This window comes from Ekhidna sp., assembly GCF_965212185.1.
Lineage (GTDB): Bacteria > Bacteroidota > Bacteroidia > Cytophagales > Cyclobacteriaceae > Ekhidna.
In genome coordinates this window covers 1,810,930-1,926,272 of record NZ_OZ243102.1, presented here as the reverse complement: position 1 = coordinate 1,926,272, position 115,343 = coordinate 1,810,930, and the positions used below count along the sequence as shown (strand labels likewise).

The following is a 115,343-nucleotide window of genomic DNA, read 5'->3' as shown; positions in this document are numbered from 1 at the left end:
CCTTGATAAACTCATCAAATGATTTAAAATCAATACTGCTGATTTCCTTGCCTTCCATGTATTTTTCCATTTTTGGAACGCGTTTACTTTGGATGTAGCTAAAGTCATTCTTCGCTTTTTCAAATCGTTCTTCAAGCAGTTTCATATTAGCAAGTTCTGAGGATGATGGAGCTTCAAAACTGGATGCTATTTTAGCATACAGTGTTGCAATTTTACCTCGTAATTGTGGCTCAGCTGAATCTACATAGTTATCACCAGTGGTTACTACCAATGTCTCTTTCAAATCATTCAAATCCTTAAGAACCGCATCTGCTGCTTTACTTCCACCAGCTTCTTTGACCTCTTCAGCTTTAGCGATGATTTCATCCATTTGATAAACCATATAAGCAAGCTGTTCAGACATGTCATAAAGCTTAATTACCGTCTCCTGATTTGCTTTTCTTTCAGCATCATTAATGACCGACTTAGGATCATTCACCAATGTAACAGTGGTTGTGTATGTGTCTTTACCTTTGGTCATCACCACATTATAGTCTCCTGCAGGCATTCTTGGTGAAGTAAACCCTCCGAAAGCAAAGGATTTTCCTTTTGCAAGTTTTGGAGGTCTGATCAAACCATTCCAAGTGACCACATTGATTCCTTTGGATTTTCCAGGAGCTATTTCCGTCAGTTTTCTTCCGTTCTGATCCTGAACTTCCATATTCATCTTGCCGAAAATGTGCTTCTTTCTTAAGTAATAAGTGATCTTCACATCATTGGATCCATTGGCACCAACGAACTCCATCTCTTTTGCTGTTCCACCAAAGGGACTTGTTTCTTCAATGATTGCAGGTTTACTTTCAAAGAAATGAACATCCTTTGCCAGCACTTCCTGATTAATTTCTCGTAAAGGACTTATATCATCAATGATGATCACTCCACGACCATGTGTACCTAATACGATATCATTGGTTTGTTTCTGAAGTTCAATGAAATGAACAGCCGTTGGTGGCATGTTATTGGTAAACTGACTCCAATTTTTACCTCCATTCACCGTAACGAACAATCCGAACTCAGTACCCAGAAACAAAAGATCTTCATTGACATAATCTTCCTGGATATTTCTTGCGAAACCATAGATATCATCTGTGACTATGGAATTCCAGGTTTGGCCATAATCTGTTGTTTTGAAAACATACGGATCCATATTTCCCATCGTATGACCTTCAAGTACTGCATAAGCAGTTCCTTCGCCGTGAACACTGGCTTCAATGTGATACACCCACAAATTATCAGGTACATTTCCCGGAAGATTTGAAGTGGTATTGGTCCAGTTCTTTCCTCCGTCTTTGGTTACCTGAATATTACCGTCATCCGAACCTACCCAGATAACATTTTCATTTACAGGAGATTCAGCTATGGTAAAAATGGTGCAGTGATTTTCAGCTCCTGAATTATCCTTGGAAATACCACCTGAATCTTCTTGATTCTGTTTTGCAGGATCATTCGTCGTTAAATCAGGAGAGATAACGGACCAGGTATTTCCCATGTCCTCAGATCGATGAAGGTATTGGCTACCCATATAAAATCTATCCGGCTGATTTTCACTAATAGCCATTGGAGCGTTCCAGTTAAAGCGTAATTTATCTTCACCTTTAGTTTGAAGAGGCTGGACCGTTTTCGTTGACATTGTTTCCATGTTGTATCTCCAAACATTGTCAGCACCTTGCATTTCAGAGTAGAGTATTTTCTTTGACGGATGCCTCAATACTCTGAAACCATCTCCGAATCCAACCACATTCCAATCTCTTGCTTCCACTCCGCCAGGAGAAGAAGAAGGACCGTACCATGAGCCATTGTCCTGGAGACCACCATACACATTGTATGGTTCCTCATTGTCAACGCTGATGTGATAGAATTGAGAAAGTGGAAGATTGGCCACAATTTCCATGGTATTGGAACCATCCCAAGTTCGGTAAACACCACCATCAGTTCCTACATACATTCTGTCTGAATTATTGATGTCAAAAAGGATGTCATGGATATCAGCATGCATGTTGCCCATGCCTTTAAAAGTCTTGCCTCCGTCTCGACTAATGGAACCAAATAGACCAGCTTTCACTACAACATCTGGATCTTTAGGATCAATGACTATTCGTGAGAAATAAAATGGTCGAACAACCAGGCCAAAATCACTATTTAAGTGTTCCCAGCTTGCACCTGCATCTGTAGATTTATAAAGCCCCCTTTTGTTTTCGTCTTCCGTTTCAAGTACGGAGTATAGAATATTACTGTCGGATGGAGCAACGGCTATTGCTATTCTACCAAGTTTTCCAGAAGGAAATCCATTGTGAATTTTGTTCCAGGTTTCACCGCCATCTGTTGATTTATATAGAGCACTTTTATCTCCACCAGAATTAAATGACCAACCTGTTCTTCTAAACTCCCACATGGAAGCGTATAGGGTATTCGGATCTTTTGGATCCATAATCACATCACCACATCCAGTCGTTTGATCGATGTATAAGATTTTATCCCATGTCACACCGCCATCAACTGATTTATATACTCCACGCTCCTCATTGTCGCCCCATAGCTCACCTAAGACGCCAACATACATGATGTCTGTATTTTCGGGATGGATTTCTATACTAGAGATCCGTTCTGAGTTTTCAAAACCGACCTTGGTCCAGTTAACACCACCATCAATTGATTTGTAAAGTCCATCTCCGATTGATACACTGTTTCTGGTCCAGATTTCTCCTGTACCAACCCATATTTTGTTGTCAGGATCTTTGGGGTCAAGTTTTACTTTACCAATAGATTGTGCATGATCATCAAAAATGGGCTGAAATGATGCTCCACCATTGGCAGATTTCCAAACGCCACCACCGGCAGAACCAACGTAAATAATACGATCATTTGTAGGATGCCCTTCCAAATCGATAACACGTCCACTCATCAGTGCAGGTCCTATGTGACGTGCACGCAGGTCACCAAAAAGTTGTTTGCCTTTTAAAACGATTTCCTCCTGAGAAAATCCAATTAACGTTCCAGCAGTTATTAAAAGTGATAGGTAAATTCTTTTCATCTTCAGATAAATTTATTCACCACTCTCAGTCTGCTCTGGAAATGCAAATACAGCATCCTCTACCTCAGGATTCACTTCAATCGATTCAATCATTAGAGGCTGAGTAGGTCCATCTTTAATGCCTTGTGTCATGGCAAATGGAAAGTAAAGACCTTCTACTTCCTGATAATCACTCATAGTAGATCTACCAATAGATCCTGCCTGTGGCCCCATTTTGATTTCTTGATCTACGGCTAAGGGTACAAAGGATTCAGTCTCGAAATAATAAAAGGAAACATCTTCTACTTCTTGTCCATCCATCATTCTAGGTTCTTTGGTAAGCTTTAATTTGTATGTTTCCGCACCGTCAATCGTTTCAGTACCCATTACTTCGACTGAATAGCCTTTTTCTTTATAATCAATGAATGAATCAGGGAAATCGTTTACATCCAACTTCATATTCTGAGTGGTTTCTGAATCAGCTTTTTCAGCTTTCATGGATTGAAAATTGGTATTCCAAAGTGTTTCTCCATCATAAACACCTTGCATGATAGTCATACCCTGAAAAGTAATTTTAGTGTATTGGCGTCCATCTGAAAGCTGTACTATTTCAAGTGGAATTTCCATTCCTCCTTGATTGACTTTAGCTATAATTTTTGTCCCTTTCAAGGTTTTCCAGGTGTCTTTTCCACCTGTGTTTTCCAGGTATCCTTCAATGATTTCATCTGCAGTGACATCTTGTGCTATTGCTGATAATGTAAATACTGCCACGCAGGCAACTAGTAGTGTTAATTTTCTCATGATATTAGAATTAATAAGGATGTAATTTAAGTGTATGAATTGATGTACCTGTTTTAAAAAATGCTAAATGGTTTTTAAGACAATTAAATGGGCTTTTGCATTATATGCCAATTATTATATTTATTAATTTTCAAAATTGAATAATATTGTGTTGTAATTTTTCTTACTAGCAAATGGAAGATCGGATGAAAAGAATTGTGTTGATTGATGATGATGAAACAACCAACTATCTGAACAAACTGATTATTGAAAGAGCTGCGTTGGTTGATGAAGTGGTTTCTTTTGATTCTGCGCAGGATGCATTGAATTTCTTCTCAAATAATCAAGATGAAGAAGATGAATCTTTGGTGTTATTAGATATCAATATGCCGATAATGAATGGTTGGCAGTTTTTGGACAGATATCAAATGTTACAAAAACAAAATGGAAACAAATTTGTGATCTTAACTTCTTCAATTAATCCTGCTGATAAAGAAATGGCAGAGGAAAAAAATAGCATTATTGAATATATGGCCAAACCACTTTCTATTGAGATGATCAATGAATTGGTATCAAACTACCTTAACTAAGGTATCTTCTAGCGGAAATTCCATGGTTACTGCTGTGCCTAATCCCTCTTCACTTTCAATTCTAACCCAACCGTTAAGAGTATTAACTCTTGACTTCACAATAAACAAACCCATACCTCTGCCATCAACATCCAAATGAAATCGTTGATACATTTTAAATAAGTGGTCGTTCACTTTATCCAAATCCATGCCCCTTCCATTATCCGAAATGACCACATATTTATGCAGCTCATCCTGATATGTTTTGATATCGATCTTGAGTCGTTTAGAAGGGTCTGAGAATTTCAAAGAATTGCTTAAAATATGATAAAATACATCAACAAGGAAAGGTCTAAACGACTTGATTTTCTTAACATCCAAATGCTGTTCGATAGTAACATTTTTAGATTTTAGTTCTGGTTTTAAAAGATCAAGAACTTCTTTAATAATTCGTTCAAAAGAAATTTCTCGATAATCAGAAGGTTCTGGATCTCTTACATTCAGAACAGTGCTAAGCTCTTTTATTACTTTATCTATCCTGTTAGAAGCAATGCCTATTCTGTCAACAATATCATCAGACACTTTCACTTCCTTTTCATTTTTCAGTAAATCAGAAAAACCAATGATTTGGGTAAGCGGTTCTCTTAGATTGTGACTTATGACACTATTGAATTCTTGCAAACTTTTATTTCTACTCTTTAGCTTTTGAATGAGTTCTACCTTTTCAAATTCAAGAGTATTACTCCTGTTCTTAGCAATTGCCGCAATAATAAGGTCTGTCAATGAGGCGATATATCGTTCCTCATTCACACTCCACTCTCGAACAACATTCCTAACCATTGAATAAGAAATCATACCAGCAAACTCACCGTCTATTATTATTGGGGCATTGAGTATAGATTCAATCTCTGCTTCTTTAAAGTATCTTGAATAAATGTCAACCAATCGCTCATCTTTACTTATTTGGTTAACAGCCAATGTTCGGCTTTTAATAAAATCATTAAAAAAAACAGGAAATTCACTGAATGAAATCTCAGTTCTGGGAATTCTAGGAATTCTATTTCTTGCACTTATTCCATTTAGGACCATTGATTGCTTTGCATTATCCATAATCCAATAGGTTGCTCGATCACACTTAATCGCTAGTCTGGAAACATGTAAAAGTTCATCAATAAATAATTTCAGATTGAGGTCATCCTTATGAATATTTTTTGAAAGCTGTAATAGCGTATTGGTAAACTGAGATTCAATCGTTGCGTCTTTTATCCTCTTTTGTCTCTTTTGGTACTGATAAGTAGAGTATGCAAGTCCCCCTACAATGATGATGACCAAGATTATAACCATGAGGCGAGCCTCCTCTTCGACTTTAAGTTGTTGTTGCTGTTGTTTTAGAAGTCTGTTTTCTGTGGCTATGAGCTCAGATTGAAGCGCAGCTTTCATTTTTTCCACATTAGAAATAAACTCAGCATTACGAATGCTATCTCCTAAGTTTTTGTGTTTTTCTAAATAATAGGCTGCTTCACTGATTTTGTTCTGTTCAAGGAGAAAGGAATACAATTTCTCATATGCTTCATTGAGTAGGTCATTTGCCTCAAAGGATTTAGCAAGCGATTCCCCATTTTTCCAATAAAACACTGCACTATCGGGGTAGCTTCGGTAATGATTAAAATAATCTCCCATTTTGAGGTATGACTGAATCAACCCTCGTTTATGATCGGCAATTTTTCTATTAATGATGGATTTTCTCATTAAGTCAATCGCATCTAATTGTAACTCTTTAATGAATGCACACTCTGCAAGTCCATAATATCCATAACCGATCCCTCGGAAATGATCCGAACTTACTGCATTATCCAAACACAGCCTGAAATATCGTTCAGCCATCTCTACCTCATTTTTCATAAGGCTTACCTCACCTAAATTACTATATATAATTACCGGCTGATATTGAGGTAGTTTGGTTTGAGCGAGTGTTAAGGCACGATTAAAATATGCAAGACTAGAATCAAAAACACCTTTGCGTCGATATACCTCACCGATGTTATTATTCAACCGTACATGATCTAGTGGGAATTTCTCCACATTATACGTTAAAGCTTCGAGGTAATAGGAGAGCGCCTGATCAGGAAGACCTACAACTAAAAAGCTACTTCCTTTTATTGTTGTTGCTCGTATCAGGCCTTGTTCATATCCTATATTCTTAGAAATACTTATCGCTTGATTAATATAATAAATAGACTGTTGTTGATCAGTCATACTTAATTCAAAAGCTACTTCATTAATCGCATTTACATAGGAGGAATCTCTAATTTCAAAGCTTTCAAGCAAGGAAATGAGGCTGTCCATTCGGTCGCTTTGGGCTTCAGAGAAATGAACTGACAGTGTAATTAAGAATAGAAATATATATTTCCTCATTCCAATATCTATGGTAGCCTTTACCTTTGGAATATGGCATCAGACTATTTGCAAATTTTAAAGGATATTAATAGCGGTTCCTTCGCACCAGTCTATTTCCTACAAGGTGAAGAAACATTCTTTATTGACAATATTATTGAAAATATTGAAAATAACGCTCTTGATGAAAGTCAAAAAAGTTTCAATCTACTTGTTCTTTACGGCAAAGATACGACACTTACAGATGTAATTGGTGCTGCTCGTCGATATCCGATGATGGGTGATCGTCAGGTGGTTATCGTAAAGGAAGCACAAGAAATGCGAGATTGGAAAAATGAGGATAAACAAAGTTTGGTTATCAACTATCTCGAAAACCCTTTAACCAGCACAATCCTTGTCTTCGGTTATAAGTATAAATCGCTTGACAAAAGGACCAAATTTGGAAAGGTCGTAGAGAAAAATTCAGTCTTTGTTCATGCCAAAAAACTTTACGATAATCAAGTGCCTGATTGGATTAAGAGACATTGCGTTACACAGGGGGTTGAAATAGAGGATGCTGCAATAATGATGCTTTCTGAAAACATTGGAAACAATCTTCAGCGACTCGCGAATGAAATCGAAAAACTTTTACTGAATGTAAAGAAGGGAGAAAAGATTAATTCAGCAATGGTACAGCGGTATGTAGGGATCAGTAAAGACTATAACATTTTTGAGCTTCAAAAAGCGCTTAGTGCCCTTAACAGACAAAAAGCACACAAAATAGCTGGTTACTTTGCTTCTAATCCGGGGAATAACCCATTAGTGCTTACGATCTACAGTTTATTTTCTTATTTCAGCAAACTGCTCTTAGTACATCACTCACCAGATAAAAATGAAAAATCAATTGCTTCGGTAATTGGTGTTAACCCATTTTTCGTGAAAGAATACTTGCAGGCAGCCCATAATTATCCATTAGGTAAGGTCGTTCAAAACATTAAATATTTACATGAAGCAGATTTACAATCAAAGGGGATTGGATATGCAACAAAAAAAGAAGGTCCTGTTTTAACAGAATTGGTATATAAATTGATGAACTGACACAATTTGCTTCAAAAATTTCGTTGGATTGATGGTCAAAAACAGAATGGTGTTAAAAAAGATTTTCTGCCTCCTTTTAGGATTCACAACTTATGTACTCACAGCCCAAAATGCTACCTCAAGTGAAAAATATGAGGGATTGAAAGCGTTCCAAGAATTTCAAACGCAGAAGTACAAAAATGTAGTAAGTAATCTAAGCACCAAAAAAAGCCTGAGTGATAGTGAAGAGATTCTACTTCTACTAAGTGAGTTAAAAACAGGAAATGGGGATGTTTCAAAAATAGAGCGATGGTACAACAATCATTTAAATCATCCTATTGCTCCTTTAGTCTCTTTCAATTTAGGTGAATACTTTTTTTATCAGCAGGACACGGTCAGAAGTAGATCATATTTAGCTGCTATTGCATCATCTGAATTATCAACCACTGATCGAGCATCATATGGATACATATATGGCCTCATTCAATTGGATCAAGAGAATTATAAAAATGCAATTAGTCTATTTCAATTTAGCCGCAAACATGGTTATCCAGATCAAAAGGCACTGGATTATTATGAAGCTTTTGCTGCTTATCACTTAAGTGATCTTGCTGCAGCTCTTAGGGGATTTAAAAAATCTGCAGAAGCTTCTGAATTTGAAACTTCTTCAAAATTTTTCATTGCAAAGATCCAATTAGAAAAAGGTGAGATTGATGAAGTGATTAACATGTCTCAAAGTGAACTTTCGGATGATCGTACATTAACAAATTCTGGTTTCCATCAAATCATTGGTGAAGCATATGGACAAAAACAAGTTGTGCAAAAAGCTGATGCTTATTTCCAACGAGCGATCGAATTACATCCATCGCGTCCTACTGCAGCATTATACTATCAGGCAGGCGTAGCAAAGTTTAAAATTGGTAATGAAGAAAAAGCGATAGAATACCTGAAAGAAGCGGGCATTCAAGGTGGAGAATACGCTCAGTTGAGTGCCTTCCAATTAGGGAGGCTTTACCTTAAAAAGGGTGAATTTGAAAACGCACTATTTGCTTATATGGAGGCGTCCAGTTCAACCATAGATGCAATGAAAGAAGAGGCTTACTTTCAAGTAGCCAGAATTAACGCAAAACTTGGAAATTTCACTGATGCAATTCACTACTCAACCGACTACCTGAAATATTTCAAGGAAGGTCAGTGGAAAGTGGAAATTCAAAATTTAATAGCCCAGTCGTACCTTAAAACATCAAATTATGATTTAGCTATTGAGCATTTAAAATCTATTGGTGTAAATACTGCCACACAAAGGGAAGTTTACCAGGCGGTTTCATTTCAAAAGGCACTATTACTTTTCAATGATGGAAAATTTGATGCTGCGGAAGGCTGGTTCAATGAAAGCTTGAAATACACACCAGACATCATACTAAAAAACCAAGCCTTTTACCATTTAGGTGAAATTGCTTCAAGAAAAGGTGATTTTGATGAAGCATTGGGTTTATATCAACAGCAGACACTCATAGATCCACTTTCACATTATGGCATTGGTTATGCATATTTCAATCAAAGGAAATATGATGACGCTCTCAATCATTTTAGGAATGCAAGAAATGCCAGCGAATCAGAAATTAATCAAGATGCAAGCATACGTCTCGCTGATTGTCTGTTCGCCACAAAATCATATGATGAAGCATATTCGATTTATCGGAGAATCAATAATCAATTGAACTCCGCATATATCACCTTTCAGATGGGCAAAACATTAAAAGATTTGAATAGGAGTCAAGAGGCTATTGATGCTTTCACCAAGGTATTTAGCTCTTCGCGTTTTGGAGGTGCTGCACGCTTTGAATGTGGGATGATAAAATTTGAAGCAGCCCAGTTTCCAGAAGCCATTGGCTACTTTAAACAGGTAAGGAGTAGGTTTCAGGATTCTCCTTATGTTCCCGAAGCAATTTTGAATATGGGAATTTCTCATAAGAATATTGGGGAACTTGAAAATGCGAAAGATGATTATGAGACAATACTGAAAAAATACCCAACAGATGAAATTGCTTTCAATGCAATATTAGGTTTACAGGAATTACAGCAATTAGGTGTAGCAGTCGATGATCTTGAGGGGTATATCAATCAATACAAGCAAGCTAACCCTAACAATGACAACCTTGAAGTAATTGAGTTTGAAGCCGCAAAGCGTCAATATTTTGATTTTGCTTACGAAGAAGCCACTCAATCACTCCAAAAGTTTTTAAATAACTATCCTGGCAGTACAAATAAGATTGAGGCTAAGTATTACTTAGGTGATTCGTATTATCGTTTGAATAAACTCAAAGAGTCTGAGAAGGAATTGAGTGACCTTAAGTTTATCAGAAACATGTATACAGGACGAATCCTGAATCGGTTAGGAGAGATCAATCTGCTACTAAAAGACAATAAGGAATCAGAAGAAGCTTATAAACTGCTTCTTGACTTGGATTTATCTCTAAAAGACACTTACAATGCGAAATATGGTTTAATGAAATTATACTTCGAAAATGAACAATACACTGAAGCAATCAATCAGGCAGCAAGCATTTTGCAAAGTGATTGGAAACCATTGAATGGAGAACAGGAGGCAATTTTAACAAAAGCTAAAAGTCTGAAAAATACAGGAAACACAGAAGAAGCAATTGTTCAATACGAACTACTCAAGGAAGGTAAAGATGTGTATGCTGTTGAAGCAAGTTATTCCATTGGCTTGATTCAATATAATCGCGGCGAATATGAAGAATCACTAAATACATTATTCGACCTGAATGCGCGTTTTGGGAGTTATCAGGACTGGATTGATAAATCTTATTTGCTAATCGCTCAGAATTACATTGCAAGTGGTGAATTATTTCAGGCAAAAGCGACTTTAAGATCAATTACTCAACATGCTAAAAATGAGAATGTTAAATCTCAATCGAAGCGACTGTTGGATCAAATCGAACAAAACGTTATTGAAGCAGATAGCACGGTCCAAAATGATAAGTAACATGAGGTGTATTACTTTATTATTTCTATTAATACTTGTTACTCCAACAATAGCGCAGAGTGATTCCACAAAAACCAGTGGTGAGATTCTAACAGGAGAGGTTATCATAGAGAAGGAAAAGAAGATCATTCTACCTCTAGCTGATAAGATCTTCTTGAGAAGTCAATTGAAATCATTTGATAATTCACCATTAAACCTATCGTTTGACGTTTCAGAACCAGATTTTGAATGGCCAGACTATAAATCGGATGTTCCATTTCAAGTAAACAACTCCACCTATCCAGAGGCATCCTATCAAAATTATGTAAAGCTCGGATATGGTAATTTCAATTCACCCTTGATTGAGGCTGGACTATTTAAGTCAATAAGAAATTGGGACAACCGGGCAATACTATTTTATGAGCGTTTTAAAACAGGGCCTGTGAATGGTGAAAACAGTGGGAATGCAGACGGTGGAATAGACGTATCATCAACCTATAAGAAAGAAAATTGGGTCGTAATTCCTTCAATATCATATATAGGGAGTAGTTATAATTTTTATGGAAATGCAAATCGAGTTAATACCGGATTTGATTCATCAGAACCGGATGAGGGCAACATCAATAATTTCAAAACGAACATTAAAATTGGATGGAATAATGATGATGTAGAAGCTTATATAACCCCAATATTCACAAACACAGCTCAAACAGCCTCTCTTTCTGCATCTGATAACTCTGAATCTGTTATTGGGGTAGATGCTGGGCTTGAATTTAAGATTGATGATTCTTTTACTGCTGGTCTTAACATTAACGGACGAACATCTACCTATAAAGGAGGGCTAACCTATGATCGATCGCTCTTAAATATCAATCCTAACCTGGTCTATAAGAAAGATGCACTTCGTCTTGATATAGGCTTTATGGTATCAAGCAGCAATGTGAATGAGGTTTCAAACACATCTATATATCCTAGATTAAAGGGAGATTATAAACTTTCAGAATCTTGGTCAATCTTTGGCAAAGTTGAAGGAGGAATTACCTGGAATAGTTTAAATCGCATCATCACTGAAAACAATTTTCTTGATGATTCATTGCTTATCGTAAATACTGAAAGCAAATTGGTCATTGGAGGTGGATTAGAAGGTAATCCAATTGAAAATATGTTTTTAAGCATTTCCATAACCAATTCTTCACTTAATGGGCTTCCATTCTTTATTTCTTCAGCACAAGATTCAAGTAAATATTCATTGACATATGATTCAGAGTCTGTAAACCTATTTTCGCTGAATTCAAGCATTTCATTCATGCCTAATGCTGTGAGTAACTATGGAGCCAGTTTGATGATAAATAGCTTTGGATTAACTAATCTAGATAGACCCTGGCATAAGCCAGCCTATATTTTGAAAGCTTACACAAGCCATAATATCAAGGAAAAACTTATTGTATCAGCATATTTCACTAGTATGGGAGGTATAAGAGGTCCGGCCAATGTGAATTTTGGTTATGTTAAGCTAGCTCCGTTTATAGATGCTGGTTTAGGGGCAAAATATCTATTAACACCACGTTCTTCGGTATTCATTGATGTAAATAATTTGCTTAATGATGAATACGAGCGATATTTGGGGTACCCGATCCGAGGACTCGCATTCAAAATTGGTGGTCAGTACCGATTCTGATACTAATATTTCCTAATAATGAATTTTATTTTATCTTGGTTCGGTCAATAAAACAAACCTATGGCTACAGACGATAAGAACAAGAACACAGATGATGACGATTTCTTCGGTGATGATGAGGATTTCGGTCTTCCAGAACTAGATTATGAAGCGCTGGATGATGATGATAGCGCTGATCAGGAAGAAAAAGTAGAAGAACCTTCAGCAGAAGTTCCGGAAGAGACTCCAGAGCCAGAAGAAGAAACTACCAATGATTCTGTTTTTGAGGATGAATCCATGGATGATTCAGATATGACTGATGACTTGGATCTCGGTGATGGCGATGACTTGGACATGGGTGATGATTTAGACTTAGGTGATGAACTGGATTTGGGAGATGACCTTGACACGGATGATTTAGATATGGGTGATTTGGGTATGGATGATGAAGAGATTCCAGATCAAATATCAAAGGAAGAGCTTGAAGCTTCAATGGAAGATGATGATATGCCGGATGTCTCTGATGAAGATTTAGCATCTGATGATTCTTCAGATGATCCATCCGAAGAAGAAATGGAAGATTTCTATGAAGAAGAGTCTTTTGATGATTTTGAGTCATCTGATATGGGTGACGATGGAGATGATATCTCCGATTCGGTATTCGATAGTGATGTTTTAGATGAAGATGAATTTGCTCAGTTTGAGAAAGAATTGAGTGATACGGAAGATGATGATTCAGGTGATATGTCTTCATTTGAAGATGCAAGCGCACCTGCTGAAAGTAAATCTAAGTTCATAAAAGTAGTAGTCTTTGGAATCCTTATTTTCGCCTCTCTAGGTGCGGTATTCCTATTTTGGTATCAATCAAGTGATGGAGAAGAGGAACAACCAGTCACTGAAAAAGTAGAAAGACCAGTTGCGAAACAGCCGGAAGAGGAGAAACCTGCTGAAGAAACAGCAACTCCAGCTGAAACTGAAGATTCAGGATCTAATGAGTCAGAAGATGCAAGCGAAGCGAGTGCACAGCCTAATAATCAACCAAGAAATAATACTCCTGCAAATACACAACCTGCACGCCAGCAGACGCAACAAGTGCAACAAAACCCAGGTACTGTAAATGCATTAAGTGATCGTACTGGCAATTACTATATTGTCATAGGAAGCTTTTTGGATGGTGATATGGCAATGGACTATGCAAATAAGCTTTCCAATGCAGGGAAAAGTCCTTCAGTGATTCCTCCATTTGGGAATGCAATTACTCATAGGGTAGCAATTTCTGGTTATGGTACGCTTTCTGAAGCACAAGGTGCGGTTGGCGGACTTAAAGGAGAATACGGAGATGATATTTGGATTCTGAGGTACTAGTGTACTAACCTTTCAAGTTTTACGTTCAATCTGATTGAATGGGAATATCCATTCATTAAACTCAAGATAAAAGAACAATATGCTTATTAGTGTTATGCAAGATCCTTTGATTGAGGGATTGGAGTCAGAAGAGACCATTTCTCTTCTGGAACTTGTTATGAATGGTGGCTACATGATGCTACCCATTCTTCTGCTTTGGATGGTGGCAATCTACATTTTCGTAGAACGTACCCGTACCTTAAATGCTGCCTCTAAAACACCCGAATCTTTTAAAGATCAGATCAGGTCTATGGTGGTAGCCGGAGATATAAATGGTGCATTGGTGCACTGTGGTAAAACAGATACCCCCGTAGCGAGAATGATTGAGAAAGGAATTTCCAGGATTGGAAATCCACTCAAAAACATCGAAGTAAGCATTGAGAATGTTGGCAAACTTGAAATTTACAGATTAGAGAAAAATCTGAATTTGCTAGCTACCATTTCGGGTGCTGCTCCCATGATAGGATTTCTAGGTACGGTTACCGGAATGATTCAAGCATTCATTGCAATTGCACAAGAGGAAGGTGCAGTCAGTCCTAAATTACTTTCATCTGGAATTTACGAAGCAATGATAACTACGGCAGCTGGACTCTTTGTGGGTATTTTGGCTTATCTCGGATACAATTACCTGGTTTCTAAAGTAGGTAAAGTCATCCATACGATGGAGTACAACGTTATAGACTTCATAGATCTACTACAAGAACCTAAAAAATAGATCTGATGGATTTGAAATCTAAACATAAGGTGAATGCGAGTTTTAGCATGTCATCAATGACAGATATCATCTTTCTGTTATTGATCTTTTTTATGCTAACTGCTTCATTTATTACCCCTTCAGGATTACCGGTCAATTTACCTTCTTCAAAATCATCAGAGATTGTGATGCAAAAGGTGAGTGTAACAATCACAAAAGACCTTAGCTACTTTGTAAATAATAAGCGAGTGAATCGTTCTGGTTTAGAATCTGTTTTAAGATCAAACCTTAGTGGAAATGAAGGAATTGTAGTATTACACTGTGATGCTTCAGTACCTGTAGAACGATTAGTTGAGGTGGCTGGAATAGCTACTTCTTTAAAAGCCAAAGTTTCGATTGCAACGAAACCAGAGTGATGGAAGAAAGAGAAAAACAAGAGGAAAAGAATAAACGGATCGGCTGGTTGACTTCAGTAGGAGTTCAGCTAGTACTTTTGATTTTATTCTATTTCATTGTTGCGTGGAAAGAGCCATTTCCTCCGATACCGGAGTATGGCATAGAGCTCGGATTTACTACTTCTGCTGGAGCTTCAAGTACGTCTGCTCCATCAGAAATAACCCCAGAAGAAGAAAATGCTGAAATTGTTGAGGAAACCACGCCGGTTGAAGAAACGCAATCTGAACAGCAAACATCTTCAGAAGTCGTAGATCAACAACCGGAAACCGTTTCTGAAGTAGAGTCACCAATTAAGGTTGAAGAGTCAAAAGTTGAAGAAAAAGAGGTTGTAGAAGAAGAGGAGAATGTTGTGGATTCAAGAGCTGTAATGACTCCTTCGGAAACTGAATCTGAGAAGAAAAGCGACAATCCTTCAGAGGGAGAAGAAGAAAAAGAAATAGACAGCCGTGCCATTTATGGAAGTCAGGGGACTAATTCAGGAGATTCAGAAGGAGCTAATCTTACCATGTCCGGATGGATATGGGATTTCAAGCCAAAACCTGATGATCAATCCGACGATTCTGGTAAAATCGTTTACAAAATCACTGTTGATCAGGATGGATACCTTGTCAAGATTCAAACCATTACTTCCACAGTATCCCCAACAGTTGAAAGAAAATATCGAGCAGCTGTTGAGAAATTAACATTTAGCAAAACTGCCGATTACAAAACGGCCCCTGTCTCAACAGGTACCATCACATTCATTATAAAATCCAAATGACCTACGAAGAGACACTCGAGTATTTATATACTCGATTGCCAATGTATCAACGGATAGGTAAGAAAGCTTATAAAGCAGACCTTACTAACACCATCAAATTGATGGAACAACTTAATAATCCTCACAAAAAATTTAAAAGTATTCACATTGCAGGTACTAATGGGAAGGGGACTAGTGCGCACGGGATAGCTGCTATTTTGCAAACTGCCGGATATAAGGTGGGGCTTTATACTTCTCCTCATTTGAAGAATTTCACTGAGAGAATCAAAATAAACGGTATAGAAGTTTTTGAGGATTTTGTGATCGATTTTGTAGACCGAATCAGATCACAAATAGAAGATATTCAGCCATCCTTTTTTGAGATTACTGTGGCTATGGCCTTTGATTATTTTCAAAGAGAGCAAGTGGATATAGCTGTAATTGAAACCGGATTGGGGGGTCGGCTCGACAGCACGAATGTAATCACTCCAGAGGTCTGTCTGATCACCAATATTGGTTATGATCACATGGATATGTTGGGAGACACACTGGATAAGATTGCCGCTGAAAAGGCTGGAATTATAAAGAAACATGTTCCGGTGGTGATAGGAGAGACGCTACCTGAAACGGAACCAGTATTTAAACAAATCGCAGAAAATAATCAGGCTACTTTGATAAAAGCAGGTAACTCAACACTCAAACCACAGGGAATGGTGGCTGATTACTTTTTGAAAAATTTAGGTGGGATTGAATCCGTTACTAAAGAGCTGGTAAGGTTAGGCTGGAATGTGACTTCAAATCATATAACAGCAGGAATTGAGAATGTCAATGATTTAACAGGATTGAAGGGCAGACTTCAGATCCTAGAAAAAGATCCATTAGTCATTGCAGATGTCAGTCATAATGTGGATGGTTTAAAACTGCTATTCACTCAAGTCAAGGAAATCTGCAACGGCAAATTGCATCTGGTATTTGGTACAGTAAAGGACAAAGACCTAAAATCAATCTTCACAATCATTCCAAAAGGTGCCGAAATCTATTGGACACAATCTGCTGTTCCCAGAGCACTTCCTGTAGAAGAATTGGCCATTCAGGGCGTGATGCATGGAATCGAAGGAGACTGTTTCAAGCAAGTAAATGATGCCATCAGGAATGCAAAAGAAAAGGTGCAGCCTGACGATATGATACTTGTTACGGGTAGCACCTTCGTGGTGGCAGAGGTTGATGGACTTTAATCTTCTCCCAAATGCAGATGGTGCACATGTTCATCAATTAGATCTATTTGCTTGGTGATTTCAACCACATACCTTTTGAGTTCATCTTCCAGCGCTTTCACTTCTTTTTCGTATTCTGGACCTTTAGCTCTTCCAAGATTCTTTTCAATGTCATTATAGGTATTACACTCCTGATGAATGAAATCTCTGAATGATCTGGTAGTGTAGTAGCTTTCAAGGGTTTGGATATCATCAAGGGTTGCTTTTGCTTCCTGATCCTGATTGGCTTCAAATTTTCTAGTTACAATGCCATAAAGTAGCGTGTCATAGTGATGAATTTCATCAAGCATTGCAATAATTTTCTTACGATAAACAGATTCACCGCAAAAACTGCCTAAGCCTTCATAAGTTTGCAGCTTCTCAGCTTCATTGTCCCAGTTGATGGTGAGTTCATCTACTGCTTTCACAACCGTTGCTTCGTCTTCCTGAGCGAAGATGTAGAGTGAAAAAATCATTAAGATGGAGGTGAGTATTTGAGATTTCATAGTTGGAGATTTTTTAATTGAACTGGTTATACATTGAGTAAGATAAATAAGTTAGAAAAGTTTGCCCAAAATAAAGCAAGTGAAAATGTCATAGAACCAGGCAAAGAATCGTATGATCAAATTAAAGGCCAGTGGAATAGCTTTTTTAAAAATGATAATGATATCGTTATTGAGCTGGCCTGCGGGTGGGGAGAATACACCATATCATTAGCAGAAAAATTTCCTAATCGCAATTTCATTGGAATTGATATAAAAGGGGATCGTGTATGGCGTGGTAGCCAGTATGCACAAAAGAATGAGCTTACAAATGTCGCTTTTCTACGGACTCATATAATTGAAATTCTTAGTTTATTTGGAGATAGTGAAGTGGATGAAATTTGGCTGACCTTTCCGGATCCCCGACCCAAGGATCGAGACGAAAAACATCGTTTATCAAATAAATCTTTTCTTGAGAAATACCGAACGATTCTAAAACCTGATGGCTGGTTTAAGTTTAAAACAGATAATACGGAGTTATTTGAATATACACTTCAGGTATTGGCAGACTTCAAGATTAAAGACCATGAGTTCACCTTCGATCTGTACAACTCGCCACTACTGGAAGATCACCACGACATTAAAACCAAATATGAGCGTATCTGGACTGAAAAAGGTGAAAAGATCAAGTACATGAAGTTTAGGTTTTTAATTGATTGATTTCTCCTTAATATCTTTTTTCATTAAACACCAATTTATTATGAAAGGGATCTGTAACCTCCATACAGAGATCTTTCCATGGAGCTTTGCTGATACCAGGATTGTTGTATTTGTAGTTCTTCTTTTTGAGGCCTTTATGGAATTCCTTTAAGCCACTGCAGTTTATAAAGACTTTCGCTCCTGGAGAACAGTCGCCATGATGCTCTGTCAAGTGCAGTATCATATTACCATTTGAAACTTGTATGTAGATCGGTGCATCATCATGAAAGCGATGTTCCCAATCAATTTTAAATCCCAACCAATGGACGTAGAATTCAATGGTTTTTTTATAGTCAAATATTCTTAGAACAGGGATTATCTCTGACGCTTCCATGTTGACTTGATTAGTTCATTTTCCTTTCACACCAATCGATGGGAGAGAAAAGAAGGCATGCTAAATGCGTATGCTTACCTGAAAAGATAGCTGGTATTGTCATCACTTCACAGCCCGGGTCTGCTCGGATACCTGCGAGTATTAAGGAAGCGGATAGAAAGGTTAAAGCTCCAGTAGCTGCTGGCCCTCCATACCCAAGTAAGAAAACGGCAAGGAATGGACCGAAAGCCAAAATAGCTCCAAGCACCCGATCCATTTTTGGTGTAAATCGAACAATAGCGAAATGAAGAAGGGCATAAAAAGCAAGTAGGCCGATAGCCCATGAAAGTCTTATAAAGACTCCCTCCCAACTAACATCACGATATACTGGCCAAACTTCCGTAACAAAGAATAGCCCAAGGCTGAATCTAAAAATTCGCCCTATCATGCGCGCCTTGTAAACCGGTTTTTGACCTGTATCCATAATCAGCAATTACAGGTTCCATTTTGTATCGGTGGACACTTCTTAGTACCATAACTGCAGTACACACAGCAATCACCTGATTTGGGCTTCAACACCTGGTGGCAATTTTCACATTCATAGAAGTACTGGCATGCATCTGTAGGCATGGTTTCTTCTTTCTGATGTCCACAGTTCGGACAGGTGATGGTGGATTGTAAAACTGCTTCTTTCTCCATCTTATTCATCTTTTGGCTTCTCAATTACTGTGTATCCCGTTTTATTGATTGCTTCTATGATTGTTTTTTCTTCGAGCTTTGATGGTACATACTCTATGGTGGCAGAACCTTCCGCATAGATGGCATCTACAGACTTCACACCCTGAAGCATTCCAACCTTATGTTCGATGGAAGCTTCGCATCCTGCACAGGTCATTCCCTTTACATCTAAGACAATCTTATTTGTTTTGGTTGTGTCTTGTTCAATTAATGTGGTAGGTGTCTGATTTCCACCATTGGAATAGAATATATGTGCGTAGCTGGGAAACGAGAGCATTAAACCTGCAAAGACGGTAATGATTCCCAGGAATTTTTTCGATTGCCAGATAGAAGGTTTTACATCGTCATCACATGCACAGGCAATTTCCTCTGCGGTTCTAGGTCTAAGTTTCTGATACCAGGCAAAACCTAAAATACCAATAGTCAAGACTATCAGATACGGCCTGAATGGCTCCATCCAGGAGAAAGTGGCTGCAATGCCACCAATACCAGCCAGCAAGGAAAACACAGGTGTGATGCAGCACAGTGAAGCTACGATTGCTGCAAACAATCCCGCACTGGCACTTTTTGAAGATAGATTTGTCGCACTCATGAGATTACTTCTTTTTGATTCTGCTGTAGCAAGCCATCCAACACTGGTTTGATAATCTGAATATTGGTTCCAACCAGAGAATAAAATACCGTTTGGCCTACTTTCTTGTCTTTGACAAGCTTCCCGTCCTTTAGCTTACGCAAATGCTGGGAAACTCCGCCTACAGATATATCCAGTATATCGCTTAGGTCACAAGGACACATTTTGCCTTCTTTGTGCAATAGAAAGAGAATTTTTAATCTCATAGGATTCCCGGAAAGATTGAATATCTGTGTAGCTTGGTTTAGTTGCTCGTCAAGCTGGTTAAGGGATTCCTTGCATTCCTTAATTTGGACGGGATCCGCCAATACTCTAATACAGGTCTTGCTCATCTTTTTATGTTTTAGCGATTACTAAAACGTAAAGATACAACTATAGATTCAGTATTTAAGAAAATTCTAAAATAAGCTATTTATCTATACTCCGGATTCTCAAAATTCCATCGAGTTCCATCGTCCCAGTCTTTCCTGCTATTACCATAAGTTGGGTACCCATCATTCTCTTTCAGCATCTTTGCAAGGTGCATGAGGTTATAGGTCATGAATGTGGTGTTTCTGTTCGTAAAAGCATTTTCATACGCTTTTGCTTCTTTATCCATGTAACTAGGTCCTGGACCTGCCTCTCCAATCCATCCACAATCAGCCTGAGGTGGTATGGAGTATCCTAGATGCTGTAGGGCATATAGCATGCTCATGGCACAGTGCTTGATCCCATCTTCATTGCCGGTAATCACGCAACCGCCCACTTTGCCATAATAGATGTATTGGCCCTTATCATTTTGTTTGCCGCTCATTCCGTAGAGTCGTTCGATAAGTTTCGTTGCAACAGATGATTTTTCTCCCAACCATATGGGTGTTCCGATAATCAGAATGTCTGCCTTCATCACTTTCTTGAATACCACAGGAAATTCATCTGAATTGTACCCATGCTCTTTCATGTCGGGATAGACACCATAAGGAATGTCATGATCTACGAAACGGGTGTATTCAATCGATACACCTTCTTTCTCCATGATGTCCATTGATACTTGCATTAACCCCTGAGTATGACTTTGTCGTGGAGATTTTTTGAGCGTACAGTTGATATAAAGTGCAGAAAGATCAGAAAAGTCAGGTTTGCTCATATGAATAGAATTATGTTGAGACATCTTTGCATGATAATGAATAAACTGAATGATCCATTTAGTGTTATAATATCATGTCTTTCCTAAAGTTACGAAATATAAAAAAGAGCTATTCTGATCAAGCCGCATTTGCATGCACTGAATTGGATATAGTTAAAGGTCAAAAGATCGGAATAGCTGGTGAGACCGGGTCCGGAAAGTCCACCTTTTTGAAAATCGTAAGTGGGTTAGAAAAACCTGAAGAAGGAGAGGTGTTAATCGATGGAGTGAACGTTTATCCAAAACTCGATCGATTGATTCCGGGACATCCCGATATGGCGTACTTATCTCAATCCTTCGAATTACCCAAATTCATTAAGGTCATTGAGTTTCTGAATGCAAGCATGATTGCAGCGGAAAGATTGAATGAAATAGCTCGCTTATGTCGTATTACAGATTTACTGAAAAAGGATACTCGAGCTTTGTCTGGAGGAGAACGTCAAAGAGTTGCTCTTGCAAAGGTTATTCTGAAAGAACCCAATGTTCTATTGTTGGATGAACCATTTACAAATTTAGATCGGCATCACGAACAAGTGATCAAAGAAGTGATAAATGATATAGGTGAGGAGATGGGAACAACCATTCTTATGGTTTCACATGACCCGACTGATTTGCTTCCATGGTCCGATAAAATTCTTGTCCTAAAAAACGGCAGTATCTGCCAGATTGGAATTCCACAAGAAATATATAAACATCCAAAGAATACGTATGTAGCTGGTTTATTTGGGACCTACCAGGAAATAGATGGGGCCAAATGGATGGATAATGAAAAACAGCAAATGATTATCAGACCTGAGCAATTTTCACTCAATAATCATGGTAAAGTTGGAGTGATAAAGGAGATTTTATATCATGGCAGCTTTGAGCTATTGGTGGTAGAAGTTGATGAAAAACGGATACAGGCTCAATCATTGCCGGGTGTATATCAAGTTGGAGATAGGGTAGGCGTATCCTTGATTAAGCCTTCATAATGGCATTTAAAGCCTTCTCTCGATAAGTCCGGCTAATGGGTAACTTATTGCCTTCCAAAACAATTTGATTTCCTTCAATCGCAGCGATATGTCTCTTGTTGATAATGTACTGTTTGTGGATCTGAATAAAGTTTTCTGGAAGATTTTCTGTCATGGACTTCAGCGTCGTGTGTGTTATTAGTTTCTCGTTGTTAACGTTTACAATGACATAATTCTGCATTGATTCGATGTATAAGATATCATCAAATCGCACTTTCTCCATTCGCTTATCAGTCTTCACAAAAAACGAATCCCTGGTGTCCTTGAGTAACAATTTGGCCTTTTCTGTTGCTTTCAAAAATCGATCAAATGAAATTGGTTTCATTAAGTAATCAATCACATCCAATTCAAATCCTTCCAATGCGTACTGATCATAGGCGGTTGTAAATATTACTTTAGGTGGATTTTTCAGACTTTTAACAAAATCAAGACCGGTTAAATGCGGCATTTGAATATCGAGAAAAAGCAGCTCAGGATTAAGAATTTCTAATTCACTAAGCAAATCAATTGCTGAACTAAAAGTCCCACTGCAGTTCAGATATGGAATTTTCTCTACATACCCTTCAATACCTGAACGGGCCAACGGCTCATCATCAACAATACAGCACTTAATGGTCATTTAATGGGCAATTTAAGTGTCACTTCAAATGTTTGTTCACCGTCCAAAATCTCTAAATCGTAATTTTGATGATAGAGAAGCTCCAATCTACGTCGAAGGTTATTCAATCCAATTCCAGTTCGTTCTCCATCCTTACGTTTGAGTGCACGCTTTGAATTAAAAATGGTGAAGACTGCATATTCCTTTTTTGCATTGAGCTTCATATTAATGACGGGTTTTTTACCTTCCACGTATTTGAAAGCATTTTCAACCAATGGAATCAATAAATGAGGATAAATCTTGCCTTCGTCGGTGTTAAAATCCATTTGTAGGTCTAAATTATCATCTTTTCGAACTCTGTGAACCTCTGCATAGAGCTTGATAAATTCAACCTCTTTGGAAATGTCCACCAATTTTTGCTGATCTTGATATAAACTGTAGCGCAATAACTCGGATAGTTTTTCTACGCTCTTCTTTGCTTCAGGAACACTTTTGTCCATCTGGAAGTAAATGTTATTTAATCCATTGAAAAGGAAGTGTGGGCTAAATTGCTCTTTCAGGAAATTCAATTCAGAATTGAGTCTGTCATTCTCTATTTGCTGAAGTTTCAACTTGCTTTGTATGAAAGCTTTAATATAGAAATTACCTCTTCGTATCGCGAAATAGAGCACAATGTATAGCGTAGGAATGATAGTTATTTGTACCAAGTCACTTAGGGATAACCCATCGTCTGTGACAGCTGCCATAGGAATAATCGTACAATACACCACAAGAAGTGCTACACCAATGACACTCAGTAGTTCTTTTCCGGCACGATTCAGTGTTAGCTCGCTTGCGTCATCATTAAAGTACTTTCTCTCCTGAACTCGAATAATGTATGTGAAGATGTAGCCAACAAGAATCACGGTAGCAAATTCTATGACATTGATATAGAGTGGTCGTTCCCAAAATTTAAAGCCCTTGCCCATGGTATCATTTACCACGCGCAAGGTTCCATAAATTATGAATCCGTAGATCGCTGGAAATATCTTAGTCCACACGTTTCTCAATGATATTAATTTCTTGTATTCAATAAACTAAAACCTGTCTTTTCGACGATAGGAGAAATCTTTGTATTTATAGGCCGTCTTACATAGAACATAGATATCTCATTGCATTCGATATGACAGGTTTATTAAAATAAATAGTCTAGGCAGCTTTAAACTCTGCTCGCTCTTCCAATTTAGTAAAGTCTTTTTGCTTCTCCTTTTTCGGAAGCTCTTTTACTCCAAATAAGAAGCGCATCAATCGGAATGGACGAATGAGATATTCATAGCCTGCGACAGAAAGTATGAAACTGGCTGTGCTTACAAAGAGATATTTGGCAAGAATTCCCTCATCGACCAAGGTCACAATGTAATATCCAATGATGATGATTATGGTTTGATGAAGAATATAAAACGGATAGATGGCGCGATTGGCATATGCTAAAAGTGGGTGTGGCCTGTTCAGGTATCTTTTACCAAGAGATAACATGGATAATAACCATAACCACCCGGATAATGCAAGAAGAATTAGATAAAATGTTTCACTGACTCCCTCTAATTCGATTCTATTCCATCTGAAGTAATTCAGAATAATGGTGCTAAGAAATGCCAATCCTAACAGGTTTCGGGTGTCAGCTTCAATCCGTTTCCACATGGCAGGTATGATACCAGCAAAATATCCAGCTAAGAAAAAACTACTCCAATAAGTCACCCATCCCCAATCATCAATTAGGGCGTTGGTGCGGTTTGTATACACAGTGAAAGTCACATAAATAAGAACCGTTGGGACAATGAGCAGAACGTATGAAATCCAGGTGTGCTTTTCAATGAGTTGATTAAGGGTTTTCTTGACCTTGTCTTTCCTAAGCCAGAGAAAAAACGGAAGCAAAACAGCTGAATAGATAAACAAGTACAAAACAAACCACATATGATGCCAGGATAGATTGCCTTCAGGGTAGGGCTTCATTTCAAAAATGGTGGGCCAGAATGAGGCATAGCTCATAGTCTCCCCATCAAATAATCGCTCGAAGAACACCTGAGGTGGCACAATAAATATCATCGCAAAAATTAGTGGAACCAGGAGTCTGTTGCTTCTCTCCTTCAAATACCTCCAAGGTGATCTTTTTCTTAATGCTAAAAATGTTCCATATCCGGAAATGAAGAATAGGAGAGGCATTCGGAATCTACTCAGCCAGAAGTTGAATTCTAACCACAGATAGCTGAGTTCATCATTTTTAATGTGCCAATCCCACTCTGCAGTGAAGATCATGGCAGTGTGAAAATAAAGTACCAGAATAATTGCAATCACCCTTAACCAGTCAATGTCGTGTCGTCTTTCCATAATGTTTTGAGTTTATGGAATCGAATTTGATTGCTTTATGTGTTTAGTTCAAAAATACTTGACGACCAACACAAAAATGGTGATGAGTAGCAAATGTCAGCGTGCTTTAGTTCCGTGAACCTTTTAAAAATTATAATAGTTTGGGATCATGGATATATAATAAGTTTATAGCTTTAATAAGGTCATTAATTTAACTTATGAATCTTCAACAATTAGAATATGCGCTCACTCTGGAGCGACTTGGTTCATTTACCCATGCTGCAAAATCTCTTGGAATGACTCAACCTGCATTAAGTCTGCAGATCAAAAATCTAGAGAATGAAATTGGCGTATCTCTATTTGACCGCTCTAAATCAAAGATTGAGCCTACGGAGCAAGGTTTGAAGTTTTTATTGAAAGCGGGAGAAATTGTATCTGCAAGCAAACAATTGAAAGCGTATGCAATGAGTTTAGGTAATGAGTTTGAAGGGGTGTTAAGACTTGGCGTAATACCCACACTTTCTCCATTTTTAGTGCCATTGTTTATTGATGCGTTCACAAATTCATATCCTTCAATATTCATTGAAGTTCATGAGCAGCTAACCGAACAAATCCTCCAACAAATCAGGCTTGGAGAACTGGATGGTGGAATCATATCAACACCCATTGAAAGGCAAGGAATAGCAGTTACTCCGTTATTCTACGAGTCATTCTTTTTATATAAAAACGATCAGCTTTTCGACACATCTGAGAGCTATAATATATCCAACATCGAAATTGAAAACTTGTGGCTTTTGGAGGAAGGTAATTGTTTTAGAGATCAAGTAAATGATATCTGCTCCTACAAAAACATTAAATCAGCTACAAAACTCAAGTATTTATGTAGCAGTATAGATTCACTCATACGTATGGTCGATCACTATGGAGGTGCAACGATTCTTCCTGAATTGACCACTTTAAGTTTGGCTTCTGATCAGGAGAAACATTTAGCCATATTAGATGATAAAATTCGTCAGATAGGCTTTGTTAGTCGGAAACTTAGTGGCAAAGAGCATCTTTTTAAAGCCCTTACTGAAACTATTAAAGACAATATACCGGTTAGGATGAAAGAACAAGGTGGAAGAGAAGTTGTAGATCCGGGAATTACTACCAATTGGTAATCAAAACAAACTTCCTGTTTTAGGTAACGCTTCTCTTTGAAGGTGTTTTAAATAAAGTAGAGCACACGCATGAGCGTCACTATATGCATCATGATGATTTAACGGTATTCTGTACTTCTTACTTAGATAGGCTAATCCTCTTCTATAAATCACTCGTGTGCACCTAACTTCAAATTCCGGTTGAGCAATATCGTAATATGCCAGGCTGTTTCTTAAACAGTTTACATCAAATGTGGCATTATGAGCAACCACTACCTGATCTTCAATTAAATGCCTAAAATCGAACCATACTTCTTCAAATAATGGTGCATCTGCTGTATCCTCAGGTTGAATTCCATGTACCTCTATATTCTTGTAGAAATACTCATTTTTTGGTGGTTGGATGAGGCGATTAACCTTTTCTACTATCTCACCATTTTCCATTCTCACTATCCCCACCTGACATACACTGGCAGGATTCCAGGTAGCCGTTTCAAAGTCCAGCGCTGAAAATGATTCAAGACTCATAATGCTAAAATAGATACATAATCGATACCAGAAGGACACACATGATTAATGAACCGGATCTATAAATATGAGGATGATGCTATTATATAAGGACTAAAGAGCGTATCTTAAGTAGCATAAGTAATTGTTTAGTTCTTATGCCAGAACTTAGTAAAGAACGGATTAAAGCATTCAGAGATGAAATAATCAACAGGACACTTTTGGTCGGTTGTATTATTGCAGTCTTCACATACCTTATTAGCTTAATTCAGTTCACAGCTAATGGTTTCGAACTTTCATTTGTGACAGATTTATTGGTAGTTATCACCATTTGCATAGTCACTTACTATAGAAAATCGCTTGATATCAAATTAAAAAGTACGATTATTTTAATTGGTATTTATGCTGTCGTAATGGTGGATATGTTTGAAATCGGAGTTCTTTCAGCGAATAAAGTTCTTCTGATTTTAATTCCATTTTTTGCCTTCATTTCTCTTTCTACCACTCGATCTTTCGTTTACGTTTTTATCACCTCTGCAAGTGTTTTGGTACTCGCTTTTCTTCACATCGATGGAATTTTAGAACCTATACCCTATGAGGAGTTGGGGCTTATTGCCTGGAGCATCCATTTGTTGTTAATTCTGCTTGTAGCGTATTTCATCGTTTACATTGTAATAAAATTCAATAAGGAATATGAGGCGCTGATTTCTGACCTCTCCATGAGGAATAATATTCTGAAAGAAAATGAAATAGAATTAGCCCAATATAGAGATGAACTTGAGGATATCGTAAAGCAGCGAACAGAAGAATTAAATAAGAGTAACAAGAAATTAAGAAAACAAAAGGAGAGACTTGCAGAAACCGTTCAAAATCTGGAAGAAGCTAAGGAAGAGCTGGTACAGACTGAAAAGAATGCTGCCCTTAGTAGCCTTTCTTCAGGACTAGCTCATGAATTAAATAATCCACTTAATTTCATCAAAGGAGGTGTAGATGTACTTGAAATATTTCTAAATAAAAACTTAGATGAAAATCAGAAAGAGGATGTTGAAAGATTAGTGGAGAGCATCAAGGAAGGTGTAGATAGATCTACCAAAATTGTTGAAGGACTAAATCAATACAGTACGGTGCTTGACAATGTGCAAGACTGTGACATAAACGAAATTATTAGCAACTCAGTAGAAATGTTGCACAATCAATTGGATGGTAAAATCAATATATTTCAAGAATTGGATGATGCCGCTCCTAAGATCAAAGGAGATAAATATCAATTTTATCAACTCTTCTTAAATCTAATCCAAAATGCAATTGATGCAATTGACAAAACTGGAAGTATTTATATCTCAAGTAAAATAAATACAAACACAATCGATCTAAGGATTCATGACACAGGAGCAGGTGTTTCAAAGAAAAAGCTAAAACGGCTTTTTGATCCATTTTATACAACAAAAGAAATTGGTAAGGGGACGGGACTGGGATTATTTATCTGTTCTTCTATAGTTAAAAACCACAACGGTAAGCTTGAGTTTGAGTCAGAGCTCAATAAGGGCACGAGTGTTAATATTATACTACCACACGCTTCATAGATTCAAACGAAATGCTGAAAAATCATTACTCTTCAAAAAGCTGAATCTTATTCCCATCCGGATCTTTAATGATTAACATCTTCTTACCATTAGCATCTTTTACAACTGATCCATGAAATTCCACCTCACTTTGCTGAAGTGATTTTACCAATGAATCAAAGTCAGAAACAAAATAACCAATTTTAAAAAAGCCTCTGAGTCTTTGTTTTGGCTCTATCAATTCATTAGGGTTAATGGCATTTTTTAATTGTATCAGCTCTAGAGAGGTTGTGGAATTTGAAAGGTTGGCTTGTTTGAAACCTCGATCCTGATAAAGGTCAGTTTCATTGATAAGCTTAAAACCTAAATTATCTGAATACCATGATACTGATGATTCTAAATCTTCAACGATTATCGCTGAGAAGTAAGGCTTTAACTCTTGTGCTTGGCTAAGTAAATAAAAGCAAACAAATATTGATGTAAATAGAGATTTCATTTCAGATTCAACGAATTTTCATCATATGAGATATCATTTTACAAAATCAATCATATGATCACGAAAGTTCATCTAACTATTTGACCCTTTCGTAGTTTATTCAGTGTAACAACATCAACCGATAGTCTTTCTTTGAATCCGCAGACCTATTTTTGATCGTATATCATCCATATTTCGATGCTATATAGATACTTTATAATATTAGTCTTTCTTTTCACGACAGCTTCTCAAGTTTCTGCAAATGGAGATTCTTGGAAGGATATTCTGAAAGAAAGAAAAGGTACCGTTAAGTTCTATTGGTATCCTAATAATGTCATCATCGCGAATTCACGAGACATCATAGACGGCATTGAACACGACCTGGCCGTGTCCTTTGTTCAGTACCTGGAAAAGCAACATAATGTTTCAATAGATCTTGAATGGATCGAAACCAATAGTTTCGAAGAGGTAATAAAGTTGGTAAGGAATGGTAAAGGAGGAACTTTTGGAGCATCATCCATTTCAATAACAGAAAAGAGAAATGAATACTTAAACTTCACAGCACCTTATATGGCTGATGTGGCTGTATTAATCTCTAATGAAAAATTAAACGTTGCTCTAAGCCTGGAGGAATTAAAGGAAGTTTTTAATAATAAAACAGCCGTTTCAATTACAAATACCACGCTTGTTGAATCATTGGATAAGCTAAAAGAAAAACTCAGAATTGATTTTACTATTGAGTATGTAAAAAATAGTGGAGATATTATATCGAAAGTAAGTGAGCTTGACAACAGCTTTGGATATGTCGACATAGCGAATTTTCTGGTAGCCGTAGATAATAACTCTAACATTAAAAGACAGTTTTTTCTGCCGGTCAAGTTAGAAGGTTTGGCAATGATTTATCCTAAACAAAGCGATTGGGTAGAGCCGGTTGCTGACTATTTCAACAGTGCTCAATTTGAAGTTGATCGAATAAAGATTATCACCAAATACCTGGGTGCCAATGCATCCGAAATAATTGATCGTATCTCAAAATCTGCGGATTTCGGACCACTGGAAGAAATTATCATTTCTAACAGGGAAAAAGAGGCGCAATATGAGCGGTTACTCGAGGCAACCAAAAATGATCAGGCCTCAGCCAAACTTACAATTACCTTAATTTCAATTCTTATTGTCGTTCTGGTAATTCTAATTCTACTCTATGCACTCTACAGGATAAAATCTCAGAATAACCAACGACTATTAGAACAGCAAAAGTTAGTGGAGCAGGCGAATGATCAATTGCGTTCCTTAAACGAGGAGAAAAATAATCTTATAAAGGTATTAGCTCATGATTTACGTTCTCCGCTATCCAATATCTTAAATGGATCCCAGATTATTGAATCCAGTGAAAAACTAAGCGCACAAGGCGAAAAACTTGTTGGTTTTATAATGGAATCTTCAAAAAAAATGAGCTCTCTAATAGATAAAATATTAGATGTTGATGCTATAGAAACAGGCCGGCATAATTTAACAATTGAATCATGTGCTGTCAATGAACTGCTTACTCATGTTGTTCAGGCAAATAAATCTAAGGCTGAAAAAAAATCAATTCTACTTTCGATTTCTAAATCTGAGAACTTTGTTGTTGAAGCCGATAAAATCTATCTGTCTCAGGTGATTGATAATCTAGTCTCCAATGCGATAAAATACAGCAAGGAAAAATCTAATGTACAAATTTCATGTACCGAGGTAGGAAACATGATTAGAATTAGCGTATCAGACGAAGGTCCTGGCTTAACGGAAGGAGACAAGAAGAAATTATTCAAAAAATATCAACAATTGAGCGCGCGACCAACCAAAGGAGAGATGTCCATTGGACTTGGTTTATCAATTGTTAAGCTATTTACTGAGTTAATGGGAGGACATGTGAGTTATGATACCAAACTTGGAAAGGGAACAACCTTTCATGTTTTTCTTAAAGCAGCAAATTAATTTTCTATTATTTCTATTTGATCGCAAGTCCCGACAAATGGAACACCTGCTGTGTAAAATGCATAGGTAATTAAACCTACATACACATCTGATTCAAAAGTAGGAGCTTGGCCGGGTAACTCTCCGGTCCCATTGTACAAAATCCAATGATCAGTCTCGGCATTCAGATTTGGTTGTTGCCAGTAGATTGTAATGGTTCTATCTTCATTACCGCTGATTCGAATATCTGCTCGTCCATCCGGAACAGCATTAGTACCTATATCATTGACAGAAGAAGATCCGTTCAATGTATTCTTCCCCTCAATTGTAAAGCCGGTATTGCCTCTATGTCCAACCACAACATGTGCTGAATTTGGATCATCTAATTCTAATACATGCACTTGAACACCTGCAAAATTGTATTGCTCGCTTTCATGAGATGGCGCTATCTGCGAATCACCAATAGTCCCGATCCCAATGTTTCTGGCGATAAATTCAAATGGGAAACTCACGCGTTTAGCGTCAAGTCTACCTTGTTCTTCATTGAAGTGTAATGTTTGATTCTGTGAGTTTTCAGTTAATTCAGCTCTGTATCTACCATTTACTTGAATAACATTAGGGAGTGCAGCTTCATTATTGGTTGTATAATCTACCAGATCTCCAGATCCATCGAAGGAATCAACAAAAGTACCATCAACGACGATTGGATCATCAATTGCAACAGTGCCTTCATCCTCTTTGGAGCATGCGATTATGAATGAGGAAAAAACAAGGTAGGTTAGAAGTGATTTCTTCATGTTATAGTAATAGCGGTAGTGTCAGTCTTCTTCAATCATTTCAAGGACATCCATTATTTGACCATAATCTTTATACCCTGGACGCTCTTCTTCTGTGGCTTCCAATGCAAGACCAGGAAAATTGCCTAAACTTTTGTCCTCAGAAATACCATAACCTTTGAGTAGTTTCAGATTTCCATTGTAGTAACCAATTTCATGATCGATTTCATCAAATAGTTTTTGATTATTCGAAGTGATAATCACCATTTTAACCAGCTCGTCAAGGTAGGAGAGGTTAGATTTAAATCCTTCGAGATCAGACTTAGCATTTATTTCAAGTCTGAAAAGTATTGGTTTACCCAGAAGACCTACTTTTTCAACAATATCCAATTTACCAATCTCCAAATAATCGACAGGGTAGCTCTTCAGACTTTCCTTTATTTGATCTATTGAAGCATCATAAAACTCTCCCGCAAATTGAACCCCAGCCACCCATTCAGTTATTTCATTAAAGTCACTTTCACTGACTTTTGATTCTGAACTGGGATCGATATTAAAACCCAAAATATCCACCATCATTCCAGCACAATACCTGGCGTCTGAAAGGTTACTTACATTGCTAATCTTAACAAAGGTTCTTAAGGCCATAGATCATAAAAATTTCCTTCACAAAGAAACGTAACCAATCGAAACAATTTAAATTAATTTGCGGTTTTGCAGAAAAAAATATTCACATGGCAGTAGAATTAAAAACAGATACAGACTTCAAAAACTCGATTAATCAAAACCAAAAAGTTGTCGTCAAATACTTTGCTGATTGGTGTGGGAGCTGTCGCTTATTTGCTCCAAAATTCAGAAGACTATCCGAAGATGATCGTTTTAATGGAGTTACTTTTCTAGACGTTAATGCTGAAAAAAGTCCTGAAGCCAGAAAAATGGCTGGTGTGACCAGTCTACCTTATTTTGCCATTTTTAAGAACGGTGAATTAGTTAAAGGTGTTGCAACCAGTAAAGAAGATGCCGTTGTAGAAATGATAAATGAGTTATGAAAATACCTGTAATTAAGCAATTGATTGAAAAGTATTCCAAAGAAGAGTTGGAAGCGGCTGAAGCAGCCATTGCAGAAGAACAAAAGCCTGCGATAGAAATTCCTGGAGATGATGAAGGCGAACAGTTAACGCATGCCTATGCTGCTATCCAGGTGATCCAATCAATGGAAGAGAATAACGTTGACTTCAAAACTGCTTTAAGAGAATACACCGGAAGAGTTAGAAATTCGATTTCATAATCGGAATCGTTTGCGTGGAAATACATTTGATTGAATGGTAACGGAAGCGCTGTTCGTTAATTTTGAATGATGCGCACACCTTTCATTCTTTTCTTTGTTTTATGCTGTTTTTCATTATCAGCTCAAACTGTGACAATCACTTTTAAAGTGAATATGTCCTATCAAATTCAACAAGGAAATTTTGACCCAGATAACGAATTTGTAGACATTGCCGGAACATTTAATGGATGGGGATCAACATTAAATAAACTCACCGATTCAGATGGCGATAGCATTTGGTCAACAACCCTGCATGGATTTAATATCGGACAAGACCTTGAGTTCAAATTTCGCTATAATGGTGAATGGAATGATAGAGAAGAATTTCCCGGAGCAGGCAATAATCGTGTGCATACTGTAGGTTCCGAGGATGAAATTTTATCATATTGGTACAACGATGAAGTACCTCCTTCAGGTCCTGCGGAAGCTGTCATCAAATCATCTTCAACTTTCACATATGCTGGTGGGTCTATTTTATTTACTGACAATTCTAATGGTATAATCGAAAACATAGAATGGATTTTCGAAGGGGGTAATCCAGCAACTTCAACAGAGAGTAATGTTTCAGTAGTATATGAAACTCCAGGAACTTATGATGTTTCTTTAAGAGTATCCAACAGCTTTTCAGAAGACGAACTAATACTAACGGATTACATCAAAGTAGAAGAGCGTACAACAGAAGATTTATCCTGGTGGAATGAAGTAACATTTTATGAAATATTCGTCCGAAGCTTCTATGATAGTGATGGAGATGGAGTAGGGGATTTCAATGGAATCATTGAAAAACTCGATTATCTAAACGATGGAGATCCTTCTACCACTTCAGATTTAGGGGTCGAAGGAATTTGGTTAATGCCCATCCATGATTCTCCAAGTTATCACGGATATGATGTGAATGATTATCGATCTATCAATCCAGATTATGGGACCATGGATGATTTTAAAAACTTCCTTGAAGAAGCACACAATAGAGGCATCAAGGTAATCATTGATTTAGTTCTCAATCATAGCTCAACTGAAATCAGCTGGTTTAAAGAAGCCCAATCATCTGAATCTTCAAGCAAAAGAAATTGGTATCGATGGAATGATTCGAAACCATCTTATTCTGGCCCATGGGGACAAAATGTGTGGCACGGCAATGGACCATATTATTATGGCTTATTCTGGGGAGGAATGCCAGACCTAAATTATGAAGAGCCTGATCTGAAAAATGAAATGTTTGATGTCACCAGATTTTGGTTAGAAGACGTAGGTATAGATGGATTTCGTTTGGATGCAGTCAAATACATTTATGAGGATGGGAGTGAGCTAGAGGACCTTCCGGAGACTCATGATTTTTGGAGGGAATGGGTAGCGGTAACAAAAGCCTCTAAGGCAGATGCATTATCAGTTGGAGAAGCTTGGACAAGTACAGAAAAAGTGGTTCCTTATGTTGTAAACAATGGTCTAGATTTTTGTTTTGAGTTTGATCTGGGCTCTGCAATGCTTAATAGCGTAAAAACTGGTGAAGCATTTCACATAAGAGAGCAAATCAGTAAGGTAATAAACAGTTATCCCTACTATCAGTTCGGATCTTTTGCTACCAACCATGACCAAAATAGGATCATGGATGAACTAAATGAAGACGAATCTAAAGTGAAGTTGATGGCTGCCACTTACTTAACCCTGCCAGGAATACCATTTGTTTACTACGGAGAAGAAGTAGGCATGAAAGGAACCAAACCAGATGAGAATATTAGAAGACCCATGTCTTGGAGTAACTCATCAAATGCAGGCTTTTCAGCAAGTAATCCGTGGAATTCACCCTCCAGTAATTACACTACGCACAATGTAGAAGTAGGATCACAAGATACCAATTCACTTTTCAATTGGTATAGAAAATTGATTCAGCTTAGAAAAGAAGAAGTAGCACTACAAAAGGGAGATTTTGGTGAGATAGATGTCCAAAAAGAGTCAGTCTTTGCATTCATTAGAACATTTGAAAATGAGCAATTATTGATATTGATCAATAATGGAGATGCAGAAGTAACTGAATCTATTTCAACATCTGATCTGATTCAACTGGACGAAGGAATAGCGTGGGTGGATTATTTGGATGCCTCTGCTCGTATTGATGTTTCCAATGTTTCGAGTTTTGAAGTAAATCTTTCTGCTAATCAAGTTCGAATATTCAGACCCGGGTCACTGACTTTAAATGCGGGATCGCTTAAAGAAATATCCTTATACCCAAATCCAACATCTGATCTTATCCATTTAGGAGACATTCAAACACCATTTGATTATCAAATTACAGATCTTAATGGTAGGATTATCAAAGCAGAAACTAACTTCATTCTTAACAGTATTAACGTGGGTGATTTAAGGTCAGCGACATATTTGCTAAAGCTGATTACTATTGACGGAGAGAAAACGTTGAAGCTTCAAATCGATTGATTTGACCAATGGCCGACATTGATTTAATATTCCCATCAAAAATCCAATATGAGCCATTCTTTCGCATGCTTAATGAGCTACTTTTAGCCCTTGAATGAATCATTCTAATAATTCAGAAAGATTGGTTTGGTTTAGTAAATCTCAAATAGGAAATGGAAGCATACTTAGATACAACAAAGGACATATACAAAAGAGCAGCAGAAACACCAGATGTGGGACTATGCTGCACGACAACACCTATTTGGGCATTCCCGGGTTTGGACATACCAAAGATCATGCAGCAAATGAATTATGGATGTGGCAGCACTGTTCATCCAAGAGACCTCATCAATAACCCTAAAATACTGTATGTAGGAGTAGGAGGAGGGATGGAACTTCTGCAATTCTCATACTTCAGTCGACAAAAAGAAGGAGTAGTAGGTGTAGATGTGGTGGATGAAATGCTGGAAGCATGTGAGAATAATTTCAAAGAAGCCGAGCAATCAAATAATTGGTTTCAGTCAGATTTTGTAAGTCTTCGAAAAGGAGATGCATTGAATTTGCCAGTTGAAGATTCTTCAATAGATGTTGCTGCCCAAAATTGCTTATTTAATATTTTCCATGAGGAAGATTTAAAGAAGGCACTTCATGAAATGTACCGTGTATTGAAGCCGCATGGTAGATTGGTACTCTCTGATCCTGTTAGTGAAGATGCAATGCCTGAAAACCTTAAAAATGATCCCGAATTAAGAGGCTTATGCCTTAGTGGAGCTTTGCCCCTAAAGCAATACATCGATATGATTACTGAAGTTGGATTTGGGACTGTTGAGATTCGTGCGAAACGTCCATATAGAATCTTAGATACAAAACATTATGACACTGTCAGCCCCATCCACATTGAAAGTGTAGAAGTGTGCGCTATTAAAGATCCTATGCCAACTGACGGGCCATGTGTCTTTACTGGTAGAACAGCGATATATACAGGTGACAAAGAGTATTTTGATGATCATGCGGGTCATGTTTTGATGTACAATCAACCGCTTTCTGTGTGTGATAAAACTGCAGGAAATCTACAAGGGCTAAACAATGAGGATATCTATGTCAGTGAGAGTACGTTCTTTTACGATGGAGGTGGATGTTGCTAAAATCTATAGAAAAATTTCAGTGAAGCTGCAGGAAAGACATTGTCAAATACTGTGATCAAGTTAAATGAGTTGCTTCCATCTTTGTTAATGATATTTTCTCCTACTTTAAAGGCTAATCCACCTTCCAGATTAAGGCCTATATGTTCAGAAAAGAAATATTTTCTTCCAGCTCTAACTGCCAGGTAGCTATAATTAAAAATTCGAGAATTGGTTTCTTCCCGATAATGAGTGAAAACAAGTCTTCCGACACTTTTTCTTGCTTCGGCATTCTTTGCCGGCTTACCATAAAAAACACCAAAATCTACGTTTATTGTCCTTAAATCATTACCAGGGACAAAACCATACCCGGCTCCTAAGGTGACATCATTACCATATAATCTTCCGCTTACATTTGGAACTTCGGGTAATCCTATGCCAGCAGATACTTCCCATTCTTGTCCGGATGTGATAAGAATTAAACCAAAATAGGTCAACAAACAGACAAATATTCTATGAATCCTTGCCTTCATCTTATTAAAGATAGCGCATTTATCCCTATTCCATTTACCTTTGCACAACAATGTATCAACCGTGGCTGTGAACCCGGCAGAAGTACGAAACAATGAGTAAAAAAGGACGAATTTTAGTCGCTATGAGCGGCGGCATAGATAGCTCACTAGCTGCAGTGATGCTACATGAAGAAGGGTACGAGGTGATAGGGATGACCATGAAAACATGGGATTATCAATCTTCGGGAAGTAGTAATAAAGAAACAGGCTGCTGTAGTCTGGACTCCATCAATGATGCTCGAAACATTGCGGTCAACTTGGGCTTCCCTCATTTCATAGTTGATATACGTGAAGAGTTTGGCGATGCTGTCATCGATTACTTTACCGATGAATACATTGCAGGTAGAACACCTAATCCATGTGTCATGTGCAATACCCATATCAAATGGGATTCACTTCTCAGAAGAGCAGACAAACTTGATTGTGAATACATTGCAACCGGTCATTATGCCAATATCAGGCAGGAGAATGATCGATTTGTGGTGTCAAGAGGTGCAGATGGGTATAAAGATCAATCCTATGCGCTATGGGGTATTTCTCAAGAAAGTCTAAGCCGAACGAAGTATCCTTTAGGCCATCTTAAGAAGTCAGAGATATACGATATGGCGCGAGAAAGGGAATTTTATGAGCTCGTTTCTAAGTCTGAATCGTATGAAATATGCTTCGTTCCAGATAATGATTATCGAGGTTTTCTAAAAAGACGTGTTCCTGAACTGGAAAAAGAGGTAGCTGGAGGTAAATTCGTTTTAGAATCTGGTGAAGTTGTTGGAGAACACGAGGGTTATCCATTCTACACCGTTGGTCAGCGAAAAGGCTTAGGAATAGCTTTAGGTTATCCAGTATATGTTACTGAAATTCAGAAAGATACGAATAGAGTTGTATTGGGAACATTCGATGAGCTGAGTAGGGATGGAATGTATGTTAAGCAACTTAATATGCAGAAGTACGCAAGCATAGAAGGAGAACGAAAAGATACGATTACCAAGGTGAGGTACAATGACAGTGGCAATCCTGCCGTTATTGAGCAGGTTGGTGATACCATGAAGGTTTATTTTGGTAATGGTGTTAGTGCCATTGCTCCGGGACAAGCCGCAGTGTTTTATGAAGGAGATGATGTGATAGGAGGCGGATGGATTACTTCAAGCTTCCATCAAAACAGACAAAATTGATAGAATTAATTCATACAACCCTCTGGGCACCTACAAAGGGGGATTATCCCCTTAAGGGGATTATAGGGATGTTTTTAGCAATCCTATTGACTTTCATAAGTTCCTGCAACGAAACCAAAGAAATTGGTCCATCTGCACTTGGTTACGATTACTATCCTATTGAAATTGGACAGTACAGAATTTACGACGTTGAAGAAATTCAATTTAACATTACTGGATTTGACACATCGGTATACCAGTTGAAAGAGACAATTTTTGATTCGATTCAGTCTAATGATCAAATCACTTACCTGCTTCGAAGAGATATTAGAATGAATGAAAATGCAGAGTGGGAAAGCGATTCAGTTTGGACAGTAGCGCGTACAACAAACTATCTTTCAATCACAGAAAATAACATTCCTTATATCAAATTAACCTTTCCTGTAACTGCAGGCAGAGAATGGGATGGAAATAGTTTAAATAGTAGAAGTACGCTCACATATTATTACCAAAACCTGGAAATTCCATTGATTGATTCCATAAGCACTGAAGACCATATTCGACTAGTAATAGAGGATATTGAAGAAAATGTCACTGGTGTAGACCTTAGAAGTGAGGTTTATGTGAAAGGGGTAGGATTGATTGAAAAGAACTATTTAACTCAAACAAAATGTACAGCTAGTGATTGTGGACCTGACTTGGGTGAGGTAATCGCTGGACGTTCACTAAAGCAAATATTAATTGAAGCTGGATATGAAGAATAAGTTGTTATCCACACTATTTCTGATGGTAATTGGATTTAGTGCCATATCACAAGAGCAAATAAACCGATACTTTATCTACTATACTGACAAGGCAGGGGATAACTATCCATATACCCTTTCTAGTCCGGAAGATTTTTTAACGCAGAAAGCGATTGAGAGACGTGCTAAACAAAACATTCAAATCGAGGAATCAGATTTACCTGTAGACCCTGAGTACGTTCAAGGCTTGAAGGATGCTGGCGCTGATGTTTTTTTTCATTCACGATGGTTGAATGGAAGTCTTGTAAATCTAGATACCACATTGCTTGAAGATATAGCTTCATTACCATTTGTAGATAGTATAGCTTGGATAGCCGCTGGAACGCGGTTGACCTACAACCAAACCGTGCCTGACACACCTACGGAATTTGATCCTCCAACTTCAATTGGGGGAGACTCAGACATTCAACTCATGATGGTAGGTGCTGACCATATGCATGCTGACAACAATAAAGGACAGGGAATGCTCATTGCAGTTCTTGATAATGGTTTTAAAGGGGTAAATCAATACTCCCCATTTCAACACATATGGGAGAATAATAGAATTATTGCAACCAAAGATTTTGTATCCAATTCTGGCAATGTTTATCAGTTCGGAGATCATGGAACATCTGTATTTTCTATTATAAGTGCTAAACATGAGTCATCTGAAGGTGATTTTTTTGGAATTGCATATGAAGCCAATTTCATCCTGTGTATCACAGAAGATAATGCAGCAGAGAATCGGGTTGAGGAGTATAACTGGCTACTTGGCGCTGAATATGCAGATAGCTTGGGTGCTGATATAATTAATGGATCATTGGGTTATCGCAATTTTGATATTGAAGAACATAATTATGATTTCAGTGATTTTGACGGGGAAACCACCGTTGTATCAAAGGCAGCAACCATCGCAGCACAAAAAGGAATAATAGTAGCTGTAAGTGCTGGTAATGAAGGGAATAAAAGCTGGAAACGAATAACACCACCTGCTGACGGGAAAGGTATTCTCACAGTCGGTAGTGTAGATGCCGATTTTTCTTACTCCAGTTTCAGCTCTGTCGGAAATACCCTTGACGGTAGAATAAAGCCAGAAGTATCAGCTTTTGGAGGAGCAACCACAGTCATGAGAAGTTCCGGAGCTATCCAAAGAGGGAGCGGAACCAGCTTTGCTTCTCCATTAATTGCAGGCTTTGCTGCTGGCATCTGGCAAGCAAATCCAGACTGGACGAGTACTGAGGTCATTGCAGCAATTAAAAATTCTGCTCATCAAAACCAGAACCCGGATTCCTTAAAAGGTTGGGGTGTGCCAAACTACGGCTATGCTGTTAAAGGAGAAATAGCCTTAAACATTACAGATATCCTTGATGATAAAGTGACGATTTACCCAAACCCATTTATTGGAGATACTTTATATCTTCTAACAGAGGGGAAATTTGCAAAAGGTATGACCATCAAGGTATTAGATCCAAAAGGAAGCTTGGTATTTAATCAGGAATTCAAGAAAAGAGACATTAAGGAAAATATGGAATTGAGGATCGACAGTAGTCAACAAGGAGTTTATTTCTTATTCTTGCAAATAGGAAATAATCAGAAGATCGTCAAACTCATCAATTTCTAATGTACAAATACATTTTAGGCCTGTGTATTTACTTGCTTGCCTATGTAGCTCAATGCAACACCGTCATCAAAGGGAATATCACCAATTTCACAGGTACGCTTGATCTTCTCTTGGAAGAAAATCCATTCAATGATAATTCCGTTCAAATAGGGTCTTTATTGCTTAATGAAAATGGCGATTTTTATTTTGATGTTGAATTGTCTAATCAAGCTCAAATTCTCATTAAAGTTGATAATAGCAAGTATCGCACCATAATAGCCCCTGGTGATACCTTGTCACTTACACTAAACTATGTGCTTTTAGAAAAACCAGACTACTTTGGAAATGCTGGTAGGATAGAGATGATCAACTATCACATATCAAATGAAGTTACGCAGCAAGTGCACCAAGTCGAATTAGATGTTAGAGCTATTAAAGAAAAGCATCGCAAGCCAAATGGCAGGTTATCAAAAAAATATTACGATGAAGCGGGAGCCTTTTTGGTAGAACAATTTGAGCAAACCGAAATTCAGAATGAACTTGCATCAAGTACATTTTTTGCTTTTGAATTACGAAATTTTATTCTAAATAGTAGTTCAGAGACACCAACCCTGGAATCGCTTTTTCAACAATATTTAGTTCTTAATTTTTCAGGTATTAAAGCCGTTGAATTGGCATATGGTATGCCAACAAGAATAAAATATATATCCAAAGAGCTTAATAAGATTTCTTATACATCTTTTGTCGAGCGTGAAACAAAAGAAATTGAGTCAAAAAAGATCAGTCAAGCATTACAGGCATGTTTGCTTTCAAGTGCAATAGGTATGAAATGGGCAAGACAGGAGTCTGTAATCGCAAGTTTTGAAGATCTCACTGAAAACTGTAAAGACTCTTCATTAAAAGCATATTGCTTAAGTTTTTTAGAAGATCAAAGATCTGATCTGATAGGGCAGAAACTCAAGAATTTTCAGTTAGTAAATAACAAGGGTGAATCATTGAGCTTCAGTGATTATGAGGGAAAATATTTGTTGATAGATTTTTGGGCTACTTGGTGCGGCCCTTGTATTAAGTCAATGAAGAAATTGCCTGATCTTAAAAATAGCCTAGATGGAAGGTTAGAAATTATTTGTGTTACTACAGAAATTGATGAGGACCGTGTTAGAAAATTCATTGATAAAAGTGGATTGGAAAACACGCTTGATTTTGCATTAGCCTCAATGCAAGATGATGAAATAGAAGCCTATTTTAATAAAAGAGCAATACCGCTTTATTATTTAATCAGTCCCGATGGAATTGTTCTTGGCAAATCCCTTGCAGACCCTTTCCCTCTAATTAAACAACACCTGAATTAATCATCATGTCCCAAAAACTAATCGCTCCCTCGTTTCTTGCAGCAGATTTTGCTAACGTGCAGCAAGAGGTAGAAATGCTAAACAACTCAGAGGCAGACTACATCCACATAGATATCATGGATGGTGTATTTGTACCGAACATCTCGTTTGGCTTTCCTGTATGTAAGGCCATACATAAGCATGCGAAAAAACCAATGGATTTTCATCTAATGATTGAGCACGCAGATCCATATTTAGAGGATTGCATGAAAGCTGGGGCTGAAATCATCACTGTTCATGAGGAAGCTTGTAGGCACCTTCACCGAACAGTAACCGAAATAAGAAACCTAGGTGCAAAAGCAGGTGTGGTTATTAATCCACATAGGCCAGTAAGTGCTCTGGAAGAAATTTTACCCCATGTTGACCTTGTCCTTTTAATGTCTGTAAATCCGGGGTTCGGAGGCCAAAAATTCATTGAGACCACTTATGATAAGGTTCAAAAACTTAAAAAAATGGTCGATGAAGTAAACCCGGAGATAATCATTGAAATTGATGGAGGAGTTAATGATAAGAACGCAGGCAAACTTTTTAATGCAGGAGCGGATATGCTAGTGGCAGGAAGTTTCGTTTTTAAGTCTGATGATCCGGTTCAAACCATCGCTAATCTTAAAAAAGCATAGTCCAGTGAGACTGCTGGTTAGTTGTTACTTACTATTATTCTCATTTTCTCTATTTGCTCAGCAGAAGGGTTTAATCAGTGGAAAAATCGTTGATGAAAAAGGTGAAGCAATACCTGCTGTTAACATCATTATTAAATCAGATAGAACAAGAGGCTCAGTTTCTGATATCAATGGTCAGTTTCGTATTGAGATTGACGAAGGTGTCTATGACCTCATTTTCTCTCATGTCCAATACGGAACCTATGAACTGAACAATATACCAACAGGTGTAGATGATTTTAAAGTGACCTTAAGACCAGGCACAACCCAACTGGATGATGTTCAAATTGAAGGAGAAAGAGAAAGAGATGCAATTGATCCTGCAGCCAGAATAGATCCAAAATCAGCTAGAAACTTACCTTCCGCTTTTGGGGATTTCAATAAAGTACTTTTAACCTTACCTGGTGTGGCTGGTAATAATGAGCTATCATCCGCATATAGTGTACGAGGTGGAAACTTTGATGAAAACCTTGTATACGTAAATGATATCCCCGTTTATCGACCCTTCTTAGCCAATGCAGGCCGTCAGGAAGGTCTTAGTTTCATTAATCCGGATTTAGTTGGTGATATTAATTTTTATGCCGGAGGGTGGGAGGCCAAATATGGTGATAAGCTCTCATCGTCTTTGAATATCGACTATAAGGAGCCTGAAGACATGGAGGGACAACTAAGCTTTGGCTTACTGGGTGGATCTGCTTATATAGGAAATAGGATTAGTGAAAACGTTCATTACCTGTTTGGAGCCAGGCACAGAGATTCAAGATACTTATTGAATACATTGGAGACTGACGGCCAATACCTTCCATCATACACTGATGCTCAGGCATTTTTCACATTTGACCTTTCTGGTAAAAGGAGCACGCAGATTAACCGCACGAAACTGAATTGGTTATTAGCTTATGGAAGAAATAGGTACTTAACACTTCCTGTTTCACAAACCACTGAATTTGGTTCTGTTTCTCAAAACCTCAGAATAGAAACTGCTTTTGAAGGAAGAGAACAATTGGATTATGACACCTATCAAAGCGGTATAAATCTATCTCACAGATGGTCTGATAAATTCTTGAGTAGATGGATCATTTCCGGGGTGTATACATCTGAGCGAGAAAACTATAACGTGGAAGGGTCATATCGTATTTGTGATGTCGACAACAATCCAGGATCTAATAGTTTTAATGATTGCGTGGTTGTCAGGGGCATAGGGAGGAATTTTGAATACGGTAGAAATAGACTGGAAGCCACAATCTACAACGCCGAGTGGCGCAATGAATACCTACTTTCAGACTGGTCAATTATTGAAGCTGGCCTTGGTTTAAATCACAATAAGATTGATGATGAGTTAAATGAATATTCATTTTTGGATTCTGCTGGATTTATAAATCTCAATGGAAGTACATTCAATAACCTAAATCTTTCTACTAACGTTATCACCGGATATGCTCAATCCACCTTTTTCACAAAAGATTCACTTCATGCGATAAATTTAGGTTTTAGGATAAACCACATGGACTATACGAATGAAACATTGTTCAGTCCTCGGTTCATTTATCGAATCAAACCAAGATGGGAAAATGAAACCTCATTTAGATTTTCTATTGGAAAATATAGTCAGCCTCCATTTTATCGTGAGCTAAGAGACCTGGAAGGCAACATTCAATCTGACATTAAGGCTCAGCAGTCATTACACATAATAGGTGCAATGGAACGAGTGTTTTCATGGTGGCAAAGACCATTTCTATTTACCACAGAAGTTTATTACAAAAGCATGTCTAATGTCATTCCATATGACATTGATAACGTTCGCCTTCGATATTTTGCTAACAATGATGCAGATGCATTCGCTTATGGATTTGATTTTAGAATTAATGGAGAGTTTATTCCAGGTACACAATCCTGGTTTAGTCTCGGTATTCTTAAAACAAGTGAAGACATTGCAGAGGATGAAAAAGGTTATATACGCAGGCCCACAGATCAGCGAATAAATCTTGCATTCTATTTCGAAGATCACCTGCCAAATGATCCAACCATGCGTGTTTATGTAAATTCAGTTTTTGGTTCGGGATATCCTTTAGGACCTCCAAATGAAATAAATGCAAGAAATATTTTTTCAGGTGATGAGTACTATAGAGTGGATATTGGATTGTCAAAGTCATTTGAATTAAGAAATCATAAATACCTGAAAACCTTATGGTTAAGGGCTGAAATGCTCAATGTTCTTGGAGCTGACAACACGTTATCGTACTCGTGGATACAAGACATTACTGGAGCACAGTTAGCCATACCCAATTCATTATCGGCAAGGTTTTTGAATTTTAAAATATCAGCTGATTTTTAGGTGAAGGTTCACCTATCTTTGTAATACCATAATACAGAACAAATGAAAAAACTTACTCAATTATCCATGGTGGTTTTCGCAATGATATTGCTTTCCTCATGCAATAGACAAGTAACCAGAATTAATCCAGATCAACAGGTCGATTTAAGTGGCAGATGGAATGACACTGACTCGAAGTTAGTTGCAGAAGAAATGATTCAGGATGTAACAGGAAGGCCATGGCACAATGACTTTAGAATTGAAAATAATCGAAAACCTGTCGTAATTGTTGGCTATGTACAAAACAAAAGTGCGGAACATATAGAATCCGAACCATTCATAAAGGATATTGAAAGAGAATTTATCAATTCCGGATTTGTTAGAGTGGTATCTAATTCGGAATTCAGAGAGAAGCTGCGTGAAGAACGTGCTGAGCAAGGGGAATTTGCATCACCTGAGACACAAGCAAAATGGGGCAAAGAGCTGGGTGCAGACTTCATGATGTTCGGAGTTATTACAGCTGTAACAGATAGTTATAAAAAGGAAAAGGTTGTCAATTACAAGGTCAACCTAGAATTGGTAGATATCGAAACAAATGAAAAAGTATGGCTTGGAGATAAAGAAATCAAGAAATATATTAAAAACTAATAGCCTATATAAAAGCTGTATGACCACCCTCATGCAGCTTTTATTGACCACATCACCACGAAAATAAATGGTATCACGAAAGACTACTTTAGCAATCTTAGTACTGATTGCTTTATCAGGTTGCGCATCTTTTTACCAGCTGAACTACGAATTCAATAAAAGTTTCGAGGCGGGCAATATTGAAGGAGCAGCAAACATTCTGAATCAGAACAAAAAAGCTGCACGTAGTAAAACACGATTTCTATATTATGCCAATCAAGGGGTAGTAGAACACCTTTTAGGAAACTATGAAGAAAGCAATGACTGGCTCGAAAAGGCCTATTTATTTGGTGAAGATTATCAAAAAAACTATGTCAATTTCGCAGCGTCCTATTTTTTAAACCCCAACCTTATCGTTTATCCGGGAGAGGATCATGAACATTTGATGCTACTATACTACAAAGCATTAAACTTCTTAAAAATGAAGGATTATGAGTCAGCTTTGGTTGAGTGCAGACGGCTAAATCAACGCCTTTACGAATTAGGTGATAAATACATCTCAGAGAGCAAATACAAGGAGGATGCATTTATCCATAATTTGATGGGTATCATATATGATGCCGCGGGTGATTATAATAATGCATTCATTGCTTACAGAAATGCAATTGAAATTTATCAGGGTTCTTTTAGCAAGATGTTTGGTCTGAATGCTCCGGAGCAGCTTAAGAAAGATCTATTGAGGGCGGCTTCTTTGGCTGGATTTTCCGAAGAATTAGATTTTTACAGCGATAGCTTACATATGGACTATAAACCATTACAACCCTCAGAAGGAGGGGAGTTGGTATTTTTCTGGCATAATGGCTTAGCACCTGTAAAAGAAGAGTGGTCATTGAATTTTGTCGCAATGAAAGGTTCCGGAGGACAAGTAATATTTGTAAATGATGAACTAGGATTGAGCTTCCCATTTTATTACAATGTTGGACAAGATGACAATGCAAGCTTGACAGATTTAACAGGCACGAGGATTGCATTCCCAAAATATGCTGAGAGAGAGCCTTTCTTTGAATATGCTAGCCTGGAAATAGAAAACTATTTTTACCCCCTTGAAAAAGCCGAAGACATCAACGCTATTGCCATCAAAACATTAAATGAACGAATGTTGGAAGAGCTAGGAAAAGGTTTATTAAGAGTAGCACTGAAAAAGACCGTTGAGAAACAAGTTCGGAAGGAGGATGAAACCCTTGGATTCCTGGTTGGTGTAATCAATTTTGCCTCTGAGCAAGCAGATACGCGAAATTGGCAGACGATTCCACATTCAATACACTACACGAGAGTTCCTTTAAATGAGGGTGAAAACATCGTTAACCTGCACACTGAAGGTACCAGAGGGGAAAGTCAACAATCATTTAAATTCATTGGTGAAAAAGGAGAAACACAGTTTCAAACCTACCAATCTCTAGAGAGTAAAATTGCATTTTAGCGATCAAGCCTTTTTTCTTCCATTGTAACATCATCATTCGTACGAATATGCATCTTTATATTCACTAAAAACTCCTTGCAACCTCCATCAATAAGTGCTTGTTGTGCTTCTCTGACCACTTCCTGCAGTTTTTCATAAGGGCCTTGCATGACCGTTTCCATAGGAGTAATCATGTATTTCACACCAGAACGCTGTATTATATCAATGGCTAAATCAATTTTTTTATAAACCTGTTCATCAAGATCTAATGGCACTACCTGAATTGCTAGTTGAATTTCTTTGTCTGTCATATCTATACTTTCAGCTAAAATAATTCTTTGAATTATACCCTGAGTATTCCCTATTTAGTTAAAAGGCTTTATTTTGAGGTTTCATAATATTAACCAATCCATCGCATGTTCACCGAATACGAGATAGAGTCAATGATAGAATATCCTGAAGTTAAAGAGGCTACAAAAACTCTTAAAAAGGATTTTCTTAAGACCGAAGCACCATATTTAGAAATTAGTGATGAAGATTTTTTCTCTCTAATAGTAATGACGCCAACGATAGGCATTGCCATGGCAGATGGTAAAATCAGCTTATTCGAGGAGATGGCTTTAAACAAAAAAGCACGAAAACTTTCCAAAGGTGGCTACTTCATGAAGAAAGATCCAGTTGTTTACGCGATGAAATTTTTGATTAAGAATTACTACAACTGGTCGGATAAATTTCTTGATGTTTTAAAAGACACCATTAAAATTACTTGTCCACTAGACGAATTGTCTTTGAAACCCATAGATAAGAATGCTGATATCGATTATAATGAATACAGAGAGGCGGTTTTACACTCACCCTATTTATTAATAAGATTTATTGCTAGTTTCTTCTTGGAAAATGATGAGGACATCATCAATCAAAATCATAAAGTAGGGAAGGAAGAGTTTCAACGTATGATATTAATTGGTGAGAAGCTTGAGCTTGATAAGATTCCAGTTTTCCAGATGTTTTGTAAAACGTTCCAATAATCTATAACTAGATATTTCGTTGTTGGTGTTAATGAATAAATACCCATTCATAATCATACTTATCGTTGGGTTAATCATATCTTCTTGTGGTGGAGATGATAGCCCCGTTACTAGTATCGATCAGGAAGTGCAGGTTTGGTTAGACTCGGCTGGAATTAGTGCTACGAGAGACGACAATACAGGAATATACTATTATTCGGATTTAACTAACACTTCTGGCACAGCTGCATCAGCGGGCTCTGTCGCTTCCATCTACTATACATTATCGGACCTGGATGGAAACGTAATTGCCTCTCACCAGCGATCAGATGGGGATTCACTAACTTTCAAAGTAGGAGCCTCTGCTGTTTATCCTGTGGGTGTTGATTTTGCGGTAGGATTGATGAGGGCGGGTGAAGTATTCAATTTCATTTTACCTCCCGCTCAAGCTTATCAAGAACTAACGTCTGGAGCAATTAGTCCAAATACCATTGTTCACTTACAGGTTGAGTTGGTCGATGTAAATACAGAGGCAAATATCTTCGCTCAAGATAGAGTAGATATTCGTCAATATATCGCAACGAACTTTTTAGACAGCTTGGCCATAAATCCTACCGATTCTACTGAAGAATATCCAACAGGTATCGTTTATAAAAGAAGAAGAATTGGGACTGGCTCGGTACCCATGCTTTCAGACACCATAATAGTCGATTATACCGGAAGGTTTTTAGATGATTCTGGATTTGATAGTGGATCAGGGTTTCAATGGATTTATGGGTCTGACACCCCTAGAGAGCTACTGGGTGCGTTTGAGTTTGGTGTGTCCTTAATGCAAACAAACGAGCAAGCTTTGATCATGATACCTTCCGATCACGGCTATAGAGAAAGTGCGCTGATAGTTCCTGCTTCTATTACTGATGATTTAATTGTAGACGAAATTATCCCAGATTACGTTGCAAGTGTGCCACCATATAGGGTTCTTCTTTTTGAAATAACCCGTGTTGATTAATGCATTAATTTTGAGATGATTTGCTCGCTGCTTTTAAACGATATGGAATTTGCTTAATTCTAGGCCTGATAAGTGTTCAGGTTCTTTCTCAGGATATATATCAGAAGTACGATATTTATAGAGATCCAATCAAGGTAATGCTTAATAAAATTAGCATTACGGTAACTAGTGGAATGGCGTTCACCAATTACTCTCATCAACTTGAGGGTGTCTATTTCTACCAGGATGCACAAAGTCAATTCATATTCTCAAACGGTATTGAAAATTTGGGCAGCTCTTTCTCCGGATATACAGATTGGCTGAACGATCCGCAGTTGGGATTCAATACTTCATTAGAAAATCCTTTTGATGTCCCATTTGGTTATCTTGAAAATCCAGTAAATAATCCATTGTTAGGTGATCAGACCTTCTTAGTTGATACTGACACTACTGATTTTGGATTTCAGGGATCCTCCAGAGGCATACCTATAAATTTATCAGTTCATTATGAATTCGATGAGATACGGGTAGGTGCTGGCTATTCTTATGAAATTCATTTCTTGCGACCACTTGACCCAACAGCTTATACTGATCAGGTTAGATCGTATCAGCCTAATACTGTTCGGACAAGATATTCTCGTCTCTATGGAATGGTTGGTTATAAATTCCATAGCTTCTGGAGTTATGATTTTGTTGCCGAACTGCAGGTTGGTAGAATCAGAGCAGGAAAACAATTCAATAGTGGAGCAATATCCAGAGGTATGTATACCAATTTAGGTATAAGCATAGAAAATAACTGGTCTGAATATTTCAGAGTGATCATCAGACCAAGTGTTGAATTTAAATCATACTCACTCACAATACCTGATGGCTCATCTGTAAAACACAAATATCCGACGTTTGCAATTCAAGCGGGTATTAGCATAAATATTCCGGATATTCCCCGATCTCCGATGAATAGTGATCACGTCCAATTGAAGCATGTTTATACAAATCCTGTTACGGGTCAACGGATGGAAGTTAGAGGCCAGCCCATTCATAAAAGACAAAATCCTAAAGTAGGTGAAAATCATCGAAGACTATGGAGGTATAAGCGAAAGAACAGGCGTAAGATAAATCCTTATTAAAGGATTTTTTTTCGGCATTTTTAATGTCAATTCTCTTTGGATAAAACCGATGTTTTCAGATGGATTTTGACTAAATTGCGGGTTGATTTTTGGATAACCCAAATAAGCATAAATGGCAGACGGAGATATTGATAACCTACCCTCATCTCAGGAGAATATAATCCCAATAAATATTGAAGAAGAAATGCGTGGCGCATACATCGATTATTCGATGAGCGTTATCATTTCAAGGGCACTTCCGGACGTAAGAGACGGGTTAAAACCGGTTCACAGAAGAATTCTTTACGGGATGGATGAACTAGGTGTTAACTATAACAAATCTTATAAGAAGTGTGCCAGAATAGTAGGGGATGTCTTGGGTAAGTATCACCCCCATGGTGACACTGCTGTATATGACACCATGGTTCGTATGGCCCAGGATTGGTCTATGAGATATCCACTTGTGGATGGTCAGGGAAACTTTGGTTCAGTGGATGGAGATTCTCCTGCAGCAATGCGATATACGGAGGCTCGTTTAAGAAGAATTTCAGAGGAACTGTTAGGGGATATTCGCAAGAATACAGTAGACTATGTTCCGAACTATGACGACAGTACAGAAGAGCCAAGTGTATTACCAGCAAAGTTTCCTAACCTTCTCGTAAATGGAGCCAGTGGTATAGCAGTAGGAATGGCCACCAACATGGCCCCTCACAACCTTTCGGAAGTTGTGGATGGAACGGTCGCATACATTGACAATAACGATATTACAATAGAGGAGCTGATGCAGTTTGTAACTGCTCCAGATTTTCCAACAGGAGCGACAATCTACGGCTATCAGGGAGTTCGTGCTGCTTTTGAAACTGGACGAGGAAGAGTTGTCCTAAGAGCTAAGGCTGATTTTGATACCACAAGTACCGGTAGAGAGCAAATCATTGTAACCGAAATTCCATATCAGGTCAATAAGGCAAATATGATCGAAAAGACTGCCGCATTGATTAATGATAAGAAAATTGAAGGGATCGCTGACATCAGAGATGAATCTGATAAAGCTGGTATGCGAGTAGTGTACGACCTCAAAAAGGATGCTATTCCTAACATTGTTTTAAATAACCTTTACAAACAAACAGCTTTACAATCATCCTTTAGTGTTAATAATGTAGCACTTGTAAAGGGTAGACCTAAAACATTAAACCTCAAGGACTTAATCGTTCATTTTGTTGATCACAGACATGAAGTGGTTGTAAGAAGAACGCAGTATGAACTGGACGAAGCTGAACGAAGAGCTCACATACTTGAAGGTTATCTGATTGCGCTTGATAATCTGGATGAGGTTATTAATCTGATTAGATCTTCTAAAGATCCGGATGAGGCAAGAATTGGATTGATTGAAAAGTTCGAATTGTCTGAAATTCAGGCGAAGGCAATTCTGGACATGAGATTACAGCGTCTAACAGGTCTTGAAAGAGATAAAATCCAGAAAGAGTATGAAGAAATTCAAGCCCTAATTAAGGAGTTGAAAGACATTTTGGGGAATGAAGAACGTAGGATGCAAATCATCAAAGATGAGTTGCTGGAAATGAAGGAGCGCTACGGAGATGAGAGAAGATCTGATATTGAACATAGTGCAGACGAGTTTACCGCAGAAGACATGATTCCTGATGAGGACATGGTAATAACCATTTCTCATCAAGGTTACATCAAACGAACTCCGCTCGTAGAGTATCGAACACAAGGTAGAGGTGGGATAGGAAGTCGTGCTGCAAAATCAAAGGACGATGATTTTACAGAACATCTCTTTATTGCCTCCGCACACAACTATTTACTCATTTTCACAGAGTTTGGTAAAGTATTCTGGATTAAAGTATGGGAGCTTCCTGAGGGCAGTAAAACATCTAAAGGTAGACCAATACAAAACCTTGTAAATATTGAGTCAGAAGATAAGGTCCGCTCAGTCATTAATGTTAGAACATTAGAGGATCCGGATTACATTAACAATAATTTCCTGATAATGTGTACTAAAAGGGGTGTAATTAAGAAAACATCTCTTGAAGCTTATAGTAGACCGAGAAGAAATGGTATCAATGCAATTACCATTCGAGAAAACGACAAGCTTCTTAATGTAGCTCTAACCGATGGAGATAATCACATTGTCATTGCCTGTAATTCTGGAAGAGCGATTAACTTCCATGAATCTGACGTTAGATCTATGGGTAGAAACGCTTCCGGTGTTCGAGGAATGAACATTTCGGAAAAAGAATTTATAGTTGGTATGGTTTGTGTAGACTACAAGAACCCACCAAATCTATTAGTAGTATCTGAAAAAGGATACGGCAAAAGATCTGATCTAGAAGATTACCGAATTACCAAAAGAGGCGGTAAAGGAGTAAAAACATTAAATGTTACTGATAAAACTGGCGAGTTAGTTGCCATCAAAGGTGTCATAGACGGAGATGAATTAATGATTATTAATAAATCAGGAATTGCTATTCGTATGTCTGTAGACAATCTTAGGGTAATGGGAAGAGCTACTCAAGGTGTCCGATTAATTAAATTGAATGATGACGATGAAATTTCGGCAGTAGAAAAGATTTCCAATATAGGAAGTGATGAGGAAGAAGGTGTAGATCCTGAAACCTCGAATGAAAATGAAAACCAAAAGGATAACGAATAAACAAAGAAGTAATGAGAACATTTTTAACCATTCTTTTAGCGGCTATTTGCGTGGTAGGATACTCGCAGAAAAAGCCTAAAATCAATCAGGCACTCTCTGCGTTGGAAAGCGGAGAGTTGAGTGAAGCAAAGGCTATTATTGATGCAGCTATCGAGCATGAAAAGACAAAGGATGATGCCAAGACATGGTATTACAGAGGTCAGATTTATGCCGCATTAGATACAGCTAACAATGAACCTGGAGCTCTTGAGGAATCTCTTAAGGCGTTTGATAAAGCACTTGAACTTGATCCGGAGCAAAAAAGTATCACAACATTTGGTACCACCGGTATTGAAAATATAGATTCAAAACGACAGGGTTATTATGCTTATTACTACAATGAAGCAATCAACAGATATAACGAGGAAGCTTTTGAGGCTGCTGCAGAAAATTTCGAGACAGCATATTACATCAACCCGGCTGATACGAATGCCATTCTTAACGCAGCATATGCAGCATCTTCAGCTGGTTTAGATAAAAAAGCTGAAGAGAACTTTAAAAAATCCTATGAAGCAGGAGTTCGTGATAAAAGCTTATTCCTTCAACTATATAACTACGCAGTGAAAGAAGAAAGATTTGAGGATGCACTTGCAATTATGCAGCAAGGAAAAGAAGCGATCCCTAATGACCCAGACTTTGCGAAGTATGAAATAAGTCTCTTAATCGAACTTGACAGAACTGAAGAAGCTAAATCAGAGCTTTTAACTGCCATCGAGAATGATCCTCAAAATGCTGACCTACACTTTAGCCTTGGTGTTCTTAAGGATGAGCTTGGAGATAAGAAAGGAGCGATAGAGAGTTATGACAATGCCATAGCAATTGACTCGGAACATTATAATTCGAATTTCAATAAAGGCGTATACATTTTTAATCAAGCGAATGAATTGATTAAAGAAAGAAATGCTCTTAGCTATAAAGAAGATAAGAAAATAAAAGAATTGACGGCTAAGATTGAAGTGAAGCTGAAGGATGCTCTACCAACTTGGGAAAAGCTATATTCACTCAATAGCACAGATCAAACAGTGTTAGAGACACTTTCTTATATTTATCTTAGCCTTAAAATGAACGATAAGGCAGATAAAATTCAAGATGAATTAGATGCGATTAAAAACTAACTCATTTTGACACTTGATTAAAGCCGATCATTTGATCGGCTTTTTTGTTAATAGAGCTCCATGGCAGAATTGATGCAACAACTTGCAAATTCGCTTTCAAAACTTTCACTTGAAGTAGAGCTGATCCAGGAGATTTATGAAATAGGATTTTCAAAATCTTACGAAAGCGGTCAAGTCATATTGGATCAAACTTCCATGGATGGATACATCCCATTTGTTATGGAAGGTCTCCTAAAAGTGTATCGAAAAGAATCTGATGACAGGGAAGTACTTCTATACTACTTAGAGCAGGGAGAAACCTGTGCCATGTCCATAACATGCTGTCTTGAAAAAAGAAATGCTTCTATTAAAGTTATAGCAGAAGAGAATTCTAAAATTTGGTTTGTTCCAAATGAATTATTGAATAGTTGGATCACTAAATATCCTTCTTTTAGAGCATTTGTCTTCAGGTCCTATCAAACACGATTTGATGAGTTACTAGATACAATCGATAGCATGGTATTTTTCAATATGGAGGAACGTCTTTTCAAATACCTTTTAGACACTAAACAAGCGACTGGTAATTTTGAAATACAAAAAACTCATAAGGAAATAGCAAATGAGTTGGGAACGTCGCGAGTCGTTGTTTCCAGATTGCTCAAAAAACTTGAACAAGAGGAAAAAATCAAGCAATACAGGAATAGAATAGACATTCTGTAACAATGGTTACATCGTGCTATCTTGATATCTGATACTTTTGGCAAATGAATAAAACGATTCAACGATTCGTTCCCATACTCTCCTGGTTGCCCGCCTATAAAAAGGCTGATTTAAACGGAGATATTTTTGCAGGAATTACCGTTGGTATTATGCTCATCCCTCAAGGGATGGCCTATGCATTAATCGCTGGTTTACCACCCGTTTATGGTCTCTATGCATCGATTGTTCCCCAGATTATATATGCACTTTTAGGTACTTCCAGGCAGTTGTCTGTAGCACCTGTTGCGATGGACTCTTTGTTAGTTGCCGCTGGAGTATCTGTGCTCGCGGTTGAAGGAACTGATACGTACATAGCTTTTGCGATACTTCTCGCATTTTTTATGGGACTCTTCCAGTTTCTTCTTGGGATAGCAAGACTTGGGTTCATCACAAATCTTCTATCTAAGCCAGTAATTAGTGGATTTACATCGGCTGCAGCGCTCATTATTGCATTTAATCAGTTGAAATATTTGTTGGGAACAGAAATTCCAAAAAGCAATCGATTCTATGAGGTAATTATTAATGCTACAGAAAAACTGGATCAGACACATTTTATTACCCTAATAATAGGAATTGCGGGAATAATTATGATTAAATCATTAAAACAAATCCATCAAAATATTCCAAGTGCATTAGTGGCGGTGATAGCTGGAACGACAATCGTTTATTTATTCAATCTTGATCAGCAGGGAGTGAGTATTGTGCAAAGCATCCCAAACGGCTTACCTGCATTTCAAATGCCTGACTTTTCTTTAGGTAAATTTAATGAAGTGCTCCCTCTTGCTTTTACTATTTCTGTGGTAGCTTTTATGGAAGCATTTTCTGTAGCTAAGGCCATGGAAGCCAAAAAGAGAGATCATAGAGTCATTCCAAATCAAGAACTGATAGGCCTTGGAGCTGCTAATATTGTGGGGTCATTTTTTCAAGCGTATCCTGTAACAGGTGGATTCTCCAGAACTGCTGTTAATCAACAGGCAGGAGCAAATACACCACTAGCTTCAATAGTCAGTGCTGGTTTGGTAGCACTTACATTATTATTTCTTACTCCGCTATTTTATTACTTACCTCATGCCATTCTTGCTTCAATTATTATGGTGGCAGTTAGCAAACTATTCGATTTCCAATATGCTAAAAAGTTATTTCTGGAAAGTCCTAAAGAATTTGTAGTCTTGACTGTTACATTCCTCATTACCCTTAATATTGGAATGGTTATTGGCATTGTAAGTGGCATTATTCTTTCCATTCTGTTATTTCTATATCGATCTGCATATCCTCACATCGCTCGGCTAGGAAGGATTAGGGGGCATCATGAGTTTAGAAACATAACTCGATTTGAAGATTTAGAAACATGGGCTGAATTGGCTATAATTAGAATTGATGCACCTCTGAGCTTTATAAACATTCAAGAGATTAATGATTATATAAGTAAATTGATACGAGAGGAAGATCATATCAAAGAAATTATTATAGATGCAGGGCCTGTCAGTCATATGGATGCAACCGCCGCAGAGGGACTTCATGATATTCTTAATGCATTGAATGAAAAAGGGGTAAGGCTTGTTATTTGTGACATTATAGGTCCTGTAAGAGATACGATGAAGCAAACAGGCCTTACAAAAATCATTGGTAAAAAGAATCTCTTTCTAAGTCTTAACGAAGCACTAGAGAATGCACTTACCAATGCAAAAGATCCTTATAAGAAGGTAACGCTTCAATCGAATATTAAAACGTAACAATTGTTACAAAACAGACCATCATTGCATTGTACTTTTGTAAAAAAATACTGAACAAGAATGAACATAGAACAGATATATACAGGTTGCTTGGCTCAAGGGGCGTATTTTATTGAGAGTGAAGGCGAAGCTGCCATTATCGATCCTTTGAGAGAATCAGCACCCTACTTAAGGAAGGCTGAAAAAGAAGGAGCTAACATCAAATACATATTTGAAACGCATTTCCATGCGGACTTTGTATCTGGACACGTCGATCTTGCAAATAAATCTGGTGGAACAATTGTCTATGGTCCTGGAGCCACAGCCAATTATAATTTTCATGAAGCAAAGGATGGAGAGATTTTTGAACTGGGTAAAATCAAAATCAAGGTGCTTCATACGCCCGGACATACCCTTGAGAGTACCACCTACCTTTTAATTGATGAGTCAGGAAACGAACATGCAATCTTTAGCGGAGACACGCTATTTATTGGTGACGTAGGTAGACCTGATCTCGCTCAAAAAGGTGATCTGACACAAGATGATTTAGCCGGTATGCTTTACGAAAGCCTAAGAAATAAAATAATGACCTTACCAGACAGTGTCATCGTATACCCGGCACATGGTGCAGGATCAGCATGTGGTAAAAATATGAGTAAGGAAACTTTTGACCTGTTGGGTAATCAAAAGAAAACTAATTATGCGCTCAGGTCTGATATGACAAAGGAGGAATTTATTAAGGAAGTTACGGACGGACTACTACCACCACCTCAGTACTTTGCACAAAATGTTGCCATGAATAAATCCGGTGCAGTAGGATTGGACAAAGTATTAGCTAAAGGAAATGTTCCCTTGGATGTCGAGACATTTGAAGCAATGGCCAATCATGAAGGCGCGCTAGTTTTAGACACAAGACATCAAGAAAAATTCATAAAAGGACACATACCAAATTCAATATTCATTGGAATAGATGGAAGTTTTGCACCTTGGGTTGGTGCTTTGATTCCTGATTTACAGCAACCAATTATTTTTCTTGCCGATGAGGGCAGGGAAGAAGAGGTGGTGACTCGACTATCCCGTGTTGGCTATGACAATACATTAGGGTATTTAAAAGGAGGAATGCAAGCTTGGATTGCAGAGAATAAAGAAACTCAAACACTTGAATCTATTTCAGCTGCAGAATTTGAGAGCAGGTACAATAGCGGAGAAATTCACGTAATGGATGTGAGAAAACCAAGTGAGTTCGAAGCTGAGCATATCGAAGATGCCGAAAATATTCCGCTTGATTATATCAGTGAGCAAATGGATCAAATCGATATTGATAAGAAATATCATATTCATTGTGCGGGCGGTTATCGATCCGTCATTGCATCATCAATATTAAAATCCAGAGGCTATCACAACCTTGTGGATGTGGCTGGTGGATATAAAGATATCAAAGAAACAAGTATTCCTACTAGTAACTTTGTTTGTCCAACAACACTGAAATAATTCAATAAAACTTTAAATCTATTAATGGATGGAATTTTTAAGCCAACCATGGCCCTGGTATGTGGCAGGACCACTCATTGCATTTATCATGTTTAGTCTCCTGCTTAGCGGGAAGAGATTTGGTCTGAGTAGCAACCTTAGAAGCATGTGTGCAATAATGGGAGCAGGGAAACATTGTGAGTTTTTTGACTTTAACTGGAGAGCTCAGATGTGGAATTTAATTTTTGTCCTGGGTCTAATTATTGGAGGAGCAATTTCTGTTCTCTTTCTTGACACTGAACAAGTCAATATCTCAAAAGAAACAGTATTAGAATTACAACAACTCGGCATTCAAAATCCAGGATCTACACTTTTACCTGCTGAAGTATTCAGCTGGAATAACTTACTGACATTCAGAGGTTTAATTATGATTGTTTTAGGTGGATTTTTTGTCGGATTTGGAGCACGTTATGCAGGTGGTTGCACATCCGGACATGCTATCAGCGGTCTGAGCGACTTACAAAAGCCATCACTTATTGCTGTTGTAGGATTCTTCATAGGAGGACTGTTTGTGACCTATTTAATAACACCCTTTCTTTTTACTTTTTAACCAATAAAGAATGATACTCTTAAGATTTATAAAATTCCTTATGTTGGGAATCGTATTTGGAATTACACTAACAAAATCTGAAGTGATTTCCTGGTATCGTATCTATGAGATGTTCCGTTTTCAATCTTTTCATATGTATGGGATCATTGGTTCGGCCATTCTTTTTGGGATATTTATCATTCAGCTAATAAAACGCAACCAAATCAAAAGTATTGATGGAACTCCAATTGAGATCGAGCCAAAGGCAAGAGGTGTTAATAGATATTTAATAGGAGGAATAATTTTTGGGATTGGATGGGCACTTACAGGCGCATGTCCAGGTCCATTGTTCATCCTCTTTGGTAACGGGATAACCGTAATTATTATAAGTATTTTAGCTGCAATACTTGGAACGTATACGTACGGTATAATAAAACATAAACTACCTCACTAATATGGGTAATGTTTAGTGAATGGAGGAATTACACACTATTTAAACAGACTAAATTGGGCATAAAAACTTGTCCCTGCACCAAGGGAACTCTTACACCAAATTTTTCCATTCATCGCATCCACAAACTTTTTCACAACTGACAAGCCCACACCACTACTATGCTCATTACCTGTTGGTTTTGCACTTAATTTTTGATACATCTGAAACAAATGCTTCTGTTCTTTTTCTGAAATACCAGGACCCTCATCTTTAACTTCAATTCTAGCAAATTTTTCATCAGATCTCAGGTTAACATAAATACTTCTTTCTGGAGGCGAAAACTTAATGGCATTAGACATTAAATTCTCCATGACTTGATATAAATACGTTTCCTCGGCTATTGCAAAAACTCCGCTATCAATGCTGCAGTTAATATAGATCTTTTTATCCTTCGCTTGATTTTGAAAATCTGTGCATAATTTGCTTACTAGTTCTGTCAGATTGACTGGCTTTAGTTTTAGATTTGATAAGCCCTTCTCGATTGACTCCACGTCTAATATTTTAGTGATCATATCAGAGAGTCTTCTAGCACTACCATCTATTATTTCATGTGCCGTATCTCTGCTATTCGCAGAGTCCTCTCGAGCCATTTCCACAGCACTGATGATGTTTGAAAGTGGATTTTTAAGGTCATGAGCAACAATCTGAATCAGATCATTTTTTTCATTGTTTAGCGCCTTTAACTCGGTATTTTTCTTATCAATCAACTCATTTTGAGTGCTTACTTGTTGATTGATTTGCTTCAAATAATTCCCTAGTCGTTTCTGCTTACTATATAGTCGAAGAAAAAAAACTGCGAATATTAAAGTAATCACCGCTAGCGCTATCAGAAAATTTGTTTGAAGTGTCTTTTGTTCCAATGCCAATGTTTGGACTGCAAGTCGACTTTTCATCTCTTCATCCCTGATTTTTGCAAGCATACCTTGAATGCTGTTTAAATTATTGATCTTACGAATATTTTCGTCTTTCTTTTGATAGAGTTTTAGATAATGCTGAAGGCTATCAATGCTATTATTTTGAGCAAATAACTCAATCAGATTATTGTAATTATTCAATATGATATCACGCAATTCTAGTTTTTCAGCTAAGACTATACTTCTATGCGCATAATAAAATGAGGAATCTGGATCATTTTCAATCATTAACTGACTTAAATCACTATATATCTCTGAGATGTAGCTGTTATCATCCAACTCCTGAAAAAGTTTCAGCGCTTTAAATAATTGCTTTTTAGCAGGATAAATACTTTTATTTTGCACATACATCTTACCAAGCCCTTGATTAGCGTAGGCTGCATACCGTTTCTCTCCAATGATTTCACTTATATCTAAAATTTTTTCATACAAACTCCTCGCATTTTGGTAGTTGCCTTTAGCCAGTTCAGCCCTTGCAAGGGCATTGAGTATTAGCAGATGTCTTGAAGAATTTAAATTAGTCTGGTTGAGGTCGATTGCATTTCGCGCATAATAGATTGCACTATCATATTCTTGTAGATCATAATAAACTTCTGAAATATTAGCCATGACTATTGGTAAACCAGCGAATTCAGGTATTTCCTTGCCTGTGTTATAAGCCAAATAATAATAACTTAAGGCTTCAACATAGTTTCCAATTGTCTGAGCAGTGACTCCAAGATTGTTAAATGAAGAGGCAACCAACAGTGAGTCACCTAGCTCAATGGCCATTTCCAATGCTTTGGACTTATAATAACGCCCAGAGTCAATCAAGCTCATATAGTTGTAAACTCCTCCTAACAATCGATAGGAGGTAGATAAAGACTTAAGATTCTCATTGGCAATTGAGAGATCAATGGCCATTCGCCCATACTTTAAAGCGGTATCAGGTGCTGACGTCCACGAAGCTTTTATAACATCATGGAGTAGTGGAATATGCTCTTCATTAATGGTTTTAGGCAGATTGGAAAGTAAACTATCCAAATTTTCTGTCTGGCTAAAGCCAATCAACGGAAAGAGTAGACATACTATCCTAAGGTATTGATTCATCCAGAGCACTCACTCCTTACTAATTTAAGGTAAAAGAGGGAGTAAGAGTAATAAGAGATAACTGATCAAGATGATCATTCGACAACCATAAGTGATAAATCAACCATATCATTGATATTTCTCATAATTAATCAAAAGTGTGACTTGTAGCTTCGTTGGAGACGATAGCAAATACAAGCATATGGATTCTAAAATTAATGCCACATTAGAAATTGCGGATAGTCATCTAAATAATGCACAAAATGGACTTTGCAAACCGGAAGAGGATGTTGTTCCTTACAGTGTTTGCAAAAACTCCCACAGCGCTATTATTAATTACTTGAGTGCCTATCTGATGCGCAATGGAAGGGAGATACCCAAGTCACATACGGTAGAAGAGCTTCTATCATTCTGTAGAGAAGTTAACCCCGTATTCGAAGAATTGCACCTCGCTCCATTCTATCATCCAACTGACACAGAAGATGTCTGGATGAATATGGATACTGCTAATGACTTCTTCAAGATGGCTGAGAAAACCAAAGAACTGGTGACAAAAATCACCAATTAAAATTACAACCATGGGTACTAAAAAATCAACTCCTAAATATCCGGGAATACGAGCTGCTTTAGATGGAAACACTGCTGCGATCATGTGTGAGCGTGAATCCTCGGATGCAGCAGGTGCATATCCAATCACTCCCTCCACACAAATGGGAGAATATTGGGCTGAGGCTGCAGCAAGCGGTCACCTCAATATTTCTGACCGACCACTAATCTTCATTGAACCGGAAGGCGAACATGCTGCTGCCGCTGTTACAGCAGGTTTATCTATGACGGGTCAGCGAGCGGCAAATTTTAGTTCGGGTCAAGGGATCGCTTACATGCATGAAAGTTTATATGCTGCTGTAGGAAAACGATTGACCTATGTGCTAAACATTGGTGCACGAGCCATGACCAAATCAACCTTAAATGTTCATGCAGGACATGATGATTATCATGCAGTAGACGATACCGGTTTTTTTCAATTATTTGCCAAAAATGCTCAGCATGTAGCGGACTTAAACATACTAGCGCATAAAATAGCTGAACTCGCACTAACACCCGGAATCGTTGCTCAAGATGGTTTTTTAACCACACATTTAATTGAAAGCTTGAAAATACCAGGGCGTGAATTAATCAAAGAATTTTTGGGTAGACCAGATGATATCATCAAAACGCCTACTCCATCTCAGCAAATGATTTATGGAGATACACGGAGAAGAATCCCGGAAATATGGGATGTTGATAATCCGGTAATGGCTGGAATCGTTCAAAATCAAGACTCTTACATGCAGAGTGTGGCTGCACAACGACCCTTCTTTTTTGACCACATTCAGGAGCTAACAGATCAAGCCTTTAAAGAGTATGCTGAGCTTACCGGTAGAACGTATGAGCGGGTGATGACATATAAGGCAGATGATGCTGATTACCTCATATTAGGACAAGGCAGTGTCATTCCAAGTGCTGAAGTAGTTGCCGATTACCTGAGATCAACACGGAAACTAAAAGTGGGGGTGGTAAATCTGGTCATGTTCAGACCGTTCCCTTCTGACTTACTTTCAAAAATCATTAAAGGGAAAAAAGGAGTAGTTGTACTTGAGCGTTTGGATCAGCCATTAGCAGAAGATCTTCCATTGGCGCGTGAGTTAAGAGCTACGGTTGCTAAGTGTCTTGAAAACGGTCAACATAAAAAAAACCATCCATATCCAGAGATTGAAAGTTATCAGCATAAAGAAGCACCCGCGATTTATTCTGGATCTTTTGGTCTGGGTAGCCGCGATTTACAAGCTGAAGGAATTATCGGGGCGGTAGAAAACATGCTACCTGATGGAAAACACAAAAAGCAGTTTTATCTCTCGATTGATTTCATACGTGAGAATCCATTTACCCCAAAACAGAGGGCACATCAAGAAGAAATTTTGGATGCCTATCCTAAGGTAAAGGAGCTTGCTGTTAGAGGTTCTGAGAATCCGAACCTGATGCCCAAGGGGGCTACAACGGTGCGTTTTCATTCCATTGGAGGATGGGGAGCCATTACCACTGGCAAAAACCTGGCAATGACACTATTTGACTTGCTTGGATATGACATCAAGGCCAATCCTAAATATGGCTCAGAGAAAAAGGGTCAACCCACGACTTATTATCTCTCTGCTGCACCAGAACCTATACGAATCAACTGTGAATACTTTTTCGTAGATGTGGTTTTATCACCTGATCCAAATGTTTTCAAGCACACGAATGCACTGGCAGGCTTGAAAAAAGGTGGCTGCTTTATTATTCAAAGCGATAAAAACAGTCCGGAAGAAGTATGGGAAGAAATTCCTAAACGATATCAAAAAATCATCATCGATGATGACATCCATATTCATTACATCGATGGATTCAAAATAGCGAGAGAGGAAGCAACGGATACTGAATTACAACTCCGAATGCAAGGCATTGCTTTTCAAGGAGCCTTCTTTGCTGCGTCTCCCTTAATGAAAACAGCTGGATTGAATGATAAACAGCTTCTTAAGGCCATAGAAGATCAGCTCCAGCACAAGTTTGGTTCTAAAGGCCAACGGGTAGTAGACGACAATATGAGAGTGGTCAAAAGGGGATTTACGGAGGTAACAGAGATCACCGAAAAAGTTCTGAAACAGGCCGATCACAAGTCAAACGGACAAACGGAGTTACCACTTCCGGTCATGATGAATAACATTCCACAGAGCAAATCCAAGCTGAGTGATATCCATCGTTTCTGGGAGCAAACGGGTAATTTTTATGCCAGAGGAATGGGGAATGATAACATCACCGACCCTTTTATAGGATTGAGTGTGATGCCAGCAGCATCTGCAGTCTTCAGAGATATGACTGGTATCCGTTTTGAGCATCCGGAATGGATACCTAATAATTGTACGGCGTGTGGAAATTGCTATACCATATGTCCGGATACAGCGATTCCGGGACTAGTGAATGAACTTTCGGAAGTTCTGGATACGATTGTAAAAAGAGTTAAAAAAACCAATGGTAAACTACAGGAGCTGCCTAGGGCTGTAAGGAAACTCGAAGGAGAAGTTCGTTCACGTTTCAATGCAACTAAAAATGGTGCCACTGTCAATAATATTATCAAGGACGTCATTGCTCAAACCATTGATTCAAGCGAGGATGATACCCTTAAACAAGAGCTGAGTTGGTTCAAAGATGAGCTGGGGGATTTTCAGTTTGCACTGTCTCGTCCTTACTATGATCTACATGAGAAAAAGACTCCAAATAGTGGTGGACTACTAAGCATCACAGTGAATCCGAATACCTGTAAAGGCTGCATGGAATGTGTCGCCGTTTGTGATGATGATGCTTTAAGACCTGTTATTCAAACGGAAGGATCTATCGCAAAACTGAGGAAGGATTGGGACCTATGGATGGACCTTCCAACCACACCGGAAAAATACAAACGCATTGATGATCTGGAAGAAAAAATAGGCGCACTTGAAACCATTTTGCTCAATAAAGATGCCTACCTCAGTTTTACGAGCGGCGATGGAGCTTGTCTGGGTTGCTCTGAAAAATCAGTCGTCCACTTGTTCATGGCAACAGTAGAATCGTTGATGCAGCCACGCGTTAAAAAACATGTAGCTCACTTAGAGGATTTAATACAAAAGCTTGAAAAGCACATTCAGGATAAGCTTATTGGTACGGTCAATATTGGTGACACGGATGCATTATCCAAAATTTTAAAGGAATCACATGACTCAGACCTGACAATCTCAGGGATCACTAAAAAATTGGAAGCGGAGAAAGGTAGCGAGCCGATTGATCAGGACTGGCTGGAAGATGTCACACAGTTACTTTCCGAGCTTAAACGATTAAAGTGGAAATACACGGAAGGAACGACTGGAAAAGGGCGGACCTCTATGGGTATGACAAACGCGACAGGATGTACCTCCGTATGGGGTAGCACCTACCCATTTAATCCCTATCCTTTCCCATGGGCTAATCACTTATTCCAGGATTCAGCTTCTCTAGCCATGGGCATTTTTGAAGGTCACATGGTTAAAATGGCTGATGGATTCAAAGCCATTCGAAAAGCAGAATTGGAGCTTGAAGGTAATTACCGTCCAAGTGAGCACAATGAGTTCTTTACTTACTTTAACTGGAACCAATTTACAGAAGAGGAATGGCAACTCTGCCCACCAGTGGTTGTGCTGGGTGGTGATGGTGCTATGTATGATATCGGGTTTCAAAACCTGTCCAGAATGATGGCATCCGGAACGCCTATAAAGGTAATTATCGTGGATACGCAGGTTTATTCCAACACAGGAGGTCAAGCATGTACTTCTGGATTCATCGGGCAGGTTTCGGATATGGCGCAATATGGCAAAGTCTGGAAAGGTAAGTCAGAGCCAAGAAAAGAAATTGGATTGATTGCCATGGCGCATCGAAGTACCTACGTCATGCAAGGCACTTTGGCCAACACCAGCCACATGATCGAGGGATTCATTGATGGTCTGATGACAAAGCGACCTGCAGTATTCAACCTATATACTACGTGTCAACCTGAACATGGAGTAGGTGATGATATGGGAATGAATCAGGCAAAACTGGCGGTAGAATCACGGGCCTATCCGGTGTTCAAGTACAACCCGGGTGAGGGGGTCAAAGCGCATGAAGCGTTTGACCTGGCAGGCAATCCTGCCATTGACGACTTGTGGCCCACCTATCAGTTGAGCTACCTGGAAAACGGCATTCAAAAGAAAATGGAAATTCCGATGACCTTTGCTGACTTTGCGATCACAGAGGCACGTTTTAGAAAGCATTTCCGAAATGCACCAAGAGAAACCTGGAATGAACATATGGTTTTGCTCAGCGAGTTTCTTGAAATGAATGATGAAGAACGAGAAGGTAAGTTCCCATTTATCTGGGCTGTTGATAAGAAGCAGCATCTAACCAGGGTGTTAGTAGCTAAACCTATCGTAGAATCCTGCGAAGAGCGTCGCGATTTCTGGATCATGCTTCGTGATCTGGCTCGAGTGGACAAGCAGCCGGACAAGCAGGTTGATCTAGAAAGCAAGATTCGAGCTGAGGTCGTGCAAAAGATGGCACAAAAGCTAATGAAAATAGCCAGTGGAGAAAATGGTGATATCAGCATTGATCTTACGCCATTACCAAGTACTTCAGAAGCAGAGCCAAAAGAGTCCAAACATGAAGAAGCTGTAGAAGGAGAAACCTCTAAGGCTATTACAAGTGATGGGTATATGGCTCCCTGGATCGAAACGGAAGATTGTTCCTCCTGTGATGAATGCATCAATATTAACGCTCAAATATTTGCTTACAATGAAGACAAAAAGGCATACATAAAAGACCCTTCAGCAGGGGCCTATTCAGATATTGTTAAAGCCGCAGAAAAATGCACCACACAGGTCATACATCCAGGATTACCCACTGATAAAAGTGAAAAAGACATTGATAAATGGATAAAAAGAGGAGAAAAATATAACTGAACCAGTGCTAGCATTACAGCGACATACCTTTAAACATGGGGTTCATCCTCCAGAAAACAAGGAGCAGACCAACAAATTACCTATTCGGCAGTTTGCGTTTTCGCCTTTGCTGATCATTCCTGTAATCCAAAATATTGGAAACCCTTCAAAGTTGATTGTAAGAGAGGGGCAAGAGGTAGTAAGAGGTCAGCTGCTGGCAGAGGCCGATGGATATTTATCTGTACCACTACACGCACCTGAGACAGGAAGAATCCGAAAAATCGCAAATGTTCCAACCATCAGCGGTAAAATGGTTCCAGGCATATACCTTGAAGCAGCCCCATCTTCCACACAGGAAGTGATGGAAGGTGAACCGGTAGGACTGGATGCTACCCCTGCAGAAATATTGGTAGGTATTCAAAATGCCGGAATAGTAGGCTTAGGAGGAGCGGCCTTTCCAACACACGCGAAGCTTAAAATTCCAGAAGGCAAACACTGTGATACATTGATTATCAATGGGATAGAGTGTGAGCCCTACCTGACCACAGATCATCGGGTAATGTTGGAACAGCCAGATGACATCTTCTTGGGCATTAGATACTTATTAAAGGCTACCGGAGCAAAGCGTGCAATCATCGGAATTGAGGCCAACAAAAAGGACGCTGCTGAATTCCTTTCAAACTATTTAACTCCTGATTTGCCTATAACCATTGATGTCGTCCCTGTCAAATATCCCCAGGGAGCTGAAAAGATGCTTATTACCTCACTTCTAGGTAAGGAAGTTCCATCCGGTGGCCTTCCAATTGATGTGCATGCAGTGGTTGTGAATGTGGCCACTACTGCAGAAATTGGACGATTACTTCCACATGGTCGGGGAATCCAGGAGCGTGTAATCACAATCACCGGGCCCGGAGTAAAGAAAAAAGGAAACTATCTCATCCCCATCGGAACACCCTTACGGTATGTATTGGAGCAGGTGGGTGTGGAAGAACCCATCAGCGAGGTATATATGGGAGGACCTATGATGGGAGTGGCCGTATCCAACTTGGATATTTCCATTGTAAAAGGAACTTCTGGAATTGTTGTTTTTACAAACAAAGAGGTAACACAATCAGAAAAGATTTATCCATGCATCAAATGTGGAGCGTGCGTGGATGCATGTCCATTATCGCTCAATCCCTCCAAGCTAGGCATCTTGGCCAAGTTTGAAGCTTATGAAAAAATGGCAGCAGAATATAACCTGATGGATTGCTTTGAGTGTGGTTCTTGCTCCTATGTATGCCCGTCGCATATTCCATTGGTACAATATTTCAGACTTTCAAAGTCGATTGTTAGGAAACGAAAAGCAAGCGCATGAAAGCACAAACACTGGATATCAGTACTTCTCCCCATCTAAGTAAAGGTTTAGGCACAGAGACCATCATGTTTCATGTGGTTCTTGCCATGATGCCAATGGTCTTATTCGCTGTGTATTCCTTTGGGTTCAATGCAGCACTGGTGATTCTAACGGCAGTAACCTCCTGTGTACTTACTGAGCATGTGCTATGTAGGCTAACCAATAAAGAATCTACCATTTCCGACTGGTCCGCGGCGATTACAGGTATTCTATTGGGATTGGTTTTACCACCAATCTTCCCATTATGGATGACTTTTTTAGGAGGCGTCATTGCCATAGGCATGGGAAAATTCCTCTTTGGCGGACTGGGGTACAATGTATTTAACCCAGCGCTGGTTGGACGTGCAGTACTACAAGCAGCCTTTCCAGTGGCAATTACTACCTGGTATGGTACTTTACAAGCAGATCGTTTCAGTTCGATAAGTGGCTCAGTTCTTACGTTTCCATTTATGGAACCCGTTGTGGATGGAATGTCGGGGGCCACACCCTTATCGGCTTTTAAGTTTGATGGAATTACAACCGATGCTTCCAACCTGGCCTTTGGTCTGGTCAGTGGCTCGATAGGTGAGACCTCATCTGTGCTTATCCTCTTAGGCGGACTATATCTGGTGATTCGAAAGTTTATGAATTGGCGCATTCCGGTTGCCATTCTTGCAACAGTTTTCGTTTTCAGTGGGGCCTTGTACCTCTCAGACCCGCAGGTATATCCTTCTCCAGTCTTTATGCTGTTCTCCGGCGGGTTGATGTTAGGAGCCGTTTTCATGGCTACAGATATGGTAGCTTCTCCGATCACCTCGTTGGGGGTTGTGCTTTACGGGGTGATAATTGGTACACTGGTGGTAGTCATCCGTATTTGGGGTGGACTACCTGAAGGAGTGATGTACGCGATTTTATTGGGCAATGCAATTTCGCCTCACATTGATCGGCTGATACAGTACAGAGTGTATGGAACTTCAAAAAAATCGATCACATGAGCGAATCCCAAGCCATACCGACAACCAATAGTTTTACCATGCTTCGAGCCATGGTAGGCATAGGCATACTATGCGGAATACTGATTGTCTTCACATATGAAGGCACATTACCCCGAATTGAGCGGTTACGTGCGGAAGCGCTCGAGCAAGCAATCTTTAATGTGGTGCCGGGGATTGAGTCCACCAAAGCTTTTGCATGGGAGGATGGACAGTTTAGTGAAGCAGGTGAGGGTAACACTCAGATCGTTTACGCAGGATATGATACTAACGGAGAATTTAAAGGGGTCGCCATTGAAGCAAGCGGTCAGGGATATGCCGATATCATTCGCATCCTTTATGGATATGATCCAGCTACACAAAAGGTTGTTGGCTTTTACGTTCTTGAGAGTAAAGAAACTCCTGGATTGGGTGATAAAATAGAGAAAGATCAGGTCTTCCTGGAAAACTTTCAAGCACTGGACGTTACTTTAACTAAGACCTCAGAAAAACTTGTATATCAAGTAGTTCTGGTAAAAAAAGGAACAAAATCGGAACCATGGCAAGTCGATGGAATAACAGGAGCTACCATTTCTTCCCGAGCAATTGGTAACATCATTGGTGAAAGCACAACCATCTGGGTGCCACGGATCTATCAGCATCAGCAATATTTTCAAAATGAAGTCAATGAGTAATGTTGTGACAAATACCGAGTCAAAATCTACAGATGAGTTCATCAAAGGGCTATGGAAGGATAACCCGGTGTTTGTTCAAGTTCTTGGAATGTGCCCGGTATTAGCTGTATCCAACACTGCTGAAAATGCCCTGGCCATGGGCATAGCCACCGCATTCGTTCTACTCATGTCCAACTCATTGGTTTCATTACTCAGGAATTTCATTCCCAAGGAGGTGCGAATTGCTTCTTATATCTTAATCATTGCCACTTTTGTTACCATTACTGATTACACCATTCAGGCCATCAGTGTAGATCTACATAAGAGTCTGGGAGCATTCATTTCATTGATAGTAGTCAACTGCCTGATTTTAAGTCGAGCAGAAGCCTTTGCTTCTAAAAATACCTTAGGGAAGTCTGTCATGGACGCTCTGGGAATGGGCTTAGGTTTTCTGTTTGCTCTATTTTGTCTAGGTGCAGTACGGGAAGTACTTGGAAGTGGAACACTCTTTGGTTTCTCGCTATTTCCCGATGGCTTTCAGGAGTGGGTCGTGATGATCTTACCGGCTGGCGGGTTTTTTACACTGGCAGCATGGCTACTCATTTTTAACCTTATTAAAGAAAGAAAGGAGGCATCCAAATGAATCAGGAATCATTGGGACAAATTTTCATCAGTGCGAGCCTCGTAAACAATTTCGTTCTGGCATACTTTCTGGGCATCTGTCCATTTCTGGGAGTATCAGGTAAGCTTGGCACAGCAACTAAAATGGGAGGTGCAGTGATGTTTGTGATGTTGATCAGTTCCATGTGTGCTTATGCGATACATGCATTACTGGTAGCGATTGATGCAGAGTTTTTGCAACTGATCAGCTACATCGTAGTGATCGCCTCTACAGTTCAATTGGTAGAGATGTTCATCAAAAAAATGAGTCCAACGCTCTTCAGATCGTTAGGTATTTTCTTACCATTAATCACGACGAACTGTGCAATTCTAGGATTAGCACTTTTTCAGACCAATAAGGGATATGATTTTGTTCAAAGCATTTTGTATGCGTTAGGAGCAGGTGCTGGATTTACATTGGCTTTGGTGCTTATTGCAGGCTTTAGAGAGCAGTTGGAATTTGCAGAAGTACCAAAGGTGATTAAAGGTACAGTTTTGACCTTGATCATCGCAGGAATTTTGTCTTTGACATTTATGGGTTTTTCAGGATTAGGTACACAATAGCGTAGAAAATAATGGAAAATTATTTGATCGGAATCGCAATAATAACAAGCATCATGGTAGCATGGATTGCTGTTCAGCGATTGTGGAGTCTTGTCTTTTCCGATGAAATAACAGATCCTGATGTACTGGCCGGAAGGTCGGATTGTGGGAGTTGCGGATGTAAAACTCCTTGTTCAACAAAGCAATTACAAACGAATAAAAAAATTAACTGATGGCACATTTATCTGATTATGATACTAAAAATCAATTCTTTGCAGAAGTAAAGAAGAACAAAAGACTCACTCCAGCAGACGCTGAAGAAGTTCGCGAACTTATTCTGGAGGTGAAAGACCCTTCTTTCACCTGCAAAGTGGATCAAAGTTTCGGTGTGCTGATAGACCATAAAGATGAGTTTGGAAACAAGCAACATCATCGGTTATACAGTGTGGCTGACCTTCCATCAAAAAGCAAAGGCAAAACTAAGATCACCATGCTGGTAAAGAGGATCACATTTGTGGATGAGTTTAGTGGTGAAAAGCAAGAGGGAGTTGCTTCTCATTATCTCTGCGATCGAAAGGTTGGAGACCAGATCACCATTACAGGACCTTATGATATTGCTTTCGATGTGCCGGAAGAAAAAGATGCCAATATCATTTTGATTGGAATGGGTACAGGAATAGCACCGTTCAGAGCATTCATTAAGCATATTTATAAAGATGTTAAAGACTTCCATGGGAGAATACTGCTCTTTTATGGAGCAAAAAGTGGACTCGAACTACTTTATCTAAACGATAAAGACGGAGATCTGACCAACTACTATGATGAAGAAACTTTTGAAGCAGTACATGCTTTCAGTCCACGACCATTGTGGAATGATCCGGTTGTATTAGATCAAGCCATTGAGGATCGTGCCGATGAAATTGTGGACATGCTTTCAATGCTTAACACTTACATATATGTAGCTGGATATGAGAAGGTTAAGGAAGTGCTGGAAAAAACGCTGATAGACATCATGGGCTCAGAAGAAAAGTGGAAGAAGCGTAAAGCAGAATTAGTAGCTGGCAACAAGTGGGCTGAAATTATTTACTAGATGTCAATCCTTATAGCCATAGCAGCACTGGGAGGCCTGACCCTTATTCTGGCAATCATGTTAGTGGTAGCCAATAGGAAACTGTATGTCTATGAGGATCCACGCATAGATGTGGTGGAAGAAATGCTCCCGGCAGCAAATTGCGGGGCGTGTGGTTATCCGGGTTGTCGACCGTTTGCTGAATCTCTGGTGGAAGGGGAAAGCTTGCCAGCAAAGTGTACCGTTAGTTCGGAGGAAGGAAAAGAAGCCATCGCTACTTACCTTGGCGTAGGCTTGGGTTCTCAAGAAAAGCAAGTTGCCAGACTTGCCTGTGCAGGAGGAACCAATGTTGCTCGGAATAAAGCAAATTATGAGGGCCTTGAAACGTGCAGAGCTGCTTCATTGGTTTCGGGTGGGGGCAAGGGATGTTTTTGGGGATGTCTGGGCTTTGGTGACTGTGAGGTTGTTTGTGATTTTGATGCCATTCACATGGACGAACATGGGCTGCCAGTGGTAGATATAGAAAAATGTACCGCCTGTGGTGATTGCGTTGAGATATGCCCGAAAGATTTGTTTTCCATTCAACCAGTGAGCAATCAATTGTGGGTGGCCTGCAAAAACCTGGAGTCTGGCGATGATATAATTGAAGAGTGTCAGGTTGCATGCACGGCCTGTGGAAAGTGTGCCATGGATGCTCCCGGCGATCTGATAGTCATGGAAAATAACCTTCCTAAGGTCAATTACTCGTTAAGTCAGCAACTCAAAGAACCCATTGAAAGATGTCCCACAGGTGCCATTATCTGGTGGGATCAAAAGCTAGGGGCTATTAAAGGACGCGAAAGCAAAACCATAGTGCGAAAAGGCACCAGAGAACTGGGTTCATCATAAGCTAGTCGCCATGATTGATAATTTCCGGATTATGCGTTCGTGGGTGATACAACTCTCATTATATGCTGATATTTATCACAGATTAAGTCCTTCATAGCTACTTACTTAGCTCAACAGCATTGAATGTTTATGAGCAGCTCCACAAAAGAAATCATTCCAGGAACCACTTCAATAACCTCACTTAAAGAAGCGATCGTTGAAATCGTTAGTGACTCTGGAGAAGGTGCGCAGAAGTGCGGCCAAAGTTTAGGGGCGATCTCAGCTAAAATGGGCAATGGGGTGTGGACGGTAGAGATTATACCGGCTGAAATTCAACCCCCGGCACGGTCCAGAGCAGGTGCTTCTGGTATTCGTGTAAGAATGGGGCAGGAGAAAGTCACCAATATGGGTGATCAGGCTGACTTGGTAGTAGCCTTGAATGAGCAGGTCCTGTTCGGACGAATTGACCAAAATGCTTACAAAGGAGGCACACACGTCCTGATTGAAAACAAGTGGGCCAATCATGCATCTCCAGACATAGTAACCGCATACTCAGAAGCGCTGGATAAATTCCAATCACTCGGTTATATCATTCATGAAATCCCAATGGAGGAAGAATGCCTGAAAGTAGTAAGCGATGCAAGAAAAGGAAAGAATATGTGGGTCTTAGGACTCCTTTGCAATATTTATGATCGCGACATGAAGCTGGCAGAGGATCAGATCAGGTCAATATTCAGAAAAAAGAACAATGAAATAATTCAGAACAACCTGGACCTCCTACATGCAGGCTACCAATGGGCTCAACTTAACCTGGATTTACATTATTGTATCACTCCGAAACCGAGCAGTGATGACATGGTGGTAATGAATGGCAATGAGGCGATTAGTTTGGGTGTAATGGCGGCTGGCATAGATGTCTGTTCCATGTATCCGATTACTCCTGCAACCTCCGCTACTCACGCGATGGCTGAAACGATGCAGTCTGCAGGAGGAGTCATTCACCAGGCCGAGGATGAATTGGCAGCAATTGGATTTGCCATAGGAGCCTCTTATGCCGGAAAAACGGCTGTCACAATCACATCTGGACCTGGTATTGCTTTAAAAACTGAATTTATTGGCCTGGCTATAATGGCTGAAGTGCCTTTAGTTATCATAGACATCCAACGCGGTGGACCATCTACGGGCTTACCTACGAAAGTAGAACAAGGAGACCTGCTGTCTGTGCTTTATGGCACACCTGGCGATGCTCCAAAAATCATCATTGCTCCCGCTACAATCGAGGAGTGTTTTCATTACGTCATACTGGCTAGAAAACTGGCCGAATCATTTCGATCGCCAGTTTTCGTATTATCTGATGCCAACCTAGCCACAGGTGTACAACCATTTAAGCGCCCCGAGCTGAAAGAAGAATGGTTTGCCTCACCCATTGATCAAAGTAAATGGCAAGAAGGCGTAAGGCCTTATGAATGGGATGCAAATACAGGTATAAGTGAGCGACCCATCCCCGGTCAAAAAGGAGGCGTATACACACTAACAGGACTTGCGCATGATGAAGAGAGTCATGTAGCTTATGATCCATCCATTAATCAGCGAGCAGCGGAGAACAGAAGCAGAAAAATCGCAGCATTACATGAAACCTTAAAGCCACCTCAGGTATTCGGTGATCCTGAAGGTGACCTATTGCTGGTAGGATGGGGTTCTACCAAAGGCGCCATAGAAGAGGCAGTTGAGCGGGCAAGGGCACAGGGTGCATCTGTTAGTAGCGTCCATCTTCATTTCTTAAGTCCCTTAGAACCAGGATTGAAAGAAATCTTTCAAAAATTCAAGAAAGTGATGACGGTAGAAATCAATTACAGTGACACGGTAGGTAAACCATACATCACTGAAGAAAACAGGAGGTACGCTCAACTTGCCTGGTATCTGCGTGCCCAAACATTGGTTGACATAGACTGCTTTAGCAATGTCTACGGCCAGCCTATGAGTCCATACAGGATATTGAAGATGATGGAAGAAAATCTTAAAATGAAATTAATCGAATAATCATGATAGCTGTAAACCCTGAAGCATGTGATTTAGTATTACCAGATGCACAGTTTAGTATCGAGGACTACACGAGTAGTCAGGCGCGTTGGTGCTCTGGCTGTGGCGCCCATACGATACTTACCTCAGTCAAGAAATTGTGTGCAGAAGAACAGCTTGAGCCTGAAAAGACTGTATTTGTCTCCGGAATTGGCTGTAGTAGTCGTTTTCCACATTATATGAATACTTATGGGTTCCATGGACTGCATGGGCGTGCTTTTCCAGTGGCCTGTGGAGTGAAGTTTCGAAGACCGGACTTGCATGTATTTGTAATCACCGGCGATGGCGATTGCTGCTCCATTGGAGCTGGACATTGGGTGCATGCCATTCGTTACAATATGAAAATGGTAGCCTTATTGTTTGATAATGCGATCTATGGGTTAACGAAGAAGCAGACATCACCAACCAGTCCTCTTGGCACCAGCTCTAATACCCATCCGGACGGGTCCTTCCTTCCTCCAATTAATCCGATTCAAGCCACTCTGGGTCTTCCCAATGTATCTTTCGTGGCACAAACTGCCGATTGGAAACCAGCACACTTACATGCAACCATTAGAAAGGCTTATGAGCATCCGGGATTAGCATTCGTGCGAATCATTCAAAGATGCCCCATTTGGATGAAGGATAGCTATGAGCCAACGGTGAAAGATCCGGAAGCCATCACTCTTCTCAACCATGAAAATGGTATCGTCTTGGATGAGCATCAACTTAGCAAGTTCAGACATATCCAAACGCATGATCCTGGTGACATTGTGGCTGCCAGGGAAGTAGCACAGATTGTACAGGATACCGTTCCAATAGGTCTTTTTTATCAGAACAAAGATGCTTACCGATTCGATCAGTACGGAGCACATAACCTGGATACCTCGACTGAGGATCGAATAAATGTAATTAATCACTTAATGGATCGCTATGCAATCTGAAATAAAAGAAGAAAAGTCATCTCCATTAAATCGGAAAGACGTACCTCCAGCGAATGAAGATGATCAACAGAAGTTTTGGAAAGAACTTCGCCACTTCTATCGGACAGGAGAGAAGCCAGACAATTCTTCCATTAATGGCCTATCATCTATATTTTGTGATAAGCTAGCGATCCAATCAAATCCTTATCCCATATCCTTTGAAAAAGAGAAAATAGATTTTTCATCATTCACAACGAATCACATTATTGATACATATCTATCTGTATATCAATCTAATATAATCAGTCAATTCAAGTATAAATTAAAAACCGTTATTACCTCACTCTCTAGAATACTGGATATCGAAACAGCAGATGCATCTTCCTCAGAGGGGTACGATTTTGCCTCTGAAATTATTGCGTTTGATAAGTTATCCAAGTTGGTACCTAAACACAGTGGTCCAGCCTTATCAGCGAGTCGTAAAAATCGGCTGCAGGAGGTGTTAGACCTTCTAAATGATGGATTGCATCAATATCAAACAGCACAAGCTGTACTGCTGACTACTCCAAAATATGGGGATCAGCAAGGATTCAAGCGGTTTCAGCAGATTAATGTAAAGGAAAATACGGCAGTAAAGGAGACTAAGAAACTGCTAGAAAAGCAGTTGACAACCTTCGTTGAGCTAATGAAAGCCTTTAGAATTGCTTCACTAGAAGTTGAGGATGATTATGATGAAAAAATACATGATGATTATTTCACTCATTTCACCTGGTATCGTCTTTCAAATGTAGAAAAGGTCATTTTCAGGCCCATTATTTTACAAATCGATCATCAGCTGATCATGCAACAACTCGATGATTTATCTGAGCTCCTAAGTACTAACTGGCCCATCAAATTACTGGTGATGAATCACCTATTGGTATCAGAACCTGTAGCTACTATCAGTTGGGAAGAGGCTTCTCATAGATACCGACCAGAGCTGGCAGCACTAACTGTAGCCCATCGTAATGTTGCCACCTATCAACTGACAACAACAGACCCAGGAGCACTTATTGAAACCATTCAGAATTGGATTCAAATGACTCAGCCTGCCATGATGCATCTTTTAGTTCCTAATGATGAGAATGAGTTTATAAATGTGAAAGCAGCGGTCTATGGAAGGTATTTTCCAACAATGACCTACAACTTGTCAGGAGAGCAATCTGCACCATCCAAGTGGAAGATTGATCAGAATCCTGATCCAGTTAAAAAATGGCCACTCATAACCTTTGAAATAGCGGTAAACGATAAAATTATACAACAGCCAATTGCGTTTACTTATGCAGACTATAAAGCCTTTTTTAATTCAAAATTGAATGAGCTAATGTTGGTACCACCAGCATATGATAGTGACTATTTAGTATCGCTCTCCTCATATATGGAGCTTTCACAGGAGGAACTTATTGGTAAAATCCCATATATCTGGTTAGTGGATGAGGGGCATAATCTTCACCGTGCAGCTGTTCCTAATGTGTGGGTCGTATCATGCCAGGAACGGCTAGATAACTGGAATTTTCTACAGGAAATGGCTGGAAGTTCTTCTACGGTGGTTCTTAAATCTGATGATCAGGTAGAACCTGAAATTAGTGAAGACCAACTCAAAGTGATAAAGGAAGAGGCTACACGAACAGCCGCCACTCGTTTGATTAATGAGTTGCTAAGCGAAGCTTAAATCCCTATTTAAGATACTTAAAAAGGGAGGCATAAACCTCCCTTGATTCAATATGCGCTTGTTTGCTAATTGATTTCCTCCATTATTCGTTCACTGGTTGTTAATCGTGCCTGGGCAGCAGCGAGTCTCGCTACTGGAACGCGATAAGGAGAACAAGAAACATAATTGAGTCCTTGCTGATAGCAAAATTCAACACTGGAAGGGTCTCCACCATGTTCACCACAGATACCCACTTTCAGCTTCTTATTTACTTTTCGACCACTTTCAGTAGCCATGGCTACCAAGCTTCCGACACCTTCCCGGTCCAGTGTTTGGAATGGGTCATCCATAAGAATTCCCTCTTTTAGGTATACCTCAAGAAACTTACCCGCATCATCCCGGCTGTAGCCATAAGTCAGCTGAGTTAGGTCGTTAGTGCCGAAAGAAAAGAATTCTGCTTCCTCAGCTATTTTTCCAGCGATAAGTGCTGCACGTGGAATTTCTATCATTGTACCCACTTTATATTCGATGGTTTCTTTCATCTCATCGAACACCTCTTGGGCAGTATGGTCAATCAGCTCGTGCTGATGGATAAACTCTTCTGATGTACCCACCAAAGGAATCATCAACTCAGGATATACCTGAAAACCTTCTCTCTTGAGTTCAATTGCAGCCTCCATGATGGCTCGTGTTTGCATTTCTGTAATTTCCGGATAGGTGATACCCAGCCTACAACCTCTATGACCAAGCATGGGGTTATACTCTTTTAGAGAACGTATTTTTTGGTTCAATGCTTGGGTACTGATTCCTAATTCCTGAGCAACCATTCGGATTTCTTCAGGTTCGGAAGGTAGAAATTCATGCAATGGCGGATCCAACAATCGAATGGTAACTGGAAGGCCCTCCATGGCCTCCAAAATACCCTTAAAATCTGCCCTTTGGTAGGGAAGCAAATTTTCCAGGGCTGCTTTTCTATCCCATTCATTATCCGCAATAATCATTTTACGCATGGCGTTTATTCGACCTTCACCAAAAAACATGTGCTCTGTGCGACAAAGCCCAATTCCTTCCGCCCCAAATTCCCTTGCTTGTATAGCATCCTCTGGTGTGTCAGCATTTGTTCGAACCTTCATATCGATGCATTCATTTACCCAGTCCATGAAACTGTAATAGTTTCTATCCATGACCGGGTTAACGACAGATTTCTTGCCATTAATGATCAAACCTTTCGCTCCGTCCATCGAAATCCAATCACCTTTTTTGACCACTAAATCACCAGAAGTAAATGATTGACTAGAATAATTGATAACAATGTCTTCACAGCCAGCTACACATGGTTTACCCCAACCTCTGGCTACCACTGCTGCATGAGAGGTCATACCGCCGCGAGAAGTGATAATACCTTCTGCTGCAGCCATTCCGCCCACATCTTCCGGACTTGTCTCAATTCGGACAAGTATCACAGGCTTACCTTCTAAATGAGCAAGCTCAGCATCTTCGGAGTTAAACACAACCTGACCTACAGCTGCACCAGGGGAGGCTGGAAGTCCATGCCCAATCAAGTCGACCTTATCAATTTCGGACTGACTCAATTGTGGGTGTAGTAATTGATCTATATGCGTCGGCTCTACGAGCTTCTTAACCGCTTCTTTATGAGAAATTAATCCCTCACTGACGAGATCAACTGCAACTTTCACTGCAGCGGCACCTGTCCGCTTGCCACTGCGGGTCTGCAAAATGTAAAGTTTACCTTGCTGGATGGTAAATTCGATATCCTGCACATCCTGATAATGCCTTTCCAGTTGATTCGTCAACCGCAAAAGCTCATCGTAGCTGAGAGGCATCAGGTCTTTTAGCTCTTCGATATTTCGTGGAGTACGAATACCCGCTACCACGTCTTCACCTTGAGCATTTATTAAAAATTCTCCAAACAATTCTTTTTCTCCGGTGGATGGATTTCTTGTAAAGCAGACACCAGTGGCGCAATCAGTTCCCATGTTTCCATAGACCATGGCCTGAACGTTAACTGCTGTTCCTAAAAGACCGGTAATTCGATTGATTTTACGGTAGGTTCTTGCCCGCTTACTACTCCATGAACCAAAGACCGCATTGATCGCAAAATGGAGTTGTTCCCAGGGATCTTGTGGAAACATAAAGCCGGTTTCTTTACGATAAACCGCTTTATATCGATCTATTAATTCATATAAGTCCTCTACAGTGAAGTCCGTGTCTTCTTTGATCCCACGTTGATCTTTCAGCTGCTGCAATACTTGTTCGAATAGGTCATGAGAAACACCCATCACCACATCTCCAAACATATCGATAAACCTGCGGTAGCAATCAAAGGCAAACCGCGGGTTCTCTGTCATCTCTGCCAGGCCCTTAACCGATTGATCGTTTAGTCCAAGATCCAACACCGTGTCCATCATCCCGGGCATAGAGATTGCGGCACCAGAACGAACAGATACTAAAAGTGGTTTTTGTGGATCACCAAAATTGAGATCCATTAAGTCTTCAAGAAAAAAAATGCTTTTTCTAAGCTCTTCTTCAACTCCTTTCGGCCAACGATTTTCATTTTCATTGTAATACTTACAAACCTCCGTAGAGATTGTAAACCCGGGTGGAATAGGTAATCCGATGTTACTCATTTCAGCAAGATTTGCTCCTTTGCCACCCAACAGTTCTTTCATTGATTTATCACCATCGGCGTGACCTCCGCCAAAGGTGAAAACGTATTTTGAAGTCTTCATTATGATGTGGGTTTGATTGGCAGAGAATAAAAAAAGAAACCACCATCTTTCCTATGATGATTATCATACCTGAGGCTGTGATTAATTAGATAACCAACATTTAAATCATCAAATAATGAAGGACTTTAAGAAAATAAAATTTCGATGCGGGAAATAGACTATTTACTCAATCGATTGGCAATATGCTCAATGATATAGTCATTACTATCAAAATAAAATATGATATCCTGGGTACCACCTGAGTTGATCAATTTGTAACCCATCACATTATTGCTAATAGCAGATGTAAATCCACTACCAAGCTTTGTGTTGATCGATTCGGTACCCATTTGCATCATGACGTCTTGAGGAATCGCTTTATTTAATGGTAGTTTTTCTAGTCTCCACTGATTCTGATTTCGTGAGAAGATTTTAAACTTTTGAATGTCACCCATTACGGCACCTGGCTGAGGGTAGAGCAGAATTACACGAACATAATCACCTTCAAAGGTAAACTCTAGTCCATAATCAGGATAGAATAGAGAAGTTAGGGTAATACTTTTTTCTGTAATCTGAGAAACCAGGGATGTTTTGCCTAGTCGAGCTTCAACATCCGCTAGCTTGTCTCCAATCTTTAATCCATTAAAATAACAAACACCATCTTTGACCTCAATATTATAGGTGTTTCCAGTAACAGTTGGTTCAAATTGTGCATTTGCAAAGCTTCCGCAAAGCAGAAATAGGATAGCTGATAGAATATTTTTCATGATTGATAAAATAGGTAGGTTAGGATCTTTCTACTAAAATAATAGCTATCGGATTAAAAAGGTAACTTCAGTAGCTAAAGAGAGGCATTGATTATGATTTTATGGTGAGTAACAATTGTTACATTTAATCAAGCAAGTTTCAAGTAGTTTTAAGATTTAACACCAAGATTTTGAGTTCCAGCAGACGAGAATTTATCAAAAAAAGTGCCTTGACAACCATTTCAGGCTTAATAGGAGCACCTATTGTCTTCGGTAAGTGGATGCCCAAAGACTACATACCTGTTATATTCGATCAGGAAGATTTCCATGCAAAATTTGATAAAGATCCTGGATTGGTTGTGCTAAATGACAAGCCATGGAATGCTGAAGCTCAGGCACATATATTGGATGATAAAGTAACACCAGCTTCTCGGATGTTTGTAAGAAACAATGGCCTTATTCCGCAAAATATTGATGTGAATGAGTGGACGCTTAAAATAGATGGTGAATCTGCTGAATCAACCAAAACATATTCATTGGATGATTTAAAAAAATTCCCCAAGTATACCTATCAGCTGACTCTTGAATGTGGCGGGAATGGTCGGAGCGAGTTCAATCCACCTGCCAAAGGAAACCAGTGGACTATTGGGGCAGTTTCATGCGCTAGCTGGACAGGTGTCCGTCTGAAAGACATTCTGCAAAATGTAGGTGTAAAGGAGGATGCTGTCTATGTAGGATACTATGGAAAAGATACCCATCTCAGTGGTGATCCAAATAAGGATCCCATTTCAAGAGGAATTCCGATCTCAAAGGCAATGATGGAAGAAACGCTCATCGCCTATCAAATGAATGGAGAGGACATTCCATTGATCCATGGATATCCTTTAAGATTAGTGGTCGGTGGCTGGCCAGCTTCAGCTTCAGGTAAATGGATTCATCGATTAAGTATCAGGAATAAAGTGCATGATGGGGCCAAAATGGAAGGAAGTTCGTACCGGGTACCGTGCGAGTCGGTTGCTCCCGGAGAAAAGGTGGAAGATGAAAACATGTGCATCATCGAATCCATGCCGGTTAAATCGCTGATCACTTACCCAAAAACAGGAGCAATTGTAAAGTCACCAACGCTGGACATTCGGGGGCATGCATGGGCAGGGGAGATGTCAGTGACCAACGCTCATTATTCCATTGATTTTGGAGCTACCTGGCAACCCTGTGAGCTTGAAAAACCAGTAAACCGACTGGCGTGGCAACATTGGAAGGGAACTGTTTCTTTTCCAAAGAAAGGATATTATGAAGTCTGGGTTAGAGCAACAGATTCCAGTGGTCAGCAGCAGCCCATGGTTATTCCTGGATGGAATCCGAAGGGATATTTAAACAATGCATGCCACAGAATTGCAGTTAAAGTAGTTTGAACCAGTGGATAACAGGCAGTATATATCGATCTTAAAAAGGGTAGTAGGTGTACTAAATGCAGTCATATTTTCATTGCTAATAATTTTTGGGATGGTTTTGTATATGGGGTATGATTATCTGTATACCAATAATGTTCAGCAGGTTACAGTGAAAACCTCATCAGAATTCGAAATAGAAAATGGTGTTCATGTTCAAACAGGTTTATTAGATGGTGAAGGATTGGAACAAGTCGTCATCAATTGCACTTCTTGCCATTCTTCTAAACTAATTACACAGAATCGCATGACCAAGGCAGGCTGGACAGCTACCATTAAGTGGATGCAGGAAACGCAGAATTTATGGGACCTAGGAGGAAATGAAGACCTGATTGTGAATTACCTGGCTAAATATTATGCTCCGGAGGAGAAAGGGAGAAGGGCGCAACTTACAAATATTGAATGGTATGAATTGGATTAAGTTTTCAATATCAGTTAGCCTGTTGCTTTGCCTGATTTCCTGTACGGAAAAGGATCAGCAGACGTCTGATAATAAAATAGAAGAATCCCAATCAAAGTACCTGATCGAGGCAGAGGATTTGCTATCAATCATTGATCAAGACAGCATTGTTCTACTCGATTTGCAACGGCCTGAAGACTTCCAAAAAGGCCACTTGCCATATGCCATAAATATCTGGCGCTCAGAACTTAATAATGCATCATTTAAATATGATGGTATGTTACCGGAGAAAGATTTCTTAGAAAATATATTAGGAAAAAAAGGCATAACGGATGATTCTCATTTGGTTCTTTACGACAATCGGGGATCATGTGAAGCCACTCGACTATGGTGGGTGCTAAAACAGTACGGATATGACCGGATGGCCATTCTGAATGGGGGAACACAAGCTTGGCAGCAACTTGATAGTCTGACTAAGATTGTTACCAAACGAACACCTGGTGATTTCAGGTTTCCTGAGGGGACAACAACACAAACTTCCGATAACATATTGATGGAAAAACTCTCAGAATTGATCAATCAGGAGTCACTTCTTGTACTGGATACACGCTCCAAAGATGAATATGAAGGATTAAGCCTGAAAAAAGGAGCATTGTGGGCAGGTAAAATTCCCGGTAGTATACATATTGATTGGATGGAGGCGGTGGATCAATCCAATTACAGATTTAAAGAAATTTCAGAATTGCAAAATATTTACAAAGAAGTGCTAAATAATGAACGTTTAGCTATTACATATTGTCATTCAGGTGTTCGATCTACACATACTTTTTTTGTGTTAACAGAATTATTAGGAAGGGAAAATGTTAAGAATTATGATGGTTCATGGGTAGAATGGACCCATCATTTGCAGCCAGATTTAGTTAATTAGGAAAACAAGCCATGGAAGAGTACATCAACATCATTGTAGAAAGCTATCAGGGGTATGCCAACTACCTGTGGAACGAAATCAAAAATCCCAGTTGGCACAATTACTTTTATTGGCTGATAGGGGTTTCAGGCTTTTTTTACGCCCTGGAACTTGTACGACCATGGCGGGAGAATCAGCCAAGGTTCCGGAAAGACTTCTGGCTGGACTTTTTCTATATGTTTTTCAACTTCTTTTTGTTTTCTCTAATAATCTACAACGCCGCGTCCAATGTCGTTGTGAATTTTTTCAATGAACTGCTAGCGGCTGTAGGAATTACGAATTTGCTTGCCTTTGAGGTGATGAGCTGGCCCATGTGGTCACACTTGCTGATAGGTTTTGTCGTCCGTGATTTCGTGCAGTGGTGGACGCACAGATTACTCCATAGGTTCGATTTTTTGTGGGAATTTCATAAGGTGCATCACTCGGTAGAGCAAATGGGCTTTGCAGCACATCTAAGGTATCATTGGATGGAGAATGTGGTGTATCGAACCATTGAATACATTCCTTTAGCACTGATAGGTATTGGATTGAGAGATTTCTTCATTATTCACATCTTCACACTTGCAGTCGGTCATTTCAATCACAGCAACTTCAAGTTGAATCTAGGACCGCTTAAATACATCTTCAATAACCCTCAGATGCACATCTGGCATCATTCTTACCATTTACCTAAAGAAAGAAGGTATGGGGTCAATTTTGGGCTAACACTAAGCATCTGGGACTATCTATTTAAAACCAATTACATCCCTCATGATGGTAAAGATATCAAGCTGGGTTTTCCGGGTGTGGAAGAATTTCCTAAAGGTTTTGCAGATCAGAATTTACACGGTTTTGCTAAAAAGAAATCAGGATAGGCTAGTAAAGACCTAGTGATCCTTAACTTGCAGGTATGACACTCACCATTCTTTTATTGGCAGGCCTCATTGGAATCATTTGGTTTGTTTGGTACATCTTCAAAGATGAAGGACCTCATTATCAGTAGTTAAGAAATACAGGCTTAGCATATATAATCTTTTCTAAAAGCAGGGATTCGGTACTTTTGCGAAAAATCCTTTCCATGAGCACCTTTGAGCACCTAGACCTTTCCAATTCACTTATCCATGCATTGGAAGACCTGGGCTTTCAAGCGCCAACACCCATTCAGGATCAAGCCTATGCACCCATACGATCAGGAAAAGACCTGGTAGGCATCTCTCAAACAGGAACAGGGAAAACCTTTGCATATTTATTGCCACTCTTAAGAGACTTACAATACTCAAAAGAAATACCTCCAAGAGTGCTTATAATCGTCCCAACCAGAGAGCTGGTAGGTCAGGTAGTCAATCAAGTGGAATCATTAACCAATTACACGAATATCCGTGTTTTGGGCGTTCATGGAGGAAAAAACATCAATACACAGAAACCAGGTGTGGTGGCTGGAATGGACGTATTAGTTGGTACACCTAGACGGGTGTATGACCTGGTGCTCCATAAATCGCTTTCACTTAAAAGTGTTAAGAAAGTGGTGATCGACGAAGTAGATGTGATGCTGGACTTAGGTTTCCGTTTTCAGCTGACCAACATTTTTGATATGCTGCCTAAGAAACGTCAGCATATTATGTTCTCCGCCACTATGACAGAAGAAGTGGATGAGCTGATCGATGATTATTTCAATCAGCCAGAGAAAATCACCATTGCACTGAGTGGAACGCCACTGGAGAATATCAAACAGATTGCATATAAAGCACCCAATTTCTACACGAAAGTGGAGCTACTCAAGCATTTGTTAAGTTCCGCCAATGCTTACCCAAAGGTTCTGGTTTTTGTTTCCAGTAAGCGAAATGCAGACCGATTGTATGAAGAAATGGAGGAAGGGTACGAAAAGGACCTGTGCATCATTCATAGCAACAAGAGTCAGAATTACCGATTACGATCGCTGGAGGCGTTCAACAGTGGCAAGAAACGAATCCTGGTTGCTACAGACGTAATTGCAAGAGGATTAGATATTGAAGATGTAAGCCATGTGGTGAGTATGGATGTGCCCATTTATCCGGAGAACTACATGCACCGCATCGGGCGGACAGGTCGTGCAGAGAAGGAAGGCACAGCTATATTACTGTATACACCAAAAGAAGAAGAACATAAAGCAGCGATTGAGCAACTGATGAAACTCGGAATTGCTGAAGAAGCATTTCCAGCAGAGGTCGAACGATCTAACGAGTTGCTACCTGAAGAACGGCCAAAGGATAAGCAGAAAGAACTATCACACAAGCTTGGTTCGAAAGCGCCAAAGGGAGAATCCACCCACGAAAAGAAAGACAAAAACAAGAAGGTCAATCTTGGAGGATCATACCGGCGTAAATTGGCTAAGAAGTATAAAAAACCACTGACACGTGGTGATAAGAATCAGAATCGGAGAAAGAAATAGTGCCAGCCACTCAGGATACTAATATTTTAGCAGAAACATATAAAGTGGTATGAGACTGGTATTCATTCATGGATTTGGTGAGACCAAAGCAGTATTCGATCATATAGCTGATCAATTGCCTGGAGAGCATGTTTTTGTGGATTTATGGCAATCATTAGGCGAGGGTAAACGCCCTAACCTGAATGTGATCGATTTCTGTAAAGAGCTCATTAAAAGGCATGATATTCGAGAGAGTGATATCGTTATCGGTCATTCATTGGGAGGGAAGATTTCACATCATATCAAGCACCTCCAGAACAACAGGATAATTCAGATAGCCAGCTGGACAGACCAACAGAAAGTCAATTTTCCTGTAAAGAGTGAAAAACTATTGCTATGGCTGGCACGAAATGGATTCTTATTCAATAAAGCATCAAAGAAGTTTTTGCTTAAGAGCTATAATCGACCAGAAACACTGCCTTATTATGAAGAAGCGTTTGATCGACTGATTGAAGCACATAAACACTGTTCTGTGAATCAGTTAAGACTTTTACTAGCGCCCATTTCCAAAGAAATAGTGTTGAAGCCTGACCTTCGTATTCATGCCAAAAGAGACAACATTATCCGATATCCGAACGAATCTTTCGTTGAAGTTCCGGGGGATCATTTCTGTTTGCTTACACATCCTGAGGAAGTGAGCGACGCAATCAAGAGCATTTTATAATGCTTTGACATAATATGTTAATACGTGACCTTTAATTGGTCCAAATCCTTTAAAATTTCATCTCGAAGTTGAATAATCTCTTGTAGGGAATCCTTAGGGACATGAAAAGTGAATCGAATCAATCGAATGAAGCGGTTCATACTTCTCCAAAAATAAAGGGTAACAAAACCTGAAATTGCAAGCAGCAATAGGAATCCGATGCTATGCAGCCAATAATCACTAATAAAATGCTGAAAAAGCAGCAGATAAACGGTATAAAACAAAGGAAAGAGGACAATTCCACCTACTAATAAAACGGACGATCGATATTCGATATCGACGTTTAAGGCCTTATAAATCTTGCCAGGAAGCACGTATGGGAGGTAATTGGTCAATAGACCAAGTAAGTAGAAGGGAAGCAATAGAGTAAAAAGTAGGAGGTAACCAGGGTAGATTAACGGAATGACTTTTCTCTGGAATTTTTCAGCGACGAACCCAGCGGTAATGCTGTATTGGTCCAGTGTTGCGTAGAATTTCTGTAGTTTATGTTTAAGGTCATTATACAGTTCCTGTTTTTGTTCGTGGAGATGCTGCAGCGACCTGGAAAGTGCGCTTCGAAGTTTTAGCGACAAAGATGGATTGGCATACAAATGAGCATCCGGCTTCAGATACGTGGTATAAAATTGATGGGCCTGAATGAGAAATCCTTCCTGATCTTTATCTGTGGTAGTGGGAATCTTTGAAGCCAGCGAATCACTGATTACCTGGGTAAGTGCTACAATGCCATCTTTTTCTTCTTTTTCATATGCTGACTTAAAATCCGCTACAGAAATAGGATTACCCACGTGAACAGAGACCACCGTGCGGAATTGCAGCGAATCGGCATAATCAAGGCTGATGGGTATGATTCTTAAGTTACCCTGATACTGTTTGGCTTGCTCATAGCTCAGTGCAATTCTGGCAGTACCTGTTTTGATTTCTCTCAGTTTCAGCTCATAGAAACTCGTACCTTCAGGAAACACCATGAGTGTTCCGCCCGATTCCAGGTACTGATGGCATTCTGCGAATGCGGCACGGTTGTCGGATTTTTGTCCCGGTTTGAGGTCTTGCTGGCGGTAGATAGGGATCACATGAAAATATCGAAAGATGGCGTTGACCCATTTGTTAATAAATATGCTGGCGTTACCCAGAAATCCTACACGTTGCTTGGTGAATCTGGCGATGATCAGAGGATCGATGAGGGTGTTGGGATGATTCACTGCAATCATGAGCGGACCATCTGTTGGGATTTTGTCCCGACCTGTAACAATGATTTTCTTGTAGAACAAGAAGAATGAAAACTTAAGGATCAATTTTACCAGGCGATAGATCACAGACTGATGATTGTTTTTACGCAAAAGAACATCCGTAAATTAAAACTGTTTTGGTTAGCAAATGATCACGAAATAAGAAGAGCTATTGACTGATCCGTTTACCAAAAATGTACGATCCGGCAAGTATTACCAAGGCTACAGCTGCAGCAGGCCATTGACTGTCGCCAACCATTAAATGACTGATAAGTGCGATGGCAAATTCAACTGCCAATCCTAAATAGGCCAGCTGCTTGAGCAACGCGGATTTGTTACTTACGATAGCAATGACAGCCAAAATTTTAGCAACTCCTAAAGGTGCAATCAGCCAAAGAGGAAAACCCAAACTTTCGAAGACGGGGACAATGGTATCCTGCATGAATACAAAAAGCACACCTTGCAGGAGCATCCATAAACTGATCAATATGGTGAACGTCCAGTATAATATCTTGTTGGTTTTCATGACTTAGGAGGTTAGGGTTAATTATCTAATGTACGGTCATTCAATCAAATTTAAGACAAGAGAATCAGCTTTTATGATCTCTTGCTCATAATATGCCATGTCTTCCATGACTGAAATGATTCCAGATTCACCTTTGTAGATCATTTCAATGGCTTTGTTACTGGTCTCTAAATATTGATTGTTAAGGTTATAACATTTATTGAGGACATCTACCAGTTCGAGATCCATTTCAACCAACATACCGGTGGCCTGTGCAATCTCCCATGAACGATTGCTAACATCGGCCGTGCGAAGCTGTAAGTTTGAAACCCCGAACAGCTTAATTGTATCATTCTCAACCAGCAGTCTCAGATTCTGATCATTGAGGGTGAGAATGCGTTCGTTACCGTTTCGTAAGAGCTCCAGTCGGGTCACGGCTGTGGATTGCATGAATGGGACTGTTTCTTTTAGAAATTGCTCGAAAGCTGTATCATCATTAACATCAACGGGAAATTCTGAAGCAGGTATAGCCATAATCAGGTGACGACCTTCATACAGTTCTTTGATCAATGCCTTATGATAGGCGAGTGCATCAGAAACTTCTTTCGTATTACTATTCATTTCTGTACGAATGGTTTGCTTAACGCGATCCAATGTCCGGGAGGTAGCCACATTTTCACGCCAGCTGTTTAGCATCAAAGCAATCAGAACACCCGTCACTACGGATAAGAATTCCAGGAAGAGTTGCTGTTTGTTAATTGTGGATTTAGCCATAAACCCAAAAATAGGGCACTTTTTTAAATTAGTAACTTAACATAATATAAATTATATAACAAAGCTGTTATTATTACTGCTGCGCTGTTTGGCGAAAATCTGTCAGCTTAGATTATATAATGATATTATGTTAACCAGCAAAGCTGGACGTTCACGTGTACGTTTTTGATTGACGATTTTTTTTGGTGCAGTGCTTCTAGCAAGGTTGTTATATAATTAGACGTTATATTAAATAGCCGCTCGGCCAGCGCACATTCCATCGCTCGGCCGTTCCCTGACCAAACGGCCATTAATAGTTTTTCCCACCCGCTTTCAGGCTCTGGCCTGATAACCAACCCAAATGCAAGAGAATCTCAGGCAAAGCTTGTCGTTCAAAATTTCACTATTCGGGTAATTGTTCAGATTGTTTTCAAATACGCCATTCTCAGCCATTAGGATTTTGCATGTGATACACTTGCAGGCCAACGCTTTGTTTTGGCACAGCTTGCCATGCGTCTGTCATCCTGAGTTTATCGAAGGATCTCGCAGACGCTTATAGCAGAATTACAATAGCTCACAGGTCATCTTCCTTCATCTGTGTTCGCTTAATCGCTCAAGCCGCTGGGCTCATACTTTTTCATTGATAAAAAGTATGCAAAAATCTAGGCAAAATAATCACTCCCAACACACGACCAACCGCACCCTCGGTATTTTGCCCTGCCCACCCGCCTTTATGAATAATTCTTAGATAATTTATCGCTAAATAATGTTGACTTTAAGTAACATTTTTCTCATCTTTGAAAAGACTTATGGAGAATATTAATGAGTTAAGAAATGAGTTGTTACCAGAGATCAAACTTAAGTTTGAAAACAAAATCAAGAGCAAATCTGAGCTACTAGCCGAAATTAAAAACTCCTTGTTTTATTCATATTATGAGACAAGTGATATTGATCAAGATCAGTTAATACAATTTGCTTTTAATTCATTTTATACTAAGGAAGTTCTTAATAAAACAGAAACTAATGTTGATACATTAGAGCGATATACTCAAATCTCCAAGGTAGTTGAAGATTGTTACTATAAATTTCCAACCAAGGACAACCTTCTAAAAACTAAAAATTGGTTATCTGTTTCTAAGGAGTTTGGCACTTTCTTTACGCCAATCTCAATTTCAAGGGTCATGGCGAAAAAGGTCGTTGACGATTCTATATCAAAGATCATTTTAGACCCATGTTGTGGAACTGGTAATTTACTTGCAGCCTGTCTTGAATATTCGTATGTCAATAATATCAGACTCAATAAGATTATTGGGATTGATATTGATCCATTATCAGCAAATACCTGTCAGAATTTGCTCAAATCGTTTGCTAAGCAACTGAATTTAGATTTGGAAATCGAAATTATTGTTGGAGATGCTGTTCAGATACTCAGTAAGCAAAATAGCCTCTTCAAAGAACATCCTCTTCCAGAGACATATTCAATTATCATTAATCCTCCTTACGGTAAAATAAAATTTGATTCTGACAAATTAAATAACTCTGAGACCGCAACCAATTACGGAAATCAGCATAAGTCTAAAAAAGATGAGTACAATAGGCAGTTAAGATACAAAATTCAAAAAGCACTAAATGGAAGCTTTAAAAGCAAGGGAAATATGGAGTGGTCATCCGTATTCTTAAATCTTTGTATTTCATCTTACAAGCAAAAAGAAAATATCGTTTTTATTGGTCCTTGCAGTTGGCTCAATAGCAAGACACAATCAGAAATCCGTAAATATGTAATTAAGAATAGGCTTTTAAGCTATTGTCATTTTATAAGTGAAACGCAGACAAAATTTGAAACAGTTAATCAACCACTGGCAATTTCACAGTTAAAGGGCAGTTCAAATCAAATAGTTATCGAAAACGACTTTAACGACAATTATATATTAGAGTACGCCAATTTGAAACTGCTTTCAGATTACGATTATGCCATCCCTAGATCAAAGCTAAGTGACATGGGATTATTCTTAAGAATTCAGAGTTTTGAAAAAATAAAGTCAAGTCAAATACAAAACTATCGAGGTGAATTGGATCAAAGCCTAAACAAATCAATACTTACAAATGAAGTTACAAAGCTAAAGGTTATTCGTGGTGAAAACGTTGGTAGATTCAAGGAACTAGATGTGCCTCAAGAGAGAAATTTTTATGCTGATCTTAATGAATATGAAAATCAAATTGCTAAAAAGCCAAAAGGAAAGCATAGCCAGCTTGAAAGATTAATTGGTAGACAATGTTCTTATATGAATCAAAGAAGGCGTCTAGTATTTAATATATTTCCTAAGGACATTGTAGTTGGAAACTCATGCAATTATTTAATAGTGCCTGCAGCTGAAAAATTCTACATCTTGGGACTTCTAAATAGCACATTCATGGATTGGTATTTCAGAGTTATGAATGGCAATAATCATGTTGCTAACTATGAAATTGATGATTTTCCACTTCCTAATTGCGATGAGGAACTTAAAAAGAAAATTTCCAAAGAAGTTAAATCACTAATAAAGAAGTTTAGACAATTGGAACCTACAGTTATAAATAATGAAAAATTTGAAGCATACCTTGATTTCTTAGTATTCAAAGCATACGATCTTTCTCCAAATGATATTGATTTGATTCTTAGCAATTATGATTCAGATTATGGAGTCTTGATTTCCAAATTTTTTGAAAGATGATATTGAATCACGACATACCTAAACTATCTGATTTAGATAAGGAAATAATATCTCATGTTCCTCCGGGAGGCAATTGGCAAGATATACCTGAAGATGTCCCCTCAAAGAGGCTTGAGCAAATTAGAGAAATGACTAAGGAAAGAGGTGTAGTAAGAACCACATACTACGGTAGATTATTAAAGACTCAACCTTCATATACAATATCAACTTATTACAATAGACCAGGAAATGGAACTCATATCCATCCTGATCACGATAGAACTTTAACCTCTCGGGAAGCCGCTAGATTACAATCCTTTCCTGATTCTTATAAATTTTATGGGAATGAGGGGAAGGTTAGAAAGCAGATTGGAAATGCAGTCCCACCGCTTTTATCACATGCTATTGGCAAAAAGCTTAAGGAAATTGAGGGGAATTCGACTATGGTTGATGTTTTCTGTGGAGCGGGTGGTTTAAGTCTAGGTCTAGAATGGTCAGGTTGGAATTCTTTAGTAGCAATTGATAACGATAAAGAGGCCCTTGAGACTTATAAGAATAATAGAAAAAATTCACCAGTCATACTGAATTCAGACCTTCAAATTAATTCAACCCTGGAGGCATGTGTTGAGGAAATTAGGAATCAGTTAAATGGAAGACAACTACATTTAATGGCGGGAGGTCCCCCATGCCAAGGATTCTCGCATGCAGGATTTAGGAAATCTGATGATATGCGAAATGACCTTGCTGTTAACTATTTAAGGTTTGCTGAATTACTAAAACCGAAAATATTTCTTCTTGAAAATGTAGAAGGATTATTAACTATGAAGAAAGGTGAAGTCATAAGAGATTTGTCAAAGTCGCTTGAAGAAATTGGATATCGGGTAAACTCGCCTGTTTGGAAATTGCACGCAGAACAATACGGTGTTCCACAGATGAGAAGAAGAGTTTTCCTAATTGGTATTCTTAATGACGAAAAAAAAATCACTCAACCTCCCCCACTTCTTAATCCCTGTTTAGGTAGAAGAAAAAAATCCAACCAACTAGTATTTAGTGAGAATCTAATGTCTCCAATTACCGTGGGTGAAGCGTTTCATAATTTGAGCACATCGTCTAATGGTCAGGAATGTTCTTCTGATTATTCAGAGTGGGTTTCTGGTAGAAAAGGATTATCTGACTTTCTAAATTCTAAAAGAATAACTGACAGACATAAGTTATAATTCTACTTCAAGATCTCCGATTTTATCCATTAATTCAATGAGTAACTCATACCTTAAACCATCTAATTCATTCATTTCAATTTCAGAAAATTCTGTTAATCTTCCTAAAGTTTCTTCTAACCCATTAAGATCCCCATCATGTTTAATTAGTTCACTCCAGTGAACTTCATTCTCAATATGATCAAAGCTTTCAATCGTGCTGATATAATTCTCAATTAAAGAATGATTGTTTTCATAATCTTTTCGTAACAATTTTCTGGAATCAACGCTTTTGGAATTGTATTCTTTGAGGGACTCTAAGGCAATCCTTAAACTTCTAGTAAATAGACTTTTTCTATTTGGAGTAATTTTTTTTCTGATTTCAAAACTTGAAAAGTTGAAATTACTATTATCCAAATCGGTAAAATGCACATCATGGTACGCAAATTGAGGTTTTATCAATGTACATAGAAATCTAATATTTCCTGTCTCCCAAAGTCTATACAGAATCCTAAAATAACAATCCTGTAGTGACCTCATTGAATTACTTAATTGCTTGGTATGGTCATCATTCATAACCCTAACCTTATTTTTATCCCAATGATTCCTAACTTGAAATGATGCCACAGAATCATTATTCGATTTTTCCCAATCTAAAAGCAATTCTGTATCATAGAAGGTGAATCTTCGGTTTTTAGCACTGTTATGTGTAGAACATAATGGCTTAAACAAAGCTAATTGTTTGAACCCACAAGAAAGTGGACCTATATGGTCAGGGCTTACTTGAATCTTTTCACTTCCATCAGGGCAGTCAAGACAATATCCTTCTCCAGCAGAATTATAGAGTGTGTCCGCAACCATCCAATTGCCTTCTGACCAAAATTCAAAAGTCCTTCTATCATGGTTATAAGATTTCATGTTATCATCAAATCTTCCTGGATCACTACTCTTTCTGCATTCAAAATGATAGTCGTGAAACCCATCTAACCTGTCAGGAGGATTTCCCATGTACCCAGGTGTCAACCAAGCCTTTGCATTGATGTGATTTGATTTTTCAAAAGCCTCCTTAGTCACCCCAAACTTGTTGAAATACTCATGTCTTTCAGGAAATTTTTTATAAATCAACTCTTCTATCACTTCTTGTGATAGGTGTTTTTTCATCTCTACGAGAGCCGCATCTATTGGCTGCCATTTAAAGAAATCACCCTCAGGACAAAGCTTAGCAATTGCATTATAAAACCTTGAGTTGAGATAAAAATATCCTACATTCCAATCCTCACCACATAACCTACATGCTCTATATCCTGTAGGGTTAATTTTACGGGCTGTTATTGTAAATCTTTCATTTTCATTACCTTTTCCAGGCAGACCTAACGAGTCTGCCTTAGCGGCCCACCATTTCCATCGAGCCTTATAATATTCGTAAAATGAAGTTGACTTACCACTACTGACCTGCCAATTGATTCGGCCATTGGATATTGCATTTGGCATATCTTTGAATGAGTCACTTTTTACAACCGACTCCATATATGCTATATAATTCGGATGAGCTTCAAACTTACCCCTACCATACTTTGCCATTACAGAAACTTTTCATTATTAAAAAAATCTTTCAAACTCATTTCAAGGGCTTTAGAAATTTTCTCAATATTTACAATAGAAATGTTCCTTTGACCATTTTCTACACTAGCGATATAGCTTCTATCTAAGTCAGATTTAAAAGAAAAGTCTTTTTGAGATATACTTTTCGTTTCTCTCAGTTCTCTTATTCTTTGACCTATTTTATACTGAATTTCCATGATCATAAAGATCAGGTTATGTAGACTATAAGACAAAGACTATAAGTAACACTTCTGTAGAATCGCACACATTTGCCATTCGCACCACCCTCTCTCCTACCAAAAATGTCAAAAGAGTGCTCGTTACTGCTAAGAAATGAAGTGATTGCCTTTTATTGACGAATTGGCCTTTGCCCTAAACTATTAATGCTAACCCTGCACCGAAGCTATATTAACATAACGCAGTACATTATATAACAAAACTACGTATTACTGTAATACGAGCTATTGGCGAGTATTTATACATAAGATCAGATATATAACTGTGTTCTGGCTGTGTGTGTTGGTTCAAGTTATATATCGGCAAAGATCTTATGTTAAAGCAATTCGTAGAGTTCTCAGAAATGTTTTGTTAGATATAATTCATATTATATTAACCAGCAAAGCTGGGAATTTGTGCGTGTACGAATCTGAGGTTCAAAGAACTCTCTTAGCCACTATCGAAGCTTGTTACATAATTTGCCGTTATTTTAAATAGCCGCTCGGCCAGCGCGCGATCCAACCGCGCACCCGTGCCCTGGCCGATCGCCTATTAATAGTTTTTCCCACCCGCTTGTGAGCTAAGGCTCACTGACCAGCCCTAAGCAAGAGAATCTCAGGAAAAGCATGTCGTTCAAAATTTCGTTATTCGAGGAATTGTTCAATTCGTTTTCAAACCTGCCTGCCGGCAGGCAGGTACGCCACTCACAGCGATTAGGATTTTGCCTGTGATACACTTGCAGGCCAACGCTCTGTTTGGCTCACCGCACAAGCCATCAAGTAGCACGTCATTGCGAGGAACCTTTCCCGAATCTTCGGGATTGGTGACGTGGCAATCTTCTTGATACTGGTGTGTAGCTCACGGGAAATCAATCTTTTATCTGTGTTCGCTTTGTCGCTCAAGCCGCTGGGCTTTTACTTTTTTCATTGATAAAAAAGTAAACAAAAAATCTAGGCAAAATAATCACTCCCAACACACAGCCAACCACACCCTCGGTATTTTGCCTTGCCCCCCGCCAGGACGTAGACAAGGTCTTATTTAACATAATGAGGTTGATATTTAGTGAAATGTTGGTTGTATTGCTATTTAATTAAATCTTCTAAAGTAATAAAACCTTAGACAGACATTACTTTGTCAAAGCGTGTTTAACAAATCCATAAATTTTCCCTTCATTTCGTTTGGATTTATTCATATTTTGGATGAATTCTACTTTTGCGTTGATTGAGTTTTTATAACCCGCAGCAAATTTAAAGGTGGCATTGTAATTGATAGAATCGAGGGAATTGTTTACGATGTTGAAGTTAACAGCCGGCTCAAATGATAAAACATCGATTTCACTACCAACGACTTTGGCTTTGTTATATTTAAAAGAAAATCCAATGGAGTTCAATGTTTCCTGAGTAGGCCCTTTTCCATATTTATATTGACTGCTTACTTCTGTATTTCCCGAAACTTTGTAGGTTGCCTTGGCTGTCGCTGCATTTATTTTCTTCATTCCATAGTTGTAGTTGATACTACCGTCTGCACTGAAGTCTCCTTTTTGTATAGAAACTTCAAGGCCCGCATCAGCCATGTTTTTCTTTTTCAGATTGTAATCTGCCTTTAATTTGGCTGAGTAAAGAAACTCATTCGGATTTGGCTTTTTATTTTTTGGGTTTTGGTTAATGGACAGTCCTGTAGAAATTTTCAAGTCAGATTTGCTTTTTATGAGCTGTTTGGTCTCTTTGGAAAAAGTACTGACTGTTTCATGTACCAATTTACCATCGAGTGCTGCGTTGAGCGACTTGGATTCATTAAGGTTTTTCGTATAGTTTAATCCCAATTTATTGGTAGTGACTTTGTCTATTGTTTTGGCGTCTTCCAGCTTTTTTGCTTCGTGTGTAGCGTTAGGATCTGGAGGCTTATTCATATCGGCACTCGATTGGTAGAAATTGAAGGCATCGGTGGCGCTTTTAATTTCCTTTCCTTCAAGGTCCAGTCCAGCCCCCTGATTGAGTTCATAAGTAAGTCCCGTCTTATCATTTTCAAATACTTTGAAGCTCTTGGAGTAGGAAACGTCCGCTTTTATATTCGCCAATCTCCATTTGGAAGGTTCGTTATCTTCAAAGTCAAAAATTACTTTGCCTTTAAAATGATTGTCTTCCAGTTTGGTCTTTTCTTTGTCCCCTACTTTATCATTTTTTTTCTTTTCCTCAGCAGGGAGCCATTTAATAATATGTCTAAGTAAGGTTAGATCAAGTTCTATGCGGGAAAACAGTTTGCCAGTCAATTCATTTCTTAATCGCTCTATACTAAAACCCAGTTTGTCTAGCTTAACCTTAGAGAATTGTTTAATCTCCAGTAATTCTGGTTTCGTTCCAACAATTACAAATAATGAATATAATGCCAAAACAGTACTCACTCCCAAAGTCGTATCTATCCAGTCATTCCCTTTTTTATACCATCCACTTTCCCATCTAGACTTAAATTCTTTGCCATGATCCTTCGCTTTATCTGTCAGATACGTAATGATAAATTCGATAATTTCATTCTCGGCTTTTAGGAAATCTATAGCGTTTTTCCCTGTATAAATACCACTACCATCAATTTTTTTTTGTGAAAAAACATGTTCCAAAAATTTTAGCCCATCGACGAGTCCAACAGAAGGTTTTTCTACAGTAAATTCAGATTCTTTTAAGGTAGTTTTCAATTTCTCACGTAATTTGGGATCATTACAATTGACAACAGCATAGTGAGAGCTGAGAACGGACTCATCAAATTTTGTCTTGATTGGTTCCTTTCCGTCCTCGATTGGAAACGTTTCATTTGTGATCAGTGAAATGAAGTTCTTTTCCCTAGGCAATTCAGGTATTTTTTCTCTAAACTCAGCAATTTTTTCTTTAAGAGCCGTCAACTTTGCTGCTTTTCCCTCTTCGTCCTCCGGTAGTTTGATATAAATTTTATTATTCACTTCCATATCAATCAACCGATCTCTTTCGGTCATTGCATCTTTAAATACACGCTTGAAAAACAGCGATTGAAAATTGAAATTTGCACGAGGGTCAGCATGCCGGAATTTATAGTCTGACTCATCCATTTCCTTATTAAACCTTTTAGTAAATTCTAGAAAATCTCTATCTGCGGTACTTTTTTCAACTGCCTCTTCGTCTTTTAATCTAGCTCCCCCATCCAGTACCCAAAGTCCGTTTCTTTTAAGGTTTAATTTACTGGCTTCAAGATCTACGTAATATTGATCCCCAACTTTGTTGTATATAAATCCGTCATTAAACTGGTAGGTTTCTAAGCTCTTGGAACTTTTCAAGCTTTTTTCCAAGGATTGAATTTTTTTTGGAGTTTCAATTAGTAGCTTATTTCTATTATCCTCCCATTTTTTGTATTCATCATTCGATGAATCTGTAGGTTCATCGGGAATCCCCGTCTTTTTGCTTTTATTCGTGTTGTCCAAAGTATCTACCACATTGTAGCCATCCAGCTTGCCTTTTGGCTTTATCAGCTGTTGTTTACCTTCCTTGGCGTAGTAATATTTTTTTTCAGCCATGAATAAATTGTATAGAGATCAACCTTTTATGACAACATTATCAACCAGTCAAATTCTAATTTTCATCAGTCGATCCTTCAGCTTGTTTCTCAAGATCCTTCAAGGAGTCTGCGCTTTGTCCCAGCGATAAGGTGCTTACATTAGACAAATTCGGAAAATAAATACCGGCTTTGGTTTGCTCTTGCAAATGCTCCAAACCGGCTTTTTGAGAGGCAGTTTCCAGATCTCTTCTTTCTTCCAGATATTGTTCTGTACTCGGTCTTTCACCGATTTCAGATTCAAGATAATGTGCTCCGATGTTTACCGTTTTATAACTTTTCTCACTTAACTCGACATTGTCGAATACGAATGGAGCTTTTTGTAATTGTTTTAATGCTGAAGACAATCGATCTAACAATGTGTCCAAGAATTCCTTACTATCTACTTCTCCTGAAAAATTCAGATCATCCAAAATTCCCGGATCCAATGTGTAGTGCGACTTCAATTTGACCGCACCATTTCCATTAGCTACTTCACCTTGCCATTGGGCATATCGCTTAAATACCTGTCTTGCGACCATAGCTGCCAGCAATGTAGAATGTTTATTATCTGGATCCAGATTAGGATAAATTTTACCGAATTCTTCTAATTCAAACACCCGGATATCCGACATTTCAGATCCATCTATGATTTCAATTCCGGGATCAAGTATAATTTTTACGTCCACCAATTTGGTAGTTATCTCATATATATTTTGCAGCTGGAAGAAATTGTAGTTAATGGTTCTGCCAACGTTAGGATTTTCAATTTTTATTACCTCCTTTCGGGAGCTGGTTTCTTCCAATTCGTAGGAAGTAGAGCTGGTTATTTCCAATTTGTTTTCCTGCGATGTTTCTGAAGCAACTTTATCAATTATGTTGGTGATATTTTTCTTAAGTACTTCGGAACTTTGATTGGTGGCTTTTTGAGTCTCGGTATTTTGGCTTTTTTCAAATACGCTACTTCTGGTATTCGTGTCTTTATCTCTATTGTCGTAGCCTGCACCACCACCTAATATTTTTAATCCAGGCAATGAAGAAAGACCGAGGTTGAATCCACTGTCCTCGATTTCTGTTTCATTGCTTGTGTTGGAGTTTTTCGTTATATCCTTCTTTTTAGTTTCATCTATTGTAGATTCCTTTTGTGTATCGGAAAATTCATCTTTAATATTTTCTTCGAATGAAGAAGAAGATTTACTAGCCGAGACTGAAGATGTAGTTGTTGATTCATCTGTTTTAATATTCTTTTTAGTGCTTTTTTCAATAATCAGTTCCTTTGACTCCCCTGGGAAAAGATTGAAAGAATGACTCAACTCACCCATTCCATAACCGTTCCAGGTAATTTCTATTTGGTAGGTCTCTGCAAATTTGATGATAGGTAATGTAATATGAGTAGAAGCGGAAGGTTTAGGGTTCGTAATAGCACTAACAATCTCTTTTGAAATATTTCCGCTTTTATCAAAATCAGGAACAACTGCTAGTATTTCTCTTGAATCATAAGCTGATGATTCAGTAAATTCTTTTAGACTTTGTCCTTCCTGGTTATAAAATCCATCACTTTGAAAATCAAAAAAGTATGTTTTATAGTCGATAGCATTATTTTCATCGCCTGATAAATTGATCAACAAATCTGCCAACGGGTCTACGTCAGGGTTGATAATATTGGTGGTCACATTCTTGACGTTCAGGGCTTCAGGATTATTCCAATAGGAAAGGAAAGTTTTTCGCTCTGATTGCAGACCCAACTCATTCAATGCGCTTTTCGCACTTTCTTTTACCTGGATTTCGTTGTTTAGCTTCCCAGTTTCACTTACAATATGTGCTATTTGCTGGCTTTTAGAAGCCATATAATAATTACAGACCTCAACTGCATCTCTAAAGAAATTTCCGATATTTCTATCTCCTCCCCAACCGTAAGTAAATATTGTATACGGTCCTTCTCCTTGCCTGTTAATACGACCAGATATGGGATCTACTTGCCATTTATTTTGTGATGTTGACGTAAAATATCTATGATAAAAGACCTCCGCATCGGGATAATAAAGTCCTGCAAAATAGGTCAACCCATTGTTAGCTCGTCCGACTATTATTTGCAGCTGGCTTAATTTTTTAGTGTATTTATTCGGGCTCCATCTGAGATCATTATAATTAACATAAGCTGGATGCTCAACACCTGTTTTTGTGGCATTCAGATTTAACCAATTAACAAATTTCATAGAATCTGCTATTCCTTTTATATTTCCTGGATAGGTATGACCATTCAATTGGTCAGGAAAATCATTTGCATAATAATCGGTTGGATGTTTTAGCATTTCATCGATCAAAAGAGTTTTGTCAGCCTGCCATGCATTTTTCTCTGTTTGTAAGGAAGTTGTAGAGCCCAGCGCACTAATTTGCCCACGAAGTGAACCAAGTTCTGAAGTTATCGCGGTAATCTTACTTTGAATTCTCAAATTGCCGGCAAAGTCTTTCAGCTGATTGATTTGTTCTTCAAACTTTATCTTCTGGTTGTTGGTGAGCACACTGCTGTCCAGTAATTTTTTCCTCAACTTGGTTTCGAGCTTGCCCCATTCCTGATCATTGGTATAGTCCATCTCGTAAGGCACCGGAACGGGCGTGAAACTTTTGACCGTGGGTTGACCTCCTATAATATGGAAACTATAACCTTTATTCAGTATTGATTCTGGTGTTTTATCTTCAATAATAGTAAATCCATTGGTACGGATCTCTCTCAATAATAAGACCTTATGTTCCCTTACTTCATTGAGCCGTTGTAGTGCAGACAAATATTTTTCCCTTGATTCATTGATTAGCCCTGTAATGGCTAAAAATTCCGTCTCTTCTGAAATTTGGCTGAGTTGATTTTCCAGTTCACCAATTTTATTGCTAAAGACGTTTACATCTACCTCAAGAAATTTTTCAACATCTGTGATTTTTTTGTAATCCCTGTACCAACGCCTTGGCCTAAAATCCAGTTTGTAAACATTACTCTCTACGTTGGAAAGTAATCCTGTAATACTTGGCGTATTGAGTTGTTCGTTTTTATAAAGTCGCTCGTAAAATGAATCTAAAGGCACCGTATAAATTTCTGAAAAGTCTACAAGTGTTTTAGATTTGGGTGGTTTAAGTTTTAGATATGGAAGTATCCTGTAGTCTTCGATATTGGTTGGATCGGTAGAGATTTTTTCGATTGGACTAGCTATGGGCTTATTCAATCCCTGACCATTCGTTGACTGGGTGAGAGCTTTAATATCAAAATGACCTTCATGAAGATTTTGGTAGATAGCATTGGTCTTGCCCTGCGAGTACAAGCCAAATTTTAGACCATCTCCCAACAATAGTTTGTCGTTTTGATAAACATCCTGATTATCCATTAGAAAACGAGTGTGCTTTCCCACCTCTCCAACTATTCTCAAATTTGAATTAGGTTTTGCTTCAAAGTCAAATCGATCCCTATTAATGACACGAGCCCGTCCATTAGTAATATGAGATATCACTAGCTCAAATCCCCTGTAACTCGAGGTGTGCTGATCGATATAGAACAGATCAAAGTTGGCTTTGTCTATAAAATTAAACACTAGTCCAAACTGACCTGTAGATCCGACAAGTCCTATAAGATTGAGGGAATTACTTTTCAGCCCCTTATTGTAAAGAAACATCGTGCCGGATCCAATTTTACGCGAACCTGTCTCATTTACCTGTCGGATAACATTCTTCTTAGTTTTGATCCATCTTCCTTTAACATCAGAGAGATCAATTTTTTTCCAATTTTTTATACCATTTGAAACAATTAAATCCACAGAAGGTGAAACTAATTTTTGAGTGAGTTTTGGTGAGTCCATAATGTGAGTAGTTTGCTGGTAAGTAATTTACGAATTAAATAGCTGACATTACTGTATACTAATTCATAGTTGAGAATTTCATTTTAATTGTTTTTCTCTCGAAATACAGAAAAGATTTGTATGCTTAATTTAGTTGAGAAATTACAGCGATTTTTATGATTCGCACACATTTTCAGCCACTCTTCCCTTACTTAACCAAAGCTTCAAAATAGTGCTCCGCTCCCACAATAAATTGACATGTCTACATCTTAGAACGAAAGCCTTCCCTAACTATTAATGCCTACCCAGAACCAAAGCTATATTAACATAACGCAGGCCATTATATAACAAAGCTGTTATTTATTACTGCTGTAGCTTTTGACGATTATTGTACCGCTTGATTATATAATAATGTTATGCTAAATAGCTATGAACGATTGAGCATCGTATCATATTGCTATTTAGTATTTTTTAATAGTTTCAAAAGCTTTTTAGGATCTTGTCGATTATCCCAGAAAGCTGTGATGATTATTTCACTAGCATTGTACTTATAGAAAATGCTAAAGTGTCCCATGGAAGCGATTCGAGTTTCTGGAAAATCAGCTTCTCTGAAAATTTTGGGGTTCTTGGCAATTAATTCAGTTTTCGAATTACTGGCCTTAAGGAGTTTTAGTGAATAAGAATTTGATTTGTTGTGTTCGACCCAATATTCCAAAACATTTCTTCTTTGCCTGGCAGCAGTTTGAGTCCAGATTACTTTTCTTTTAGCCATTTAAGCTCTTGCTTATTGAGTGAATCCTGATCAATCATTCTTCCATTTTGAATGTCATCCTCACTCATGGCCAACATGATCTTTTGCTCTTCGGTCAATGGTATTTTATCATGCTCGACATTAGAAGATTTGATCATTTTCTCAAGAGCTTGAAGATATTGCGAGTTGTCAATTGACATTAAACTATCAATAACCCGATTTCTTATTTCGTTCAATGTGGCCATATGTAAAGATATTTAATTTCTTTCGTTTTAGTTCCGCACACATTCACCTTTTACTCTCTACCCTATCCAGCCCTAAAAAGCTGAAAGAGTGCTCGTGAGTACCAAGAAATGAAGTGACTACTTTTGAGGACGAAAGACACCTTCCCTAAACTATTAATCCCACCCTGAACCGAAGCTATATTAACCTCGAAGCAGGCCATTACCGATACGTCGGACCGATAACAATACTAGTGATTTGCTGTTTGTGATCCGCCAACTGCCGAAGAAACAATTAACATTAAAATGCAACCCGCACACATTTGACATTCTCCTTCCCTCCCTCAACTTAATCATTACATAAGAAGTTGATTATCCTTACTTACTAATAATCTATGACATATTCTCCCTGAGTATTTGCAATAATGACAATGGTACCATCCCAACCGGTCGCATAAATGGACTTATTTATCACTTGTTCTTCAAATCTGTCAAAAGGAACATTTGGAGCACCTCTGCTTTCTCCTTTTAACCCAACCCATTCTCGCGTTACTCTATCTCGATCTTCAGATATTCCATTGGTTAGTGCTTCAATTGCAAGTGTATGGGGATGTCCATATTGACTAGCTGTCCATTTTTCTACGTTGGTCCATTGGCCCATTGAGATTACCGCATGCTTAGGTGTCATGGAATTAATCAACTCCTTATTTGTTCCATTTTTAGCACCATGGTGCCCTACCTGATATACATCAATATCCAAGATATTTCCGACAGCTGGATTGGTGAATGCTCCATAATGTCTTAGCATCGTCTCAATGCCTTCAAAGTCCAAATCTCCTGTAAATAAAAAAGAAGACTCTCCGTATTCTACTTTGACTACAAGGCTATGATTATTCCCATTCTTAACGAAATCATCATTTGACCAGCCTGAGGGCTTATTCTCAAAAGTTCCAGAGAGAAGTGTAATGATTGGGTCAATATCATTGCAATTAATTGGATCGATCTTGTTGTTTGTTAATCCATCTACATTTCCATTTTTGGTAATATCTTCAAAACTGTAAGTGTTGTAAATACTTGGGAAGTTATTTTTCATCCACACCTGGTTCTTTTTACCAGATCCCTTCTTCTTACCATTGTCAATGTAGTTTTCGATTGTGTACCGATTTGCAACCTTATCTAGCGCACGGTTATGATCTACATGGCAATGGGTTATGAGTACTAAATTCAGGGTATTATTTAGATCTCCACGCCTTTGAAAGAAGCTATCTAAATACGCGATAAGTTGTTGTGTACGATCATCATTTCCAACGCCTGCGTCTATCAAGATAGCTCCACATGGAAATTCCAGTAGAGTAGCGTCAGCCTGGCCTACATCTATGAAATGAACGGCCATTTCATCGTTAGCAGGCAAAACTTGACTTGTTGCTGGCAAAGAAAGCAATGCCAATAGAAAGGAGATTGATACTAGTGTTTTCATTAGTGATTGATTAATTGATTTCAACATCATTTTAATTTAGTAAATCCCCCCTTGTTTTTGAATGATTTACATATATTTTCAAATGACGGTAGTACGTATTTAAGAACTAATTGAATTGTAGTAAGAAACCGCACACATTTGCCATTCACTCTAGCTTCCCTCCTTCCAAAAATGCCAAATCGAGTTTGCGAGATTCACGAGAGACTGTGCGCATGCCTTAAGCGTATGAGTAAAAGAGTGCCTGCCTGTCGTCATAGGCACCCTGCAGCCTGTCTTCTCGCTAAATCTATCCACTGGATAGATCTGAACGCTCGATCCCCCTTAACTATTAATCCTCCAGATATCTATCGGGACTGAACCCAAGCTATATTAACCCCGACGCTACGGTCGGGCCAGGAATAACGCAGGCCATTACCGATACGACGGACCTATAACAATACTAGTGATTTGCTGTTTGTGAGCTTTAGCTAACAATCCTCGGTATTTTGCCATGCCAGCCCGCCGAGATGGAGTTCCCCAGTGCGGAAATAAGAAAAAGACTACCCTTGCCCCAGCAGAATATCTGTATTTCAAGTACATAACAAATGTAACCAGTTACATAAATATGCTTATGAGAGAAGATTTTTTGGTATCCATGGGTTATCCCGGTCTTACAGCCAGACTGAAAAGATTGAGTGACCAGCTTATTTATCAAACCAGAGAGATATATAAAGATCATCAGATTGATATTGAGCCTAACTGGCAGAATCTATTTCTACTGTTCAAAAAGCATGAGACGCTGACTGTAACTCAAATCACGTTGGTCACAGACCTGTCCCACCCTGCTGTAATCAAAATAGTTAACCGAATGATTGATAAAGGATACCTGTCTACTGAATCGGATTCATCAGATGCTCGTAAAAAAATACTACAATTGACAGATAAAGCTCACAAGAACCTACCTGTGTTTGAGAGCTTTTGGCAAGCAGGTCATGAAGCCATTGAAGAATTACTTAATCATGAAACAAAATTGTTAGATGATCTCACGATCATTGAAAATAACATTCGAAAGTCAAACTTTAGAGATCGGGTAAATAAACGATTAAGCAACAAAAACACGAATTAAGGATGCCAACAGCAATTGTAATCAAAGAATATGGCGAACCTTCCGTTCTCAAGGAGAAGAATGTTGAAGTTCATGCTCCTGCACATAAAGAGATTCGTATTAAACAAACGGCTGTAGGAGTCAATTTTCATGATATCTATGTTAGATCTGGCTTATACAAAACTTTGTCTTTGCCTGGGATTCCTGGCATTGAAGGTGTTGGAGTTGTAAAAGAATTGGGTTCTGGAGTAATAGACTTGGTCGAGGGAGATCGGATCGCCTACATAACACCTAACTATGGTGGATATGCAAGCGAACGAATCATACCTGCATCTATAGCGATTCCAATACCTAATGAAATATCAGATGAAATAGTTGCTGCAACAATCCTTAAAGGACTCACTGTCCAAATGCTCACCAGGAATGTCACTCGTCTACATGCCAACGATTGGGTTTTAATACATGCTGCTGCCGGTGGTGTAGGGCAACTCCTTACACAAGAAGCAACCAGGATGGGTTGCAGAATTATCGGAACGGTTGGTTCCTCTCAAAAGGCTGAAGTCGCTAAAAGAATTGGATGTGAAGAGATTATTCTATACAAGGAGGAAGACGTGGTTGATAAAGTGATGAAAATAACTGATAACAAAGGCGTTAAGGTAGTTTATGATAGTGTGGGCAAAGACACCTTTCATGATTCACTCGCTTCGTTGACTTACAATGGGCACCTGATAAACTTTGGGCAGTCCTCAGGTCCGGTAGAAGGATTTGAAATACCAATGCTGGCTAAAAAATCCTCTACACTTTCCAGACCTATGATCTTTCACTATACTCAGGAAAGAAAACAATTACTTGATATGAGTGAGAAGTTTTTTGATTCCATCCTCAATGGACATATTACACCGGCCAAACCTTTGGTGCTTCCTTTAAGTGATGCCGACAAAGCTCATGAAATATTAGCTTCTCGTAAACTAACCCAACCTGTCATTTTAATCCCCTAATGCTATGGCTGTATTCGAACAAGTAGATTTTGCCGAACACGAACAAGTTCTTTTTTGTCATGATGCTTCTGTAGGCCTGCATGGAATCATTGCAATTCATAGCACGGTCCTTGGTCCTGCAGCTGGTGGCTGCCGCATGTATCCGTATGAATCATCAACTGAGGCGCTTAAAGATGTATTACGTCTTTCGAAAGGCATGAGCTATAAAAATGCACTTGCAGGCCTTCCCTTGGGTGGCGGCAAGTCTGTGATCATCGCAGATCCAAATAGTGACAATAAAGACGAATTACTCAAGGCATTTTCCAGACATGTACAGGGACTGGCTGGTAAGTATTGGACAGCAATTGATGTTGGTGTAGGCCCAAAAGACGCGGATATTCTTGCAGAAAATTGTGATTATATCTTCGCCAGAGCCAGTCAGTACCCAGAAGGTTTCAACCCTTCATTATTTACGGCTCTTGGTGGTTTTACGGGGATACGAGCTACTGCTAAGCACGTATGGAATAGGGATCATTTGAGCGGACTAAAAGTCTCTGTGCAAGGACTGGGAGCTACCGGTCGTGAACTCTGCAGACAGTTGTTTGAAGCAGGTGCTGAGCTATATGTTTCGGATATAAACAAAGAGGCAACCGATTATGCGGTGGATAATTATGGTGCAACCCAACTTCCGGTGGATCAAATTCACGCTGCTGAGGTTGACCTGTTTGCTCCTTGTGCCATGGGAGGTATTATTAATGATGAAACCATCTCAGATATAAAAGCCAAAGCGATCTGTGGTTTAGCCAACAACCAGCTAGTCTCCGAAAAACACGGAGTTGAACTAAAGAAAAGAGGTATTACCTACGTTCCGGATTATGTTGTCAATGCTGGAGGAATGATGGGAGCCGGAACTCGTATTTTTTCAAAACCAACCATGGAGGATTCAAGAAATCGAGTCCTTGGACTTTATGATACAATAATTGAGCTATTGAGCCTGGCTGAAAAAGAAGATAGACCCACTTCAGAAGTGGCTGATAAAATGGCTAAAGGACTATTAATGAAAACCATTTAACGCAACAACTATGCCCGCATATGTTATATCCATGATGTCAATTCACGATCAAGAAACCTATAAGAAATACACTGATCGCACACCCGACATTGTCAAAAAGTACGGTGGTAAATTTTTAACTCGTGGAGAAGAAGTGATTACCGTAGAAGGAACACCCTATACGGATCGTATGGTGATATTAGAATTTCCTAATAAAGCATGTGTTGAAGACTGGTTTGAGGACCCAGACTATCAGAAAGCAATGAAATTCAGACATGCGTCATCTTCTATGCATATGCTATTAATTCAAGAGGGAGGAAAAAACACAACAGATCCAGATCCTAAGTTGTAAATTAATCACCTCACACATTTGCCATTCGCTATACCCTCCCTGCTTCCAAAAATGTCAAAAGAGTGCTCGTCAGTACAAGAAATGAAGTGACTGCTACTAAGGACGAAAAAGGCCTTTACGCTAAACTATTAATCCTCCCGATATCTATCGGGACTGAACCGAAGCTATATTAACCTCGACGCTACGGTCGGGCCAGGCATAACGCAGGGACATTATCGAACACATTCTGTGTTCGCGATAATAAACATTATTTCGGTCCGCGTAGGATAAATAGCTATGAACGATTGAAAATTCAAAATTATTGTAATTGATGTTACTGATGTTTTCAAAATGAAAACATTTAGATTAATTTTACGTTCAATGAAAAACATTGTCTCGCGAAAGTTGATAAGGGAGTTCTGGGAGAAATACCCTGATAGTGAGGAGACGCTAAAAACATGGTACAAAGTAGCTATGAAAGCTGACTGGAAAAATAGCAACGAAGTAAAAGCTCAGTACAAAAATGCGAGTGTTGTGGGTGATAACAGAATAGTTTTTAACATCTGTGGAAACAAATACCGATTAATTGTCAAATTCAACTACGAAATGCAATGGGGTTGGATACGTTTCATAGGCACTCATTCGCAATATGATAGAATTAATGCTTTAACTATATAATTATGAACATAAAGCCAATTAGGACAGAAAGTGATTATAAGCGTGCTTTAGTAGATCTTGAAAAGATTTTTGATGCTCCAAAGGGTACACCAAAAAATGATTTAGCTGAGATACTAATTACATTAATTGATAAGTACGAATCTGAACATTACCCGATTGAGGCACCAGATCCGATAGAAGCAATTAAAATTAGAATGGCAGAAATGGATTTACATCAAAAAGACTTAATGGGTTTTATTGGAACGAAAAGTCGAGGGACTATTTCAAATATTTTAAATAGGCGAAGGCCACTGACACTTCCTGTGATAAGAGCTATTGGCCCTAAGTTAGGTTTGTCATTTGATGTCTTAGTAAAGGAATATAAAATGGGATAATACCTATTTAATCACATACATTTGCCATTCACACTACCTTCCCTCCTGCCAAAAAAGTCAAAAGAGTGCTCATGTGTACTAAGAAATGAAGTGACTTATTCTAAGGACAAAAAAGGTCAACCCACACTATTAATCCTCCCGATAACTATCGGGACTCGAACCGAACCTGTCTGCCGTCAGACAGGCGCAGCGTAGGACATTATAACATCTATTGATTGCTCTGCACAAACAAACTATCCATCATTATATTATCTTGCGAAAGTTTTCAAAAACAAGGTCATTGATTATGAGGCGGAAAATTCCTGAATCAACACTTCCAAAAATCATCCGCTCGCAAATGATTACTCCCGAAGGCATGCAAAAATTAAGGGAAGAACATGATCACTTGTGGCGTGTTGAGCGTCCGGACATTACCGCGAAGGTTGCATGGGCCGCAAGTTTGGGAGATCGTTCAGAAAATGCCGATTACCATTACAACAAAAAACGTCTTCGAGAAATTGATAATCGCATTCGCTACCTATGTGACTGTATTGACAACTTAAAAGTTGTTGACTACCACCCAAATCAAGAAGGAAAAGTGATGTTTGGAGCATGGGTAGAAATTAAAAACGAAGCAAAAGGTTTTCAAAATCGATTTCGAATTGTAGGTTACGAAGAGCTCATCGGTAATAAAAATTACATATCTATGGACTCCCCAATGGCTAAAGCGCTGCTTAATAAAACGGTTGGAGATGAGGTTGTAGTTAAAACCAAAATGGGTGATTTTGTATGGAAAATTCTTAAAATAGAGTATCAGAAGTAGTATATATAACCAAAATAGGTCTCAGACTATAACACGATCATTTTTTAACTACTTTCTAGCTTAGACGAGTAATTATTTTGTTTAAGAAGTCAAGTTTTTGACAACTTTAATTCAGGCACTTGAATAACATCATTTCTCAAACCTGAAGTAGAATCCTGGCTCGTACACTTTTTCAGCCTACCAATACCCTTTTCTAGGTATTTTTCACTTAATGATATAATGATTCTTTAAAAAGAATTGTCTTCACCCTATATAAATCCAATACATTATTTGCAAAATGAAATTATAACGTCCTTGAAATTCTACCGTTACTTTAAAAGGAATTATCTTAACATAACGACATTCACAATCTAGTGGGAGCCGTTGGTTTCATAAATGCAATCCACTAATTTCTAATTTCACTTTTCAACCATTGTGCATCTTTAATTACTTCAATATCATCTGGATTATGTACTTTAAGCTCGGTTATAAATTCATCCAATTTTTTAGCAAGCTCTCGGTCGCTTCTGACAAATGCGCTTTTATGGAAATGCAATTCAGATTTAATAGCTTTCATAGGCGCGAAAGACCTAATAGAACTACTCGCATTTTTAGCAATTCCTAGTCTAGTTCTCTCCTTTTCAATCTTCTCTTTCAGTTCCTCTAGTTGTTGCTGAATGAAGCTTTTTTGACTTATGTAATCTTGCATCGAAATCTGGCCATCTTTGAACTGCTTGATTCTTTCAGTAAGAATCTCTTGCCATATATCATAATTCAGCGCGTGTGTGTAATACATGGAATATTCTGTGTCGGAATCAAACTTTTTCTGACTGTGGTAGACAGCATAAAAAATTGTGGTGGCGGTTACAGCCTCTTTTCCGAAAGTGTCTTTATCTGTAATATTTCTGGATGCTGAAGAAAGAAAAGCATACGTTCCTTTTGCGATTTTTGTCATGCTAAAGGTGGAGCTAAAAGAAATAGAGGATGAGCTTTTTGCCGCCTCTGCAATGGCATTTACGAACCCCTTATAAGATTCAACATAGTCATTACTTGTCAGAACTGTTAACAAACTTCCACCTTGAATGCTCTTGCCTACCACATTTAATGTTTTAACTATTACCTCAACCATAGCTTCAAGACTAAATTCACTACTGTATTCAACCTTCATGTCGTAACTCAGTACCTCCTTCTTAAAATCATCTATATCAAGGCTCTTAGCAGTTTCATCAATTTGATCTGAAAATTCACGCTTGTAAGAACCAGAGATGGCTTTCATTTCTTCTTCAAGCTTCTCTAGCGCATCTCGTGCCTTTCCAGACTTTTGAGCTGCTTCGTTTATATTACCACTTTTACACGCCATAGCTATTAATTTAAATTTTGGTTAGTACTAAACTGGTTTCTAAGACCTTATCCGTACCTGATGATACAAATTAGTTGTCTTATGATTTTTCTTGAAGAAACTTGCTTCTTCAGTATTTAATTTTTTCCGTTCATCTTGTATTCTTTCCTTTAAGGGCTTTTTCCCATGGAAATCGTAGTAAAGCCCTTCTTCATTCATGATAATTAACTTTCCTTTGGTCTTAATAAGCAAATCTTTTAGGATTCCCCTATTGGGCATAGTACTCTTCCAATTATGGCTAATAACACGATAATCTAAAGTAGCCATAGCAGTTAGATCTTTGGACTTCATCATTCTTAGCCCTTTGTTTTTGGCAGTTCCGTTATGACTGAGATGGTGAGCTACTTTATAAAATACGGTACGATTGAGAAGATCTTCAGTAAGCGGCTTTGTTCCCCTTTGATTCTCTTCCCAATTAATCTGATGCCAACTCTCCCAGCTACCAAATTCAGCGTCACCTGGAAAAAGCATCACTCGTCCAGAATCTTCAAATTCAATTGCCATAGCTAAGCTTAAGTTATTAATCCCGGTATTTAGCCTGAGGGCCAAATTCCCAGCGCCAGCCAATAACCAATCATTGTCAATTCTTCGCCATGAGTGATCTTCGCTACTATAATTATCTCTGGTTTTTGTAGAATGATCCGTGTAACCTTTAAATGGTGAGATAGAGAGTGTAGAAGCTTGTGAGCTCACAGCTGCCGAAAAAGAATCACTTCTACTCAAAACCTTATTGTGATCGTAGGTATCCCCTTCATGTTTTCCGTGCTCTTTTTTTACTGCTTTTATGGATTTCGGAGGTCCCAAAATATAAAATTTGACTCCTGGCAATCCGTTGATGGTTTCAACATTTCCAGGTTCAAAAAAACGCATCTTATCCTTTCCTATCTTATTTTTAACGACTTCCATACCCCTTAGCCCTCCCTTGTATTTTCCACGAGCGTCAAGTTCAAAGTGCAGCTCGGCAAATCCATTCAAGCTATCTCTGTAATTGTTGTAATAGGCACTGAGTCTTTTATGCTCATAATTGGCATTGAAAGTGTTTTTAAAATCATCACTAGAAAGTGTATCATTGACCTTTGCTACAGCTTCAGCAAAAGAACGCTTCTTTTGACCGTACTTCTCTTTCCATTGTTTTACAAACTCATCCTCATCATTCTCACTCCAAGCCATCCAGACCTCATCAACAACAAAATTATTTGTAAACAATGTCTCGCAAGCATTGAATAGGTAAACATGGTCTTTATGCTCATGAGTGATGACTAAGAGATCTAATTTATTATTTACATATTTTTTAAGATCGTTTACATGTTTTCTTAATTCACTTTTCGTAATTCCAGAACCCCAAGTACCTCCATCTATCATCATAGTGAAAATACAATTTCGCCCCGCAAAGAATTTTAGCACGAAACAATCACCAGTTCCAGTTCTATACATGCGAATATCTGTATGAGTAGGTTTAGCCATGGTTCAATTAGGTTTGTTGATGTAAAAGCGAAAAGGGCTCCATTGGCTGTACACCAAAACCTATTCCAAAATACTGTTGAAACTCATTTATATAATTTCCATATGATTCAAGCATATAATCCCATTGCTTTTCAATCATTTCCTTGTTTAATATAAATTGTTGAGTCTCCCCTTCCCATATAAGCACTTTTTTGGCAATTGTATATTTCAACTCCTTGGTATCCAGGTCGAATATCAATGTTGCTCCTGCTTTGAAAATGTACCCGTTATCCCGGTAAGCCTCTGGAACCTCATCATCACTTGATGGAGAAAAGTAGCCTTTATAAGTACTGCCATCCATAATCACTCCACATCTTTGAATAATTGAAAAGACCACTTGATTCGTTTTGTTGTTTTCTGGGCCGACTCTGGACAGTAATCTTAGATTTTGCACCTGGAAGCTTGGACGGTTCCTTGAAGTTCTGATGCCATATTGTTGCCAACTTCCGTTGAAAACTAGACCAGTAATTTGTACGAATTCGTTATTGTCAACAAATTTCACTTGTAGCCTCCTATGTAAACCAGAAATAAAAGAACTCTCACCCATACCCATCTTTTTGCGCATTTCATCATTTACATTACCTCCTGCTATCACGGCCTTAGTAATATCATATATATCTTTTCTATCTACTGTATATGCGATCTTATTACTATAGTCTCTCAAAAAATCTGCGATAATGCTGACAAGGCCTGCATTTCTAATATTGACATCCATCTCGGGATACCGAAGACTTTCTATACTTAATGATTGTACATTCTCGGGATAAATACCTCTCTTTTTGAATGCTTCAATGAACGCTAAGCGGTAGCCATATTTATCTTCTTTTACCAAATCATAATCAGCGGTAACAATAGCACGCAGGTACTCTCCAAATGTAATATCTGTTGGGGGGCAGTAATCAATTGCTCTGATACACATATTAAGTATCTGTCCAGAAACCTTCGCCGCTTCATCCGATAATCTATTTACCAAATCAGGATGAAGATCAGTACTTGACATTGACTTGTCGATTGAGGCAATCCTATACAAATCGGATACTCTTCGATTATAAATTGCTAGAAAAGCCTCAAAGACGGCACCCAGCAGAATGCTACCTCTGGCATGAGGTTCCAATGTTTGGTGATATTCTCTGGGATCCGGCTCCTTTGGTTCCCATTCCTTTGTGTTTGGGTTGATTTCACCAATTGCGCTCCTAAGGCTACCGTAGCTCCCAATCGAAATACCAAACTCTTGTGCTAATTCACCTAAAAGGTTTTGAGTGGCCAGATCTCCCTTTGTTGCTGATATCTGGTGTCGCAATACTTCTGGAAATGTAAAATGTTGAAAAAGGGCAACAATGTCAGCAAAAGCTTCATGAAAAGCTAAAACGTCCGGATTTGTCGGTTCGTTGTAATGACGTTTCATACCATCAAGGATCGCATGCGTAACCTCATGGGCGATAATATCATGGCTCAAACAAGTAAAAATGAGAGATCCTGGCATTTGATCTGACTGATCAATCGGATTTGAATGAAAGTAACCAAATAACAGTGCCTTTTTTTGAGGGCTGTAATATGCGTTTGGCTCCCGAAGCGAATGCGGGTATATCCGAAGTTTATCTACATATTCTTCATATTTATGACCCTCATCCTCCAAATCTTTATTTAGTCTTCGGGAAGACCACAATACTTTCCGACCTAAAGCCTTCTCAAAGTTCTTTATGGTAGTCATTGCAACTGCATAGACCATTTGTTGATGAAATTGAGGATTGCTTTCACTTGGATCTAATCCTTGCTGCGATAAAATTCCTGTATCATTTAGATCTACAATTTGAATGAATTCATCCGTGGTGGGGTCATAGTCAATAATTTCTAAGTATTCGCCAATTAGTGATCCTTTAGAAACATCTAAATCTTCCCAGGGAACTTCATATACAACTTCATTAATGTAATAGGTATCCAGCTGAGAAGATAGTGATGGGTCGAAAGCGTATCCTCTTAATTTACGGTGGGATGGCAGCATATTCAGTTCAGTTACACTTTAAATTTCATTAATATTCTAATAATATCATATACCCCATAAGAATTATTTTATACAACTGTATTAATAAAATTGGATCCTTTTGTACACTTAGGTCATTCAATTCAATCCATTATTTGTAAAATGACATTTTTATCTAACACATTCACTACACTCCATACCCCCTGTCTATATTCCTCACTATTATATGGTGATTCCTCTGTCAAGGTGGCATTAATCGTACCGAGTGGTAAAAAAGTCCTCGTTTCTGCTAAGAAATAAAGAGAAGTTCTTAATTGATTAAATAGACCAAACGCTAAACCATTAATCCCGCCCCTGACCTAAGCTATCATTTGATATAACCCCTGAAAATGTTTATCTTGAAGTATCCTAATCCGTTATGCATGTCTTCACCAGCATATCGAAGCATGGACCATTTATCATTGGCCTGGTCCTGTTACTCATGGGTTTTGCGACCTATACCATAAGAGAAATACAGCTCGTTCCTCACTATTTGCTCGAAAGTATCCCTTCATTTTTACATACCGCAGCTTTTTCTTTGATCACCTACAA

The 115,343-nt window shown here is 38.7% G+C and carries 100 protein-coding genes (2 of these 100 only partly in view); 65 read left to right on the top strand and 35 right to left on the bottom strand.

Annotated features, from left to right (window positions below):
- On the bottom strand, positions 1-3,070 hold the 5' portion of the coding sequence (locus ACOMC3_RS08385; protein WP_420319090.1) for a hypothetical protein. Its footprint begins 5 nt before the window's first position; only the first 3,070 of its 3,075 coding nucleotides appear in the window; the start codon lies at positions 3,068-3,070; the stop codon falls past the left edge of the window.
- Between the two features lie 12 nt (positions 3,071-3,082).
- Entirely contained in the window at positions 3,083-3,850 is a 768-nt protein-coding gene (locus tag ACOMC3_RS08380; protein WP_420319089.1) for an outer membrane lipoprotein-sorting protein, read from the bottom strand.
- Positions 3,851-4,035: 185 nt separating this feature from the next.
- On the opposite strand from ACOMC3_RS08380, the gene ACOMC3_RS08375 reads away from it, so the two are divergent.
- Positions 4,036-4,419 (top strand): response regulator, encoded by a 384-nt coding sequence (locus ACOMC3_RS08375; RefSeq protein WP_420319088.1) that lies wholly within the window; start codon positions 4,036-4,038, stop codon positions 4,417-4,419.
- On the opposite strand, the gene ACOMC3_RS08370 is transcribed toward ACOMC3_RS08375, so the two are convergent.
- A complete protein-coding gene (locus tag ACOMC3_RS08370; protein ID WP_420319087.1) occupies positions 4,402-6,813 on the bottom strand; it encodes an ATP-binding protein in 2,412 nt (803 codons plus the stop codon). The genes ACOMC3_RS08375 and ACOMC3_RS08370 overlap by 18 nt on opposite strands.
- A 33-nt stretch (positions 6,814-6,846) precedes the next feature.
- Between ACOMC3_RS08370 and holA the strand changes: the two genes are divergently transcribed.
- From holA to ACOMC3_RS08330, 8 genes are all read left to right on the top strand, one after another.
- The gene (holA, locus tag ACOMC3_RS08365; RefSeq protein WP_420319086.1) at positions 6,847-7,869 is read left to right on the top strand and encodes a DNA polymerase III subunit delta; all 1,023 of its coding nucleotides are present in this window, start codon (positions 6,847-6,849) and stop codon (positions 7,867-7,869) included.
- 31 nt (positions 7,870-7,900) lie between these two features.
- Entirely contained in the window at positions 7,901-10,858 is a 2,958-nt protein-coding gene (locus tag ACOMC3_RS08360; RefSeq protein ID WP_420319085.1) for a tetratricopeptide repeat protein, read from the top strand.
- Between the two features lies 1 nt (position 10,859).
- Positions 10,860-12,515 (top strand): hypothetical protein, encoded by a 1,656-nt coding sequence (locus tag ACOMC3_RS08355; RefSeq protein WP_420319084.1) that lies wholly within the window; start codon positions 10,860-10,862, stop codon positions 12,513-12,515.
- Positions 12,516-12,575: 60 nt separating this feature from the next.
- Positions 12,576-13,859, top strand: a complete 1,284-nt coding sequence (locus tag ACOMC3_RS08350; protein WP_420319083.1) for an SPOR domain-containing protein — start codon at positions 12,576-12,578, stop codon at positions 13,857-13,859.
- A 79-nt stretch (positions 13,860-13,938) separates the two neighbouring features.
- A complete protein-coding gene (locus ACOMC3_RS08345; RefSeq protein WP_420319082.1) occupies positions 13,939-14,613 on the top strand; it encodes a MotA/TolQ/ExbB proton channel family protein in 675 nt (224 codons plus the stop codon).
- 5 nt (positions 14,614-14,618) lie between these two features.
- Entirely contained in the window at positions 14,619-15,008 is a 390-nt protein-coding gene (locus ACOMC3_RS08340; RefSeq protein WP_420319081.1) for an ExbD/TolR family protein, read from the top strand.
- Positions 15,008-15,808 carry a hypothetical protein gene (locus ACOMC3_RS08335; RefSeq protein ID WP_420319080.1) on the top strand — a complete coding sequence of 267 codons (801 nt, stop codon included), beginning with the start codon at positions 15,008-15,010 and terminating at the stop codon, positions 15,806-15,808. Before ACOMC3_RS08340 ends, ACOMC3_RS08335 begins: the two co-directional genes overlap by 1 nt.
- Complete coding sequence (locus ACOMC3_RS08330) at positions 15,805-17,022, top strand: bifunctional folylpolyglutamate synthase/dihydrofolate synthase (protein WP_420319079.1); 1,218 nt, start codon at positions 15,805-15,807, stop codon at positions 17,020-17,022. The genes ACOMC3_RS08335 and ACOMC3_RS08330 overlap by 4 nt, the downstream gene beginning before the upstream one ends.
- Here the strand turns inward: ACOMC3_RS08330 and ACOMC3_RS08325 are convergent.
- On the bottom strand, positions 17,019-17,546 hold the full coding sequence (locus tag ACOMC3_RS08325) for a hypothetical protein (RefSeq protein ID WP_420319078.1): 528 nt from the start codon (positions 17,544-17,546) through the stop codon (positions 17,019-17,021). The two genes, ACOMC3_RS08330 and ACOMC3_RS08325, sit on opposite strands and share 4 nt — an antisense overlap.
- Positions 17,547-17,579: 33 nt before the next feature.
- Between ACOMC3_RS08325 and trmB the strand changes: the two genes are divergently transcribed.
- On the top strand, positions 17,580-18,242 hold the full coding sequence (gene trmB, locus ACOMC3_RS08320) for a tRNA (guanosine(46)-N7)-methyltransferase TrmB (protein WP_420319077.1): 663 nt from the start codon (positions 17,580-17,582) through the stop codon (positions 18,240-18,242).
- A gap of 7 nt (positions 18,243-18,249) precedes the next feature.
- Here trmB and ACOMC3_RS08315 read toward each other — a convergent pair whose 3' ends face one another.
- The 6 genes from ACOMC3_RS08315 to ACOMC3_RS08290 form a co-directional block, all read right to left on the bottom strand.
- The gene (locus ACOMC3_RS08315; protein WP_420319076.1) at positions 18,250-18,615 is read right to left on the bottom strand and encodes a glyoxalase superfamily protein; all 366 of its coding nucleotides are present in this window, start codon (positions 18,613-18,615) and stop codon (positions 18,250-18,252) included.
- A 10-nt stretch (positions 18,616-18,625) separates the two neighbouring features.
- On the bottom strand, positions 18,626-19,078 hold the full coding sequence (locus ACOMC3_RS08310; RefSeq protein WP_420319075.1) for a hypothetical protein: 453 nt from the start codon (positions 19,076-19,078) through the stop codon (positions 18,626-18,628).
- A gap of 2 nt (positions 19,079-19,080) precedes the next feature.
- Entirely contained in the window at positions 19,081-19,293 is a 213-nt protein-coding gene (locus tag ACOMC3_RS08305) for a GDCCVxC domain-containing (seleno)protein (RefSeq protein WP_420319074.1), read from the bottom strand.
- 1 nt (position 19,294) lies between these two features.
- Entirely contained in the window at positions 19,295-19,924 is a 630-nt protein-coding gene (merTP, locus tag ACOMC3_RS08300; protein ID WP_420319073.1) for a mercuric transport protein MerTP, read from the bottom strand.
- Positions 19,921-20,295, bottom strand: a complete 375-nt coding sequence (locus ACOMC3_RS08295) for an ArsR/SmtB family transcription factor (protein WP_420319072.1) — start codon at positions 20,293-20,295, stop codon at positions 19,921-19,923. Before ACOMC3_RS08295 ends, merTP begins: the two co-directional genes overlap by 4 nt.
- Positions 20,296-20,375: 80 nt before the next feature.
- Positions 20,376-21,086, bottom strand: coding sequence for a flavodoxin family protein (locus tag ACOMC3_RS08290; protein ID WP_420319071.1), 711 nt, complete (start codon positions 21,084-21,086; stop codon positions 20,376-20,378).
- Positions 21,087-21,160: 74 nt separating this feature from the next.
- Between ACOMC3_RS08290 and ACOMC3_RS08285 the strand changes: the two genes are divergently transcribed.
- Entirely contained in the window at positions 21,161-22,096 is a 936-nt protein-coding gene (locus tag ACOMC3_RS08285; protein WP_420319070.1) for an ABC transporter ATP-binding protein, read from the top strand.
- Here ACOMC3_RS08285 and ACOMC3_RS08280 read toward each other — a convergent pair.
- From ACOMC3_RS08280 to ACOMC3_RS08270, 3 genes are all read right to left on the bottom strand, one after another.
- Positions 22,083-22,754, bottom strand: coding sequence for a LytR/AlgR family response regulator transcription factor (locus ACOMC3_RS08280; RefSeq protein WP_420319069.1), 672 nt, complete (start codon positions 22,752-22,754; stop codon positions 22,083-22,085). The two genes, ACOMC3_RS08285 and ACOMC3_RS08280, sit on opposite strands and share 14 nt — an antisense overlap.
- Entirely contained in the window at positions 22,751-23,701 is a 951-nt protein-coding gene (locus tag ACOMC3_RS08275; protein WP_420319068.1) for a sensor histidine kinase, read from the bottom strand. Before ACOMC3_RS08275 ends, ACOMC3_RS08280 begins: the two co-directional genes overlap by 4 nt.
- 220 nt (positions 23,702-23,921) lie before the next feature.
- Positions 23,922-25,100, bottom strand: coding sequence for an acyltransferase family protein (locus tag ACOMC3_RS08270; RefSeq protein ID WP_420319067.1), 1,179 nt, complete (start codon positions 25,098-25,100; stop codon positions 23,922-23,924).
- A 197-nt stretch (positions 25,101-25,297) separates the two neighbouring features.
- On the opposite strand from ACOMC3_RS08270, the gene ACOMC3_RS08265 reads away from it, so the two are divergent.
- A complete protein-coding gene (locus ACOMC3_RS08265) occupies positions 25,298-26,239 on the top strand; it encodes a LysR substrate-binding domain-containing protein (RefSeq protein WP_420319066.1) in 942 nt (313 codons plus the stop codon).
- On the opposite strand, the gene ACOMC3_RS08260 is transcribed toward ACOMC3_RS08265, so the two are convergent.
- Entirely contained in the window at positions 26,240-26,746 is a 507-nt protein-coding gene (locus tag ACOMC3_RS08260) for an exonuclease domain-containing protein (RefSeq protein ID WP_420319065.1), read from the bottom strand. It abuts the gene before it with no gap.
- 137 nt (positions 26,747-26,883) lie between these two features.
- On the opposite strand from ACOMC3_RS08260, the gene ACOMC3_RS08255 reads away from it, so the two are divergent.
- Entirely contained in the window at positions 26,884-28,308 is a 1,425-nt protein-coding gene (locus tag ACOMC3_RS08255) for a sensor histidine kinase (protein WP_420319064.1), read from the top strand.
- A 25-nt stretch (positions 28,309-28,333) separates the two neighbouring features.
- On the opposite strand, the gene ACOMC3_RS08250 is transcribed toward ACOMC3_RS08255, so the two are convergent.
- Positions 28,334-28,783: a VOC family protein gene (locus tag ACOMC3_RS08250; RefSeq protein ID WP_420319063.1), complete on the bottom strand. Its 450-nt coding sequence runs from the start codon at positions 28,781-28,783 to the stop codon at positions 28,334-28,336.
- 177 nt (positions 28,784-28,960) lie between these two features.
- On the opposite strand from ACOMC3_RS08250, the gene ACOMC3_RS08245 reads away from it, so the two are divergent.
- Positions 28,961-30,736 carry an ATP-binding protein gene (locus ACOMC3_RS08245; RefSeq protein WP_420319062.1) on the top strand — a complete coding sequence of 592 codons (1,776 nt, stop codon included), beginning with the start codon at positions 28,961-28,963 and terminating at the stop codon, positions 30,734-30,736.
- Here ACOMC3_RS08245 and ACOMC3_RS08240 read toward each other — a convergent pair.
- Entirely contained in the window at positions 30,733-31,512 is a 780-nt protein-coding gene (locus ACOMC3_RS08240; RefSeq protein ID WP_420319061.1) for a hypothetical protein, read from the bottom strand. The genes ACOMC3_RS08245 and ACOMC3_RS08240 overlap by 4 nt on opposite strands.
- Positions 31,513-31,533: 21 nt before the next feature.
- Positions 31,534-32,139, bottom strand: a complete 606-nt coding sequence (locus ACOMC3_RS08235) for a hypothetical protein (protein ID WP_420319060.1) — start codon at positions 32,137-32,139, stop codon at positions 31,534-31,536.
- A gap of 86 nt (positions 32,140-32,225) precedes the next feature.
- On the opposite strand from ACOMC3_RS08235, the gene ACOMC3_RS08230 reads away from it, so the two are divergent.
- The 4 genes from ACOMC3_RS08230 to arsM all read left to right on the top strand — a co-directional run bounded on the left by ACOMC3_RS08230 (position 32,226) and on the right by arsM (position 36,375).
- Positions 32,226-32,540, top strand: a complete 315-nt coding sequence (locus tag ACOMC3_RS08230; RefSeq protein ID WP_420319059.1) for a thioredoxin family protein — start codon at positions 32,226-32,228, stop codon at positions 32,538-32,540.
- Positions 32,537-32,779: a DUF6952 family protein gene (locus ACOMC3_RS08225; RefSeq protein WP_420319058.1), complete on the top strand. Its 243-nt coding sequence runs from the start codon at positions 32,537-32,539 to the stop codon at positions 32,777-32,779. The genes ACOMC3_RS08230 and ACOMC3_RS08225 overlap by 4 nt, the downstream gene beginning before the upstream one ends.
- Before the next feature lie 69 nt (positions 32,780-32,848).
- The gene (locus ACOMC3_RS08220; protein WP_420319057.1) at positions 32,849-35,251 is read left to right on the top strand and encodes an alpha-amylase family glycosyl hydrolase; all 2,403 of its coding nucleotides are present in this window, start codon (positions 32,849-32,851) and stop codon (positions 35,249-35,251) included.
- A 152-nt stretch (positions 35,252-35,403) separates the two neighbouring features.
- Positions 35,404-36,375, top strand: a complete 972-nt coding sequence (gene arsM / locus ACOMC3_RS08215) for an arsenosugar biosynthesis arsenite methyltransferase ArsM (protein WP_420319056.1) — start codon at positions 35,404-35,406, stop codon at positions 36,373-36,375.
- Here arsM and ACOMC3_RS08210 read toward each other — a convergent pair.
- Positions 36,372-36,884: a hypothetical protein gene (locus ACOMC3_RS08210; RefSeq protein WP_420319055.1), complete on the bottom strand. Its 513-nt coding sequence runs from the start codon at positions 36,882-36,884 to the stop codon at positions 36,372-36,374. The genes arsM and ACOMC3_RS08210 overlap by 4 nt on opposite strands.
- A gap of 92 nt (positions 36,885-36,976) precedes the next feature.
- Between ACOMC3_RS08210 and mnmA the strand changes: the two genes are divergently transcribed.
- From mnmA to ACOMC3_RS08170, 8 genes are all read left to right on the top strand, one after another.
- The gene (gene mnmA, locus ACOMC3_RS08205) at positions 36,977-38,092 is read left to right on the top strand and encodes a tRNA 2-thiouridine(34) synthase MnmA (protein ID WP_420319054.1); all 1,116 of its coding nucleotides are present in this window, start codon (positions 36,977-36,979) and stop codon (positions 38,090-38,092) included.
- Positions 38,089-38,835, top strand: coding sequence for a hypothetical protein (locus ACOMC3_RS08200; RefSeq protein ID WP_420319053.1), 747 nt, complete (start codon positions 38,089-38,091; stop codon positions 38,833-38,835). Before mnmA ends, ACOMC3_RS08200 begins: the two co-directional genes overlap by 4 nt.
- The gene (locus ACOMC3_RS08195; RefSeq protein WP_420319052.1) at positions 38,825-40,474 is read left to right on the top strand and encodes a S8 family serine peptidase; all 1,650 of its coding nucleotides are present in this window, start codon (positions 38,825-38,827) and stop codon (positions 40,472-40,474) included. The genes ACOMC3_RS08200 and ACOMC3_RS08195 overlap by 11 nt, the downstream gene beginning before the upstream one ends.
- 110 nt (positions 40,475-40,584) lie before the next feature.
- The gene (locus ACOMC3_RS08190; protein ID WP_420319051.1) at positions 40,585-41,805 is read left to right on the top strand and encodes a TlpA family protein disulfide reductase; all 1,221 of its coding nucleotides are present in this window, start codon (positions 40,585-40,587) and stop codon (positions 41,803-41,805) included.
- A 5-nt stretch (positions 41,806-41,810) separates the two neighbouring features.
- Complete coding sequence (gene rpe / locus ACOMC3_RS08185) at positions 41,811-42,464, top strand: ribulose-phosphate 3-epimerase (protein WP_420319050.1); 654 nt, start codon at positions 41,811-41,813, stop codon at positions 42,462-42,464.
- Between the two features lie 4 nt (positions 42,465-42,468).
- Positions 42,469-44,838, top strand: coding sequence for a TonB-dependent receptor (locus ACOMC3_RS08180; RefSeq protein ID WP_420319049.1), 2,370 nt, complete (start codon positions 42,469-42,471; stop codon positions 44,836-44,838).
- A gap of 42 nt (positions 44,839-44,880) precedes the next feature.
- Complete coding sequence (locus tag ACOMC3_RS08175) at positions 44,881-45,465, top strand: penicillin-binding protein activator LpoB (RefSeq protein WP_420319048.1); 585 nt, start codon at positions 44,881-44,883, stop codon at positions 45,463-45,465.
- A gap of 67 nt (positions 45,466-45,532) precedes the next feature.
- Positions 45,533-46,924, top strand: a complete 1,392-nt coding sequence (locus ACOMC3_RS08170; RefSeq protein WP_420319047.1) for a COG3014 family protein — start codon at positions 45,533-45,535, stop codon at positions 46,922-46,924.
- On the opposite strand, the gene ACOMC3_RS08165 is transcribed toward ACOMC3_RS08170, so the two are convergent.
- Positions 46,921-47,214, bottom strand: coding sequence for a thiamine-binding protein (locus ACOMC3_RS08165; RefSeq protein WP_420319046.1), 294 nt, complete (start codon positions 47,212-47,214; stop codon positions 46,921-46,923). The genes ACOMC3_RS08170 and ACOMC3_RS08165 overlap by 4 nt on opposite strands.
- A gap of 105 nt (positions 47,215-47,319) precedes the next feature.
- Here ACOMC3_RS08165 and ACOMC3_RS08160 point away from each other — a divergent pair, with 105 nt between their 5' ends.
- The 10 genes from ACOMC3_RS08160 to ACOMC3_RS08115 all read left to right on the top strand — a co-directional run bounded on the left by ACOMC3_RS08160 (position 47,320) and on the right by ACOMC3_RS08115 (position 58,792).
- A complete protein-coding gene (locus tag ACOMC3_RS08160) occupies positions 47,320-47,931 on the top strand; it encodes a hypothetical protein (RefSeq protein ID WP_420319045.1) in 612 nt (203 codons plus the stop codon).
- Between the two features lie 31 nt (positions 47,932-47,962).
- Positions 47,963-48,919, top strand: coding sequence for an FKBP-type peptidyl-prolyl cis-trans isomerase (locus ACOMC3_RS08155; protein WP_420319044.1), 957 nt, complete (start codon positions 47,963-47,965; stop codon positions 48,917-48,919).
- A gap of 20 nt (positions 48,920-48,939) precedes the next feature.
- Positions 48,940-50,025, top strand: a complete 1,086-nt coding sequence (locus tag ACOMC3_RS08150; protein WP_420319043.1) for a hypothetical protein — start codon at positions 48,940-48,942, stop codon at positions 50,023-50,025.
- A 112-nt stretch (positions 50,026-50,137) separates the two neighbouring features.
- Complete coding sequence (gene gyrA / locus ACOMC3_RS08145; RefSeq protein ID WP_420319042.1) at positions 50,138-52,675, top strand: DNA gyrase subunit A; 2,538 nt, start codon at positions 50,138-50,140, stop codon at positions 52,673-52,675.
- A gap of 11 nt (positions 52,676-52,686) precedes the next feature.
- Positions 52,687-53,829: a tetratricopeptide repeat protein gene (locus ACOMC3_RS08140; RefSeq protein WP_420319041.1), complete on the top strand. Its 1,143-nt coding sequence runs from the start codon at positions 52,687-52,689 to the stop codon at positions 53,827-53,829.
- 60 nt (positions 53,830-53,889) lie between these two features.
- Complete coding sequence (locus tag ACOMC3_RS08135) at positions 53,890-54,528, top strand: Crp/Fnr family transcriptional regulator (RefSeq protein WP_420319040.1); 639 nt, start codon at positions 53,890-53,892, stop codon at positions 54,526-54,528.
- Between the two features lie 44 nt (positions 54,529-54,572).
- Entirely contained in the window at positions 54,573-56,300 is a 1,728-nt protein-coding gene (locus ACOMC3_RS08130; protein WP_420319039.1) for a SulP family inorganic anion transporter, read from the top strand.
- 60 nt (positions 56,301-56,360) lie between these two features.
- Positions 56,361-57,770: an MBL fold metallo-hydrolase gene (locus ACOMC3_RS08125; protein ID WP_420319038.1), complete on the top strand. Its 1,410-nt coding sequence runs from the start codon at positions 56,361-56,363 to the stop codon at positions 57,768-57,770.
- A 28-nt stretch (positions 57,771-57,798) separates the two neighbouring features.
- Positions 57,799-58,359, top strand: coding sequence for a YeeE/YedE family protein (locus tag ACOMC3_RS08120; RefSeq protein WP_420319037.1), 561 nt, complete (start codon positions 57,799-57,801; stop codon positions 58,357-58,359).
- Positions 58,360-58,369: 10 nt separating this feature from the next.
- Positions 58,370-58,792 carry a DUF6691 family protein gene (locus tag ACOMC3_RS08115; RefSeq protein WP_420319036.1) on the top strand — a complete coding sequence of 141 codons (423 nt, stop codon included), beginning with the start codon at positions 58,370-58,372 and terminating at the stop codon, positions 58,790-58,792.
- 35 nt (positions 58,793-58,827) lie between these two features.
- Here the strand turns inward: ACOMC3_RS08115 and ACOMC3_RS08110 are convergent, their stop codons facing one another.
- Entirely contained in the window at positions 58,828-60,834 is a 2,007-nt protein-coding gene (locus ACOMC3_RS08110; RefSeq protein WP_420319035.1) for a tetratricopeptide repeat-containing sensor histidine kinase, read from the bottom strand.
- Positions 60,835-61,015: 181 nt separating this feature from the next.
- Between ACOMC3_RS08110 and ACOMC3_RS08105 the strand changes: the two genes are divergently transcribed.
- The 13 genes from ACOMC3_RS08105 to ACOMC3_RS08045 all read left to right on the top strand — a co-directional run bounded on the left by ACOMC3_RS08105 (position 61,016) and on the right by ACOMC3_RS08045 (position 77,162).
- Entirely contained in the window at positions 61,016-61,381 is a 366-nt protein-coding gene (locus ACOMC3_RS08105) for a HEPN domain-containing protein (RefSeq protein WP_420319034.1), read from the top strand.
- Between the two features lie 10 nt (positions 61,382-61,391).
- Positions 61,392-66,332 carry a 2-oxoacid:acceptor oxidoreductase family protein gene (locus ACOMC3_RS08100; RefSeq protein WP_420319033.1) on the top strand — a complete coding sequence of 1,647 codons (4,941 nt, stop codon included), beginning with the start codon at positions 61,392-61,394 and terminating at the stop codon, positions 66,330-66,332.
- 4 nt (positions 66,333-66,336) lie between these two features.
- Positions 66,337-67,668: an electron transport complex subunit RsxC gene (gene rsxC / locus ACOMC3_RS08095; RefSeq protein ID WP_420319032.1), complete on the top strand. Its 1,332-nt coding sequence runs from the start codon at positions 66,337-66,339 to the stop codon at positions 67,666-67,668.
- Positions 67,665-68,681, top strand: coding sequence for an RnfABCDGE type electron transport complex subunit D (locus ACOMC3_RS08090; RefSeq protein WP_420319031.1), 1,017 nt, complete (start codon positions 67,665-67,667; stop codon positions 68,679-68,681). The genes rsxC and ACOMC3_RS08090 overlap by 4 nt, the downstream gene beginning before the upstream one ends.
- Positions 68,678-69,352, top strand: coding sequence for an FMN-binding protein (locus tag ACOMC3_RS08085; protein WP_420319030.1), 675 nt, complete (start codon positions 68,678-68,680; stop codon positions 69,350-69,352). The genes ACOMC3_RS08090 and ACOMC3_RS08085 overlap by 4 nt, the downstream gene beginning before the upstream one ends.
- Entirely contained in the window at positions 69,345-69,974 is a 630-nt protein-coding gene (gene rsxE / locus ACOMC3_RS08080) for an electron transport complex subunit RsxE (RefSeq protein WP_420319029.1), read from the top strand. Before ACOMC3_RS08085 ends, rsxE begins: the two co-directional genes overlap by 8 nt.
- Entirely contained in the window at positions 69,971-70,555 is a 585-nt protein-coding gene (locus ACOMC3_RS08075) for an electron transport complex protein RnfA (protein ID WP_420319028.1), read from the top strand. The genes rsxE and ACOMC3_RS08075 overlap by 4 nt, the downstream gene beginning before the upstream one ends.
- A gap of 11 nt (positions 70,556-70,566) precedes the next feature.
- The gene (locus ACOMC3_RS08070; RefSeq protein WP_420319027.1) at positions 70,567-70,767 is read left to right on the top strand and encodes a hypothetical protein; all 201 of its coding nucleotides are present in this window, start codon (positions 70,567-70,569) and stop codon (positions 70,765-70,767) included.
- The gene (locus ACOMC3_RS08065; protein ID WP_420319026.1) at positions 70,767-71,624 is read left to right on the top strand and encodes a ferredoxin-NADP reductase; all 858 of its coding nucleotides are present in this window, start codon (positions 70,767-70,769) and stop codon (positions 71,622-71,624) included. The genes ACOMC3_RS08070 and ACOMC3_RS08065 overlap by 1 nt, the downstream gene beginning before the upstream one ends.
- A complete protein-coding gene (locus ACOMC3_RS08060) occupies positions 71,625-72,491 on the top strand; it encodes an RnfABCDGE type electron transport complex subunit B (RefSeq protein ID WP_420319025.1) in 867 nt (288 codons plus the stop codon).
- Positions 72,492-72,620: 129 nt separating this feature from the next.
- Positions 72,621-74,510 (top strand): 2-oxoacid:acceptor oxidoreductase subunit alpha, encoded by a 1,890-nt coding sequence (locus tag ACOMC3_RS08055; RefSeq protein WP_420319024.1) that lies wholly within the window; start codon positions 72,621-72,623, stop codon positions 74,508-74,510.
- Between the two features lie 2 nt (positions 74,511-74,512).
- Positions 74,513-75,472, top strand: coding sequence for a thiamine pyrophosphate-dependent enzyme (locus ACOMC3_RS08050; RefSeq protein ID WP_420319023.1), 960 nt, complete (start codon positions 74,513-74,515; stop codon positions 75,470-75,472).
- The gene (locus tag ACOMC3_RS08045) at positions 75,462-77,162 is read left to right on the top strand and encodes a hypothetical protein (RefSeq protein ID WP_420319022.1); all 1,701 of its coding nucleotides are present in this window, start codon (positions 75,462-75,464) and stop codon (positions 77,160-77,162) included. The genes ACOMC3_RS08050 and ACOMC3_RS08045 overlap by 11 nt, the downstream gene beginning before the upstream one ends.
- A gap of 65 nt (positions 77,163-77,227) precedes the next feature.
- Here the strand turns inward: ACOMC3_RS08045 and ppdK are convergent, their stop codons facing one another.
- Together ppdK and ACOMC3_RS08035 are read right to left on the bottom strand one after the other, a co-directional pair.
- The gene (ppdK, locus tag ACOMC3_RS08040; RefSeq protein WP_420319021.1) at positions 77,228-79,891 is read right to left on the bottom strand and encodes a pyruvate, phosphate dikinase; all 2,664 of its coding nucleotides are present in this window, start codon (positions 79,889-79,891) and stop codon (positions 77,228-77,230) included.
- A gap of 158 nt (positions 79,892-80,049) precedes the next feature.
- Positions 80,050-80,637 (bottom strand): hypothetical protein, encoded by a 588-nt coding sequence (locus ACOMC3_RS08035; RefSeq protein ID WP_420319020.1) that lies wholly within the window; start codon positions 80,635-80,637, stop codon positions 80,050-80,052.
- A 209-nt stretch (positions 80,638-80,846) separates the two neighbouring features.
- On the opposite strand from ACOMC3_RS08035, the gene ACOMC3_RS08030 reads away from it, so the two are divergent.
- The 6 genes from ACOMC3_RS08030 (at position 80,847) to ACOMC3_RS08005 (ending at position 86,541) form a co-directional block, all read left to right on the top strand.
- Entirely contained in the window at positions 80,847-82,028 is a 1,182-nt protein-coding gene (locus ACOMC3_RS08030; RefSeq protein WP_420319019.1) for a sulfite oxidase, read from the top strand.
- Between the two features lie 4 nt (positions 82,029-82,032).
- Complete coding sequence (locus ACOMC3_RS08025) at positions 82,033-82,485, top strand: cytochrome C (RefSeq protein WP_420319018.1); 453 nt, start codon at positions 82,033-82,035, stop codon at positions 82,483-82,485.
- Positions 82,472-83,392, top strand: a complete 921-nt coding sequence (locus tag ACOMC3_RS08020) for a sulfurtransferase (RefSeq protein WP_420319017.1) — start codon at positions 82,472-82,474, stop codon at positions 83,390-83,392. Before ACOMC3_RS08025 ends, ACOMC3_RS08020 begins: the two co-directional genes overlap by 14 nt.
- Positions 83,393-83,403: 11 nt before the next feature.
- Positions 83,404-84,285 (top strand): sterol desaturase family protein, encoded by an 882-nt coding sequence (locus ACOMC3_RS08015; protein WP_420319016.1) that lies wholly within the window; start codon positions 83,404-83,406, stop codon positions 84,283-84,285.
- A gap of 203 nt (positions 84,286-84,488) precedes the next feature.
- Positions 84,489-85,838 carry a DEAD/DEAH box helicase gene (locus ACOMC3_RS08010; protein WP_420319015.1) on the top strand — a complete coding sequence of 450 codons (1,350 nt, stop codon included), beginning with the start codon at positions 84,489-84,491 and terminating at the stop codon, positions 85,836-85,838.
- A gap of 49 nt (positions 85,839-85,887) precedes the next feature.
- A complete protein-coding gene (locus tag ACOMC3_RS08005) occupies positions 85,888-86,541 on the top strand; it encodes an alpha/beta fold hydrolase (RefSeq protein ID WP_420319014.1) in 654 nt (217 codons plus the stop codon).
- A 17-nt stretch (positions 86,542-86,558) separates the two neighbouring features.
- Here ACOMC3_RS08005 and ACOMC3_RS08000 read toward each other — a convergent pair whose 3' ends face one another.
- The 3 genes from ACOMC3_RS08000 to ACOMC3_RS07990 all read right to left on the bottom strand — a co-directional run bounded on the left by ACOMC3_RS08000 (position 86,559) and on the right by ACOMC3_RS07990 (position 89,085).
- On the bottom strand, positions 86,559-87,893 hold the full coding sequence (locus ACOMC3_RS08000) for a 1-acyl-sn-glycerol-3-phosphate acyltransferase (RefSeq protein WP_420319013.1): 1,335 nt from the start codon (positions 87,891-87,893) through the stop codon (positions 86,559-86,561).
- An 82-nt stretch (positions 87,894-87,975) separates the two neighbouring features.
- Positions 87,976-88,332, bottom strand: a complete 357-nt coding sequence (locus ACOMC3_RS07995) for a DoxX family protein (protein WP_420319012.1) — start codon at positions 88,330-88,332, stop codon at positions 87,976-87,978.
- A 36-nt stretch (positions 88,333-88,368) separates the two neighbouring features.
- Positions 88,369-89,085 carry a hypothetical protein gene (locus tag ACOMC3_RS07990; protein ID WP_420319011.1) on the bottom strand — a complete coding sequence of 239 codons (717 nt, stop codon included), beginning with the start codon at positions 89,083-89,085 and terminating at the stop codon, positions 88,369-88,371.
- A gap of 788 nt (positions 89,086-89,873) precedes the next feature.
- Between ACOMC3_RS07990 and ACOMC3_RS07985 the strand changes: the two genes are divergently transcribed.
- Together ACOMC3_RS07985 and dcm are read left to right on the top strand one after the other, a co-directional pair.
- Entirely contained in the window at positions 89,874-91,775 is a 1,902-nt protein-coding gene (locus tag ACOMC3_RS07985; RefSeq protein ID WP_420319010.1) for an N-6 DNA methylase, read from the top strand.
- A complete protein-coding gene (gene dcm, locus ACOMC3_RS07980) occupies positions 91,772-92,971 on the top strand; it encodes a DNA (cytosine-5-)-methyltransferase (protein WP_420319009.1) in 1,200 nt (399 codons plus the stop codon). The genes ACOMC3_RS07985 and dcm overlap by 4 nt, the downstream gene beginning before the upstream one ends.
- Here dcm and ACOMC3_RS07975 read toward each other — a convergent pair.
- The 7 genes from ACOMC3_RS07975 to ACOMC3_RS07945 form a co-directional block, all read right to left on the bottom strand.
- Entirely contained in the window at positions 92,966-94,531 is a 1,566-nt protein-coding gene (locus tag ACOMC3_RS07975) for an Alw26I/Eco31I/Esp3I family type II restriction endonuclease (RefSeq protein ID WP_420319008.1), read from the bottom strand. The genes dcm and ACOMC3_RS07975 overlap by 6 nt on opposite strands.
- Positions 94,531-94,749 carry a helix-turn-helix domain-containing protein gene (locus tag ACOMC3_RS07970; protein WP_420319007.1) on the bottom strand — a complete coding sequence of 73 codons (219 nt, stop codon included), beginning with the start codon at positions 94,747-94,749 and terminating at the stop codon, positions 94,531-94,533. The genes ACOMC3_RS07975 and ACOMC3_RS07970 overlap by 1 nt, the downstream gene beginning before the upstream one ends.
- 1,145 nt (positions 94,750-95,894) lie before the next feature.
- A complete protein-coding gene (locus ACOMC3_RS07965; protein WP_420319006.1) occupies positions 95,895-98,306 on the bottom strand; it encodes a hypothetical protein in 2,412 nt (803 codons plus the stop codon).
- Positions 98,307-98,361: 55 nt separating this feature from the next.
- Positions 98,362-102,165 (bottom strand): hypothetical protein, encoded by a 3,804-nt coding sequence (locus ACOMC3_RS07960; RefSeq protein WP_420319005.1) that lies wholly within the window; start codon positions 102,163-102,165, stop codon positions 98,362-98,364.
- 436 nt (positions 102,166-102,601) lie between these two features.
- Positions 102,602-102,916 (bottom strand): type II toxin-antitoxin system RelE/ParE family toxin, encoded by a 315-nt coding sequence (locus ACOMC3_RS07955; protein WP_420319004.1) that lies wholly within the window; start codon positions 102,914-102,916, stop codon positions 102,602-102,604.
- Entirely contained in the window at positions 102,898-103,140 is a 243-nt protein-coding gene (locus ACOMC3_RS07950) for a hypothetical protein (protein ID WP_420319003.1), read from the bottom strand. The genes ACOMC3_RS07955 and ACOMC3_RS07950 overlap by 19 nt, the downstream gene beginning before the upstream one ends.
- A 361-nt stretch (positions 103,141-103,501) precedes the next feature.
- On the bottom strand, positions 103,502-104,593 hold the full coding sequence (locus ACOMC3_RS07945) for a ComEC/Rec2 family competence protein (protein ID WP_420319002.1): 1,092 nt from the start codon (positions 104,591-104,593) through the stop codon (positions 103,502-103,504).
- A 610-nt stretch (positions 104,594-105,203) separates the two neighbouring features.
- Between ACOMC3_RS07945 and ACOMC3_RS07940 the strand changes: the two genes are divergently transcribed.
- The 7 genes from ACOMC3_RS07940 (at position 105,204) to greB (ending at position 109,890) form a co-directional block, all read left to right on the top strand.
- Positions 105,204-105,698, top strand: a complete 495-nt coding sequence (locus tag ACOMC3_RS07940) for a MarR family winged helix-turn-helix transcriptional regulator (RefSeq protein WP_420319001.1) — start codon at positions 105,204-105,206, stop codon at positions 105,696-105,698.
- 2 nt (positions 105,699-105,700) lie between these two features.
- On the top strand, positions 105,701-106,675 hold the full coding sequence (locus ACOMC3_RS07935) for a quinone oxidoreductase family protein (RefSeq protein ID WP_420319000.1): 975 nt from the start codon (positions 105,701-105,703) through the stop codon (positions 106,673-106,675).
- A 4-nt stretch (positions 106,676-106,679) separates the two neighbouring features.
- Positions 106,680-107,726: a Glu/Leu/Phe/Val dehydrogenase dimerization domain-containing protein gene (locus tag ACOMC3_RS07930; protein ID WP_420318999.1), complete on the top strand. Its 1,047-nt coding sequence runs from the start codon at positions 106,680-106,682 to the stop codon at positions 107,724-107,726.
- Between the two features lie 10 nt (positions 107,727-107,736).
- Entirely contained in the window at positions 107,737-108,057 is a 321-nt protein-coding gene (locus ACOMC3_RS07925) for a DUF1330 domain-containing protein (protein ID WP_420318998.1), read from the top strand.
- 360 nt (positions 108,058-108,417) lie between these two features.
- Positions 108,418-108,714, top strand: a complete 297-nt coding sequence (locus ACOMC3_RS07920) for a type II toxin-antitoxin system HigB family toxin (protein ID WP_420318997.1) — start codon at positions 108,418-108,420, stop codon at positions 108,712-108,714.
- 2 nt (positions 108,715-108,716) lie between these two features.
- Positions 108,717-109,088, top strand: a complete 372-nt coding sequence (locus ACOMC3_RS07915) for a helix-turn-helix domain-containing protein (RefSeq protein WP_420318996.1) — start codon at positions 108,717-108,719, stop codon at positions 109,086-109,088.
- Positions 109,089-109,374: 286 nt separating this feature from the next.
- Entirely contained in the window at positions 109,375-109,890 is a 516-nt protein-coding gene (greB, locus tag ACOMC3_RS07910; RefSeq protein ID WP_420318995.1) for a transcription elongation factor GreB, read from the top strand.
- Between the two features lie 385 nt (positions 109,891-110,275).
- On the opposite strand, the gene ACOMC3_RS07905 is transcribed toward greB, so the two are convergent.
- The 3 genes from ACOMC3_RS07905 to ACOMC3_RS07895 are packed head-to-tail and all read right to left on the bottom strand — an operon-like array spanning position 110,276 to position 114,773.
- Complete coding sequence (locus ACOMC3_RS07905; protein WP_420318994.1) at positions 110,276-111,229, bottom strand: hypothetical protein; 954 nt, start codon at positions 111,227-111,229, stop codon at positions 110,276-110,278.
- Positions 111,230-111,268: 39 nt separating this feature from the next.
- Positions 111,269-112,732: a hypothetical protein gene (locus ACOMC3_RS07900; RefSeq protein WP_420318993.1), complete on the bottom strand. Its 1,464-nt coding sequence runs from the start codon at positions 112,730-112,732 to the stop codon at positions 111,269-111,271.
- Between the two features lie 7 nt (positions 112,733-112,739).
- Positions 112,740-114,773, bottom strand: coding sequence for a hypothetical protein (locus ACOMC3_RS07895; protein ID WP_420318992.1), 2,034 nt, complete (start codon positions 114,771-114,773; stop codon positions 112,740-112,742).
- A gap of 397 nt (positions 114,774-115,170) precedes the next feature.
- Here ACOMC3_RS07895 and ACOMC3_RS07890 point away from each other — a divergent pair, with 397 nt between their 5' ends.
- On the top strand, positions 115,171-115,343 hold the 5' end (the start) of the coding sequence (locus ACOMC3_RS07890; RefSeq protein WP_420318991.1) for a hypothetical protein. Its footprint extends 184 nt past the window's final position; 173 of the gene's 357 nt are visible here — the first part of the coding sequence; its start codon is at positions 115,171-115,173; its stop codon lies beyond the right edge, outside the window.

Bases quoted from the DNA above. Each gene is read 5' to 3' on its own strand.
- ACOMC3_RS08050 (WP_420319023.1), top strand. From the start codon at position 74,513: ATGATAGCTGTAAACCCTGAAGCATGTGATTTAGTATTACCAGATGCA.
- ACOMC3_RS08170 (WP_420319047.1), top strand. From the start codon at position 45,533: ATGGTATCACGAAAGACTACTTTAGCAATCTTAGTACTGATTGCTTTA.
- ACOMC3_RS07965 (WP_420319006.1), bottom strand. From the start codon at position 98,306: ATGGCTGAAAAAAAATATTACTACGCCAAGGAAGGTAAACAACAGCTG.
- ACOMC3_RS07900 (WP_420318993.1), bottom strand. From the start codon at position 112,732: ATGGCTAAACCTACTCATACAGATATTCGCATGTATAGAACTGGAACT.
- ACOMC3_RS08155 (WP_420319044.1), top strand. From the start codon at position 47,963: ATGAATAAATACCCATTCATAATCATACTTATCGTTGGGTTAATCATA.
- rpe (WP_420319050.1), top strand. From the start codon at position 41,811: ATGTCCCAAAAACTAATCGCTCCCTCGTTTCTTGCAGCAGATTTTGCT.
- ACOMC3_RS08210 (WP_420319055.1), bottom strand. From the start codon at position 36,884: ATGAAGGCAAGGATTCATAGAATATTTGTCTGTTTGTTGACCTATTTT.
- ACOMC3_RS08360 (WP_420319085.1), top strand. From the start codon at position 7,901: ATGGTCAAAAACAGAATGGTGTTAAAAAAGATTTTCTGCCTCCTTTTA.
- ACOMC3_RS07920 (WP_420318997.1), top strand. From the start codon at position 108,418: ATGAAAAACATTGTCTCGCGAAAGTTGATAAGGGAGTTCTGGGAGAAA.
- ACOMC3_RS07935 (WP_420319000.1), top strand. From the start codon at position 105,701: ATGCCAACAGCAATTGTAATCAAAGAATATGGCGAACCTTCCGTTCTC.
- ACOMC3_RS08010 (WP_420319015.1), top strand. From the start codon at position 84,489: ATGAGCACCTTTGAGCACCTAGACCTTTCCAATTCACTTATCCATGCA.
- greB (WP_420318995.1), top strand. From the start codon at position 109,375: ATGAGGCGGAAAATTCCTGAATCAACACTTCCAAAAATCATCCGCTCG.
- ACOMC3_RS08055 (WP_420319024.1), top strand. From the start codon at position 72,621: ATGAGCAGCTCCACAAAAGAAATCATTCCAGGAACCACTTCAATAACC.
- ACOMC3_RS08285 (WP_420319070.1), top strand. From the start codon at position 21,161: ATGTCTTTCCTAAAGTTACGAAATATAAAAAAGAGCTATTCTGATCAA.
- ACOMC3_RS08240 (WP_420319061.1), bottom strand. From the start codon at position 31,512: ATGAAGAAATCACTTCTAACCTACCTTGTTTTTTCCTCATTCATAATC.
- ACOMC3_RS08100 (WP_420319033.1), top strand. From the start codon at position 61,392: ATGGGTACTAAAAAATCAACTCCTAAATATCCGGGAATACGAGCTGCT.
- ACOMC3_RS08260 (WP_420319065.1), bottom strand. From the start codon at position 26,746: ATGAGTCTTGAATCATTTTCAGCGCTGGACTTTGAAACGGCTACCTGG.
- ACOMC3_RS08035 (WP_420319020.1), bottom strand. From the start codon at position 80,637: ATGAAAAATATTCTATCAGCTATCCTATTTCTGCTTTGCGGAAGCTTT.
- ACOMC3_RS08280 (WP_420319069.1), bottom strand. From the start codon at position 22,754: ATGACCATTAAGTGCTGTATTGTTGATGATGAGCCGTTGGCCCGTTCA.
- gyrA (WP_420319042.1), top strand. From the start codon at position 50,138: ATGGCAGACGGAGATATTGATAACCTACCCTCATCTCAGGAGAATATA.
- ACOMC3_RS08225 (WP_420319058.1), top strand. From the start codon at position 32,537: ATGAAAATACCTGTAATTAAGCAATTGATTGAAAAGTATTCCAAAGAA.
- ACOMC3_RS08315 (WP_420319076.1), bottom strand. From the start codon at position 18,615: ATGGAAGCGTCAGAGATAATCCCTGTTCTAAGAATATTTGACTATAAA.
- ACOMC3_RS08165 (WP_420319046.1), bottom strand. From the start codon at position 47,214: ATGACAGACAAAGAAATTCAACTAGCAATTCAGGTAGTGCCATTAGAT.
- ACOMC3_RS08265 (WP_420319066.1), top strand. From the start codon at position 25,298: ATGAATCTTCAACAATTAGAATATGCGCTCACTCTGGAGCGACTTGGT.
- ppdK (WP_420319021.1), bottom strand. From the start codon at position 79,891: ATGAAGACTTCAAAATACGTTTTCACCTTTGGCGGAGGTCACGCCGAT.
- ACOMC3_RS08335 (WP_420319080.1), top strand. From the start codon at position 15,008: ATGGAAGAAAGAGAAAAACAAGAGGAAAAGAATAAACGGATCGGCTGG.
- ACOMC3_RS07940 (WP_420319001.1), top strand. From the start codon at position 105,204: ATGAGAGAAGATTTTTTGGTATCCATGGGTTATCCCGGTCTTACAGCC.
- ACOMC3_RS08270 (WP_420319067.1), bottom strand. From the start codon at position 25,100: ATGGAAAGACGACACGACATTGACTGGTTAAGGGTGATTGCAATTATT.
- ACOMC3_RS08175 (WP_420319048.1), top strand. From the start codon at position 44,881: ATGAAAAAACTTACTCAATTATCCATGGTGGTTTTCGCAATGATATTG.
- ACOMC3_RS07995 (WP_420319012.1), bottom strand. From the start codon at position 88,332: ATGAAAACCAACAAGATATTATACTGGACGTTCACCATATTGATCAGT.
- ACOMC3_RS08065 (WP_420319026.1), top strand. From the start codon at position 70,767: ATGGCACATTTATCTGATTATGATACTAAAAATCAATTCTTTGCAGAA.
- ACOMC3_RS08310 (WP_420319075.1), bottom strand. From the start codon at position 19,078: ATGGATACAGGTCAAAAACCGGTTTACAAGGCGCGCATGATAGGGCGA.
- ACOMC3_RS07990 (WP_420319011.1), bottom strand. From the start codon at position 89,085: ATGGCTAAATCCACAATTAACAAACAGCAACTCTTCCTGGAATTCTTA.
- ACOMC3_RS08370 (WP_420319087.1), bottom strand. From the start codon at position 6,813: ATGAGGAAATATATATTTCTATTCTTAATTACACTGTCAGTTCATTTC.
- ACOMC3_RS08125 (WP_420319038.1), top strand. From the start codon at position 56,361: ATGAACATAGAACAGATATATACAGGTTGCTTGGCTCAAGGGGCGTAT.
- ACOMC3_RS08135 (WP_420319040.1), top strand. From the start codon at position 53,890: ATGGCAGAATTGATGCAACAACTTGCAAATTCGCTTTCAAAACTTTCA.
- ACOMC3_RS08075 (WP_420319028.1), top strand. From the start codon at position 69,971: ATGAATCAGGAATCATTGGGACAAATTTTCATCAGTGCGAGCCTCGTA.
- ACOMC3_RS08020 (WP_420319017.1), top strand. From the start codon at position 82,472: ATGAATTGGATTAAGTTTTCAATATCAGTTAGCCTGTTGCTTTGCCTG.
- ACOMC3_RS08105 (WP_420319034.1), top strand. From the start codon at position 61,016: ATGGATTCTAAAATTAATGCCACATTAGAAATTGCGGATAGTCATCTA.
- ACOMC3_RS07960 (WP_420319005.1), bottom strand. From the start codon at position 102,165: ATGGACTCACCAAAACTCACTCAAAAATTAGTTTCACCTTCTGTGGAT.
- ACOMC3_RS08130 (WP_420319039.1), top strand. From the start codon at position 54,573: ATGAATAAAACGATTCAACGATTCGTTCCCATACTCTCCTGGTTGCCC.
- ACOMC3_RS08325 (WP_420319078.1), bottom strand. From the start codon at position 17,546: ATGAAATCTCAAATACTCACCTCCATCTTAATGATTTTTTCACTCTAC.
- ACOMC3_RS08350 (WP_420319083.1), top strand. From the start codon at position 12,576: ATGGCTACAGACGATAAGAACAAGAACACAGATGATGACGATTTCTTC.
- ACOMC3_RS08330 (WP_420319079.1), top strand. From the start codon at position 15,805: ATGACCTACGAAGAGACACTCGAGTATTTATATACTCGATTGCCAATG.
- ACOMC3_RS08295 (WP_420319072.1), bottom strand. From the start codon at position 20,295: ATGAGCAAGACCTGTATTAGAGTATTGGCGGATCCCGTCCAAATTAAG.
- ACOMC3_RS08085 (WP_420319030.1), top strand. From the start codon at position 68,678: ATGAGCGAATCCCAAGCCATACCGACAACCAATAGTTTTACCATGCTT.
- ACOMC3_RS08015 (WP_420319016.1), top strand. From the start codon at position 83,404: ATGGAAGAGTACATCAACATCATTGTAGAAAGCTATCAGGGGTATGCC.
- ACOMC3_RS07950 (WP_420319003.1), bottom strand. From the start codon at position 103,140: ATGGCCACATTGAACGAAATAAGAAATCGGGTTATTGATAGTTTAATG.
- rsxE (WP_420319029.1), top strand. From the start codon at position 69,345: ATGAGTAATGTTGTGACAAATACCGAGTCAAAATCTACAGATGAGTTC.
- ACOMC3_RS08380 (WP_420319089.1), bottom strand. From the start codon at position 3,850: ATGAGAAAATTAACACTACTAGTTGCCTGCGTGGCAGTATTTACATTA.
- ACOMC3_RS07975 (WP_420319008.1), bottom strand. From the start codon at position 94,531: ATGGCAAAGTATGGTAGGGGTAAGTTTGAAGCTCATCCGAATTATATA.
- ACOMC3_RS08235 (WP_420319060.1), bottom strand. From the start codon at position 32,139: ATGGCCTTAAGAACCTTTGTTAAGATTAGCAATGTAAGTAACCTTTCA.
- ACOMC3_RS07970 (WP_420319007.1), bottom strand. From the start codon at position 94,749: ATGGAAATTCAGTATAAAATAGGTCAAAGAATAAGAGAACTGAGAGAA.
- ACOMC3_RS07905 (WP_420318994.1), bottom strand. From the start codon at position 111,229: ATGGCGTGTAAAAGTGGTAATATAAACGAAGCAGCTCAAAAGTCTGGA.
- ACOMC3_RS08250 (WP_420319063.1), bottom strand. From the start codon at position 28,783: ATGAAATCTCTATTTACATCAATATTTGTTTGCTTTTATTTACTTAGC.
- mnmA (WP_420319054.1), top strand. From the start codon at position 36,977: ATGAGTAAAAAAGGACGAATTTTAGTCGCTATGAGCGGCGGCATAGAT.
- ACOMC3_RS08195 (WP_420319052.1), top strand. From the start codon at position 38,825: ATGAAGAATAAGTTGTTATCCACACTATTTCTGATGGTAATTGGATTT.
- ACOMC3_RS07945 (WP_420319002.1), bottom strand. From the start codon at position 104,593: ATGAAAACACTAGTATCAATCTCCTTTCTATTGGCATTGCTTTCTTTG.
- ACOMC3_RS08275 (WP_420319068.1), bottom strand. From the start codon at position 23,701: ATGGGCAAGGGCTTTAAATTTTGGGAACGACCACTCTATATCAATGTC.
- ACOMC3_RS08375 (WP_420319088.1), top strand. From the start codon at position 4,036: ATGAAAAGAATTGTGTTGATTGATGATGATGAAACAACCAACTATCTG.
- ACOMC3_RS08140 (WP_420319041.1), top strand. From the start codon at position 52,687: ATGAGAACATTTTTAACCATTCTTTTAGCGGCTATTTGCGTGGTAGGA.
- ACOMC3_RS08290 (WP_420319071.1), bottom strand. From the start codon at position 21,086: ATGAGCAAACCTGACTTTTCTGATCTTTCTGCACTTTATATCAACTGT.
- ACOMC3_RS07895 (WP_420318992.1), bottom strand. From the start codon at position 114,773: ATGCTGCCATCCCACCGTAAATTAAGAGGATACGCTTTCGACCCATCA.
- merTP (WP_420319073.1), bottom strand. From the start codon at position 19,924: ATGAGTGCGACAAATCTATCTTCAAAAAGTGCCAGTGCGGGATTGTTT.
- ACOMC3_RS08110 (WP_420319035.1), bottom strand. From the start codon at position 60,834: ATGAATCAATACCTTAGGATAGTATGTCTACTCTTTCCGTTGATTGGC.
- ACOMC3_RS07925 (WP_420318998.1), top strand. From the start codon at position 107,737: ATGCCCGCATATGTTATATCCATGATGTCAATTCACGATCAAGAAACC.
- ACOMC3_RS08120 (WP_420319037.1), top strand. From the start codon at position 57,799: ATGGAATTTTTAAGCCAACCATGGCCCTGGTATGTGGCAGGACCACTC.
- ACOMC3_RS08090 (WP_420319031.1), top strand. From the start codon at position 67,665: ATGAAAGCACAAACACTGGATATCAGTACTTCTCCCCATCTAAGTAAA.
- ACOMC3_RS08115 (WP_420319036.1), top strand. From the start codon at position 58,370: ATGATACTCTTAAGATTTATAAAATTCCTTATGTTGGGAATCGTATTT.
- ACOMC3_RS07915 (WP_420318996.1), top strand. From the start codon at position 108,717: ATGAACATAAAGCCAATTAGGACAGAAAGTGATTATAAGCGTGCTTTA.
- ACOMC3_RS08355 (WP_420319084.1), top strand. From the start codon at position 10,860: ATGAGGTGTATTACTTTATTATTTCTATTAATACTTGTTACTCCAACA.
- ACOMC3_RS08220 (WP_420319057.1), top strand. From the start codon at position 32,849: ATGCGCACACCTTTCATTCTTTTCTTTGTTTTATGCTGTTTTTCATTA.
- ACOMC3_RS08045 (WP_420319022.1), top strand. From the start codon at position 75,462: ATGCAATCTGAAATAAAAGAAGAAAAGTCATCTCCATTAAATCGGAAA.
- dcm (WP_420319009.1), top strand. From the start codon at position 91,772: ATGATATTGAATCACGACATACCTAAACTATCTGATTTAGATAAGGAA.
- ACOMC3_RS08160 (WP_420319045.1), top strand. From the start codon at position 47,320: ATGTTCACCGAATACGAGATAGAGTCAATGATAGAATATCCTGAAGTT.
- ACOMC3_RS07930 (WP_420318999.1), top strand. From the start codon at position 106,680: ATGGCTGTATTCGAACAAGTAGATTTTGCCGAACACGAACAAGTTCTT.
- ACOMC3_RS08305 (WP_420319074.1), bottom strand. From the start codon at position 19,293: ATGGAGAAAGAAGCAGTTTTACAATCCACCATCACCTGTCCGAACTGT.
- ACOMC3_RS08060 (WP_420319025.1), top strand. From the start codon at position 71,625: ATGTCAATCCTTATAGCCATAGCAGCACTGGGAGGCCTGACCCTTATT.
- ACOMC3_RS07985 (WP_420319010.1), top strand. From the start codon at position 89,874: ATGGAGAATATTAATGAGTTAAGAAATGAGTTGTTACCAGAGATCAAA.
- ACOMC3_RS08070 (WP_420319027.1), top strand. From the start codon at position 70,567: ATGGAAAATTATTTGATCGGAATCGCAATAATAACAAGCATCATGGTA.
- ACOMC3_RS08255 (WP_420319064.1), top strand. From the start codon at position 26,884: ATGCCAGAACTTAGTAAAGAACGGATTAAAGCATTCAGAGATGAAATA.
- ACOMC3_RS07955 (WP_420319004.1), bottom strand. From the start codon at position 102,916: ATGGCTAAAAGAAAAGTAATCTGGACTCAAACTGCTGCCAGGCAAAGA.
- ACOMC3_RS08005 (WP_420319014.1), top strand. From the start codon at position 85,888: ATGAGACTGGTATTCATTCATGGATTTGGTGAGACCAAAGCAGTATTC.
- ACOMC3_RS08345 (WP_420319082.1), top strand. From the start codon at position 13,939: ATGCTTATTAGTGTTATGCAAGATCCTTTGATTGAGGGATTGGAGTCA.
- ACOMC3_RS08340 (WP_420319081.1), top strand. From the start codon at position 14,619: ATGGATTTGAAATCTAAACATAAGGTGAATGCGAGTTTTAGCATGTCA.
- holA (WP_420319086.1), top strand. From the start codon at position 6,847: ATGGCATCAGACTATTTGCAAATTTTAAAGGATATTAATAGCGGTTCC.
- ACOMC3_RS08230 (WP_420319059.1), top strand. From the start codon at position 32,226: ATGGCAGTAGAATTAAAAACAGATACAGACTTCAAAAACTCGATTAAT.
- ACOMC3_RS08245 (WP_420319062.1), top strand. From the start codon at position 28,961: ATGCTATATAGATACTTTATAATATTAGTCTTTCTTTTCACGACAGCT.
- arsM (WP_420319056.1), top strand. From the start codon at position 35,404: ATGGAAGCATACTTAGATACAACAAAGGACATATACAAAAGAGCAGCA.